At 68.3% G+C, this 113,367-nt stretch carries 107 protein-coding genes and 5 tRNA genes (1 of these 112 cut by a window edge); 72 read left to right on the top strand and 40 right to left on the bottom strand.

The window, feature by feature from the left end:
- The first annotated feature begins 110 nt into the window (after nt 1-110).
- The 3 genes from FOH10_RS28465 to FOH10_RS28455 all read left to right on the top strand — a co-directional run bounded on the left by FOH10_RS28465 (nt 111) and on the right by FOH10_RS28455 (nt 4,610).
- The gene (locus FOH10_RS28465) at nt 111-1,757 is read left to right on the top strand and encodes an acyl-CoA synthetase (RefSeq protein WP_143982990.1); all 1,647 of its coding nucleotides are present in this window, start codon (nt 111-113) and stop codon (nt 1,755-1,757) included.
- A gap of 163 nt (nt 1,758-1,920) precedes the next feature.
- Nucleotides 1,921-2,937: a sigma-70 family RNA polymerase sigma factor gene (locus FOH10_RS28460; protein ID WP_143982989.1), complete on the top strand. Its 1,017-nt coding sequence runs from the start codon at nt 1,921-1,923 to the stop codon at nt 2,935-2,937.
- Nucleotides 2,938-3,188: 251 nt separating this feature from the next.
- A complete protein-coding gene (locus FOH10_RS28455; RefSeq protein WP_143982988.1) occupies nt 3,189-4,610 on the top strand; it encodes an MFS transporter in 1,422 nt (473 codons plus the stop codon).
- Nucleotides 4,611-4,731: 121 nt separating this feature from the next.
- Here FOH10_RS28455 and FOH10_RS28450 read toward each other — a convergent pair whose 3' ends face one another.
- The 3 genes from FOH10_RS28450 to FOH10_RS28440 form a co-directional block, all read right to left on the bottom strand.
- Nucleotides 4,732-5,145, bottom strand: coding sequence for a VOC family protein (locus tag FOH10_RS28450; protein WP_143982987.1), 414 nt, complete (start codon nt 5,143-5,145; stop codon nt 4,732-4,734).
- 167 nt (nt 5,146-5,312) lie between these two features.
- On the bottom strand, nt 5,313-6,434 hold the full coding sequence (locus tag FOH10_RS28445) for an acyl-CoA dehydrogenase family protein (RefSeq protein ID WP_143982986.1): 1,122 nt from the start codon (nt 6,432-6,434) through the stop codon (nt 5,313-5,315).
- A gap of 23 nt (nt 6,435-6,457) precedes the next feature.
- Nucleotides 6,458-7,651: an acyl-CoA dehydrogenase family protein gene (locus FOH10_RS28440; RefSeq protein ID WP_029925416.1), complete on the bottom strand. Its 1,194-nt coding sequence runs from the start codon at nt 7,649-7,651 to the stop codon at nt 6,458-6,460.
- A gap of 203 nt (nt 7,652-7,854) precedes the next feature.
- Here FOH10_RS28440 and FOH10_RS28435 point away from each other — a divergent pair, with 203 nt between their 5' ends.
- The 13 genes from FOH10_RS28435 to FOH10_RS28375 all read left to right on the top strand — a co-directional run bounded on the left by FOH10_RS28435 (nt 7,855) and on the right by FOH10_RS28375 (nt 20,521).
- Nucleotides 7,855-8,043 (top strand): ferredoxin, encoded by a 189-nt coding sequence (locus FOH10_RS28435; protein ID WP_029925417.1) that lies wholly within the window; start codon nt 7,855-7,857, stop codon nt 8,041-8,043.
- 45 nt (nt 8,044-8,088) lie between these two features.
- Nucleotides 8,089-8,991: a 3-oxoacyl-ACP reductase gene (locus tag FOH10_RS28430; RefSeq protein WP_029925418.1), complete on the top strand. Its 903-nt coding sequence runs from the start codon at nt 8,089-8,091 to the stop codon at nt 8,989-8,991.
- A gap of 292 nt (nt 8,992-9,283) precedes the next feature.
- Complete coding sequence (locus FOH10_RS28425; protein ID WP_029925419.1) at nt 9,284-10,048, top strand: MlaE family ABC transporter permease; 765 nt, start codon at nt 9,284-9,286, stop codon at nt 10,046-10,048.
- A gap of 4 nt (nt 10,049-10,052) precedes the next feature.
- Complete coding sequence (locus tag FOH10_RS28420) at nt 10,053-10,904, top strand: MlaE family ABC transporter permease (protein ID WP_029925420.1); 852 nt, start codon at nt 10,053-10,055, stop codon at nt 10,902-10,904.
- Nucleotides 10,905-10,960: 56 nt separating this feature from the next.
- Entirely contained in the window at nt 10,961-12,112 is a 1,152-nt protein-coding gene (locus FOH10_RS28415; protein ID WP_039809214.1) for an MCE family protein, read from the top strand.
- Nucleotides 12,113-12,120: 8 nt separating this feature from the next.
- On the top strand, nt 12,121-13,143 hold the full coding sequence (locus FOH10_RS28410) for a virulence factor Mce family protein (RefSeq protein WP_143984365.1): 1,023 nt from the start codon (nt 12,121-12,123) through the stop codon (nt 13,141-13,143).
- Nucleotides 13,140-14,213 (top strand): MCE family protein, encoded by a 1,074-nt coding sequence (locus FOH10_RS28405; protein ID WP_143982985.1) that lies wholly within the window; start codon nt 13,140-13,142, stop codon nt 14,211-14,213. Before FOH10_RS28410 ends, FOH10_RS28405 begins: the two co-directional genes overlap by 4 nt.
- Nucleotides 14,210-15,448, top strand: coding sequence for an MCE family protein (locus FOH10_RS28400; RefSeq protein ID WP_143982984.1), 1,239 nt, complete (start codon nt 14,210-14,212; stop codon nt 15,446-15,448). Before FOH10_RS28405 ends, FOH10_RS28400 begins: the two co-directional genes overlap by 4 nt.
- Complete coding sequence (locus FOH10_RS28395; RefSeq protein ID WP_143982983.1) at nt 15,448-16,671, top strand: MCE family protein; 1,224 nt, start codon at nt 15,448-15,450, stop codon at nt 16,669-16,671. The genes FOH10_RS28400 and FOH10_RS28395 overlap by 1 nt, the downstream gene beginning before the upstream one ends.
- Nucleotides 16,668-18,113 carry an MCE family protein gene (locus FOH10_RS28390; protein ID WP_143982982.1) on the top strand — a complete coding sequence of 482 codons (1,446 nt, stop codon included), beginning with the start codon at nt 16,668-16,670 and terminating at the stop codon, nt 18,111-18,113. Before FOH10_RS28395 ends, FOH10_RS28390 begins: the two co-directional genes overlap by 4 nt.
- Complete coding sequence (locus FOH10_RS28385; RefSeq protein ID WP_143982981.1) at nt 18,110-19,006, top strand: hypothetical protein; 897 nt, start codon at nt 18,110-18,112, stop codon at nt 19,004-19,006. The genes FOH10_RS28390 and FOH10_RS28385 overlap by 4 nt, the downstream gene beginning before the upstream one ends.
- Nucleotides 19,003-19,494 (top strand): hypothetical protein, encoded by a 492-nt coding sequence (locus FOH10_RS28380; RefSeq protein WP_039809224.1) that lies wholly within the window; start codon nt 19,003-19,005, stop codon nt 19,492-19,494. The genes FOH10_RS28385 and FOH10_RS28380 overlap by 4 nt, the downstream gene beginning before the upstream one ends.
- Nucleotides 19,495-19,537: 43 nt before the next feature.
- Nucleotides 19,538-20,521, top strand: coding sequence for an oxidoreductase (locus tag FOH10_RS28375; protein WP_143982980.1), 984 nt, complete (start codon nt 19,538-19,540; stop codon nt 20,519-20,521).
- Here FOH10_RS28375 and FOH10_RS28370 read toward each other — a convergent pair.
- From FOH10_RS28370 to FOH10_RS35055, 3 genes are read right to left on the bottom strand one after another with little or no spacing between them, the layout of a single operon-like run.
- Nucleotides 20,506-21,471 (bottom strand): glycoside hydrolase family 113 protein, encoded by a 966-nt coding sequence (locus tag FOH10_RS28370; protein ID WP_143982979.1) that lies wholly within the window; start codon nt 21,469-21,471, stop codon nt 20,506-20,508. The genes FOH10_RS28375 and FOH10_RS28370 overlap by 16 nt on opposite strands.
- 59 nt (nt 21,472-21,530) lie before the next feature.
- Nucleotides 21,531-22,094, bottom strand: a complete 564-nt coding sequence (gene cyaB / locus FOH10_RS28365) for a class IV adenylate cyclase (RefSeq protein WP_143982978.1) — start codon at nt 22,092-22,094, stop codon at nt 21,531-21,533.
- A gap of 12 nt (nt 22,095-22,106) precedes the next feature.
- The gene (locus tag FOH10_RS35055; RefSeq protein ID WP_186000618.1) at nt 22,107-22,256 is read right to left on the bottom strand and encodes a hypothetical protein; all 150 of its coding nucleotides are present in this window, start codon (nt 22,254-22,256) and stop codon (nt 22,107-22,109) included.
- A 386-nt stretch (nt 22,257-22,642) separates the two neighbouring features.
- Between FOH10_RS35055 and FOH10_RS28360 the strand changes: the two genes are divergently transcribed.
- Complete coding sequence (locus FOH10_RS28360) at nt 22,643-23,224, top strand: NADPH-dependent FMN reductase (protein ID WP_221937887.1); 582 nt, start codon at nt 22,643-22,645, stop codon at nt 23,222-23,224.
- A 28-nt stretch (nt 23,225-23,252) separates the two neighbouring features.
- Here FOH10_RS28360 and FOH10_RS28355 read toward each other — a convergent pair whose 3' ends face one another.
- Together FOH10_RS28355 and FOH10_RS35050 are read right to left on the bottom strand one after the other, a co-directional pair.
- Nucleotides 23,253-24,827, bottom strand: coding sequence for an alpha,alpha-trehalose-phosphate synthase (UDP-forming) (locus FOH10_RS28355; RefSeq protein ID WP_228813233.1), 1,575 nt, complete (start codon nt 24,825-24,827; stop codon nt 23,253-23,255).
- Nucleotides 24,828-24,892: 65 nt separating this feature from the next.
- Complete coding sequence (locus tag FOH10_RS35050; protein WP_169334996.1) at nt 24,893-25,063, bottom strand: hypothetical protein; 171 nt, start codon at nt 25,061-25,063, stop codon at nt 24,893-24,895.
- Between the two features lie 199 nt (nt 25,064-25,262).
- On the opposite strand from FOH10_RS35050, the gene FOH10_RS28350 reads away from it, so the two are divergent.
- The 5 genes from FOH10_RS28350 to FOH10_RS28330 all read left to right on the top strand — a co-directional run bounded on the left by FOH10_RS28350 (nt 25,263) and on the right by FOH10_RS28330 (nt 29,101).
- Nucleotides 25,263-26,096, top strand: a complete 834-nt coding sequence (locus FOH10_RS28350; RefSeq protein ID WP_143984363.1) for an alpha/beta fold hydrolase — start codon at nt 25,263-25,265, stop codon at nt 26,094-26,096.
- 140 nt (nt 26,097-26,236) lie between these two features.
- Nucleotides 26,237-26,479 carry an MbtH family protein gene (locus FOH10_RS28345; protein ID WP_019931522.1) on the top strand — a complete coding sequence of 81 codons (243 nt, stop codon included), beginning with the start codon at nt 26,237-26,239 and terminating at the stop codon, nt 26,477-26,479.
- Nucleotides 26,480-26,692: 213 nt separating this feature from the next.
- Nucleotides 26,693-26,767: transfer RNA gene (locus tag FOH10_RS28340), tRNA-Thr, on the top strand.
- 139 nt (nt 26,768-26,906) lie between these two features.
- Complete coding sequence (locus FOH10_RS28335; RefSeq protein WP_029926415.1) at nt 26,907-27,641, top strand: response regulator transcription factor; 735 nt, start codon at nt 26,907-26,909, stop codon at nt 27,639-27,641.
- The gene (locus FOH10_RS28330; protein WP_143982977.1) at nt 27,638-29,101 is read left to right on the top strand and encodes a sensor histidine kinase; all 1,464 of its coding nucleotides are present in this window, start codon (nt 27,638-27,640) and stop codon (nt 29,099-29,101) included. The genes FOH10_RS28335 and FOH10_RS28330 overlap by 4 nt, the downstream gene beginning before the upstream one ends.
- On the opposite strand, the gene FOH10_RS28325 is transcribed toward FOH10_RS28330, so the two are convergent.
- Nucleotides 29,077-29,502, bottom strand: coding sequence for an HIT family protein (locus tag FOH10_RS28325; RefSeq protein ID WP_029926417.1), 426 nt, complete (start codon nt 29,500-29,502; stop codon nt 29,077-29,079). The genes FOH10_RS28330 and FOH10_RS28325 overlap by 25 nt on opposite strands.
- Nucleotides 29,503-29,594: 92 nt before the next feature.
- Between FOH10_RS28325 and FOH10_RS28320 the strand changes: the two genes are divergently transcribed.
- On the top strand, nt 29,595-30,041 hold the full coding sequence (locus FOH10_RS28320) for an SRPBCC family protein (protein ID WP_143982976.1): 447 nt from the start codon (nt 29,595-29,597) through the stop codon (nt 30,039-30,041).
- Nucleotides 30,042-30,045: 4 nt separating this feature from the next.
- Here the strand turns inward: FOH10_RS28320 and FOH10_RS28315 are convergent, their stop codons facing one another.
- Nucleotides 30,046-30,423, bottom strand: coding sequence for a PH domain-containing protein (locus FOH10_RS28315; RefSeq protein ID WP_143982975.1), 378 nt, complete (start codon nt 30,421-30,423; stop codon nt 30,046-30,048).
- 103 nt (nt 30,424-30,526) lie between these two features.
- On the opposite strand from FOH10_RS28315, the gene purD reads away from it, so the two are divergent.
- The gene (gene purD, locus FOH10_RS28310) at nt 30,527-31,810 is read left to right on the top strand and encodes a phosphoribosylamine--glycine ligase (RefSeq protein WP_143982974.1); all 1,284 of its coding nucleotides are present in this window, start codon (nt 30,527-30,529) and stop codon (nt 31,808-31,810) included.
- 22 nt (nt 31,811-31,832) lie between these two features.
- Here purD and FOH10_RS36345 read toward each other — a convergent pair whose 3' ends face one another.
- Nucleotides 31,833-33,248 (bottom strand): M23 family metallopeptidase, encoded by a 1,416-nt coding sequence (locus tag FOH10_RS36345; RefSeq protein WP_425326107.1) that lies wholly within the window; start codon nt 33,246-33,248, stop codon nt 31,833-31,835.
- Nucleotides 33,249-33,301: 53 nt separating this feature from the next.
- Here FOH10_RS36345 and FOH10_RS28300 point away from each other — a divergent pair, with 53 nt between their 5' ends.
- The 5 genes from FOH10_RS28300 (at nt 33,302) to FOH10_RS28280 (ending at nt 38,407) form a co-directional block, all read left to right on the top strand.
- On the top strand, nt 33,302-34,459 hold the full coding sequence (locus tag FOH10_RS28300; protein ID WP_186000617.1) for a pyridoxal phosphate-dependent aminotransferase: 1,158 nt from the start codon (nt 33,302-33,304) through the stop codon (nt 34,457-34,459).
- 243 nt (nt 34,460-34,702) lie between these two features.
- Nucleotides 34,703-35,314, top strand: coding sequence for a TetR/AcrR family transcriptional regulator (locus FOH10_RS28295; RefSeq protein ID WP_039809319.1), 612 nt, complete (start codon nt 34,703-34,705; stop codon nt 35,312-35,314).
- A gap of 104 nt (nt 35,315-35,418) precedes the next feature.
- On the top strand, nt 35,419-36,840 hold the full coding sequence (purB, locus tag FOH10_RS28290) for an adenylosuccinate lyase (protein ID WP_143982973.1): 1,422 nt from the start codon (nt 35,419-35,421) through the stop codon (nt 36,838-36,840).
- 44 nt (nt 36,841-36,884) lie between these two features.
- A complete protein-coding gene (locus FOH10_RS28285; RefSeq protein ID WP_143982972.1) occupies nt 36,885-37,310 on the top strand; it encodes an HIT family protein in 426 nt (141 codons plus the stop codon).
- 137 nt (nt 37,311-37,447) lie between these two features.
- Nucleotides 37,448-38,407, top strand: a complete 960-nt coding sequence (locus FOH10_RS28280; protein WP_143982971.1) for an alpha/beta hydrolase — start codon at nt 37,448-37,450, stop codon at nt 38,405-38,407.
- A 13-nt stretch (nt 38,408-38,420) separates the two neighbouring features.
- Here the strand turns inward: FOH10_RS28280 and FOH10_RS28275 are convergent, their stop codons facing one another.
- Nucleotides 38,421-38,636: a DUF397 domain-containing protein gene (locus FOH10_RS28275; protein WP_029926432.1), complete on the bottom strand. Its 216-nt coding sequence runs from the start codon at nt 38,634-38,636 to the stop codon at nt 38,421-38,423.
- A 419-nt stretch (nt 38,637-39,055) separates the two neighbouring features.
- Here FOH10_RS28275 and FOH10_RS28270 point away from each other — a divergent pair, with 419 nt between their 5' ends.
- Entirely contained in the window at nt 39,056-41,215 is a 2,160-nt protein-coding gene (locus tag FOH10_RS28270) for a S9 family peptidase (protein ID WP_143982970.1), read from the top strand.
- A 61-nt stretch (nt 41,216-41,276) separates the two neighbouring features.
- Here the strand turns inward: FOH10_RS28270 and FOH10_RS28265 are convergent, their stop codons facing one another.
- Nucleotides 41,277-42,503 carry a pyridoxal-dependent decarboxylase gene (locus tag FOH10_RS28265; protein WP_143982969.1) on the bottom strand — a complete coding sequence of 409 codons (1,227 nt, stop codon included), beginning with the start codon at nt 42,501-42,503 and terminating at the stop codon, nt 41,277-41,279.
- Between the two features lie 165 nt (nt 42,504-42,668).
- On the opposite strand from FOH10_RS28265, the gene gadC reads away from it, so the two are divergent.
- The 3 genes from gadC to FOH10_RS28250 are packed head-to-tail and all read left to right on the top strand — an operon-like array spanning nt 42,669 to nt 45,957.
- Nucleotides 42,669-44,087, top strand: a complete 1,419-nt coding sequence (gene gadC / locus FOH10_RS28260; RefSeq protein ID WP_244961409.1) for a glutamate/gamma-aminobutyrate antiporter GadC — start codon at nt 42,669-42,671, stop codon at nt 44,085-44,087.
- Entirely contained in the window at nt 44,084-44,554 is a 471-nt protein-coding gene (locus tag FOH10_RS28255; RefSeq protein WP_143982967.1) for a hypothetical protein, read from the top strand. Before gadC ends, FOH10_RS28255 begins: the two co-directional genes overlap by 4 nt.
- A 14-nt stretch (nt 44,555-44,568) precedes the next feature.
- Nucleotides 44,569-45,957, top strand: a complete 1,389-nt coding sequence (locus tag FOH10_RS28250) for a dipeptidase (protein ID WP_143982966.1) — start codon at nt 44,569-44,571, stop codon at nt 45,955-45,957.
- On the opposite strand, the gene FOH10_RS28245 is transcribed toward FOH10_RS28250, so the two are convergent.
- Nucleotides 45,954-46,598, bottom strand: a complete 645-nt coding sequence (locus FOH10_RS28245; protein ID WP_039809257.1) for an MBL fold metallo-hydrolase — start codon at nt 46,596-46,598, stop codon at nt 45,954-45,956. The two genes, FOH10_RS28250 and FOH10_RS28245, sit on opposite strands and share 4 nt — an antisense overlap.
- Nucleotides 46,599-46,836: 238 nt before the next feature.
- On the opposite strand from FOH10_RS28245, the gene purS reads away from it, so the two are divergent.
- Both purS and purQ read left to right on the top strand, forming a co-directional pair.
- Nucleotides 46,837-47,070, top strand: coding sequence for a phosphoribosylformylglycinamidine synthase subunit PurS (gene purS / locus FOH10_RS28240; protein WP_029926445.1), 234 nt, complete (start codon nt 46,837-46,839; stop codon nt 47,068-47,070).
- Nucleotides 47,067-47,744, top strand: coding sequence for a phosphoribosylformylglycinamidine synthase subunit PurQ (gene purQ, locus FOH10_RS28235; protein ID WP_143982965.1), 678 nt, complete (start codon nt 47,067-47,069; stop codon nt 47,742-47,744). The genes purS and purQ overlap by 4 nt, the downstream gene beginning before the upstream one ends.
- On the opposite strand, the gene FOH10_RS28230 is transcribed toward purQ, so the two are convergent.
- Complete coding sequence (locus FOH10_RS28230) at nt 47,745-48,824, bottom strand: substrate-binding domain-containing protein (RefSeq protein ID WP_143982964.1); 1,080 nt, start codon at nt 48,822-48,824, stop codon at nt 47,745-47,747.
- A gap of 45 nt (nt 48,825-48,869) precedes the next feature.
- Here FOH10_RS28230 and FOH10_RS28225 point away from each other — a divergent pair, with 45 nt between their 5' ends.
- From FOH10_RS28225 to FOH10_RS28210, 4 genes are all read left to right on the top strand, one after another.
- Nucleotides 48,870-49,307 (top strand): MarR family winged helix-turn-helix transcriptional regulator, encoded by a 438-nt coding sequence (locus FOH10_RS28225; protein ID WP_143982963.1) that lies wholly within the window; start codon nt 48,870-48,872, stop codon nt 49,305-49,307.
- Nucleotides 49,308-49,461: 154 nt separating this feature from the next.
- The gene (locus FOH10_RS28220; protein ID WP_143982962.1) at nt 49,462-50,781 is read left to right on the top strand and encodes a M18 family aminopeptidase; all 1,320 of its coding nucleotides are present in this window, start codon (nt 49,462-49,464) and stop codon (nt 50,779-50,781) included.
- A 64-nt stretch (nt 50,782-50,845) separates the two neighbouring features.
- Nucleotides 50,846-51,100 (top strand): FitA-like ribbon-helix-helix domain-containing protein, encoded by a 255-nt coding sequence (locus FOH10_RS28215; protein WP_143982961.1) that lies wholly within the window; start codon nt 50,846-50,848, stop codon nt 51,098-51,100.
- On the top strand, nt 51,097-51,513 hold the full coding sequence (locus FOH10_RS28210; RefSeq protein ID WP_143982960.1) for a type II toxin-antitoxin system VapC family toxin: 417 nt from the start codon (nt 51,097-51,099) through the stop codon (nt 51,511-51,513). The genes FOH10_RS28215 and FOH10_RS28210 overlap by 4 nt, the downstream gene beginning before the upstream one ends.
- 4 nt (nt 51,514-51,517) lie before the next feature.
- Here the strand turns inward: FOH10_RS28210 and FOH10_RS28205 are convergent, their stop codons facing one another.
- On the bottom strand, nt 51,518-52,732 hold the full coding sequence (locus tag FOH10_RS28205) for a helix-turn-helix domain-containing protein (protein WP_244961408.1): 1,215 nt from the start codon (nt 52,730-52,732) through the stop codon (nt 51,518-51,520).
- A 186-nt stretch (nt 52,733-52,918) separates the two neighbouring features.
- Here FOH10_RS28205 and FOH10_RS35045 point away from each other — a divergent pair, with 186 nt between their 5' ends.
- Genes FOH10_RS35045 through FOH10_RS28195 form a run of 3 tightly spaced genes read left to right on the top strand, consistent with a single transcriptional unit; the run spans nt 52,919 to nt 53,495 of the window.
- Nucleotides 52,919-53,083: a hypothetical protein gene (locus tag FOH10_RS35045; RefSeq protein WP_186000616.1), complete on the top strand. Its 165-nt coding sequence runs from the start codon at nt 52,919-52,921 to the stop codon at nt 53,081-53,083.
- Between the two features lie 2 nt (nt 53,084-53,085).
- Nucleotides 53,086-53,298: a hypothetical protein gene (locus FOH10_RS28200; protein WP_029926459.1), complete on the top strand. Its 213-nt coding sequence runs from the start codon at nt 53,086-53,088 to the stop codon at nt 53,296-53,298.
- Nucleotides 53,295-53,495 (top strand): hypothetical protein, encoded by a 201-nt coding sequence (locus tag FOH10_RS28195; RefSeq protein WP_143982959.1) that lies wholly within the window; start codon nt 53,295-53,297, stop codon nt 53,493-53,495. The genes FOH10_RS28200 and FOH10_RS28195 overlap by 4 nt, the downstream gene beginning before the upstream one ends.
- Before the next feature lie 49 nt (nt 53,496-53,544).
- On the opposite strand, the gene FOH10_RS28190 is transcribed toward FOH10_RS28195, so the two are convergent.
- On the bottom strand, nt 53,545-54,201 hold the full coding sequence (locus FOH10_RS28190; RefSeq protein ID WP_143982958.1) for a DUF8020 domain-containing protein: 657 nt from the start codon (nt 54,199-54,201) through the stop codon (nt 53,545-53,547).
- A gap of 435 nt (nt 54,202-54,636) precedes the next feature.
- Here FOH10_RS28190 and FOH10_RS28185 point away from each other — a divergent pair, with 435 nt between their 5' ends.
- From FOH10_RS28185 to FOH10_RS28175, 3 genes are all read left to right on the top strand, one after another.
- Nucleotides 54,637-55,212: an MspA family porin gene (locus tag FOH10_RS28185; RefSeq protein WP_186000615.1), complete on the top strand. Its 576-nt coding sequence runs from the start codon at nt 54,637-54,639 to the stop codon at nt 55,210-55,212.
- A gap of 657 nt (nt 55,213-55,869) precedes the next feature.
- Nucleotides 55,870-56,391: a hypothetical protein gene (locus FOH10_RS28180; RefSeq protein ID WP_143982956.1), complete on the top strand. Its 522-nt coding sequence runs from the start codon at nt 55,870-55,872 to the stop codon at nt 56,389-56,391.
- Nucleotides 56,392-57,025: 634 nt separating this feature from the next.
- Nucleotides 57,026-58,492, top strand: a complete 1,467-nt coding sequence (locus tag FOH10_RS28175; RefSeq protein WP_143982955.1) for an HNH endonuclease signature motif containing protein — start codon at nt 57,026-57,028, stop codon at nt 58,490-58,492.
- 427 nt (nt 58,493-58,919) lie between these two features.
- On the opposite strand, the gene FOH10_RS28165 is transcribed toward FOH10_RS28175, so the two are convergent.
- On the bottom strand, nt 58,920-60,191 hold the full coding sequence (locus FOH10_RS28165; RefSeq protein WP_244961407.1) for a glycosyltransferase 87 family protein: 1,272 nt from the start codon (nt 60,189-60,191) through the stop codon (nt 58,920-58,922).
- A gap of 352 nt (nt 60,192-60,543) precedes the next feature.
- On the opposite strand from FOH10_RS28165, the gene purL reads away from it, so the two are divergent.
- Nucleotides 60,544-62,841 carry a phosphoribosylformylglycinamidine synthase subunit PurL gene (gene purL / locus FOH10_RS28160; protein ID WP_143982954.1) on the top strand — a complete coding sequence of 766 codons (2,298 nt, stop codon included), beginning with the start codon at nt 60,544-60,546 and terminating at the stop codon, nt 62,839-62,841.
- 45 nt (nt 62,842-62,886) lie between these two features.
- Here purL and FOH10_RS28155 read toward each other — a convergent pair whose 3' ends face one another.
- Nucleotides 62,887-63,177, bottom strand: a complete 291-nt coding sequence (locus tag FOH10_RS28155; RefSeq protein ID WP_029930858.1) for a YiaA/YiaB family inner membrane protein — start codon at nt 63,175-63,177, stop codon at nt 62,887-62,889.
- A gap of 146 nt (nt 63,178-63,323) precedes the next feature.
- Between FOH10_RS28155 and FOH10_RS28150 the strand changes: the two genes are divergently transcribed.
- Nucleotides 63,324-65,099 (top strand): alpha/beta hydrolase, encoded by a 1,776-nt coding sequence (locus FOH10_RS28150; RefSeq protein ID WP_244961406.1) that lies wholly within the window; start codon nt 63,324-63,326, stop codon nt 65,097-65,099.
- Between the two features lie 286 nt (nt 65,100-65,385).
- Here FOH10_RS28150 and FOH10_RS28145 read toward each other — a convergent pair whose 3' ends face one another.
- Nucleotides 65,386-65,571, bottom strand: coding sequence for a hypothetical protein (locus tag FOH10_RS28145; RefSeq protein ID WP_143982953.1), 186 nt, complete (start codon nt 65,569-65,571; stop codon nt 65,386-65,388).
- Here FOH10_RS28145 and FOH10_RS28140 point away from each other — a divergent pair.
- A complete protein-coding gene (locus FOH10_RS28140; protein ID WP_143982952.1) occupies nt 65,570-66,187 on the top strand; it encodes a CPBP family intramembrane glutamic endopeptidase in 618 nt (205 codons plus the stop codon). The two genes, FOH10_RS28145 and FOH10_RS28140, sit on opposite strands and share 2 nt — an antisense overlap.
- A 129-nt stretch (nt 66,188-66,316) precedes the next feature.
- Nucleotides 66,317-66,706: a sterol carrier family protein gene (locus tag FOH10_RS28135; protein ID WP_143982951.1), complete on the top strand. Its 390-nt coding sequence runs from the start codon at nt 66,317-66,319 to the stop codon at nt 66,704-66,706.
- Nucleotides 66,707-66,914: 208 nt separating this feature from the next.
- Here FOH10_RS28135 and FOH10_RS28130 read toward each other — a convergent pair whose 3' ends face one another.
- Entirely contained in the window at nt 66,915-68,258 is a 1,344-nt protein-coding gene (locus tag FOH10_RS28130) for a YhgE/Pip domain-containing protein (protein WP_425326106.1), read from the bottom strand.
- 113 nt (nt 68,259-68,371) lie between these two features.
- Between FOH10_RS28130 and purF the strand changes: the two genes are divergently transcribed.
- Both purF and purM read left to right on the top strand, forming a co-directional pair.
- The gene (purF, locus tag FOH10_RS28125) at nt 68,372-69,922 is read left to right on the top strand and encodes an amidophosphoribosyltransferase (protein WP_029930863.1); all 1,551 of its coding nucleotides are present in this window, start codon (nt 68,372-68,374) and stop codon (nt 69,920-69,922) included.
- A 111-nt stretch (nt 69,923-70,033) separates the two neighbouring features.
- Entirely contained in the window at nt 70,034-71,113 is a 1,080-nt protein-coding gene (gene purM, locus FOH10_RS28120) for a phosphoribosylformylglycinamidine cyclo-ligase (RefSeq protein ID WP_029930864.1), read from the top strand.
- 71 nt (nt 71,114-71,184) lie between these two features.
- Here the strand turns inward: purM and FOH10_RS28115 are convergent, their stop codons facing one another.
- A complete protein-coding gene (locus FOH10_RS28115; RefSeq protein ID WP_143982950.1) occupies nt 71,185-72,300 on the bottom strand; it encodes a hypothetical protein in 1,116 nt (371 codons plus the stop codon).
- A 98-nt stretch (nt 72,301-72,398) separates the two neighbouring features.
- Between FOH10_RS28115 and FOH10_RS28110 the strand changes: the two genes are divergently transcribed.
- Nucleotides 72,399-73,004, top strand: coding sequence for a TetR/AcrR family transcriptional regulator (locus FOH10_RS28110; protein ID WP_143982949.1), 606 nt, complete (start codon nt 72,399-72,401; stop codon nt 73,002-73,004).
- 176 nt (nt 73,005-73,180) lie between these two features.
- On the opposite strand, the gene FOH10_RS28105 is transcribed toward FOH10_RS28110, so the two are convergent.
- The 4 genes from FOH10_RS28105 to ygfZ form a co-directional block, all read right to left on the bottom strand.
- Entirely contained in the window at nt 73,181-73,393 is a 213-nt protein-coding gene (locus tag FOH10_RS28105; protein ID WP_081592194.1) for a DUF3073 domain-containing protein, read from the bottom strand.
- A 172-nt stretch (nt 73,394-73,565) separates the two neighbouring features.
- A complete protein-coding gene (locus tag FOH10_RS28100; protein WP_143982948.1) occupies nt 73,566-74,528 on the bottom strand; it encodes an asparaginase in 963 nt (320 codons plus the stop codon).
- A gap of 166 nt (nt 74,529-74,694) precedes the next feature.
- Nucleotides 74,695-75,432 (bottom strand): MOSC domain-containing protein, encoded by a 738-nt coding sequence (locus tag FOH10_RS28095; RefSeq protein ID WP_143982947.1) that lies wholly within the window; start codon nt 75,430-75,432, stop codon nt 74,695-74,697.
- Complete coding sequence (gene ygfZ / locus FOH10_RS28090; protein ID WP_143982946.1) at nt 75,429-76,544, bottom strand: CAF17-like 4Fe-4S cluster assembly/insertion protein YgfZ; 1,116 nt, start codon at nt 76,542-76,544, stop codon at nt 75,429-75,431. The genes FOH10_RS28095 and ygfZ overlap by 4 nt, the downstream gene beginning before the upstream one ends.
- A gap of 89 nt (nt 76,545-76,633) precedes the next feature.
- Between ygfZ and FOH10_RS28085 the strand changes: the two genes are divergently transcribed.
- The 6 genes from FOH10_RS28085 (at nt 76,634) to FOH10_RS28060 (ending at nt 85,161) form a co-directional block, all read left to right on the top strand.
- The gene (locus FOH10_RS28085) at nt 76,634-77,551 is read left to right on the top strand and encodes an aminodeoxychorismate lyase (RefSeq protein ID WP_143982945.1); all 918 of its coding nucleotides are present in this window, start codon (nt 76,634-76,636) and stop codon (nt 77,549-77,551) included.
- Between the two features lie 188 nt (nt 77,552-77,739).
- Nucleotides 77,740-79,203: a cytochrome ubiquinol oxidase subunit I gene (locus tag FOH10_RS28080; RefSeq protein ID WP_143982944.1), complete on the top strand. Its 1,464-nt coding sequence runs from the start codon at nt 77,740-77,742 to the stop codon at nt 79,201-79,203.
- A gap of 10 nt (nt 79,204-79,213) precedes the next feature.
- Nucleotides 79,214-80,263: a cytochrome d ubiquinol oxidase subunit II gene (gene cydB, locus FOH10_RS28075; protein WP_039809291.1), complete on the top strand. Its 1,050-nt coding sequence runs from the start codon at nt 79,214-79,216 to the stop codon at nt 80,261-80,263.
- A gap of 3 nt (nt 80,264-80,266) precedes the next feature.
- Complete coding sequence (locus FOH10_RS28070; protein ID WP_143982943.1) at nt 80,267-82,543, top strand: ABC transporter ATP-binding protein/permease; 2,277 nt, start codon at nt 80,267-80,269, stop codon at nt 82,541-82,543.
- Between the two features lie 5 nt (nt 82,544-82,548).
- Complete coding sequence (locus tag FOH10_RS28065) at nt 82,549-84,249, top strand: ATP-binding cassette domain-containing protein (RefSeq protein WP_143984356.1); 1,701 nt, start codon at nt 82,549-82,551, stop codon at nt 84,247-84,249.
- Nucleotides 84,250-84,558: 309 nt separating this feature from the next.
- Entirely contained in the window at nt 84,559-85,161 is a 603-nt protein-coding gene (locus tag FOH10_RS28060; RefSeq protein WP_143982942.1) for a Uma2 family endonuclease, read from the top strand.
- A 9-nt stretch (nt 85,162-85,170) separates the two neighbouring features.
- Here the strand turns inward: FOH10_RS28060 and FOH10_RS28055 are convergent, their stop codons facing one another.
- The 6 genes from FOH10_RS28055 to FOH10_RS28030 form a co-directional block, all read right to left on the bottom strand.
- Nucleotides 85,171-85,863: a heme-binding beta-barrel domain-containing protein gene (locus tag FOH10_RS28055; protein ID WP_143982941.1), complete on the bottom strand. Its 693-nt coding sequence runs from the start codon at nt 85,861-85,863 to the stop codon at nt 85,171-85,173.
- A gap of 201 nt (nt 85,864-86,064) precedes the next feature.
- A complete protein-coding gene (locus FOH10_RS28050; protein ID WP_143982940.1) occupies nt 86,065-86,370 on the bottom strand; it encodes a DUF1416 domain-containing protein in 306 nt (101 codons plus the stop codon).
- A gap of 5 nt (nt 86,371-86,375) precedes the next feature.
- Nucleotides 86,376-87,209, bottom strand: coding sequence for a sulfurtransferase (locus FOH10_RS28045; RefSeq protein WP_029930877.1), 834 nt, complete (start codon nt 87,207-87,209; stop codon nt 86,376-86,378).
- A gap of 27 nt (nt 87,210-87,236) precedes the next feature.
- The gene (locus FOH10_RS28040; RefSeq protein ID WP_228813246.1) at nt 87,237-87,749 is read right to left on the bottom strand and encodes a DUF4395 domain-containing protein; all 513 of its coding nucleotides are present in this window, start codon (nt 87,747-87,749) and stop codon (nt 87,237-87,239) included.
- Between the two features lie 260 nt (nt 87,750-88,009).
- Entirely contained in the window at nt 88,010-88,465 is a 456-nt protein-coding gene (locus FOH10_RS28035) for a thioredoxin family protein (protein ID WP_143982938.1), read from the bottom strand.
- Nucleotides 88,462-89,289 carry an LmeA family phospholipid-binding protein gene (locus FOH10_RS28030; protein ID WP_039809301.1) on the bottom strand — a complete coding sequence of 276 codons (828 nt, stop codon included), beginning with the start codon at nt 89,287-89,289 and terminating at the stop codon, nt 88,462-88,464. The genes FOH10_RS28035 and FOH10_RS28030 overlap by 4 nt, the downstream gene beginning before the upstream one ends.
- Before the next feature lie 469 nt (nt 89,290-89,758).
- Between FOH10_RS28030 and FOH10_RS28025 the strand changes: the two genes are divergently transcribed.
- The 7 genes from FOH10_RS28025 (at nt 89,759) to FOH10_RS27995 (ending at nt 98,135) form a co-directional block, all read left to right on the top strand.
- A complete protein-coding gene (locus FOH10_RS28025; protein ID WP_029930881.1) occupies nt 89,759-90,514 on the top strand; it encodes a winged helix-turn-helix transcriptional regulator in 756 nt (251 codons plus the stop codon).
- A gap of 646 nt (nt 90,515-91,160) precedes the next feature.
- Nucleotides 91,161-92,057 (top strand): mycothiol synthase, encoded by an 897-nt coding sequence (gene mshD / locus FOH10_RS28020; protein ID WP_143984355.1) that lies wholly within the window; start codon nt 91,161-91,163, stop codon nt 92,055-92,057.
- A 382-nt stretch (nt 92,058-92,439) separates the two neighbouring features.
- On the top strand, nt 92,440-93,552 hold the full coding sequence (gene pstS, locus FOH10_RS28015) for a phosphate ABC transporter substrate-binding protein PstS (protein ID WP_143982937.1): 1,113 nt from the start codon (nt 92,440-92,442) through the stop codon (nt 93,550-93,552).
- A gap of 103 nt (nt 93,553-93,655) precedes the next feature.
- Nucleotides 93,656-94,627: a phosphate ABC transporter permease subunit PstC gene (gene pstC, locus FOH10_RS28010; protein WP_143982936.1), complete on the top strand. Its 972-nt coding sequence runs from the start codon at nt 93,656-93,658 to the stop codon at nt 94,625-94,627.
- A complete protein-coding gene (gene pstA / locus FOH10_RS28005) occupies nt 94,624-95,526 on the top strand; it encodes a phosphate ABC transporter permease PstA (RefSeq protein WP_143982935.1) in 903 nt (300 codons plus the stop codon). Before pstC ends, pstA begins: the two co-directional genes overlap by 4 nt.
- A 21-nt stretch (nt 95,527-95,547) precedes the next feature.
- Nucleotides 95,548-96,324: a phosphate ABC transporter ATP-binding protein PstB gene (gene pstB / locus FOH10_RS28000; protein ID WP_029930886.1), complete on the top strand. Its 777-nt coding sequence runs from the start codon at nt 95,548-95,550 to the stop codon at nt 96,322-96,324.
- A 176-nt stretch (nt 96,325-96,500) separates the two neighbouring features.
- Complete coding sequence (locus tag FOH10_RS27995; RefSeq protein WP_143982934.1) at nt 96,501-98,135, top strand: MFS transporter; 1,635 nt, start codon at nt 96,501-96,503, stop codon at nt 98,133-98,135.
- 102 nt (nt 98,136-98,237) lie between these two features.
- Here the strand turns inward: FOH10_RS27995 and phoU are convergent, their stop codons facing one another.
- The 6 genes from phoU to FOH10_RS27965 form a co-directional block, all read right to left on the bottom strand.
- Nucleotides 98,238-98,909 (bottom strand): phosphate signaling complex protein PhoU, encoded by a 672-nt coding sequence (gene phoU, locus FOH10_RS27990; protein ID WP_029930888.1) that lies wholly within the window; start codon nt 98,907-98,909, stop codon nt 98,238-98,240.
- A 101-nt stretch (nt 98,910-99,010) separates the two neighbouring features.
- Entirely contained in the window at nt 99,011-101,512 is a 2,502-nt protein-coding gene (locus FOH10_RS27985) for an LCP family protein (protein WP_308212894.1), read from the bottom strand.
- 109 nt (nt 101,513-101,621) lie between these two features.
- Nucleotides 101,622-102,692, bottom strand: coding sequence for a tRNA dihydrouridine synthase DusB (gene dusB / locus FOH10_RS27980; RefSeq protein ID WP_244962128.1), 1,071 nt, complete (start codon nt 102,690-102,692; stop codon nt 101,622-101,624).
- A 301-nt stretch (nt 102,693-102,993) separates the two neighbouring features.
- Nucleotides 102,994-103,965: an acyl-ACP desaturase gene (locus FOH10_RS27975; protein WP_039809347.1), complete on the bottom strand. Its 972-nt coding sequence runs from the start codon at nt 103,963-103,965 to the stop codon at nt 102,994-102,996.
- Nucleotides 103,966-104,168: 203 nt separating this feature from the next.
- Entirely contained in the window at nt 104,169-104,768 is a 600-nt protein-coding gene (locus FOH10_RS27970; RefSeq protein ID WP_029930892.1) for a DUF937 domain-containing protein, read from the bottom strand.
- A gap of 135 nt (nt 104,769-104,903) precedes the next feature.
- Nucleotides 104,904-104,976 (bottom strand) — tRNA-Lys (locus tag FOH10_RS27965).
- Between the two features lie 1,141 nt (nt 104,977-106,117).
- Between FOH10_RS27965 and FOH10_RS27960 the strand changes: the two genes are divergently transcribed.
- From FOH10_RS27960 to FOH10_RS27940, 6 genes are all read left to right on the top strand, one after another.
- The gene (locus tag FOH10_RS27960; protein WP_039809349.1) at nt 106,118-106,783 is read left to right on the top strand and encodes a TetR/AcrR family transcriptional regulator; all 666 of its coding nucleotides are present in this window, start codon (nt 106,118-106,120) and stop codon (nt 106,781-106,783) included.
- A gap of 92 nt (nt 106,784-106,875) precedes the next feature.
- Nucleotides 106,876-106,951 (top strand) — tRNA-Glu (locus FOH10_RS27955).
- 31 nt (nt 106,952-106,982) lie between these two features.
- Nucleotides 106,983-107,056, top strand: a tRNA-Asp gene (locus tag FOH10_RS27950).
- A 36-nt stretch (nt 107,057-107,092) separates the two neighbouring features.
- Nucleotides 107,093-107,166, top strand: a tRNA-Phe gene (locus FOH10_RS27945).
- A gap of 179 nt (nt 107,167-107,345) precedes the next feature.
- Entirely contained in the window at nt 107,346-107,522 is a 177-nt protein-coding gene (locus FOH10_RS35040; protein ID WP_162836493.1) for a hypothetical protein, read from the top strand.
- Between the two features lie 151 nt (nt 107,523-107,673).
- Complete coding sequence (locus FOH10_RS27940) at nt 107,674-108,375, top strand: polyprenol monophosphomannose synthase (protein WP_143984352.1); 702 nt, start codon at nt 107,674-107,676, stop codon at nt 108,373-108,375.
- 10 nt (nt 108,376-108,385) lie between these two features.
- Here FOH10_RS27940 and FOH10_RS27935 read toward each other — a convergent pair whose 3' ends face one another.
- Entirely contained in the window at nt 108,386-109,954 is a 1,569-nt protein-coding gene (locus FOH10_RS27935; RefSeq protein WP_143982933.1) for an HAD-IB family hydrolase, read from the bottom strand.
- Nucleotides 109,951-112,548: a glycerol-3-phosphate 1-O-acyltransferase gene (locus tag FOH10_RS27930; RefSeq protein WP_143982932.1), complete on the bottom strand. Its 2,598-nt coding sequence runs from the start codon at nt 112,546-112,548 to the stop codon at nt 109,951-109,953. The genes FOH10_RS27935 and FOH10_RS27930 overlap by 4 nt, the downstream gene beginning before the upstream one ends.
- A 199-nt stretch (nt 112,549-112,747) precedes the next feature.
- On the opposite strand from FOH10_RS27930, the gene FOH10_RS27925 reads away from it, so the two are divergent.
- On the top strand, nt 112,748-113,367 hold the 5' end (the start) of the coding sequence (locus FOH10_RS27925) for a salicylate synthase (protein WP_039809351.1). 736 nt of this gene lie beyond the right edge of the window; only the first 620 of its 1,356 coding nucleotides appear in the window; its start codon is at nt 112,748-112,750; the stop codon falls past the right edge of the window.

Raw genomic sequence — 113,367 nt, 5'->3', positions numbered from 1 at the left:
ACTCTGTGGCGGCAGCCACAATGCGCCCTATGGCGGCAGTCACAATTTCCCGTGGTATGGATTGAAAATCGCGTCTTGTCACACACAGGAACACGTTCTATTTTCATCATGTGAGCCACAACATAGCGGACCTTGTCGAACACGCCATCGACCTCATGCCGGATAACGTCGCCCTGGTCGACGACACTCGCTCGGTTACCTATGCCGAGCTCGAGGGGCGAGCCAATCAACTCGCGCACTACCTGCGGGAACAGGGGGTGCAACCGGGTGACAAGGTGGGTATCTACTCGCGCAACACCATCGAGGCCATCGAGGCCATGGTGGCGGTGTTCAAGGCCCGCGCCGTCATGGTCAACGTGAACTTCCGATATGTCGAGAACGAGTTGCAGTACATCTTCGACAACTCGGATATGGTCGCGCTGGTGGTCGAGCGTCGCTACAGCGACAAGGTCGCCAATGTCTGGCCGAACACCCCGCAGCTGAAATCGGTCCTCGTGGTGGAGGACGGCACCGACCTGCCGCTACCCGAGGGCGCGGTGGAATACGAAGCGGCGCTTGCCGGTTGCTCACCCGAGCGCGATTTCGAGGACCGTTCGCCCGACGACATCTACATGCTCTACACCGGCGGCACCACGGGTATGCCCAAGGGCGTCATGTGGCGGCAGGAGGATGTCTGGCGGGTGCTCGGCGGCGGAATCAACTTCCTCACCGGTGAATACGTCACCGACGAGTGGGAGCTCGCCAAGCTGGGCGCCGCCAACCCGCAGATGGTGCGGTACCCGGTCGCCCCGATGATCCACGGCGGCTCGCAGTGGGCCACCTTCCAGAGCCTGTTCGGCGGCGGCAAGACGCTCATGCTCGCGGAGTTCAGCGGCCACGGGCTGTGGCGCGCCGTCGAGCAGCACAAGATCAACCTGATTTTCATCACCGGTGACGCCATGGCCCGGCCCATGGTGGACGCGCTGCTCGAGGGCAATCCGGAAACCGGTGAGCCCTATGACGCGTCGAGCCTCTACGTCATCGCCAGCAGCGCGGCGCTGTTCTCGCCGACGCTCAAGGACAAGATGCTCGAGCTGCTGCCGAACCGGATGATCAGCGACTCCATCGGCTCCTCGGAGACCGGTTTCGGCGGTCTGTCCGTGGTCACCAAGGGGCAGAACCACACCGGCGGCCCGCGCGTGAAGATCGACGCCTCCACCCAGGTGCTCGACGAGGACGGCAATCCCTGCGAGCCCGGTTCCGGCAAGATCGGCTTCCTGGCCCGCAGCGGACACATCCCGCTCGGCTACTACAAGGACGAGGCCAAGACCAAGGCCACCTTCAAGGAGTTCAACGGCAAGCGGTACTCGATTCCGGGCGATTTCGCCCGCGTCGAGGAAGACGGCACCGTCACCATGCTTGGCCGCGGTTCGGTGAGCATCAACTCCGGCGGCGAGAAGATCTACCCGGAGGAGGTCGAGGGGGCGCTCAAGTGCCACCCCGAGATCTTCGACGCGCTGGTGGTCGGCGTGCCGGACGAGCGCTGGGGGCAGAAGGTGGTCGCGGTCGTGCAGTGTCGCGGCGCGAACCGGCCCACGCTCGAGGAGTTGCGTCCGGTGCTGACGCAGGAGATCTCGTCCTACAAGATGCCGCGTGCGCTGTGGTTCGTGGACCAGATCAAGCGGAATCCGGCGGGTAAGCCCGACTACAAGTGGGCCAAGGCGCAGACCGAGGAGCGTCCCGCCGACGAGGACGCGCCCGCGCCCGCCAGCAAGTAGTGCCCGGTTCCGGAGCCGGTCGCGATCATCCCCTCGACCGGCTCCGATCCGTTCACCAGGGAAAACGCCGGATCATCCGAGGATTCGTCCATAGCCGAAAAGTATGGAAGGAACTCCTTTCCGATCCTCCCAACATGTCGGTGGGGTGTGCCAGAGTGGCCCTATGAGCAAGCAGTCCGGCAGGTCCACCACCTCCCTCGATGAGGTGTTGCAGTCGTTCGAGGGGCACCGCCGTGAGCTGTGTGCCTACGCCTATCGCATGCTGGGGTCCTCCTTCGAGGCCGAGGACGCGGTCCAGGAGGCGTTCACGCGCGCCTGGAAGTCCTACGAGTCCTTCGAGGGGCGCTCCAGTCTGCGCTCCTGGCTCTACAAGATCACCACCAATGTCTGTCTGGACATGCTGGACGGGCCGCAGCGCCGCGCCCGGCCCATGGATCTGAACGGGCCGTCCACGCCCGACTCGCCGCTGCCCATGCCGGAGCCGGACTACGTGTGGGTGGAGCCCATTCCGAACGCGCTGGCCTTCGGCGCGGATCCGGCCGACCACGCCTCGGTGAAGGACACACTGCGGCTGGCCTTCGTGGCCGCGGTGCAGCATCTGCCCGCCACTCAGCGTGCCATCCTGATCATGCGCGAGGTGCTGCGATTCTCCGCGAACGAGACCGCCGACATGCTCATGATGTCGCCGGCCTCGGTGAACAGCGCCCTGCAGCGGGCCCGCGCCACCATGTCCAAGGTGCAGCCCGACGAGGGCAAGACCTTCGACGAAACCGACGAGCAGCAGCGCAAACTCGTCGACGAATTCGTCAAGGCGTTCGAGGCCTACAACATGGACGCGCTCACCGCCCTGCTGAAAGAGGATGTGGCGCTGTCCATGCCGCCCATCTCGCTGTGGGTGTCGGGTCCGGACAATGTGGCCGCCTTCATGCTCGGCCACGGCCACGCCTGCCGCGATTCGCGTATGGTGCCGCTGGCGGGTGCGAACGGTTTGCCCGCCTTCGGCCACTACAAGCCGAGCGACGAACCGGGCCTGTGGGTGCCGTGGTCCATCACCGTGCTCGAACTGGATGGAGATCGCATTTCCGGTCTCAACTTCTTCCTCGACACCGATAAACTGTTCCCGCTCTTCGGTTTGCCGCAGGAGTGGCGCGAAGGGTCGGAGGTTTCGACCACCGCGTAGACCCTGTCGGCGCGCATGGTGGATGACGTCGGGGTGGTCCGACGTCGGCGCGACGACACGCGTGAACGGCCCGCCGGGTGTATACCCGTCGGGCCGTTCGCGTTTCAACACCTAGCATACCCCCGGTGGGTATGAAGTAGATCACCACTTCGAGGACTGTCGGATGTATACCCCCTAGGGGTATATCTATCCGGGTCGGAACTTATCGGGACCCGAGCACGGGTCCCGCGAGTAGTCAGGGAGTGGTTCCCATGTCGGATCGGATATCGGCCCCGCCCGCGTCGCGGCGCTGGGTTGCCTTGGGGCTCATCGCCCTCGCGCAGTTCATGGTCATCATGGACACCTCGATCATCGGTGTCGCGTTGCCGAAGATGCAGGAGGAGTTGGGATTCTCCCAGGAGAACCTGTCCTGGGTCTTCAACGCCTACGTGGTGGTGTTCGGCGGGCTGCTGCTGCTCGGCGGCAAGCTCTCCGACATCCTCGGGGCGAGAAGGGTTTTCCAGGCCGGATGGGCGGTGCTCGGCGTCGGCTCGCTGGCGGCGGGGCTGGCGTCGAACGCCGCGGTCGAACTCATCGGGCGCGGCGTGCAGGGCGCGGGCGCGGCGCTCATCGCGCCGTCGGCACTGACCCTGCTCATGATGCTGTTCGGGAACAACCCGAAAGAGCTGACCAGGGCGTTCGCCGTCTACGGCGCGGCGGCTCCGGCCGGTGGCACGGCGGGAGTCTTCCTCGGTGGGCTCATCACCGAATACGCCTCGTGGCCTTGGGTCTTCTACATCAATATCCCGCTCGCGGTGGTGGCGCTGCTCGCCGCGCCCGCGCTGGTGCCGGACGGTGCGCTGGCACCGCACGGATCGGTCGACATCCTGGGCGCGCTGACCGCGACCCTGGGACTGGCGGCCGCGGTGTTCGCGGTGGTGCGAGCCGACTGGGCGGCCGTGTCGACCTGGGCGATCCTCGTTGGGGCCACCGCACTGCTGATCGCTTTCGTCGCCATTCAGGCGCGGCGCGCGGAACCGCTGATGCCGCTGGCCATCTTCCGGGCTCCGGATCTCGGTGCGGCCAATCTGGCGCAGGTGCTGCTGGGCGCGGCATGGGTACCGATGTGGTTCTTCCTCAATCTGTACCTACAGCAGGTGCTCGGCTACTCGGCCTTCCCGTCGGGCGCGGCCCTGCTGCCCATGACGGCACTCATCATGATCGGCATGATCGCGCTGTCTCCGAAGCTGTTCGCCCGCTTCGGTGCTCGCACCATGACCGCCACCGGGCTGGTGGTGCTGGCGGTCGGGCTGATCTGGTTGTCCTTCGTCCGGCCCGACGGCAACTTCTGGGTGGATGTGCTGCCCGGCTCGCTGATCGCCGCGCTCGGCATGTCACTGGCCTTCATCCCCTCCCTGCAGACCGCGATCTCGGCCGCGGCCCCCGAGGAAGGCGGTCTGGCCTCCGGCATCGTCAATACCGGCTACCAGATCGGATCCGCTCTGGGCCTGGCCGTGGCCACCGCGATCGCCGCCGCGGCGGGGGCCGAGGCACTGGGCGACCCGGCCGCGCTGGCCGACGGCTTCTCGGCCGCGTTCGTGACCGCGGCCGTGATCGCCGCGGCCGCCGCCGGAGCGGCGCTGGTCACCTTCCGGTCCCCGGCCCGCCGCGCAGGGGTGAGCACCGGCGTCTGACCCGGATGTCGACCGAAGCCCCATCGACCGACGGCCCGCCGAGTGCTCGGCGGGCCGTCGTGGTGCCCGTGCAATGCGAAGGGCCCGCCGGGTTTTCGGCGGGCCCTTCGGCGTCGGGGGATCAGCCCGGGTAGTTCATGTGGAACGGCTCCCACTGGTGGCCGTCCGGGTCGATGAAGGTGCGGCCGTACATGCCCGCTTCGGCCTCCTGCGCGCGGCGGCTGTCGTCGGACTCCTCGGTGCCGCCGGCCTTCAGGGCGGCTTCGACCAGGCTGTCCACCTCGGCGGCGCTGGCCAGCGACAGGGCGTAGGCCGCGCCCACCGTCGCGCTGGTGTCGGCGATGGCGCGCTTGCTGAAGTTGGTGAAGAACTCCTTGGTCAGCAGCATCAGGCAGATGTTGTCGTCCACCACGATGCAGGCGGCGTTGTTGTCGGTGAAATCCGGATTCACCTTCCAGCCGAGCGCCTCGTAGAACCCCTTGGACCGGTCCAGATCGGAAACGGGGAGATTGATGAAGATCATCTTGCTGGCCATGATGTCGTCCTCTCGGCGCGTACTCGTTGCGTGTCACCGGTAAGGACGAAGCGGACATCGAAAACTCATCGGTGCCGCCGCGGTAGGGCCGGATACCGCCCTGGAGCAGGCCGGACGCAGCGCGGGGCGGCGGCACGGAATCCGTACCGCCGCCCCGCGTGCAGACCTCAGCCGGCGGCCAGGATGCCGCCCAGGGCGCGCAGGTGGTCGCTCGCGCCGCCGAGGGCGAACTCGTTGTGCTTGGCGGCGGTGAAGTACTGGTTCACGATGTGATCGCGGTCGATGCCGACGCCGCCGTGCACGTGCACGACGGTGTGGCCGATGCGGTGGCCCGCGTCGGCCGCCCAGTACTTGGCGGTGTGGATCTCGGCGGCGGCGTCCAGGCCCTCGGCCAGTCGCCAGGCCGCCTGCTGCACGGCCAGGCGCACGCCCTGCACGTCGATGTAGGCGTCGGCGAGCCGCTGCGCCACGGCCTGGAAGCTGCCGATCTTGCGGTTGAACTGTTCGCGCTCGCGGGCGTATTCGGCCACCAGTTCCAGGCCGCGCTCCACCGTCCCGAGCTGCTGGGCGGCCAGGCCCAGCCAGGCGCGTTCCAGCAGCCAGGTCAGGATCTCCGGCCCCTGCTCCAGCGTGCCCACCAATTCCGCCGGGGCACCGGCCAATTCGACCTCGGCCTCGGGGGAGCGGTCGGTGACCAGCTGGTCGGCCAGGTGCACGGTGGACTCGGCGGGATCGACCAGGAAGACGGCGGCCTGTCCGTTCACGGTGGCGGGCACCAGAATTCGTGCCGCCTGCCGCGCGAAGGGCACCGTGATCTTGACGCCGGACAGCCGCCAGGAGCCGTTCTCGTCGGCGGTGGTGACGGGCGTGGCGGGCTCCCAGTTGCGCTCCTCGCTCAGCGCCACGGTCAGGATGGTCTCGCCGCGTCCGGCGGCCGCGGCCAGCTCGCGCTGCGCCGGGGAGCCGAAGGCGGCCAGGGCGCCCGCACCCAGCATCACCGACCACAGGTACGGCACTGCCGCGACCGACTTGCCGAGCTCACGCAGCACGGCCGTCTGCTCCAGCACGCCGAAATCGCTGCCGCCCACCGCTTCCGGCAGGGCCGCGGCCAGCACGCCGGTCTCGGACAGCGACTTCCACAGTGCCGCGTCGAAGCGCACGGTGTCGTTGCCCTCGGCATCGGTGGTGCGGTCGAGTTCGCGCAGCCGGTCGGCGGTGACGAGTTTGCCGGTCACCTCGGCGGTGAGCCGGGCCAGATCCTGCTGCGCTTCGGTCAGGGTGAAATCCATGGAGGGTACCTAGCTTTCCAAAATCAACGCGCGGACGGCGGCTGCCGCAGGGCGGTCATGGCGATGATGTCGCGCTGCACCTCGTTGGTGCCGCCGCCGAAGGTGAGGATCAGGCAGGCGCGGTGCATGCGCTCCAATCGCCCGCGCAGCTGCGCGCCCGGCGAGTCCTGCCGCAGGTACGCCTGCGGTCCGAGCACCTCCATGAGCAGCCGGTACGCCTCGGTGGCCAGTTCGGTGCCGTACACCTTGCAGGTGGAGGCGTCCCACGGGCGCGGCGCGGCATCCCCACCCGCGTCGGCCCGGGAGGCGATCTCCCAGTTGAGCAGCTTCAGGTACTCGACCTTGGCGTGCACGCGCGCCAGGTTGATCCGCACCCATTCCTGGTCGATGACGCGGGATCCGGTGGAGGTCTTGGCCTCCCGCGCCCACTCCACGGTCTGCCGCACGGCCAGCGCCAGCGGCGCGGACGAGGTCAGCGCCACCCGCTCGTGATTGAGCTGGTTGGTGACCAGCGCCCAGCCGCCGTTCTCCGGGCCGACCATATCGCTGTGCTTGACCCGAACGTCCTGGTAGTAGGTGGCGCTGGTGTCCGGACCGGCCATGGTGTGCACCGGGGTCCAGGAGAAGCCCTCGGCCGTGGTCGGCACGATGAACATGGAAATGCCCTTGTGCTTCTTGGCATTCGGGTCGGTGCGCGCGGCCAGCCAGATGTAGTCGGCGTAGGCGATGAGGCTGGTCCACATCTTCTGCCCGTTGATGATCCACTCGTCGCCGTCGCGCACGGCGGTGGTGCGCAGCGAGGCCAGGTCGGTGCCCGCGCCGGGTTCGGAGTAGCCGATGGAGAAGTGCAGTTCGCCCGCGGCGATCTTGGGCAGGAAGAACTTCTTCTGCTCCTCGGTGCCGTAGTGCATGATGGTCGGCGCGACCGAGTTGATGGTCAGGAACGGCACCGGCGCGCCCGCGATGGCGGCCTCGTCGGTGAAGATCAGCTGATCCATGGTGGAGCGGTCCTGCCCGCCGTACTCCTTGGGCCAGCCCAGCGCCAGCCAGCCGTCGCGTCCCATCTCGGCGACGACCTCGCGGTACACGTTGCCGTGGCCGTACTCGCCGGTCTGGGCCGACAGCGCCTCGCGTCGTTCCGGGGTGATCAGTCGAGCGAAGTACTCGCGCAGTTCGGCGCGCAGCTGTTCCTGCTCGGGCGTATACGCAATGCGCATAGTGCGGTGTCCTTTCTGCCGCGCCTGGCGATGCGGCGGGTTCGCGGCCTGGAAGGCTCGCGCCGCGAACCGAGGTGGTGAGGCGATAATTGCACACAAAGTGGAACTTGTTCCAGTATGGGAGCCTGTTCCGGCATTTCCGGGTACCTGGGCCGGGGCTGTCTTGTTAGGCTCGGCCCGTAGCTGTGGCAAAGGAGTTGGCTATGAAGGTCACCGTCGATCTCGACCAGTGCGAGGCGAACGGCATCTGTGTCGGAATCGCCCCCGACGTGTTCGATCTCGATGACGAGGACATCCTGCACATCACCGCCGCCGAGGTGCCCGCCGATCAGGAGGACGATGTCCGCACGGCCGTGGCGCAGTGCCCGAAGGCGGCCCTGAAACTTGTCTGAAACCATCCTTGCTAGCAAGGTGTAACACGTTCTAAAGTCGGCCCGGTGAGCGTTTCTGATGTGAGTCTTGCGGGCCGGGTTGCGATCGTGACCGGCGGCGGCGCCGGATTGGGCCGGGCGGAAGCCCTGGCGCTGGCCGGCGCCGGGGCGTCGGTCGTGGTGAACGATCTCGCCGAGAACGACGCGGTCAACGCTACCCTCGCCGATATCCGGGCACTGGGCGCGAAGGCCGAATTCGTCGCGGGCAGCATCGCCGAGCGTGCCACCGCCGACGCCCTCATCCGCACCGCCGACGAAGCCTTCGGCGGGGTGGACATCGTGGTCAACAATGCGGGCATCACCCGGGACCGCATGCTGTTCAACATGTCCGACGAGGATTTCGACGCCGTCGTCGCGGTGCACCTGCGCGGACACTTCCTGCTGACCCGCAATGCGGGCGCCTACTGGCGCGCCAAGTCCAAGGCGGCGGGCGCGCCCGTGTACGGGCGCATCGTCAATACCTCGTCCGAAGCCGGACTGCTCGGTCCGGAGGGGCAGGCGAACTACGGTGCGGCCAAGGCCGGTATCACCGCGCTGACCCTCTCGGCCGCCCGCGCGCTGTCGCGGTTCGGCGTGACGGCCAATGCCATCGCCCCGCGGGCGCGCACCGCCATGACGGAGAACGTCTTCTCGGCCGCGCCGCAGGACGGGCCCGATCCGCTGTCCCCGGATCATGTCGCCCGCCTGGTGGCCTACCTCGCCTCCCCGGCGGCCGAGCGGATCTCCGGCCAGCTGTTCGTGGTGTACGGCCCGATGGTCGCCCTGATGGCCGCACCGGTCGTCGAGCGGCGTTTCGATGCCGAGGGGGAGTGGACCGCGGCGGGACTCGCCGCGACACTCGGCGGGTATTTTGCCGAACGCCCTTCCGGCGCTACCTTTTCGGCATCGTCGCTGATGGATCTCGACTGAGTTTCCCATAGCGGGGGTTACGTCCGGCCCCCCGGTTGATCACGCGATCAACTATTGGTAGGAATGGGGTTCAACGGTGTGGGACGCCTCACAAGGGCTGTCTCAGACGCGAGAGTGATCCCATAGTGAACAAGTTCTCGAGCGCCTGGCTCTCAGGGAGAAAAAGAGCAGTTCAAAACCTGCGAAAGCCTTACGCAGCGGCAGTGAACGTGTTCTAATCATTCAGCGGGGCGTAGATCACATTCAGATCTCGTGCGCTATAAGCAAGGCAGGGGCAGGAGGAAACGCGGGAATGAACGACGTTCTTGCCGTGCCGTTGCGGGCGGTCGGAGGGTTCTTCGAACTCGCCGGAAGTGTCGCTCGCGCCGCGGTACGGCCCCCATTTCAGCGCCGCGAATTCATCGAACAAGCGTGGTTCGTGGCTCGGGTATCGATCATCCCGACCCTGCTGGTGGCGATTCCGTTCACGGTGCTGGTCAGCTTCACGCTCAACATCCTGCTTCGGGAGATCGGCGCGGCCGACCTCTCCGGCGCGGGTGCGGCCTTCGGGTCCATCACCCAGGTCGGCCCGATGGTCACCGTGCTCATCGTGGCCGGCGCGGGCGCCACCGCCATCTGCGCGGATCTCGGCGCCCGCACCATCCGCGAGGAGATCGACGCCATGCGGGTGCTCGGCATCGATCCCATCCAACGCCTGGTGGTACCGCGCGTGCTCGCCTCCATGTTCGTGGCGGCACTGCTCAACGGCCTCGTCAGCACCATCGGCATCCTCGGCGGCTTCCTGTTCTCGGTCTTCCTGCAGGACGTCAACCCGGGCGCGTTCGTCAACGGCATCACGCTGCTGACGCACTTCCCGGAACTCGTCATCTCCGAGGTGAAGGCCACCCTGTTCGGACTCGCGGCCGGACTCGTCGCCTGCTACCTGGGGCTGAACGTGAAGGGCGGCCCCAAGAGCGTGGGCGACGCGGTCAACCAGACCGTCGTCTTCTCCTTCATGGTGTTGTTCGTGGTTAACGTGGTGGTCACCGCGGTCGGCATCAAGTTCACGGCGCGGTGATCTGATGGCGTTCGTGATCGAGTCCAGATTCCCGCGAATCACCAAGCGGGTCAGGCGTGTTGGCGAGGGTATCGACTCCGTCGGCAAGCACGCCGTGTTCTACGCGCAGTCGATGGCCTCGGTGCCGCGGGCGCTGGTGCACTACCGCACCGAGACCATTCGGCTCATCGCCGAGATCTCCATGGGCACCGGCGCGCTCGCGGTTATCGGCGGCACCGTCGTGATCGTCGGCTTCCTCACCCTCGCCGCGGGCGGCACCATCGCCGTGCAGGGCTACAGCTCCCTGGGCAATATCGGCGTCGAGGCGCTGACCGGCTTCTTCGCCGCGTTCATCAATGTGCGCATCGCCGCGCCGGTGATCTCGGGCATCGGATTGGCGGCCACCCTGGGCGCGGGCACCACGGCGCAACTGGGCGCCATGCGCGTCTCCGAGGAGATCGACGCGCTGGAGGTCATGGCGATCCGCCCGGTGCCCTTCCTCGTCGGCACCCGGATGCTCGCGGGCATCATCGCCATCATCCCGCTGTACTCGCTCGCCGTGATCGCCTCCTTCATCGCGAGTCGCTTCGCGACCGTGGTGATCTACGGGCAGTCGGCGGGCGTCTACGACCACTACTTCGAAACCTTCCTGATTCCCAGCGACATTCTGTGGTCGTTCGCGCAGGCGATCTTCATGGCCTTGGCGGTCATGGCGATTCACACCTACTACGGCTTCCATGCCGCGGGTGGACCGGTCGGCGTGGGAGTCGCGGTCGGCAACGCCGTACGGGCCTCGCTGGTCGCGGTCGTCACCGTGACGCTGCTGATCTCGCTGGCCATCTACGGCACCTCCGGCAACTTCCATCTCTCCGGGTAGGGCGGCGAATGGGTACGCAAACACGTAAACCACAATCACGGTTCGAAGAGCCGTGGGTGATCCGGCTGTGCGGGCTCGGCATGGTGCTGGGCGTGGTGGCCGTGGTCACCCTCTGCCTGGTCATGTTCGCGGGCGGCTTCGAGAACACCGTCAAGGTCTCCGTCGAATCGCCGCGCAGCGGCCTGGTGCTCGACCCGGACGCCAAGGTCAAGATCCGCGGCGTGGAAATCGGCAAGGTCTCCGGTGTGCACAACACCGCCGACGGTGCGCGCATCGATCTCGAACTCGATCCGGAACAGCTGCGGATGGTGCCCGCCAATGCCGTCGTGGATATTCGGTCCACCACGGTATTCGGCGCGAAATATATCAATTTCGTTGCGCCGCAGAATGCTTCGAAAGAATCGCTGCAACCCGGCGCCGTGGTGCGGGCGAGTTCGGTTACCGTCGAATTCAATACGCTGTTCCAGCATCTCAATGACGTGCTCGCGAAAATCGAGCCGGAGAAGCTGAATGCCACGTTGCAGGCGGTGGGTTCGGCATTGCAGGGCCGCGGCGAGAAGATCAACCAGCTGCTCGTCGACAGCGAGGCGTTCCTGCGCGACATCAACCCCTCGCTGCCCACCCTGCAGGAGGATCTGCGCAAGACCACCCAGGTCACCGGTCTCTACGCCGACACCGTGCCGGATCTGCTGCGCACCACCGACAATCTGGTGGTCACCGGCGGGACGCTGGCCGAGCGGGCCGGGGATCTGGACCTGGTGCTGACCAACATCATCGGATTGGCCGACACCGCCACCCCGATCCTGAACGAGACGGAATCACCGCTGGTGGAAGCACTTCGGCTGCTGCACCCGGCCACCGACACCCTGTACGAGTACCGCACCGCGGTGTCCTGCGTGGTCAACGGCCTCGGCCCGCTGATGCCGCTCTACGGTGAGATCTTCGGCGGCCGGTATCCGGCGGTCTCCATGAACGCCAGCCTCATGCCCGCCGGCGAGCCCTACAAGTACCCGGAGGATCTGCCCAAGGTGAACGCCACCGGCGGACCGCACTGTGAGGACGTCACCGGCTGGGAGACCGGTGACAAGGCCAACTACCTGGTCACCGACACCTCGCAGGGGCATGTCTGGCAGCCGCCGACCCAACCGAGCCTCAACGAGGGCACCGTCTTCGAATTGCTGTTCGCCGGATTGCCGGGGGTGAGGTAGCGGTGCGCTTGAAACCACACGCGGTCACGGTCAAGCTCGGCCTGTTCACCCTCGTCATGGTGCTGATCCTGGGCATGCTCGGGATCGTCTTCAGCGAGGTGCGGTTCTCCCGCGAGTACGGCTACAAGGCGGTGTTCACCAGCTCGTCGGGCATCCTGCCGGGGGCGAAGGTGCGCATCGCCGGTGTGCCGGTCGGCTCGGTGACCTCGGTGCGGGTCGGCGAGGACAATCTCGCCCACCTCGAGTTCGACGTGGACCGCAAGTACCGGCTCTACCAGAGCACCACGGCCGCCATCCGCTACGAGAACCTGGTCGGCGACCGGTATCTGGAGCTGCTGGAGGGCCCCGGCACGGCGGAGGTGATGCGGGAGGGCGCGACCATGGGCACCGACCGCACCAAGCCCGCACTGGATCTGGACATGCTGCTGGGCGGGATGAAGCCGCTGCTGCGCGGCCTGGATCCGGCGCAGGTCAACGACCTCACCGAGGCGCTGCTGCAGATCTTCCAGGGGCAGGGCGGCACACTGGTGTCGCTGCTGAACAGCTCCGGCTCCTTCGCCAAGACGTTGTCCGAGCGAGATGCCCTGATCGGCAGTGTGATCGAGAATCTGAAGACGGTGCTGGCCACCATCGACGATCGTGATCAGGAATTCGCGACCACGCTGGACGAATTGCAGCGGTTGGTCAGCGGGCTGGCCGCGGACAAGGATCCCATCGGGGACGCCATTCCCCGGATCTCCGGGGCGACAGGCGATCTCACCGGTCTGCTCACCCAGGCCCGGCCGGATCTGAAGGAGACCATCAACCAGCTGGGTCGTACCGCCACGAGCATCGACGATCAATCCGGCGATATCGAGTGGATCATCCAGAACCTGCCGGACGCCTACAAGAAGCTGGTTCGCATCGGCTCCTACGGATCGTTCCTGAACATCTACGTCTGCGGCACCGACTTCCTGGTCGACGGCCCCGACGGCAAGCCGCTGTTCCTCAAACTGCCCGGCGCGCAGACCACCGGGAGGTGTGCGAAGTGAACGGACAGCGCTCATCGGTGATCAATGTGGGCATCGTCGGCATCGTGCTGGCGGTCACCATCTCACTGGCCTCGCTCCAGTTCGACCGATTGCCGTTCCTGGCCTCCGGTGTTCAGTACACCGCCCATTTCGGCGACGCGGGCGGTCTGGTGCCCGGTGACCAGGTTCAGGTGGCGGGCGTGCGGTCCGGCCGGGTGGAGGACGTGCGGCTGGACGGCGCGAAGGTGCTCGTGCGGTTCAGCATCGACGGCGGCATCACGCTGGGCGACCGGACCAGCGCCGCCATCAAGACCAATACGGTGCTCGGCCGCAAATCCCTCGAGGTCACCCCGGCGGGGGACGGCCGCCTGCGCCGGGACGAGCCGATTCCGTTGGAGCGCACCACCTCTCCGTACTCGCTCAACGACGCGCTCGGCGACCTCGCCACCACCGTGCACGGCCTGGACATGGAGCAGGTGAACACCACGCTCGACGCGCTGTCGGCCACCTTCGCCGATACGCCCGCGCCGCTGCGGTCGGCCCTGGACGGCATCACCGCCCTGTCGCGCAGCATCAACACCCGCGACCAGGCGCTGACCGAGCTGCTGAGCAAGGCCCAGGGCGTCACCCAGGTGCTGTCCGATCGAGCCGCCAAGATCAGCGCGCTGCTCGTCGACGGCAATCAGCTGCTCGGCGAGCTGGACGCGCGGCGCACCGCGCTCGGCCAGATGATCCAGTACGTCAACGGATTGGCGCAGCAGCTCAGCGGGTTCGTCAACGACAACGAGGCCCAGCTGCAACCCACGCTGGACCGGCTGAACTCGGTATTGGGGATGCTCCAGCGCAATGAGCAGAACCTCTCCGACGCCCTCGACGCCCTCGGCCCCTACGCGGGCGCGCTGGGCGAGCAGGTGGGCGGCGGCCCGTACTTCCAGGCGTACATCTCCAACGCGACCAGCAAGGGGTTGCAGCCGCTGGTCGACGCCCTGGTGTGGCCCGAACATCTGCCCGAGGACCTGCGCTCCTACCTCGACAACAGTCCGCAGCAGCCTCCCGGCCTGTATCCCGCACTGACGGAGCCCGGAAAATGAACGCACTGAAGAACCTCGGACAGCTGCCCCGGTGGACGTGGGCCGTCGCCCTGGTCGCGCTGATCGCGGTGGTCGGTGTGCTCGCGTACCCGGCGGTGAGCCGGATCGGCAAGACCCAGATCACCGCGTACTTCCCGTCCACCAGCGGCCTGTACGCCGGCGACCAGGTGCGGGTGCTCGGCGTGCGGGTCGGCACCATCGACTCCGTGGATCCGGGCGCCGACCGGGTCACGGTGCGGATGACCATCGACCGCGGCGTGGACCTGCCCGCCGACGCCAAGGCCGTCATCGTGTCGCCCTCGCTGGTGTCGGCGCGGTTCATTCAACTGGCCCCCGCCTACACCGGCGGCGACAAACTGGCCGACGGCGACACCATCCCGATCGAGCGCACCGCCATTCCGGTGGAGTGGGACGACATCAAGACCGAACTGTCCAAGCTGGCGACGACCCTCGGCCCGGTGGGCGATGACGAACAGGGTTCCTTCGGTCGATTCGTCGACACCGCCGCCGACAATCTCGACGGCAACGGTGAGGCGTTCCGCGACACCCTGCGGGAGTTGTCCAGCGCGCTGACTACGCTGTCCGACGGCCGCACCGACCTGTTCGCCACCATTCGCAACCTGCAGCAGTTCGTGGACGTGCTCTCCAAGAGCAACGACCAGATCGTGCAGTTCGGTGGGCGGCTCGCCTCGGTGTCCTCGGTGCTGGCCGGCGTGTCCACCGATCTCGGTGCGGGACTGGAGAATCTGGATATCGCGGTCGCGGATGTGCAGCGCTTCATCGACGCCCGCGGCGGTGCGCTGACCGAGAGCGTGCAGCGGCTCAGCGAGGTCACCCAGCTGCTGGTGGACAAGCGGCCCGAGGTGGAGCGGGTGCTGCACTCCGGCCCCACCGCCCTGGTGAACTTCTATCAGATCTACAAGCCGGCCCAGGGGTCGCTGACCGGCTATCCGGTGCTCACCAACTTCGCCGACCCGATCAGCTTCCTCTGCGGATCGGTCGAGGCGCTGGAAACCAACGACTCCGACAAGAGCGCCGACCTGTGCGCCACCATGCTCGGCCCGGTGCTGAACAGCATGGCCATGAACTATCCGCCGCTCATGCTCAGCACGCCGACCAATGCGACCGCCTATCCGGAGCAGCTGGTGTACAGCACACCGGAGGTCGCGGCCGCGGCCGGCGGCGTCACGGTGCCGGGCAGCATCGCCGAACTGGCCGTTCCGGGAGGCAACTGATGACCAGCATCTTCGGCCGCACCCGGGTGGCGGGCATGGCGATCGGCATCGCAATCGCCTTGGGCGCCACCGGATGCCAGTGGGACGGACTGAACTCGCTGCCGATGCCGGGCGCGGAGGGCACCGGCGCGGGGGCGTGGGAAATCAAGATCCAGATGCCGAATGTCACGACGCTGACCCGCAATTCGCCGGTCCGCGTCCACGACGTCGCGGTCGGCTCGGTGACCGGTATCGAGGTGGAGGGCTGGCACGCGCTGGTCACCGTGAGCCTGGAACCGGATGTGCGGCTGCCCGCCAACGCCACCGCCAAGATCGGCCAGACCAGCCTGCTCGGCAGCAACCACCTCGAACTGGCCGCGCCCACTGATGTTCCGGCACAGGGCGAATTGCGGCCCGGCGATGTCATCCCGCTGGAGCGGGCGGGTGCGTACCCGACCACCGAGCAGACGCTGTCCTCCCTCTCGGTGGTGCTCAACGGCGGCGGCATCAGCCAGTTGGAGACCATCACCAAGGAACTGAACACCGCGCTGAGCACCGACACCGAGGCCATCCGCGAACTGCTGCCGCAGCTGAACACCCTCGTCACCACGCTCGACGCGCAGACCAACGACATCATCGCCGCCATGGGCGGACTCGATCGGTTCTCCGGAATCCTGGCGCAGCAACAGGATCAGGTGGTCGCGGCCATCGAGAACATCCATCCGGCGCTGACCGTGCTCGCCGACCGCAGGGCGAACATCACCCGTGCGCTGACCGCGCTGGGCGGGCTCAGCGACGTGGTGTCGCGCATCGTGGACAACGGCGGCGATCACCTCACCGCCGAACTGGCCAACCTCTGGCCGCTGCTGCAGGAGATCGCCAATACCGGAACGAATCTCAGTGCGGCGCTGGACATGCTGCTCACCTTCCCGTTCTCGCTGAAGAACCTGGACGGCGCGGTGCGCGGCGACTACCTCAACGTGAAGATCACCTACGATCTCACCGCCGCGCGCCTGAGCAAGAACTTCCTCACCGGAACGCCGCTCGGTCCGCGCTTCGGCGGCGTCGAGGGCGCCCTCGGCCAGCTGGGCGGCACCCCCGGTGAGCCGGTCGATCCGCGGACCGCGCCACTGAACCCCCGGCCGGAGTCGCAGGCACCCGAGCCGAGCATTCCCGGGCTGCCGCCGATTCCGGGGCTGCCCGCGATTCCGGGACTCACCGTGCCGCAGGGGAGTGGACAGTGAAACTCACGCGCTTCGTCAAGATCCAGCTGGTCATCTTCTCGGTGCTGACGGTTATCGGCATCACCGTGATGAGCGGTACGTACGTGCAGCTGCCCGCCATGTTCGGGATCGGCCGCTACGACGTCACGGTGCGACTGGCCGCCACCGGTGGACTGTACGAGAACGCCAATGTCACCTATCGCGGTACCACCGTCGGCAAGGTGACGGCGGTGCGGCTGACGCCGGAGGGCGTCGACGCCGAACTCTCCATCGACAGCGACTACAAGATCCCCTCCGACGTGGACGCCTGGGTGCGCAGTGTGTCGGCGGTCGGCGAACAGTATGTGGACCTGCTCCCGGTCGACAACGGCACGGGCGGCAACCTCTCCGACGGTTCGGTCATCCCGGTGGAGCGGACCAAACTGCCGCAGGATGTCGGCAGCCTGCTCGAACAGACCGACCGGCTGCTGAACAGTGTCGCGGACACCAAGCTGCGGCAGGTCATCGACGACGCCTTCCTGGCATTCGACGGTGCCGGTCCGGATCTGCAGCGCTTCCTCGACTCCGCGTCCCTGCTCGTCCAGGAGGCGCGGAACAACTCCGAGGCCACCAAGGCCCTGATCGATCAGATCGGGCCGCTGCTGGACACCCAGATCGAATCCGATGCGGCGATCCGGTCGTGGACCGCGGATCTGGCCACGCTGACCGATCAACTGCGCGAACATGATCCGGCGCTGCGCAATGTGCTCAGCAAGACCCCGGGCGCCGCCGGCAGCGCCACCCGGCTGTTCCAGGACTTGAATCCGACGCTGCCGCTGCTCGCGCGCAATCTGGCCAGCGTCGGCCAGGTCAGCTACGTCTACGATCCGGGCATCGAACAGCTGCTGGTCGTCTTCCCGCCGCTGGTCGGAGCGCTGCTGACGATCGCGCTCAACGGCCCGCTCGAGTACGGGGCCATGGTCGACTTCATGGTCAGCGTCAACGATCCGCAGGGCTGTACCACCGGCTTCCTGCCCGCCGATCAGCGGCGTTCGGCCGCACTGCGGGACGTGCCGGACACCCCGGGCGGCCTGTACTGCAAGGTCTCGCAGGACGCGCCGTTCGCGGTGCGCGGCATCCGCAATACGCCCTGTATGGAGGTGCCGGGCAAGCGCGCGCCCACGCCGGAACTCTGCCGGGATCCGCAGGGGTTCGTGCCGCTGGGCGACAATCCGCCGTTCGGACCGCCGAATCCGGTGGCGCCGTCCGGCGATACCGGCGGTGAGCAGCCACCGGGCGGTGCGCCCGGCGCTCCGGCCGGTGCGACCCAACCGGCGTCGGTCGAGACGCGGTCCTACGATCCGCGTACCGGGACCGTGCTCGGACCCGACGGCCGCATGTACCGTCAGGCCAATATCGGTCCCGACGGCTCCGGGGTGATCCCGACGAGTCTGACAGCGATGGTGCAGGAGCAGATGCGATGAGTGATACCGGTGGGGTGACGAACCGAAACCGGCGGCGCGCGGTGCGCTCGGAGGGGCCGCCGCCGGAAGCGGGGGCCGACACCGCACGGGTGCACCCGGCCACCGCTTCGACAGCGGCCGAGGAGGTGGCGGCCACGCCACCCACCGTCGAACTCGACAAGCCGGAACAGGCCCCGGCCGCCGAGCCGGCGGCGCACCACGAGCGGACCGAGTCGGCCGCAGCGCCGGTGACGCTCGGCAAAACGGCGGCCGCCGAGCCGGTGCGGCTCGACAAGGCCGCGGAAAGTGATGAGGCCGAGACGATTCCGCAGCCGCCCGCCGCCGGGGGCGCGGTCCTCCCGGTGCCGCCCGCGCCGCCGTCCGCCGCGGCCGTCGCGTCCGAGGGGCCCGCAGCTCCTTCGGCCGCGGGCGGCGGTTGGCAGCGGATCGTGGCGGTGGCCGCGGTGCTGCTGGCGGTGGCGCTCATGGGCGGCACCGGCTACCTCGTGCACCTGCGCGGTGAGATCGCCGCGGAGAACACCCTGCGCGCCGACTACGTGCAGACGGCCAAGCAGGCCATGCTCAACATCACCAATATCAGCGCCGAGACCGCGTCCGACGACATCAAGCGGGTGCTCGAGGTGACCTCGGGTGAGCTGGCCGCCGAATACGAGCAGCGCAAGGACGATTACGCCGGAATCGTGCAGAAGGCGGAGGTGCGCGCCAAGGGCGAGGTCATCGACGCCGCCATCGAAAGCTCCGACGACCACTCCGCGATCGTGCTGGTGGCCGTCAAGCAGACCCTCACCAACGCCGGTGCGGAAGGTCCGCAGCAGCGGCAGTTCCGATTCCGGGTGACCATCACCCACACCGAGCGAGGTTTGGCCGCGACGCAGATGGAGATGGTGATATGACCGCGCGATCACGTGACCGCTACCTGCTGATCGGCGCTTGCCTGCTGCTCGTCGCCGCCGTGGCGGTCGGCTCGTGGGTTGGTTACGGCTATCGGCAGGATCAGCGGGCCGAACAGGCCCGGGAGGATTCGCTGGTCGTTGCCCGCCGCGCCGTGGAGGGCATGTTCGGCTACAACTTCAACACCATCGACACCCAGATGGCCAAGGTCAGCGAGGATATGACCGAGGACTTCAAGGCCGACTGGAAGAACGTGACCGAAACCGTCCTCGCGCCCGGAGCGAAGGAGAAGGAACTCGTGGTGCAGGCCACCGTGACCGGCAGCGGCGTGATCAGTGCCGAGGCCGATCACACCGAGGTCATGATCTTCCTGAACCAGCGCAGCACCGGCAAGGACCCCGCCAAGGGCACCTACGACGCCAGCCGCCTGAAGGTGCAACTGGACCGCGAGGGGGGTCGCTGGCTGGTGGCCGACGTCGACCCGATCTAGAGTGCTGAGGTCAACGAAAGACCTTAGGACCCAGGAAGATCGCGTGGGCAAGACACAACAGCCGCAGTGGACCGCGGCCGATATACCGGATCTGCACGGCCGCGTCGCCGTGGTCACCGGAGCCAGTGCCGGTCTCGGCGTGGCCACGGCCTTCCTGCTCGCCGACAGCGGGGCGCACGTGGTACTGGCCTGCCGCAACCTCGAAAAAGCGGAATTGGTGGCCGATTCCATTCGCGTCGGCGCTCCCGACGCCGAATTGTCGCTGGTCGAACTGGATCTCGCCGTACAGGCATCGGTACACGCGGCGGCGCAGCAGCTCCGCGACCGGTTCGCACACATCGATCTGCTGATCAACAACGCGGGCACCGCGGTCATGCGCCCGGAGCGCACCGAGGACGACTTCGAAACCACCATCGCCACCAACCATCTCGGCCACTTCGCGCTCGCCGGCCTGCTGCTCGACCGCCTGCTGGCCGCACCCGCCGCCCGGGTCGTCTCGGTCACCAGCGGCGCGTTCGGAAAGACCATGGACACCGTGGACGTCGACGACCTGTTCTTCGAGCGCCGCGACTACCGGGGCCTGCACGCCTACGCCCAGTCCAAACTGGCGGTGCAGCTCTTCATCGCCGAGCTGCAGCGCCGCCTCAACGGCACCGACGCCAGGCTGGCCGCGACCATGGCCAATCCCGGTGTCGCGCAATCCGATTTCGAACAGAACCTGGGCCCGTTCGTCCGCTTCCTGTCCCGCCCGGCCTTCAAGTGGTTCTTCGACTCGCTGAAGCAGACCCCCGAAATGGGCGCGCTGCCCACCGTGCGCGCGGCCGTCGACCCGAGCGTGCGCGGCGGTGAGTTCTTCGGCCCCACGGGGCGTTTCAAAGGCTATCCGGTCCGCAAGGCACCGACCCCCGGAGCCGACGACCCGGAACTCGCGGCGCGGCTGTGGGAGAAGTCCGAGCAACTCACCGGCGTCAGCTTCCGCTTCACCGAGCCGGTCGGCGGTCTGGAGGCAGGTCACTCCCTCCGGTAGCGGCACGCCACCTCATGGAACGCCTGCTTGGGTGTCCAGCCGCCGGCCGAGCCGTCGGCGAATTTCACGACGCCGAATCCCGCTCGGTCGAGATCGAAGCGGGGATCGGTGCTGTGTGAGAAGTCGGGCATGGCGAACGTGAACACGAAACAGCCGTGCACACCGCTGGTTTCGTACAGGCCGATCAGATCGCCCAGATAGCCCGCCTGTATACGTTCGTCGCGCGGATGCTCGCCGCGGATATACGGTCGATCGCTGAACCAGCGGACGATCCGGAACGATCCCGCGCCCCGGCGATCCGCACCTTCGAAAGCGCCGCAACCGAACTCGGTGATGACAACCGGCTTCTCGTTGTCGGCCACCAGTTCTCGGACACGCCGCGCGTAGCGGTCGGGATCGTGCCCGGATCGGTAGAGATTGACGCCGACCACATCGAATCGCGACCAGTCCAGGTCCTCCCACCCCGCCGCCGCGTACCCGACCGGCCCCTCGAACCGCTCCCGAGCCGTCCGCACGGCCCGTTCCAACAGTGCGTCCAGCCGCCTTGTCGCCCGCCGCCGAAACACCCCGTACGCGCGCACGATCAGCATGAGCCGCGCGTACGACCACCATCCGGGCACCATCCCCGGCACGGTATGGGTGAATTCACTGCCCACCAGCAGCGTCACCCGCCCCGGATACCGCCCCCGTAGTTCTTCGGCTCCCGTCGCGAGCTCACCCAGCCGTCCGCACACCTCCCGCCACGGCCGGTCGCTCACCTGCGGGCGTATCCACACCTCGAGTCCGATCTCGAGTGCGTCCTCCGCCGCCCCGAGCATCCGCACCCTATCGGCACCGATCAGCATCACCGCCGTGCAGTGCAATTCCGCGTGGATCACCTCCAAATCCGCTCGTGCGGCCTCCGCCGGAACGCCGTCGACCAGGTACGAGATGCCACGAATGGTCAGCACGCGACCCATTGTCGCGGAAGTGGACCGCGTCTGGCAGACATAGTGGTCGCGCCGGACGACTACCGCTGCCGTCGGCTGTCCGCGACGGCGCGCGTGTACAGCTCGGTGGTCAGTTGGTCCTCGCCCACACCGAGGTTCGCGAGTACATCACGCAGATCCGCCAGCGCCTGCGGCAGCTCGTCCTGACCGGACACCTGTGTTTCCAACTCCAGGAAGACGCCGGCTATCTCGGGGACCGTCACCACGGTCGCGACCATCGTCCGTCCCGCCATTGTGAAGGTGTAGTTTTCGCAGTCTTTCGTGAAGGCGATGGTGGGGCGGTACCCGAGGCGGACGATGATCGACTCGGCCGCGTCGCGGTCCTCGATCACGGTCTCGTGCTCGGGTTTCGAGCCGGTTTCCGGGTCGACCGTCGCGTCTTTGAACGTCAGCAAGTGCTTCGAGCCGCGAGCTCCGACGATCGTTCGGAGTCGTAGTTCTCTGTCGGACTTGGACAACGACTCATCGGGTTGGTCGAAGTAGACATCGTGATAGCGGACCACGTCGGGTGCCGCGAGGCGCGCGAGCCGCCGACGAACGGAACCGACGTCGGACAGGCGCGCCTTGTATTCGGCTTCGATCACAGCGGTTCCTGACTACGGGGCGAGGCGTGTCGCATCGGCGAAGGACTGTTCCACAACCCGCACGAAGGCATGATGCAGGATGCCGCGTCGGTTGGGGTCGATTCGGTGCGTGGATGACGAATGTCCCTCGCCGTAGGCGGTGAACGCCGAAACGAACAGCACCTCATCGAGTTTGAGGATCCGCCACACCGGAATCCGGTCATAGGTGTACAGCTCGACCGGGTGGTTCGATCGGCGAGCTCCCTCACGCGGGCGATGCACAGGCTGATGCCCACCGAGAAGCACCCGGGTGACTCGCCGATTTCCTCGGCGCGGAATCGCGCAGCTTCACAATCAGGGTCCAGGAGTAGGACGCGAGGTCTCACATCCGACGACAAAGCCGTGCTCGCGGACGTGGCGAAGGCTACTGGGGTACAGGGGTCCTGAGACCCGCACCCCGGGCGGAGGTCGGATCGAACCGGGTGCGGCGCCGGTTTGGCGTATCGGGTCCGGAACGCGGCGTGCCGGACCCTCCGGAAACCGTCACCGCCGGTCATAGGCTCCAACGCGTGACGTACAGCATCCTCGCCATCTCCGGCAGCCTGAGCGTGGGCTCGCACAATACGGCGCTGCTGCGCACGGCGCAGCGGCTCGGCACCGACCTGGATATCGAGATCTACGAGGGCCTGCGCGACATCCCGCCCTACGATCTGGATTTCGACGACCCGTACCGGCGTCCGGCGGTGGTGACCGACCTGCGCCGCCGGATCACCGAGGCGGACGGACTCCTCATCGCCACACCGGAGTTCAATCATTCGATGCCCGGGGTGCTCAAGAACGCCATCGACTGGGTCAGCACCGACTGGGCCGAGGTCGAGGGCCGCCCGCTGCTGCGCAAACCGATCGCCATCATGGGCGCGTCACCGAGCCGCTTCGGTTCCGTGCGCGCCCAGCTCGCCCTGCGCCAGGTGCTGCTTCAGACGCGCAGCGATGTCGTGGTCAAACCGCAGGTGATCATCGACAATGCCCACGAGCGCTTCGACGACGACGGCAATCCGACCGATCGGACCACGGTGGATCTGCTCGCGAACCTGCTGACGGCGCTGGCCGACAAGATCGACCGCGCCCACCGCCCGCAGCCGGTGGGCTGAGCCTCATCGGGAACCGAGCCGCCGCCGCTCAGCGGCGCGGTGCCGGATCCACGTCGTCGTCGGACAGCAGGGCGCTGCCCGCCACGCGGTCCTGGGCCAGGGCGTCGAGAAAGGCGCGGGCCCAGCGGTCGACATCGTGGGTGAGGACCTGGCGTCGCATGGAGCGCATCCGGCGGCGACGGGCGTCGCGATCGTCGTTCACCGCGGCGAGGATGGCCTCCTTGACGCTTTCCAGATCGTGCGGGTTGCACAGATACGCCTGGCGCAATTCGGCTGCCGCACCGGTGAACTCGCTCAGCACCAGCGCGCCGTTCAGGCCGCCCTGGCAGGCCACGTACTCCTTGGCCACCAGGTTCATGCCGTCGCGCAGCGGTGTCACCACCATGACGTCGGCGGCCACGAAGAACGAGATCAGCTCCTCGCGCGGAATCGGGCGGTGCAGATAGTGCACCACCGGGTGACCCACCCGGGCGAACTCGCCGTTGATGCGACCCACCTGGCGTTCGATATCGCCGCGCATCTGGATGTAGGACTCCACCCGCTCCCGGCTCGGGGTGGCCAGCTGCACCATGACCAGCTCGGCGGGGTCGATCTTCCCCTCGTGCAGCAGCTCCTCCAGCGCGGCGAGACGGATATCGATGCCCTTGGTGTAGTCCAGGCGGTCCACGCCGAGCAGGACGGTCTTCGGATCGCCCAGTTCCGCACGGATCTTCGCGGCCCGTTCGCGTACCGAGCGGCGACGTGAGTGCTCGTCCAGCTCGGCCGAGGCGATGGAGATGGGGAAGGCGCCGACCCGCACGGTGCGGAAACCCACCTGCACCACACCCATTTTCGAGCGCACGCCGACGGTGCCGCGGGACGTCGGCTGGCCCGCGAGACGGCGCGCCAGATACAGGAAGTTCTGCGCGCCACCGGGCAGATGGAAGCCGATGAGGTCCGCGCCGAGCAGCCCCTCCACGATCTCGGTGCGCCACGGCATCTGCATGAACAGTTCCACCGGCGGGAACGGAATGTGCAGGAAGAAGCCGATGGTCAGATCCGGACGCAGCATGCGCAGCATCTTCGGCACCAGTTGCAGCTGGTAGTCCTGCACCCACACCGTCGCGCCCTCCGCCGCCACCTTCGCGGTGTGCTCGGCGAAGCGGCGGTTCACCTGGACGTAGGCCTGCCACCACTGGCGGTCGTACACCGGCCGCACGATCACGTCGTGGTACAGCGGCCACAGCGTGGCATTGGAGAAGCCCTCGTAGTAGTCGGCCACCTCCTCGGCCGACAGCGGCACCGGGAACAGGTCCAACCCGTCCTCGGTGATCGGGTCCACCTCCACGTCCGGAACACCGGCCCAGCCGACCCAGGCGCCCTTGTTGTTGCGCAGCACCGGCTCCAGCGCCGTCACCAGACCGCCCGGACTGCGCTTCCAGCGGGTGCTGCCGTCCGGGAGGCGTTCCAGGTCGACCGGCAGCCGATTCGCGACGACCACGAATCCGGAACCGGCGCCCTCATCGGGAATGAGTGCCCCCGGGCCGCGGTAGGCCGCGGGGACACCGTCGAACTCGTCGGGCTCGGTGTCCGGATCGTGCTGGGAGTCGTCGGTCTGGTTCATCGGTCCACTCGATTCCTTTGCCCGTCGCAGGGAGCCCGTTGTAGTTGTCGGTGGTCGAACCCGCCTCAGTCGGCCCGGTTGCTCGGGCCGATGCCGAGCATCGACAGCAGCATGCGGCATTCGTCGGCGTCCGCGGCGTAGGCGGCCACGACGCGCTGGGCCTGGCGGGCGGTTTCGTCGGCGAGCGGTTCGAGATCGTCGTCCGCGATGTCGTTGGCGCTGCTCTTCGCGGCCATCATCGTGTCCTCTCGGATGTCTGTGCACAGGTTATGAGGTGTCCATGGTATCCGCACCTCGGAGGTGAACCGTCCGCTCGGTGCAGATGGGGCTCCGAAGGCCGGTGGTGAGAAACGTAGCGCGCCCCGCGGGCTATACGGTGGAGGTGCAGACGACAGGCGAATGCACGAGATCAATGTGATGAAGGGGTCGATGTCCATGCCGTTGGCCACGGTGAACGGAATTTCGCTGAACTACCAGGTCAAGGGCGACCGCGCCAAGGGCACCGACGTCAAGGGCGGGGGCCCGCTGGTCGTCATGATCATGGGCACCGGCAGCCCGGGGCGGGTGTGGGAGCTGCACCAGACGCCCGCGCTGGTGGCCGCCGGGTACCGGGTGTGCACCTTCGACAATCGCGGTATCGCCCCGTCGTTCGAGGCCGCCGACGGTATGACCGTCGACGATCTGGTGCGCGACACCGCGGCGCTCATCGAATTCCTGGACGAGGGTCCGGCGCTGGTGGCGGGCACCTCCATGGGTGCGCGGGTCGCCCAGGAGCTCGCGCTCGCCCGGCCCGAGCTGGTGCGTAAAGCGGTGTTCATGGCCGGGCACGGTCGGCTCGACCAGTTCCAGAAGACGCTGTCGCTGGGTGAGCACGAACTCGACGCCAGCGGGGTCACGCTGCCCGCCAAGTACGACGCCGCCCTCACCGCCGTCATGAACCTCTCCCCGGCCACCATGGCGGACCCGAACGCCGCCCGTGACTGGCTGGACCTGTTCGAGTTCACCGGCGGCCCGGTGTCGCCCGGCGTGCGCGCGCAGCGCCGGATGGACCACGACTTCGACCGCCTGGCCGCCTACCGGGCCATTACGGTGCCGTGCCTGTCCATCGGTTTCGCCGATGACCGAATGATCCCCCCGTATCTGTCCCGCGAGGTCGCCGAGGCCATTCCGGGCGCGCGCTACCAGGAAGTTCCCGATGCCGGGCACTTCGGCTACCTGGAGCGTCCGGAGGCCGTGAACAAGATCCTGCTCGATTTCTTCGCGGCATGAAGGTAACCGCCAACGCGTAACGCTCGCCTTGCTAGGGTCGAATCAACGTCGGGGGTTCGTTCGACGCTCGTGGCTGACAACCGAGCGGAGCGCGTTCCACCAGCGTTCCCGTACACAGCGCCAGTATCCAGTGAGGTGAAATGAGCACCAATCCCTTCGACGACGAAGACGGCCGGTTCTTCGTCCTGGTCAACGACGAGGAACAGCACTCCCTGTGGCCGGCTTTCGCCGAGGTCCCGGCCGGGTGGCGAGTCGTGTTCGGCGAGGACAGCCGCGCCGCCTGCGTCGAGTATGTCGAGAAGAACTGGACGGATATGCGTCCGAAGAGCCTGCGCGACGCCATGGCGGCCGATGACGCGGCCCGTCAGGCCGCTCAGTCCTGACAGTCGGCGAACAGCCACGGCGGCGCTCGCACCGAGCGCCGCACCATGAGGGATACAGGGTTACCCGCGCAGAAACGGTTGAACCGGATGCGGCCGCATGACACTTCGGGTGGCATGCGGCCGGTTCGGTAGTCGTTCTCGCCCTTGGGCTATCCCAGCTGGAACCGGTTTCCGCGCAGCCGGTCCATCCAGTTATGATGTCCCCGCTTTCCCGCCTCCTTAGCTCAGTGGTAGAGCACCGCTCTTGTAAAGCGAAGGTCGTCGGTTCAATCCCGACAGGGGGCTCCAAACAGCCAGTGGGCGCCGCCGACTGGATCGGCTCGGCCCCGGTGGCCGACCACCTATCGGAACGAGGCGCCGAACCGTTCCCAGGAAACTCCCAGCCGACGTCCAGGGAGTTCCGGGGTGGGCGGCGGACGATGATCACATGACAGGTGTGCCCGCGCAGCGTGAACCCGAGGCTCGGATACTCGTCGTCGACGATGAGCCGATGATCGTCGAACTGTTGACGGTGAGTCTGCGGTTTCAGGGGTTCGAGGTGGCGAGTGCGGGCAGTGGCAGCGCGGGGCTGGATCGGGCCCGGACGTTTCGGCCGGATGCGCTGATCGTGGATGTGATGATGCCGGGGATGGACGGGTTCGGGCTGCTGCGGCGGCTGCGGGCCGACGGGATCGACGCGCCGGTGCTGTTCCTGACCGCGCGCGACGATATCGAGGACAAGCTCACCGGGCTGACGCTCGGCGCCGACGACTATGTCACCAAGCCGTTCAGCCTCGAAGAGGTGGTGGCACGGCTGCGGGTGATCCTGCGCCGCGCGGGGCGCACCGCGCCGGAGCGGACGTCCGCGCGGATTCGGTTCGCCGATATCGAACTCGACGACGACACCCACGAGGTGTGGAAGGCGGGGGAGCCGGTCGCCCTGTCGCCCACCGAATTCACGCTGCTGCGCTACTTCATGGTCAATGCGGGGACCGTGCTCAGCAAGCCGCGCATTCTGGATCACGTGTGGCGCTACGACTTCGGCGGTGAGGTCGGGGTGGTGGAGACGTACGTGTCCTACCTGCGCAAGAAGGTGGACAACGGGCCGGAGCGGCTCATTCACACGCTGCGCGGCGTCGGCTACGTGATGCGGGAATCGCGCAGCCGGTCGGGTGCGCGATGAACGCTGTGCGGCAGCGGGTTTCGCACCGGCTCGCCGCGGTGCCGCTGCGCACCACGCTCACCCTGGCGCTGGTGCTGGTGGCGGCACTCGGATTGCTGATCTCGGGGGTGGCGGTCACCTCGGCCATGCGCGGGGTGCTCGTCGAACGGCTCGACCGGCAGTTGGACGAGGCGGTGCACACCTGGGCGCGGCCCGGTGCGCCGCGACCGGATACCCCGCCGCCGGTGCGACCGGACCGGAATTCGCCGCCGCAGCTGTTCTATGTGCGGGTCTACGATCCGCACGGAAATCTGCTGCTGCACGGCGATTCCGGATCCTACGAGCCCGATGTGCCCGCGGATATGGGCCGCGGACCGATCACCGTCGGCTCGGTGGGCGACGCCGCGGTGACATGGCGGGTGCTGCGGTGGTCGGGGCCGTCGGGCACCAGCACCGTCGCGCTGCCGCTGGAACAGACCGAGTCCTTCATCGATCGGCTCATCGTGCTCCAGGCCGTGATCGGTGTGCTGGTGCTGGCGGTGCTGGCGGTGGTCGCGCGACTGGTCATCCGGCGCAGTCTCCGCCCGCTGCGTGGGGTGGAGGAGACCGCCGCCGCCATCGCCGACGGCGACCTGCACCGCCGAGTTCCGGTGCGCGGCACCGACACCGAGGTCGATCACCTCTCGCGATCACTGAACGGCATGCTCACCCAGATCCAGCAGGCGTTCGCGGCCACCGAGGCGTCGGAGGAGGCGGCGCGGCGCTCGGAGGCCAAGATGCGCCGGTTCGTGGCCGACGCCAGTCATGAGCTGCGCACGCCGCTCACCACCATCCAGGGCTTCTCGGAGCTGTATCGGCAAGGGGCCGTGACGGATCCGGCGGTGTTCATGGACCGCATCGAACACGAGTCCAAGCGGATGGGGCTGCTGGTGGAGGACCTGCTCATGCTGGCGCGCCTGGACGCGCAGCGCCCGGTGGAGCGGCGGCCGGTGGATCTGCTGGCCCTGGCCAGCGATGCCGTGCACGCCGCGCGGACGGTGGACGCCGCGCGGCGGCCGGACGGTCCGGCGCGGCCGATCGAACTCGAGGTCGCCGACGGCACCGGCACCGTGGAGGTTTCCGGGGACGAGACGCGGCTACGGCAGGTGTTCACGAACCTGGTGCACAACGCACTGGTGCACACCCCGCCGGAGGCGGCGGTGACCGTGCGCCTCACCCCCGCCGCGGACGCGGTGCTGCTGGAGGTGGCCGACACCGGTCCCGGGCTGGAACCGGAGCAGGCCGAGCGGGTGTTCGAGCGGTTCTATCGCGCCGACGCCTCCCGCAGCAGGGAGAGCGGCGGTAGCGGGCTGGGGCTGTCCATCGTGCAGGCGCTGGTGGCCGCGCACGGCGGCACCGTCGCGGTGGCGAGCACGCCCGGGGTCGGGACCACGTTCACGGTGCGGCTGCCGCGCACCTACTCCGGGACGTTGGCCCCGTAACCCAGGTCGCGCAGCGCCTGCTTGATCTTGGCCTGGGCCTCGTCGAGGGATTCCTTGCTCGGGTCGGTGTCGGCTCCGGAGATGTCGAAGTCACCGAGCTCGAAGGCGGGGAAGACGTGCATGTGCAGGTGCGGCACCTCCAGACCGGCGATGAGCAGGCCCGCGCGGGGCGCGTCCCAGGCCGCCCGCACCGCCTTGCCGATCCGCTGCGCCACCGCGCTCATGCGCGCGAAGGTCTCCGGGTCCAGGTCCTGCCACTGGTCGATCTCCTTGCGCGGCACCACCAGCGTGTGCCCCTGGGTGACCGGGGCGATGGTCAGGAATGCGACGAATTCGTCGTCCTCCCACACGAACCGGCCGGGAAGCTGGCCGGAGATGATTGCGGAGAAAACAGAAGCCATAGCGGCAGCGTACGCGCGGCGGCCGTGGGTCGTCGGTGCGCGCGCCTACACTCGCCTCGAGCATCCCGCCACCGCGCCGAGGAGACCAGGTTATGCCGACCATCAGCGTTACCCGGGAAATCGCCGCGCCGCCCGAACGAGTCTGGGCCGTGGTCACCGACATCGACCGCGCCGCCGAGGTGATGAAGGGCATCGACACGGTCGAGCGGGTCGGCGGCGGCACCGGATTCGAGGTCGGCACCACGTGGCGGGAGACGCGAACCATGCTCGGCAGGCAGAGCACCGAGACCATGACGGTGACGGCCATCGAGCCCGGCCGCTCCTACACCGTCGAGGCCGATTCCCACGGCACCCACTTCACCTCGGTCATCACCGTGACGGCGCAGGGCGACGGCACGCTGCTGGCCATGACCTTCGGCGGGGAGGCCCAGGGTCTCGCGGCCAAACTCGCCGGAGCACTCGGCAAGCTGTTCGAGGGCGCGACACGCAAGCTGGTGCGGCGCGACCTCGACGACATCGCCGCCGCCGCCGAAGCCTGACCGGTCAGACCGCCACGAAGTGCGAGAGGATGCTCTGCACCTCGTAGATGTCCACCTGGCGGTTGAAGCGCTTCTGCACCGGCTCCGGGGAGCCGCCGATCCAGATGCACAGTTCGGCGTCCATGTCGAAGGTGCCCGCGGTCTCCACCGAGAAATGCGTGATGGCCCGGTACGGGATGCTGTGATAACTCACCTTGCGGCCCGTCATGCCCTGTTTGTCGACGATGATCAATCGCCGATTCGTGAACAGGATGGCGTCGCGCACCAGCAGGTACGCGGCGTACACCTGTTCCCCCTGACCGAACAGCTTCGCGTACTCCTGCTGTGCGGAGTTCGGATCGATGCGTCCGGCATTGCCCATCAGTCCGTCGATCAAGCCCATCGGCCTGCACATCCTTCGCGCGATCGCGGTGGCGGCTGTCACCCCCATCATCCCTGCCGGAGGGCTGATCCGCACCGAACCGACGTCACCTAAGCTGTTGCCCGTGCGCGTACTCGTCATCGGCTCCGGAGCCCGTGAACATGCCCTCGTCCTGGCCTTGCGGCGGGACCCGGCGGTGACCGCGGTGTACGCGGCGCCCGGCAACGCGGGCATCGCCCAGCACGCCGAGATCCGGTCGGTCGACCCCTGCTCCGGCGACGAGGTGGTGGCGCTGGCGCGCGACGTCGAAGCCGACCTGGTGGTGATCGGACCGGAGGTGCCGCTGGTGCTCGGCGTCGCCGACGCGGTGCGTGCGGCCGGGATCGCCTGCTTCGGACCGTCCGCCGAGGCCGCGCGGATCGAAGGATCCAAGGCGTTCGCCAAGGACGTCATGAACGCCGCCGGGGTGCGGACCGCGCACAGCGAGGTCGTGGACAGCCCGGGTGAACTCGACGCGGCGCTGGACCGCTTCGGGCCGACCTGGGTGGTCAAGGACGACGGGCTGGCCGCCGGCAAGGGCGTGGTGGTCACCGCGGATCGGATGGCCGCGCGCGACCACGCCGCCGAATGCCTGGAGATGGGGCATCCGGTGCTGCTGGAGTCGTTCCTGGACGGGCCCGAGGTGTCGCTGTTCTGCCTGGTCGACGGGGAGACGGTGGTGCCGCTGCTGCCCGCGCAGGACCACAAGCGGGTGGGTGACGGGGACACCGGGCCCAACACCGGCGGAATGGGCGCGTACACGCCGCTGCCGTGGCTGCCGGAGCAGACCGTCACCGCCATCGTCGACGAGGTGGTGAAACCCGTTGCGGCCGAGATGGTTCGCCGGGGGACGCCGTTCTCCGGGCTGCTGTACGCCGGGCTCGCCATCGGCCAGGCCGGTCCGGCGGTGGTCGAATTCAACTGCCGCTTCGGCGATCCCGAGACCCAGGCGGTGCTGGCCATGCTCGACAGCCCGCTCGGCGAACTGCTGAACGCCACCGCCACTGGCACCCTGGACCGGGTCGCCGCACCGAGCTGGAAGGACGGTGCCGCGGTCACCGTCGTACTGGCTGCCGAGAACTACCCGGGGCGGCCGCGCACCGGCGATGTCATCAGCGGAGCCGAATCCGCCGGTACCGGAACCGAATCCGAGGTGCTGCACGCGGGCACCGCGCAGCGCGCCGACGGGGCGCTGGTCTCGGCGGGCGGCCGGGTGCTGTCGATCGTCGGCCACGGTGCCGATCTCGAGGCGGCGCGCGAGAACGCCTACGCCCGCCTGGCCGGAATCAAGCTGCCGGGCAGCCACTTCCGCACCGATATCGCACTGGCGGCCACCGAGAACCGAATCACGGTGCCCACCACCGTCTGAGGACGCCCGGAAACCGTCCGGCTCAGTTCAGGGACAGTCCGTGCAGGGCGAGCCAGCGCTGCGGGTCCACGTGCCGGCCGTTCTGGATGACCTCGAAGTGCAGGTGCGGGCCGGTGGAGTCGCCGCGGTTGCCGATGCGGGCGATCTGCATTCCGGCCGGGACGCGCTCGCCCACCGAGACGATGAAGTCGTACATGTGCCCGTAGACGGTGATGGTGCCGTCGTCGTGGCGGATGCGCACCCACAGGCCGAATCCGGCGGCGGGGCCCGCGTCGACGACCGTGCCCGCGGCCACGGCGTAGATGGGGGAGCCCAGCGGCGCGGCGATGTCGATTCCGTTGTGGAAGGTGCCCCAGCGCTGGCCGAACGCCGAGGTGAACAGACCCTTGGCCGGGAGCGCGAAGCCACCGATGCTGGGCAGCACGAACCCGGGCGGCAGCGCGCCGCCCGGATCGGCGCCGGAATTCAGCCACGGCTGCGTCTCACCGGCCACCGCCGCGGCCGCCTCGGCCTTGGCCCGCTCCAGCGTGGCCCGCGCGGCCGCCGCCACCACGGCCGCCTCGCGCAGTTTCTCCCCGTGGTCGATGGCGTCCAGGTAGCGCTTGGTCGACGCCGGCGGCGCCGCCACCTGCAGCGGATAGGCCGCGGGCACCCGCAGCGCCACCCCGGGCTCGGCCGGTGCGTCCACCGGAATGATCGCCAGCGGACTGTCGGCCCCCGCGAACACCAGCATCGCCGCCATCCCCGCCAGCAGATACCGATGCGCCCCCGCCCACGCCCGCACCACCGGCGCCTGCCGCCGCACCCGGGGCCCCAACTCCCGCACGTCCTCCCGGTTCTTCGGTACCTCCCGCCACACCCGCGCGCTCGCCCCTCGCACCCGCGCACCGACGGGTTCGACCACCCGTCCGATCTCGTCCCGCGCCGCCGCCATCCGTGCGCCGCCCGCCGCTACCCGGTCCGCCGCCCGCCGCCGCACCGCCGCACCGCGGCCACCCGCACGATCCCCCGACGCCCGCCGCCCCACCTCCGCCCGCAGCCCCGGCACGAACCGGCCGCCCCCGAGCTCCCGGATCCGCCCGCCCGTCGCGAGTTCGCCGTCAACCGTCGCGTCGCCGTCAACCGTCGCGTCGCCGTCAACCGTCGCGTCGCCGTCAACCGTCGCGTGATTGTCGGCCGTCGCGCGGTTGTCAACCGTCGTGTGGTTGTCGGCCGCTGCGTCGTTGTCGGCCGCGGCGCTGTCGTCGACGGCTGCGCTGCCCGCGTCCTCGGATTCAGGCCGGTCGGCGTGGTTCGTCGCCGCGGTGCGTTCGGTGCCGACCACGGAGTCGCCCCGCCCGGGGTGCGGTTCGCCGGGTTCGGTGGTGTCGGCTGCGACGGGCGTTATGACCTCCTGGTCGATGTGGTATCCCCCCGACACGGTGTTCTGCTCAGTCATTCCGGCGGGGATTGCGGGACCGACGGGGGAGCGGGTGCTCTACCGTCTGTCGAGTGCGTATCGAATCTCGCCGGTCGACCATTCCACCTTTCTACGTGATGGACGTCTGGAAAGCAGCAGCGGAGCGGGCCCGGACACACGGGGATGTGCTGGTGCTGGCGGCGGGGCAGCCGTCCACTCCGGCGCCGCGACCGGTGCTGCGGGCCACCAGGGCGGCCATGGAACGTGAGTTGCTCGGCTACACCGAGACATTCGGAATCCTGCCGCTGCGCGAGGCCATCGCGGGCCATCACCGGGACATCTACGGGGTGGCGGCGACGGCCGACGACGTGGTGGTGACGACCGGATCGTCGGGCGCGTTCACGCTCATCTTCCTGGCCGCCTTCGACGCCGGGGACACCGTGGTGGTGGCGCGGCCGGGCTATCCGGCCTACCGCAACACCCTCACGGCGCTGGGCTGCGACGTGGTGGAGTTGGACTGCGGCCCGGAAACCCGATTCCAGCCCACCGTCGCCATGCTGGAGGCGCTGCCGCAGCCCCCGGCGGGCCTGATCGTGGCCAGTCCGGCCAATCCCACCGGCACCATGATCGATCCGGCGGAGCTGGCCGCCCTGGCCCGCTGGTGCGACGAGCACGGCACCCTGCTCATCTCCGACGAGATCTACCACGGCATCGTCTACGCCGACACCGAGCCGACCGCCTCGGCCTGGGAGACCTCCCGGAATTCGGTGGTCATCGGCTCGGTGTCGAAGTACTTCTCCATGACCGGCTGGCGGCTGGGCTGGATGCTCGCGCCCGCGCACCTGCGCCCGGCGCTGCAGCGGCTGGCCTCGAATATGACCGTCTGCCCGCCCGCCATCTCCCAGTACGCGGCGATGCACGCCTTCGGCGCGGAGGCCAAGGCCGAACTCGACGGGCATGTCCGCCGCTATGCGGAGAATCGTCGGCTACTGCTGGAGGGGCTGCCGAAACTCGGCATCACCGACCTGGCTCCGGCCGACGGCGCGTTCTACGCCTACGCCGATATCGCGCACCTCACCGACGACTCCATGGCGTGGTGCACCGAGGTGCTGAACCGCACCGGTGTGGCCCTCGCCCCGGGAATCGATTTCGACACCCGTCACGGTCGGCACACGGTGCGATTCTCCTTCGCCGGAGCCACGGCCGATATCGAAGAGGCGTTGGCGCGATTGGAAACCCATCTGAGCTGACGCGCGGCCGGGCGGAGTGATGCCGTGAGTTTGCCGGAGCGATCCCGACCGGTCCGGCGAGCGGAGCCGAGCGGCGATGTCCCGCAAAGACTTTCCGGACTCGCCCCCCATCCTTCGCCGATGCGGTACAACCGTTGTAATGCGAATTCCGCACGGCTCGTCGGCAGCCCATCCGAACTGGAAAACACACAGATCGCACCCATTTGGCACAGATGAACCGATGATGACTGGCACGATGACGTGGTGATCACCGCGACGACTCCGAAAGGCGAACGGCGTCGCCAAGCGCTGGTTGCAGCTGCCGCCGAGTTGCTACTCGAGGGTGGGTTCGAAGCGGTACGACACCGCTCGGTTGCGACGCGCGCGGATCTGCCGCTCGCCTCGACGACGTATTACTTCGAATCCCTCGAGGATCTGATCGCGCGCGCGGTCGAGTTCTCCGGCAATGCCGAACTCGAGAACATGCGCCGTCGCGTCGGTGAGGTGACCCACCGCCGCCGCGGCGCGGAGGCCACCGTCGAGCTGATCCTCGACCTGCTGGTGTGCCCGGACGGGCAGGACCAGGACACGGAATCGCGCGGCCAGCTGATCGCCCGCTACGAGCGATCGGTCGCCTCCGCCCGCCACCCGGAGCTACGCGAGGTACAGCTCCGACTACGCGCGCAGCTCGACGAGCTGCTCGCCGACGTACTGCGGCGGTCCGATCGGGTGGTGCGGGCCGAACAGATACGACGGCTGGTGTCGGTGGTCGACGGCGCGGTGGTGACCGCGCTCGGCGAACTCGACCCGCAACCCCGGCGGGCGGCCCGGGGAGCGCTGCTGGAACTCATCGACATCGTCGCGCCGCCGGTGTGACGCGAGCCCGGAATCGGCGCGCGCATCCCTAGGATCGTGGGGCCGGAGTGCGCGGGTGAGCCGGGGTACGGAGGCCATCGCCGAGCTAACTAGACTCACTCGACGTGAGTCTTGTCCCGAACGTCCTCGCCACCCGTTACGCCAGCCCCGAGTTGGTGCACCTGTGGTCGCCCGAGAACAAGATCGTGCTCGAGCGGCGGCTCTGGCTGGAGGTGCTGCGCGCCCAGGCCGAACTGGGCGTGGACGTTCCGGCCGGAGTGGTCGAGGACTACGAGCGGGTCGTCGACCAGGTCGACCTGTCGTCCATCGCCGAGCGGGAGCGCGTCACCCGCCACGACGTGAAGGCCCGCATCGAGGAGTTCAACGCCCTCGCCGGGCATGAGCACGTGCACAAGGGCATGACCTCGCGCGACCTCACCGAGAATGTCGAGCAGTTGCAGATCCGGCTGTCGCTCGAGCACGTGTACGCGCACGGCGTGGCCGTCGCGGCGCGGCTGGCCGAGCGGGCCGCGCAGTACCAGCCGCTGGTGATGGCGGGCCGCTCGCACAATGTGGCGGCCCAGGCCACCACCCTCGGCAAGCGCTTCGCCTCCGCCGCCGACGAACTGCTCATCGCGCTCACCCGTCTGCGCGAGCTGATCGCCCGCTACCCGCTGCGCGGTATCAAGGGCCCGATGGGCACCGCCCAGGACATGCTGGACCTGCTCGGCGGCGATGCCGCGAAACTGGCGCAGCTGGAGCAGAAGGTGGCGCGGCACCTCGGTTTCGCCACCGTGTTCACCAGTGTCGGTCAGATCTATCCGCGCTCGCTCGACCACGATGTGCTCTCGGCGCTGGTGCAGGTGGGCGCGGGCCCGTCGTCCTTCGCGCACACCATTCGCCTGATGGCCGGGCACGAGCTGGTCACCGAGGGCTTCCAGCCCGGTCAGGTCGGCTCGTCGGCCATGCCGCACAAGATGAACACCCGCTCCTGCGAGCGCGTCAACGGCCTGCAGGTGGTGCTGCGCGGCTACGGCTCCATGGCGGCCGAGATGGCGGGCGCGCAGTGGAACGAGGGCGATGTGTTCTGCTCGGTCATCCGCCGGGTCGCGCTGCCGGACGCCTTCTTCGCCATCGACGGCATGATGGAGACCTTCCTGACGGTGCTGACCGAATTCGGCGCGTACCCGGCGGTCGTCGAACGTGAACTCGAGCGCTACCTGCCGTTCCTGGCCACCACCCGCATTCTGATGGCGGCGGTGCGGGCAGGGGTGGGCCGGGAAGCCGCGCACGAGGTCATCAAGGAGCACGCCGTCGCGGTGGCGCTGGCCATGCGCGAGCAGGGCCGCGAACCCGACCTGCTGGATCGCCTGGCCGCGGACGACCGGATGCCCCTGGACCGCGCCGCCCTGGACGCGGCGCTGGCGGACCGCACCGCCTTCATCGGTGCGGCGGAGGCGCAGACGGCGGACGTCATCGCCCAGGTGCAGAAGCTGGTGGACGCCAACCCCGAGGCGGCGCGCTACACGCCGTCGCCGATTCTCTAAGCGAGAGAACGTATTCGGTAGGCAATGGTTCTAGGCTGCCGGGCATGAATCCGTACACGATCTTCTCCGATATCGTCGCCGGCCGCGCACCCTCGTCCAAGGTGTACGAGGACGAGGATGTGTTGGCGTTCATGGATATTCGGCCGTTCACCCCCGGGCATCTGCTGGTGATCCCGAAGGTTCCGGCCAAGAGTCTGGCGGAGTTGGATCCGGCGGTCGGCGGGAAGCTGTTTCAGGTCGGCCAGCGCCTCGCCGCGGCGCTGCGGGAGTCGGAGGTCGGCTGCGACGGGGTGAATTTCTTCCTCGCGGACGGCGTGACGGCGGGGCAGGAGGTGTTCCATGTGCATCTGCATGTGATTCCCCGCACGCCGGGCGACGGCTTCGGATTGCGGGGGCGGCCGACGACGCCGCAGCGTGCGGATCTGGACTACCTGGCGGGCTCGATCCGGGGCGCGCTGGATCGGCTGTAATTCATAGCGGCACGGCATTACCATATGCGTACCACATGGTTTGCCAAAGACACGCCGTATGACTGTTTCCACCCCTCCGTGCATCCGTGTGGGTAACGTGTAACCCCTCTTGTGGTGGGCTTGATGGAGGTGGGGATATGTATCGTAGAGCCGTTGCGGCAGCCGTTCTTTCGGTCGCTGTCGGTTTGCTCAGCCCGGTGCTGGCCGAACCGGCAACCGCGAGCGCGGCGCAGGTCGTCCGGATCGACGACCTCGCTCCCACCCGCTCGGCGATCTTCATCCACTCCGCCGCCATGAACCGCACGATTCAGGTGCAGGTGCTGCACCCGGCGGGCGGCGGCTCGCGGCCCTCCTACTACCTGCTCGACGGCCTGGATCCCGGTGCGGGGCAGAGCACCTGGACCAATGCCACCGACGCCGAACCGTTCTTCCGCGGCAAGAACGTCAATATCGTGCTGCCGATGGGCGGCCAGGCCAGCTACTACACCGACTGGATCGCCGACGACCCGAAGTTCGGCCGGTACCGCTGGGAAACCTTCCTCACCGAGGAGCTGCCGCCGATCATCGACAGCCATTTCGCGGGCAATGGCGTGAACGCCATCGGCGGCCTGTCCATGGGCGGCAACGCGGCCTTCATGCTGGCGACGCGGCGGCCGGACCTGTATCGCGCGGTGGCGGGCTACAGCGCCTGCCCGGACACCTCCATCGCCCAGGGCGCGATGCTGTTCTCCATCGCCAACCGCGGTGGCAATCCGTTCAATATGTGGGGTCCGGTCTCGAGTCCGGCGTGGGCCGAACACAATCCGGCACTGCTGGCGGACCGGTTGCAGGGCAAGACCATTTACCTGTCCACCGGCACCGGGCTGCCCGGCCCGCACGAACTCGAGATCAAACCCCAGCTGCCGGAGAACATCTTCTTCGGCGGTCCCATCGAATTCGGCGTGAACGCCTGTGTGACCGCCTTCGAGGGTCGCCTGCGGGAGCTGGGCATTCCGGCCCGCGTCGACTACAGCCCGGTCGGGACGCATTCCTGGTCGTACTGGAAGGACACGCTGCACTCCTCGTGGCCGACCATCGCCGGGGCGATCGGGGCCTGATCCGCCCGGAAATTCAGTTTCGGGGGCGGTTGAATTCACCGTCCTTGGCACCGGCCACGAAGGCCGCCCACTCGCCCGGGGTGAAGATCAGCACGGGGCCGTCCGGATCGGCGGAATTGCGCAATCCGATATTTCCGCTGGCCAGGAAGGCGACCTCGACACCGTCGCCGGTGTCGGTGCTGCGCCGCCATACGGCATCGGGCTCGATCTCGCGGTTCTTGGCTTCCACTCGAACTCCTGTGCGTGGTGGTACCGGACGGTGATTTGGGTCGCACTCATACTGCCAGGGTTTGCCGGTTGCCCGGATCGGATATTCCATCTTGTGTCAGCAGGAAGGAGGTATGGTGCGCACGCCATGGTCCCCTCAGCGAGCAGCCCCCATCTCCGATAGTTGTGAGGTAGTGCCCGGTCGCTTCACCATCGAATTGGCACAGAGCATTCTGCGAATCCACCGAAGTTGTCCGACCGATCAGTGCGCACGACGCAAGGCGGCAGTCTTCTACCTCTACGAGCAGAATCGCCATCTGGCCGGTAACGGCCGTCGTCGGCTGCGCTAGCCGTCGGCACTCCGGGTCCGAGCCGTCGTAGCCTGAGCGCGACGGCCGGGTGCGCGCCGGGCGGGCGGAGTTGCGCACTACGGTGGATCGCATGGCTCTGGACAGTGGTAGCGCAGCGACGACCTCCGAATCCGTGGTGACCGCGCCGATCGCGAAGCGGGTTCCGGCGGAGCGCGTCCATCACGGTGATGTGTTCACCGACGAGTACGAATGGTTGCGGGACAAGGAGAATCCCGAGGTCATCGCGTACCTGGAGGCGGAGAACGCCTATACCGACGCGCAGACGGCGCAGTTGGGGCCGCTGCGGGAGAAGATCTTCGACGAGATCAAGTCGCGTACCCAGGAGACCGATCTGTCGGTGCCGACGCGCATGGGCGACTGGTGGTACTACTCGCGCAGTTTCGAGGGCAAACAGTACGGCGTGCACTGCCGCTGCCCGATCGGCGACCGGGACGACTGGACCCCGCCGCAACTCGAGGTCGATACCGAGGTCCCCGGCGAGCAGGTGCTGCTGGACAGCAATGAACTGGCCGAGGGGCACGACTTCTTCGCCCTCGGCGCGTTCTCCATCAGCCACGCGGGCGATCTGCTGGCCTACTCCGTCGACACCGTCGGCGACGAGCGCTACGTGCTGCGCTTCAAGAATCTGGAGACCGGCGAGGCGCTGGCCGACGAGATCCCGGGCACCGCGCCCGGCGCGACCTGGTCGCTGGACGGCACCCACGTCTTCTACCAGACCGTCGACGAGTCCTGGCGGCCCGACACCGTGTGGCGGCACCGCCTGGGCACCGCCCAGGACGCCGATGTCAAGGTCTTCCACGAGCCCGACGAGCGCTACTGGGTCAGCATCGGCGCCACCCGCTCGGAGAAGTACCTCGTCATCTGGGTCGGCTCCAAGATCACCACCGAGGGCTGGATCCTGGAGTCCGACCAGCCCGAGGGCGAGTTCCGGGTGCTCATGCCGCGCCGCGAAGGCGTGGAGTACTCGGCCGAGCACGCCGTCATCGGCGGTGCGGACCGGCTGCTCATCCTGCACAACGATGTCGTCGACGGCGTGAAGGCGGAGAACTTCGTACTCGCCGAGGCCCCGGTCGACGATCCCGCGAATCAGCGCATCCTCATCGGTCACCGCGACGATGTGCGGCTCGAGGATGTCGACGCCTTCTCCGACAAACTGGTGCTGTCCTACCGCCGTGAGGCGCTGCCGCGCGTCGCGGTCTGGCCGCTGACCGCCGACGGCTACGGCGAACTCGCCGAGATCCAGTTCGGCCTGGAGCTGTTCGCCGCCGGGCTGGGCTCCAATCCGGAGTGGGAGCAGCCGACCCTGCGCATGGGGGTCACCTCCTTCATCACGCCGATGCGGATCTTCGACTACGTGCCGGCCACCGGCGAGATGCTGCTGCGCAAGGAACAGCCGGTCCTCGGCGACTTCCAGGCCGACGACTACGAGCAGCATCGGGTGTGGGCGGTGGCGTCGGACGGCACCCGCATTCCGGTGTCCATCGTCAAGCGCAAGGATCTCGGCGACGGCCCGAAGCCGCTGCTGCTCTACGGTTACGGCTCCTACGAGGCCAGTATCGATCCGGGCTTCTCGGTGGCGCGACTGTCGCTGCTGGATCGCGGCTTGGTGTTCGCGGTCGCGCATGTGCGCGGTGGCGGTGAGATGGGCCGGCTGTGGTACGAGCACGGCAAGACGCTCACCAAGAAGAACACCTTCACCGATTTCGTCTCCTGCGCACGGCATCTCGTGGACACCGGCGTCACCGCGCCCGACCGCATGATCGCCGACGGCGGCAGCGCGGGCGGCCTGCTGGTGGGCGCGGTGGCCAATCTCGCGCCGGAGCTGTTCGCGGGCATCCTGGCCAACGTGCCCTTCGTGGACCCGCTGACCTCCATCCTCGACCCGTCGCTCCCGCTCACCGTGATCGAATGGGACGAATGGGGAAATCCCCTGGCGGACAAGGAAGTCTACGAGTACATGAAGTCGTACTCGCCGTACGAGAACGTGGCGGCGGTGGACTATCCGGCCATCCTGGCCATCACCAGCCTCAACGACACCCGTGTGCTCTACGTGGAACCGGCCAAGTGGGTCGCGAAACTGCGTGCCACCAAGACCGGCGACAGCCAACTGCTGCTCAAGACCGAGATGACCGCCGGGCACGGCGGCGTCTCCGGCCGCTACGAGAAGTGGAAGGAAGTCGCGTTCGAGTTCGCCTGGGTGCTGGAGAAGGTCGGCCTGGCCGACCGCTGAGCCGTCGCACCGGGGCACGGCGGTCGCCCGGACCGCCGTGCCCCGGTGACAGCGCGTCCCGCTATCGCTTCGAGCCGGACCCGCGGGTATTCGACGTCGGCACCGCCGCCGTGGCCGAGTGGGTGAAGCCGCCCACGTCCGCCCGGGTGAGCGGGGTGGATCGGGGATTCGCGCGCAGTTGGGCGATACCGCGCCCCATATCGGCGAGCAGCAGGTCGATCATGTCGACGCTGAAGCCGTGGCGCAGCACCGCGCGCATGATGGTCTCGTGCTCGCGGTCGGCGGGCAGCGGGTAGGCGGCGATCAGCCAGCCGCGGGTGCGGAGGCGATCGGACAGGTCGTAGAGGTTGAAACCGGGATCGCCGTCCCGCAGCGTCCAGGACACGGCGGTGATGCCGCGCCGCGGATCGCCCTCGTGGATCAGCTCGAAGTGGCCGAGGTCCCGCACCCCCGCCGCCAGGTGCCGCGCGACCCGGTAGATCTGCTGCTGGACCCGCCGGTAGCCGGTCCGGCCGAGCCGGATGAAGTCGTAGTACTGGGTGATCACCTGACCGCCGGGGCGGGAGAAATTGAGATTGAAGGTGGCCATGCTGCCGCCCAGATAGTCGACGTCGAAGATGAGCTCCGCGGGCAGGTCGGCAGCCTCCCGCCAGATCGCCCAGCCCGCGCCGAGCGGGGCCAGCCCGGTCTTGTGGCCGGAGGCGTTGATCGATTTCACCCGGGGCAGCCGGAAGTCCCACTCCAGATCCGGAGCGCAGAACGGGGCGAGGAAGCCACCGCTGGCGGCATCGACGTGGATGGGGATGTCGAGGCCGGTGCGGGTCTGGATCTCGTCGAGCGCACGGCTGATCCCGGCGACGTCCTCGAACAGTCCGGTGAAGGTCTGCCCGAAGGTGGGCACCTTGGCGGCCAGGCCGCCCAGCATGGCGGCCTCGCTGGAGCCGGTGGTGGAGGTGCCCAGGGCGGTGGCCGGGTCGGGGGCGTGCCACAGGTCGGCCACCATCCGGACCGCGCGTCGCTCGAGTTCGGCGGTCTGCGGGTATTCGTCCTTGTCGACGATGTTCTTGTCGATGGAGTCGTTCATGAGCCGCCGGGCCTGATCGTCCACCCAGGTGGTGCAGAAGGTCGCCAGATTCATGCGGGAGACGCCGTCGAGCATGAGTTCGTCGTGCACGATCTCGTAGGCGACCTGGGGCAGCATCTCCGGCTCCGGAAAGCCCGCCTTGGGCGCGCCGTGGCGCAGGCCGGGCAGCGCGTACAGGTCATGGGATTCGGACTTCTCGGCCATGCTGCCTCCGGATTCGCGGCCGGTAGTTGCCGCTCTTCGAGTACTTGCTCGATCATCACCGAAACTCGTTGGACAGCTTACCGTTTCATATCCGGAATTCGGTTGCTGGACGATTACTATCCTGCATATGGACTATCACCACGGTCGCGAGCGCGTGGTTCGATGATGGCGACGACCAGGGTCGCGACGGCCACCAACTACCTCTCCTGGATCACGCTGGCCCTGATGACCACCAGCTCGGTGGCGAGCCTGCGGGCCGCGCCGACCATGGCGGTCTACGGACTGGCGTGCGTATTCCTCTACCTGCTGCCCGCCGTGCTGTTCCTGTTGCCCACCGCCTTCGTGGCGGCGGAGCTGGCGTCCGGCTGGGCGGGCGGGGTGTACCGGTGGGTGGGGGAGGGGATCTCGCAACCGGCGGGGTTCCTGGCGGTGTGGTGTCAGTTCGCCATGACCATCTTCTACTACCCGAGTCTGCTCGCGTACGTGGCGAGCACCTTCGCCTACATCATCGACCCGTCGCTGGCCGCCAACGGCGGGTACGTGGCCATCGTCATCATCACCATCTACTGGGCGGCGGTGTACATCTCCTCGCAGGGCACCAAAACCGTGGCGGGACTGTCGAGTGCGGGACTGGTCATCGGCACCCTGATACCCGGCGCGCTGCTGGTGGTGCTCGGCTTCGTCTTCCTGGCGCAGGGCAACGAACCGGCCGCACCCATGGACGCCGGACATCTGCTCCCGGCCTGGACCGGGCTGGCCAGCCTGGTGCTCATCGTCAACAACTTCCTGTCCTACGCGGGCATGGAGATGAACGCCGTGCACGTGTCCTCGCTGAAGAATCCCGGCAAGGAGTACCCGCGGGCCATGGCGCTGGCCGTACTGCTGGTGCTGGCCATCTTCATCGTTCCGGCCATCGTGATCAGCTGGGTGGTGCCGTCGAAGAATCTCAGCCTCACCGCGGGCGTCATGCAGGCGTTCGACGGATTCTTCAACCACTTCCACATCGGTTTCCTGACCCCGATCCTCGGCGTCATGCTGGTGGCGGCGGCGCTGGGCGGCATGCTCACCTGGCTGGCCGGGCCGTCCAAGGGACTGCTGCTGATCGGGCGCCGGGAAGGGTATCTGCCGCCGGTGCTCACCCGCGTGAACAAGCATGGGGTGCAACAGAACATGCTCGTCGCACAGGGCGTGGTGACCACGCTGCTGGCCTTGCTCTACGCCCTCATCCCCGATGTCTCCAGCGCCTACTGGATCCTGTCGGTGATCACCACGCAGGTGTACCTGATCATGTACGTGCTCATGTTCGTGGCCGCGGTGCGCCTGCGCCGCGACCAGCCCGATCACCCGCGCGGATACCGCGCCCCCATGCTGGTCGCGCTCTGCGGCGTCGGCATCGCCTCCTCGCTCGCGGCCTTCCTCATCGGATTCGTCCCGCCCTCGCAGTACGGCAGCGGCAGTCCGCTCGGCTACGTGCTGCTCGTCGGGTTCGGCGCGGGCATCGTCGGGCTGGTGGTCCCGTACCTGTTCCTGCGTCTGCGCAAGCCCGCCTGGAAGATCGACGAGCCACAGGAGACGTTGGCATGAGCGAAGTCGAAGGGCCGGAGACAGAACACCTTTCGGCGCGTGGGCGACGGCTCGTCTACCTCGCGGTAGCCGCCGTGCTGGTGGCCGTCGCGGTGGCCGGGACGATCGTGTTCGAGCAGATCCGCGACGACGACGCCGCCACCGCCAAGGCCGAGCGGTTGCACGCCCGGCTGCTCGCCGCGGGACTGGCCGCGCCCGATCCGCGGGTCATCGCCGACTCGCTCGGCGCCGACGGCGGGCTGGTGTGCCAGGACCCGTCGTCACCGCTGGTCAAGGCGCGCTACCAGGCCGCCATCAGCAATGGCGCGACCGGTCCGGGAGCGCGGCCGGTCATCGCCGACCGCGATCTGCTGGCGGCCACCGCCCTGGCCATCGAGACCTACTGCCCGGACCGGCTCGCCGCCTACCTGGAGGAGACGGGAACACTGAGAACCGGTGACACGCTGAAACCTCGAGGCAACCAGTAAGTCAGGAGCTCGCTATGACCGATACCGCCGGGGCGGAAGACGATCCGCGCACCGCCGCACTGCGCGCCGCCGTGCGCAAGCACATGCCACAGGCGAAAGCCGATCTCGCCGAGCTGGTTTCGTTCAAGTCGGTGGCCGACCCCCGCCAGTTCCCGGCCGAGGAATGCCGAAAGGCCGCGCAGTGGGTGGCCGACGCCTTCGCCGCCGAGGGGCTCACCGACGCCGAACTGCACACCACCCCTGACGGCACCGACACCGTGGTGGCCCGCCGCGCCGCACCCGCCGGGAAGCCGACCGTCATGCTGTACTGCCACTACGACGTGCAGCCGCCGCTGGACGACGCGGCCTGGCATACTCCGGTGTGGCAGCTCACCGAACGGGACGGTCGCTGGTACGGGCGCGGGGCGGCGGACTGCAAGGGCAATATCGTCATGCACCTCACCGCATTGCGGGCGCTGCGGGAAGTGCTGGGGGACAGTGGCTTCCCGGTGGGGTTGACCTTGGTGTCGGAGGGTTCGGAGGAGCAGGGCGCGGGCGGGCTGGAGCGATTCGTGCCGGAGCACGTGGACCTGCTGCGCAGTGACACCATCCTCATGTGCGACACCGGCAACTTCGCGGTCGGCGTGCCCACCTTCACCGAGACGCTGCGCGGCAACGTGAATGTCGTCGTCACCGTCGAAACCCTCGCCAGCCCCATGCATTCGGGCATGTTCGGCGGCGCCGCGCCGGACGCGCTGGCGGCGCTCATCCACCTGCTGGCGACCCTGCGGGACGAGCACGGCAACACCACCGTGGACGGGCTGGCCAACGACCAGGTGTGGGACGGGGTGCAGTATCCGCCGGAGCAGTTCCGGGCCGACGCCACCGTGCTGCCCGGGGTGGATCTGGTCGGCAGCGGGACGCCCGCCGATATGCTCTGGGCGCGCCCGGCGCTGACCGTGCTCGGCATCGACGCACCCAAGGTGGTCGGGTCGTCGGCCGCCATCCAGCCCACCGCCGCCGCCCGGCTCAACCTGCGGATTCCACCCGGGACCGATCCGGGGCAGGCGCTGCGGCTGCTCACCGCGCATCTGGAGCGGCACACCCCCTGGCATGCCAGGGTGACGGTCGAGACGGAAGGCGTCGGCGCGCCGTTCAAGTCGGCGGCCGGGGGACCGGCCCGCACCGCCATGGCGGCGGCGCTGGCCGCCGCCTACGGTCGTCCGGCCACCACGGAGGGGCAGGGCGGAGCCATTCCGCTGTGCAATGTCTTCGCCGACACCTATCCGGACGCCGAGATCATGCTGTTGGGGGTGGAGGAGCCCAAGTGCCTGATCCACGCGCCCAACGAGAGCGTGGATCCGACCGAGATCGAGCACATGGCGCTGGCGGAGGCGCTGTTCCTGGCCTCGTACGCGGATTAGAACTCGGTGTGGTCCTCCGGCTCGATGACCCGGAAATCCGTTCCGGCGGGCGTCATTTCATTGAGTCGGCCGAAGTAGATGCCCTGCGCCGCGTCCGCGATGATCCCGTAGTGGATGGGGAACGCGGTGCGGGGGTTCACGGCCCGCAGGTAGTCGACGGCCTCGCTGATCTTCATCCACGGCGCGACGGCGGGCAGGGCGAGGACGCCCACGGGAACCGGCGGCACCCACAGCGAGTCGCCGGGGTGGACGAGTTCGGCCGGATCGTCCGGGGTGCCGAGTTGGAAGACCGTATTGTCGATGACCGGAATCTCGGGGTGGATGACGGCGTGGCGGCCACCGCCGCCGGTTATTTGTACATTTCCAACTTTCAAGACATTTCCGGCATGCACGGCTTCCCACGGTTCCGCCCGCTGCTGCGCGGTCTGCGGATCGGAAAGCAATCGCGCCTTAGGATTGCCTTCGATAAGTTCGCTTATCCGATTCGGGTCGATATGGTCGGGATGCTGATGCGTCACGGCAATGGCGTCCAATCCGGTGATGCCCTCGAAACCGTGCGAGAAGTTGCCGGGATCGAACAGGATCTTCGTGCCGTGCAGTTCCACGAGAATGCAGGAGTGTCCGAAATGGGCTATGCGCATGCTGTATATATTGCCCCTCCGCTTCGCTCCGGGGCGGGTTCGCGGCGCTGGAGGTCTCGGTTCTTCCCTCCCTACGCTCCCCCGCTTCGCTCCTCCGCTCCGGTCGGTCCAGAACCGAGACGCGCCGCGAACCGGCAGGTTGTGGTGAGCGGCACGATCGAGCAGACCCGGCGAGGTGTTCTCGAGCGGTGGCAATTACGCTGATCAGGTAAACCCCCACCAGCTTTAGGAGCAACACGTGGCACGTGTCGTGGTCGAGGTGATGCCGAAGGCCGAAATCCTGGATCCGCAGGGTCAGGCCATTGTCGGCGCGCTCGGGCGCCTGGGACACCCGGGCATCTCGGATGTGCGCCAGGGCAAGCGATTCGAACTCGATGTCGACGACAACGTCAGCGACGACGAGCTCGAGCGGATCGCCGAATCGCTGCTCGCCAACACCGTCATCGAGGACTGGAAGGTCGTCCGGCTGTGAGCGCGCGCATCGGTGTCATCACCTTCCCGGGCACGCTCGACGATGTCGACGCCGCCCGTGCGGTGAAAATTGCCGGTGCCGAGGCCGTCAGCCTGTGGCACGCCGACGCCGACCTGAAGGGTGTCGACGCGGTCATCGTGCCCGGTGGTTTCTCCTACGGTGACTACCTGCGCTGCGGCGCCATCGCCCGCTTCGCACCCGTCATGGACGAAGTGGTGCGGGCCGCCGGCCAGGGCATGCCGGTGCTGGGCATCTGCAACGGCTTCCAGGTGCTGTGCGAGGCCGGGCTGCTGCCGGGCGCGCTCACCCGCAACGAGGGGCTGCACTTCATCTGCCGCGACCAGTGGTTGCAGGTGGAGACCGCCGATACGGCGTGGACCTCCCGCTACGAACCCGGTGCGCAGATCCTCATCCCGCTCAAGTCCGGTGAGGGCCGCTACCAGGCGTCCGAGACCGTCCTCGACGAGCTCGAGGGGGAGGGCCGCGTGGTCTTCCGCTACGCGGGCGACAACCCGAACGGTTCCCAGCGTGGCATCGCCGGTATCGCCTCGGCCAACGGCCGGGTCGTCGGGCTCATGCCGCACCCGGAGCACGCCACCGAGGCGCTCACCGGCCCCAGCGACGACGGGCTCGGCATGTTCCTGTCGGTGCTGGACACCCTGGTCTCGGCGTAGTCAGCAGATACGGTCCAGGATGTCGAAATCGACGCCGTCGACCGCCGCGATGTAGCCGGGCAGCACCACCTGCGGTCCGGCGAATCGCCTTTCCCCCGACGGGGTTTCGAGCACGCGGTCGTCCTGCACGGCCGCGTGCACGCGTTTCACGTCCAGTGATCCCGCCGCTTCCGCCATGGCCGCCAGGGTGTGAATCGCCTCGTACTCGGTATTACTGAAATTAGTGAGGGCGGGCGCGAATTCACCGTGCAGCCGTCTGTACCGGGCCAGCCGGTCCCGGTCCGCGCCCGCGTTCACGAAAAAGCTCGACGGCACATACAGATTCCGGTTGGCCGGCGCGCCCCCGGTGAGCAGTACGTTCTGATCCACCGCCGGGCTCACCCGCAGCTGCCGCTCGGCCCGCCCCACCCGGGTGAACTGGCGGTTGAACCGCGCCACATCGGCCCCGACCAGCAGCACGATCACCCCGTCCGCGCGATCCAGACGCGGATCGGCCAGGAACCCGGTGAAATCCTCGGTGCCCAGCGGCACGAACATCTCCAGCGGCAGCGGCGGCTCCCGCCCGGCCTCGGACAGCTCGGTGCGCACCACCTCGGCGGTCCGCCGCGGCCACACGTAGTCGTTGCCGATGATCGCCCAGCGGCGCGCTCCCAGTTCGCGGCGCAGCCAGCGCAGGGCGGGCAGGATCTGGCGGCTCGGATCCGATCCGACCAGGAACAATCCGGGCGGGGCCTGATCCAGGCCCTCGTTGTCGGTGGCGAACAGGTACGGCACCCGCCCCGCCGTCACCCGGGCCACCGCCCGCCGCACCGCCGAGGTGTGCCAGCCGGTGACGGCGTGCACCATGCCGGTGGCCAGCAGCGCCTGCACCTCCCGCGCCACTTCCTCGGGATCGCGGCCCCCGTCGATGTGCGTCGTGCGCAATTCCCGCCCGAGAATTCCAGTGCCACTGTTGATTTCTTCGGCGGCCAGAGAAATGGCGGCCTCACAGGACGGTGCGAAGATACCGCCGGGCCCCTGGAGCGGGACTATGTTGAGGATCTCGATACTGTGATCGGGATTCTCCGGCGGCGGTACCATCGGTTACTCTGCTTCTCGTTGAGCGGAAATTGATGGGCGGACAATATGGCGACAATTGTAAGCAGCATTAACACGCTGCATGGAGCCCTGCGGGCCGCGGAACGCAGTTGGCTGCGTCACCTCGAGGAGGCGCTCGCCGCCCGTCGGCTCACCCCGGATCAGTGGTCCATGCTGTCCAATCTATCCGCCGACACCGGTATCACCATGAGTGAGCTCGCCTCCCGCGCCCAGCTCGCCCCCTCCTCCGCCACCCGGCACGCAGACTGCCTGGCCGAACGTGGACTCATCTTCCGCATCGCCGCCGCCGACGACCGCCGCCGCATCCTCATCGGCCTCAGCCGCCGCGGCGTCGACCTGGTGGGGGAGGTGCGCGCCGAGGAACAGCGCGCCGAAGCCGAACTCCGCCGCCGCCTCGGCGGGACGAACTATCAGGAGCTGCTGCGCCTGCTGGAGCAGGTCACGGAGACCCCGCTACCCGACTGACCGCGCTCGCGGCTGACGTTCGTGTCCACGGCGGGTACCGGCCGGTCCGGGCGCATCCGATGGGCCTGGAGACCGGCCGCCATGTCCCGGCCGGTCGTATCGCCGCTCGGATGCCGGGCGGCGGATGCGAAGCGCCAGTGCTTAGGATCGGCTCATGCCCGTTTCCGTGACCGCTGCCACCGCCGCCGGACTGTGCGAATTCATCGACGCCTCGCCGTCCCCGTTCCACGTATGCCGCACGGTCGCGGCGGAACTCGACGATCACGGCTTCACGAGACTGTCGGAATCCGCGCCCTGGCCGTCCAGCAGCGCGGGGCGCTACTACGTGGTGCGCGGCGGTTCGCTGGTGGCGTGGGCCGATGGCGGGCCGGGGGCGCCGTCCGGATTCCGGGGCGGGCAGGCCGCGCCGTTCCGGGTGATCGGTGCGCATACCGACAGCCCCAACCTGCGGGTGAAGCAGCATCCGGACCTCGCGTCCGCCGGTTGGCAGCTGGTCGGGCTGGAGCCCTACGGCGGGGCGTGGCTCAACTCGTGGCTCGATCGCGACCTCGGCATCTCCGGCCGCCTGTCGGTGCGTGACGGAAACGTGGTGCGCGAGCGGCTGATTCGCATCGACGAACCGATCCTGCGGGTGCCGCAGCTGGCCATCCACCTGTCCGAGGACCGGGGCGGAGTGAAACTCGACCCGCAGCGGCACGTCAATGCCGTCTGGGGCGTCGGCGTCGAACCGCGCTCGTTCCTGGCCTTCGTCGCCGAACGCTCCGGCATCGACCCGGAGGCGGTGCTCGGCTGGGAACTCATGACCCACGACCTGGTGCCCGCCAAACTGATCGGCCGCGACCTGGACCTGGTCAGCGCGCCGCGCCTGGACAACCAGGGCACCTGCTACGCGGGCCTGCGCGCCTTCCTCGCCGCCATCGCCGAACCCGGCGCGGCGGTTCCGGTGCTGGCCATGTTCGACCACGAGGAGGTCGGCAGCCAATCCGATCGCGGCGCCCAATCCTCGCTGCTGCCCACGGTGCTCGAGCGCATCGTCCTGAGCCGCGGCGGCGGCCGGGCCGAATACCTCGCCGCCCTGGCCGGTTCCGTGTGCGCCTCCGGCGACATGGCCCACGCCACCCACCCCAACTACCCGGACCGCCACGAGCCCATGCACCGCATCGAGGTCAACGGCGGCCCCGTCCTCAAGGTCAACCAGAATCTCCGCTACGCCACCGACGCCACCGGCGCGGGCGCCTTCGCCCTGGCCTGCTCCCAGGCCGACGTCCCCCTGCAACGCTACGTCCACCGCGCCGACCTCCCCTGCGGTTCCACCATCGGCCCCTTCACCGCAGCCCGCACCGGCATGCCCACCGTCGACGTGGGCGCGGCCCAACTGGCCATGCACTCGGCCCGGGAGATGATGGGCGCGGCGGACGTCCCCGCCTACGCGGCGGCGCTCGCAGCCTTCCTCACCCCGGAGATCGGGCGCTGATTTCTGTGATGGCGAAAGCCGATGCTTGCTATCATTGATGGCAACATTGGAGGGGTGGTGTCATATGAAGAACGTGACGATCCGTAATCTCAGCGACGAGGTGCACCGCGCGATTCGCCAACGCGCGGCCACCCACGGTCGCAGCGTCGAGGCGGAGATGCGTGCCATTCTCGCCGAGGCCGTGCAGCCACCCGAGCGGATCAAGCTCGGTTCACTACTAGCGGGCGGCATCAGTGAAGAGAACAAACTGACCGACGAGGAACACGAAATCTACTTCGGCCGCGACCGAACCCCGGCCGAGCCCATGGAGTTCGAGTGATCATCCTGGACACCAACGTCATCAGCGAGACCTCGACCAAGGCCCCCAATCCGCGGGTACTGGCATGGCTCGACGCCCAGAACGCCGAAACCCTCTTCCTGGCGGCGGTGACCGTGGGTGAACTCCGGTACGGCATCGCCGTCATGCCCGCCGGCCGCCGCCGCGACGAGTACACCGATTGGCTCGAAAACCTCACCATCCCTTCGTTTTCCGGCCGCATACTGCCCTACGATCTCGCCGCTACCGCCCAATACGCGCATCTCATGTCCACCGCCCGCGCCGCCGGGCTGGCAATCTCGCCCCCTGACGGCATGATCGCGGCTACCGCGTCCGCCGCAGGCTTCGCCGTCGCCACCCGCGACACCGCACCGTTCGAAGCCGCCGGATTGCCGGTCATCAATCCCTGGCAATAGCTCGCTAGGCGCGGACGCCGACCTTCCGGCTGAGCTCGCGCACCTCGGTACGCATGCCCGTGGGCGGCTTCTTCGACAGCTCGCTCAGCATCTCTCGGGCATAGCCGTTGTAGCGGATCGTTTCGGGTGCGGTCTGCTCGCTCTTGATCAGCATGGTGAGGGCGGCCGTATCCTCGTCCCGCTGTAGGTACGCGCGCGCTACCTCGATGAGATGTCGGCTCCGGCGGGGGAGGGAGACGATCTGATCGGGTTCGAAGCTGCGCGCGGAGCGCAATGCCTCACCCGGCCGGTGCAGTTCCACGCCGAGAGTCGTTGCATGCGCGGTCATTACCGGCACGGAGAACGAAGTCTGGATGTGGCGGTACGACGCTCCGAGCTGTCGCGCTATCTCGTCGGCGCGTTCCCAACCGGCCCATGCTTCGCCGTACCGTCCCCGGCGGGCGAATACGTAGGCGATCTCGGCCTCCAGCGCTCCGGCGATTCCCCGCCAGTCATCCGGCGTCGCTTCGCGTTTCAGGTACGGGTCCAGCTGGTCGATTGCGCTGCGGGCCAGCGCGATCGCCTCTTCCCAGCGGCCGGAATCCCGCAGTGCCTGCACCATCGCCCACGCACTGCAAGCGATCACGTACGGGTCATCGGCCTCGTAACCCTCGCTCATCGCGCGGTCGGCCACCATCCACACCAGTTCCGGTGCCGGCTGATAGGCGACGTAGAAGTCGGCCAACTGGTAGACGCCCGCCAGCACCCGACGCGCCTCACGTCGGTCGTCGGCGGTGCGCGCCGCATGCTGAGCGTCGCGGATCAGACCCGGCAGCAGTGTGCCCAGCTGCGTGCGATGGTCGGGGCTGGAATGTCTTATCCGCCAGGCCGTCCGCAGCCGCTCGGCAAGATGCCGAGGACTGACGGCACGGTCCTCCGGGACCAGACGGTAGTCGGTGAGCGCGGTCTGCACCTCGGTGAGCGCGGCGTGACGTTCCCCGGCGAATACGGTCACCGGTACCGCGTGACCGTCGCCGGTCAGGGTGGCGAGATCGTCCAGCTCCAAGGCCTGGGCGATACGCAGCAGCATCGACAGGCGTGGAGCTTGCAGGCGACCGTTCTCCACGGCCTTCACCCACTCCACCGACCTTCCGAGCAGCCCGGCCAACACCGGCCGGGAAATCCCGGCCCGCTCACGGTGGGTCCTGATGCGCTGGCCAATGGTCATCGTGTCGTTCACGGGACGCCCTTCCGTGTGGTGACCATCTCAGCGTAATCGCGGGACGGGGGCTTGAGGGGTACGAACTGTACCTATCGGCCGCCAGCCGCCGCCATACGGTGCGTGCGTGGCCCCGACGCCGGGATGATCCGACGCCCCTCGGCGTCGGGTAGCCACTCCGACACTCGAGCATCGGAGGGACGCGGAATGGACATCCTCGCCACCATTCTCATCGTTGCGGGCGTGCTAGCGGCCTTCGCCTCGCACGAGCACCGGCCGGCGCGCCACCGCTACGGACAGTCTGTCGCCGAACTTCAGGCGCGGTTGGCGGCCGAGTCCGCGCGCACCTTTCTTCCGCTGCGGGGGTGGTGAGTGTGGATCTCGTCAGCATTCCCGTTGGGGCCGACGCGATTTCCATCGCGACCCTGGTCAGTTGCGTGAGTCCCGCATGGGCGCAGCGCGATCCGCACCGGGCGATGCAGGTGCACATCGAGTGCGAGGTCGGGGTGTGCGTCACGAAATCCGTTGCGCACCAGATGTTGCGGGAGCAGGGGAAGCTGGTGCCGGATTCCGGGCGGGTGCGGTGACTGGTGCGGAGTCGGCGTGGCGCGGACGGGCTCGGGTCGACGACGCGAGACGTGATCGGGTCGACGACCCGATCGGGTTCCTGCATCGCGATGACGGGGTGTGGCCGGTGGGCGCGGACGGCTGGCCGGTCACCGATATGGCGGTGGACGTCGACCAGTCCTGTTCCGACTCCACCGACCGTGGTCGATGGCGGTGAACGCCGCGTGGGCTGCGGCACCAACCGCAGCCCACGCGAAGAGTATCGATCAGAGCACCAGGGCACCCGCGACGGCACCGACAATGGTGCCGGCGATCGCGCCGATGAAGATCATCGGAACGCAGCCGACGATCAGACCGGCGAGGCCGATCATGCAACCGGCGACGGCACCGGCGAAGAAGCCGACGACCATACCCGCGACACTGCCGACCAGGCCGATTTCCTGCGCCTCGGTCACCGAGACGACCCGCTCCTCGGACGTCGGATGCATGGTGATGGTGCTGCCGTCGGCGCTGACCTCGGTGCTGAGACGCACGATGCGCTCGGTATTGGCGAACACGGTCGGGACGTTCTGGACCGCGCTGCCGTCATCGTTCGTGATGGTGATGGTATTGCCGTCGGGGCTCACCTCGAACCGACCGCCGACCAGATGCGCGGTAATGCCGGTGCCGTCCTCGGAAGCGCCGGCGGTGACGGTCATACCCTGGTCGGTCGCCGTCATGGTGGGCCCGCCGAATGTGGGGGCCGCGACAGCGGTTTCACCGTGCGATGTTGCTGCCGACACTCCGGTGGCAGCAATAGCAAGCAAAGACGTAGCAACGAGCTTACGAATCCACACGTTCAGACACACCTTTCGACAGGCGCTGACTGGGTCAGCGTGAAATGGTTGGGGAGGAAACACCTCCGGTAGAGCCGCATCGATCACTGATAGCCGTCTGCTACCAGCGTTGCGAGCGCGAGACAGACCATACAGCCAGGCGCGAGCTTTCAATGGATTGAACGCACCGGATTTGCGGCGTGCCGTGGACCATTTCTTCTATTCCGTAGCGGCGCAGCAACTTTCAAGTGGACAAAACGGACATAAGCCACCCGAATTCAGCTATTGGGCAAATGGTTAGTTACTTGCATTGTTTGGGTTTCGTGGAGGGCGAATCCAGATGGCAAGTCGCGGCCCGGATTCGGCGACGCCGTGACTCCTGTCACAAAAGTAGCCAAGAGATTGCTGAACACCTGGTTGTTCTGATTTGGTCAGACAGTCAAAAGCTTTACAGGCGCAAGAATCTGGGGTGGGTCCACTGTGATGATGAGGGTTACCGCGGTTCCTATTGGTTTGCTGACTGTTGTCTTGTCGGGTGTCGGGGTGGCGTCAGCGGAGCTGGTCCGCAGCCCCGATCACGTGGTCACCAAACCCACCGTGGACGGCTGGATCGCGGAAGCGTCGCTGGTGAACGTGGTGGTCAACACCGTGCCCAACCTGGCCCAATCCCCCTGGACCCGGGAGGCGTTCGTCGACGCCACCGCGATCGCCAACATCACCGGCCAGGGCTCGACCGGTGTGAAATCCGGAGTCCTGCGCTCGGGCTTGCAGCTGGGCTGCAACACCGACGTCTCCTCCGGGTTGCAGACCGGCTCCTCGGCCTCGATCGGCCCCAACGCCTCGGTCACGATCTCCGAACGCCCCTCGGTCAATGTCGGTGGCAGCGCGACGGTGTCCCCATCGATCCAGACCACCATCAAACCCGGCGCCATCACCACCATCCCACTCTCCGAACGCGTGCTCGAGGGCGCGGTCGGAGCCTCGGACCTGACCGGCATCCAGGTTCACGTCGACAACTGCCTCGGCCCGGTGAGTGTGCGCGTCTACACCCAGTTCTCGATGTCCACCCACGTCGCCGACACCACGGTCACCGTCTACTCCGACCCGACCACCATCTGAGCGGCGGGACCGGACATGCGACTACGACGCGGAGACATTCTCAGACCTCAACGGCGAGGGCACACGGTCGCCGCCATCACCGCCTCGGTGACGGTGGCGGCGGCGACCGTGATCGCGCTCAACCCCGCCACCGCCACCGGCGAAACCCCCGCCGAACGCTGCGCGCGAGAGACCGCGGCCTACAACGCCGCCTGGGAATCCACCTGGCGGGCAGGCAATCCCGGTAACCCCGGACCGCCGCCACCGCCACCGGTGCCCTACGTCTGCCATGATCCGGGCGAACCCACCACGACGACACCGACCACCCCGCCGGCCGCACCGGGGCTACAGCCCACGCAGCCACCCGGCGCTGGGGTGCAGGGCCGGGCTGGGAACGCTCCCGGGCAACTGCCCGATGGCGGCGGAGGCGATATCGTCCCGGGACCGAATACAACCGAGCGAGCTGAGTCGACACGCACCGAGTCGACCAGAACCGAGCAGCGTGCGGAAGCACCCGAGGCTCGCACCGACCTGCCGCTGCCTGCAGAACCTCAGCCAGTGCAGCGACCGAATGAACTGCCACTGACATACGTCCGTGATGAACTGCCACCCAACACTGAGCCGGCGCCCGGATCGGGTCCTAACGCCAACGCTTGCAGTTCGTGCAATAAGGATGAAATGGGAAATATCGTGCCGGGGGATGTGGGGCCTGAACCGAGTAGGATGGATGGTCTCTACATACACTGGGTAATTGACAGCGTCGAGTATGTCGGCCCTTCCGCCCCTCCGACTTCGAAGCCGCCGGTGGCAACTTGCGCCCCAGGAGATGTTGCCCAGCAACAAATCTTGTGGTCCGAGCAGGCGATAAACACCAGCGAAACTTCGATGGAGGCGGGGTTCGAGGGTAAAGGGGCTTCGGCGGCAGTGAAGACCTCGGAAACGAAGTCGCACATCCAGGGGCTAACATTGAATACCTGGGTCGATTGCTCGAAGGTGCCACCGGCGCCAGACGGGATGCGAACCAACTTCTACCAGTTGTACAACAAGGAGATCTGGACGGGGCACTGGTCTATCTACCAGTGCGGTTTGGTGGCGGGCTGTCGTGAGATCAACCGGGGCCCAGCCTCTGGCGTGTACTACGTCCCGATGGCCTCAACCTACATGAAGGTTGAACCCGATAACGTGGAGGGACAGCGGTGAGAAACTCCCAACGAGCTCGCGCAATCATTGGGGCAATCATCGCGGCTCTGGTCTTCGGTGCAGTCGTGTATGCGGTAGTGGACTGGCGGCGGGCAGAGACGGCGCCTGAAGTGACGCAACCAGAACCCAGCCGTGCACCGACGCGCGCCCTGCACGCCGTTGTCTTCACAGACCTGGTCGGCAGACCCGTTTCCGAGGCGACAAAAATGCTCGGTCTGAACGATAAGAAGACAACGACAGTCATCGGTGGGCCCGAACTTGTTGCCATACCCGAAGAGTCCAATGTGAAGGGGCTTGCTCCAGATCAGCTTCGAGTCACTGCGGCTTGTGTCAGAGAGGCGCGAGGCGAATCGCCTGCGGTACTTATTCTCGGAGTCACTCCAGCTGAGGATTTCACATCAGATACCGAAAATATGGGCAAAAATTCGCCGGTCTGGCGCGATCGACTCGTGGAATTGGGTAACTGTAGTCCCACTCGGTACGGGTTGGATGTCTTCGAGTAACGGCTTCGGGGCAGGGTGGCTTCGGTAGCTAGAAGGCCGAGTTGAACCGATCTGCGTCAGCTGATGTGAAGACGTACCGATCAGATCCCTATTTCATTCTGCCCCAAAGCTGTTCGCGGTAGAATAGCTGTATGAATCCGGAGGGGGAAATCCAGCAGCGTGATCCCACGCTCGCCATGTTGGCGACGGCGATCGACACTCTGTTGGCCGAGGACCTGACGGGGTTCACCGACGCCGAATTCACCGCCCGTATCCAGGGATTGGAAGCGTGTCGCCGTCGGCTCGAGACGGTGGGGCATCGGCACGTGATCGAGATCAACGACCGACAGTTGTGGACCACGACCGGATCGGTGGGGTTGTACCGGTACCTGGTGGAAACCCTGCGGCTGGCCAAGGTCGACGCCGTCGCGCGGGTGAAGGGTGCCGCGCAGTTGGGGGTGATGACCAGCGCCTACGGCGAGCCGTGCGAACCGCGCCTGCCACATACGGCGGCCGCCCTGGCTGCGGGGGTGATCTCGGGGGATCATGCGCGGGCGGTGATGCGGGTGATGGACCGCATCCCCGACGCGGTCGACACCGAACACCGCGCGGTCGCCGAGGAACACCTCGCCGACGCCGCGCGGGCCGGGACGCCGGAGATGGTGGGCAAGGTCGGTGACCGCATCCTGGGTTACCTCGACCCCGACGGGACACTCACCACCGCCAAGGACCGCGCCCGCCTGCGGGCAGCGACGTTCGGGGAACAACGCGTCGATGGGATGAGCCCGTTCCAGGGCTGTTTCGACCCGGAATTGCGTGCCATGGTCGAGACCGTGTTCGCGAAGTGGGCGCGGCCGGGCATGTGCATGCCCGACGACCCCGACAGCCCCCAACTCGGCGTGCATGATCCCGACGGGTTCGACCCGAACCGGTTGACGGCCGCGGTCGGGCGTGATGTGCGGACTCCCGCGCAGCGGCGCCACGACGCGTTGAAAGCGTTCCTGTCCGCCAGCGGCCCGGACAACCTCGGTGCGCATCGCGGCCTGCCGGTGTCGATCGTGCTCACGATGTCGATCACCGACCTGGCCCGGGGTGCGGGGGTGGCGCGGGCGGCGTCGGGGACGACGATCCCGGTGCGGGAGGCGTGGCGGATGGCGCAGGGCTCGATCCCGCTGTTGCTGCTCTTCGACGACACCCGAGGCAAACCCCTGTATTTGGGAGAAGGCGCAAGGATCGCGTCGCCATGGCAGCGGTTGGCCGCCATCGCCCGCGACCGGGGCTGCACCCACCCCGACTGCTCGGCGCCCGCGACGATGTGCGCGATGCACCACCTGATCCCGTGGGCCGCGCACGGACCGACCGATATCGACAACCTCACCCTGGTGTGCGATGCCCATCACGCGCAGATCACCGCCGACCCCGAGGATCCGAGCGGGTGGGCCACCCACCGCCTCCCGCCCGGTGGCGCGGATGCGGGGCGGACGGCGTTCTGTCCACCGGTCTCGGTGGATCCGTACCGCAGGCCGCGGGTGAATCGGTTCCATCACCCCGAACAGGTGCTGGCCGAGAGTGTGAAACGCCGCCGCACCCGGCTGCTCTCCCGCCGCGCTCGGGAGTAGATTTCGTCTTTCGATCCCGCATAACAAACGGAAATCGGTGGCGGCCCGCGCGGAAGATCGTGTGCCGCGCAGGAGAATCCGCCGCGAGTGTGGATAGACGATCGCGACGGCATGGGCCTGTGGCAAGGCGGAGGGCGCCCCCTGCCCGGGTGGTACGGCGCTCGGCGGACCTCCTCCGCCAGCCCACCGCTTGGCGGACCTCCTCCGCCAGACCACCGCCTGGCAGACCACCGCCTGGCAGACCACCGCCTGGCAGACCACCGCCTGGCAGACCACCGCCTGGCAGACCACCGCCTGGCAGACCACCGCCTGGCAGACCACTGCCCGGCAGCCCACCGTCCGGCAGACCGACCCGAACTGTTGCGTTCGTGACCTGTCGCAACTCCCGGCGAGGGCATGCGCGCCGCACGCGTCAGCCCTGATGACGTCAGCCCTGAGGAGCCGAGGTGTCTCCGCTGAGTCGCCGCACCCGCTCCGGGTGGTAGGTGATCACCGCGACCACGAAGATCGCGAAGGTGAGCAGCACGTAGCTGCTGCCGGTGATCTGCTCCCACCAGGACCAGGCGAGTTCGCGGTCGCTGTCGTGCGGCAGCACCCACTGGGGGCCGATGGCGAACAGGACCGTCGCCAGGGCGACGGTGCCGACGAACCAGGGGTTGCGTCGGCCGCGGAGGATGGCGTCGATGGCGATCACCAGGGTGGGGGCGATCCAGACCCAGTGGTGGGACCAGGAGACCGGGGAAACCAGCAGGACCGCACCGGCATTCACCATCAGGGCGGTGACCGGATGGCCCGCGTCGATGAGGCGCTTCATCCAGATGGCGGCCAGGGCCACCGCGACGACCGACAGGGTGAGCCAGATGGCGGTGGCGGTGGAGTCGGAGACGCCGAGGCGGAAGGCGAAACCCTTCAGGGATTGGTTGCCCGCGAAATGCGGGGGACCGATGCGGCCGGTGTCGGACAGGGTGTGGAACCAGTACTGCACCGACTCGTGCCAGAAGAAGACGAACATCAGACCGACGGCGGTGATGGTCGAAACCACCAGGGTGACGGGCGATTTCCAGTCGCCGCGCGGCAGGTAGCGCCGCCAGCCCGCCGCATCGGGCCAGCCGCCGCGCGGGGGAAAGTCCAGGCACAGCAGGAAGAACAGGAGATAGGCGGCGGGGGTGAGTTTCACCGACACCGCGATGCCGATCAGCATGCCGCGCGGCCAGAAAGGCTTGCGCACCAGGCAATCCAGGGCGATGGCGGCCATCAGCACCAGATTGATCTGGCCGAAACCGTAGGTCTGGCGGATCGGCTCCAGCCATTGCAGGACCGCCACCGCGCCGATGACGAGCGCCAGCCGCGTCGGCCGGTCCATGGTCGGGCGCACGCGCTCCAGCACGAGCCACAGGGTCACACCCAGCGCGGTGATGGAGGTCGCCAGCACCAGCACCTCCGCCACCGGCAGTGGCATCAGGGCCAGCGGTGCGAAGAACAGCGCGGCCAGCGGGGGATAGGTGAACGGCAGGCCGATCCCGAACACTTCCGGCATGGGGCCGTACAGCTCCCCGCCGTCCATCCACACCCGGGGGCCGTTGCGGTACACCTGGAGATCGATGTACCCGTGCCAGATCTTCCCGAAATGGCTGATGAGCGCCGACACCACGAACAACGCGAGCGCGATGAGCAGCAGCCGGACCTGACGGCGAGACAATCCCGTGGGTCCTCCATGCGTCGTCGCAGGCTTCTCGGTCGGATCCGCGACCCCGGATCGATCGTTCACCGGGACAGACTAGCTGGCACGTCCCGCTCGGCTGCTGCTCCGGGTCCGCGGGGGCTGTCGCGCGCGCCACAGTTCACGCCGAGGTCGCGGGCCGACGCCGGGCTCGAACGCGGAGATCACGCCGTCGGACGTGACTACGGTCGACGGCGCACCGCCGTGCGCCGAAGTCGCGGGGAGGCGGGGGAGCGTGGGGTTTGCCGGGCATTAGACTTCGAAGCGAATCCCGCCGTATCCAGCTTGCCGGTCGCTGTCTCGTTCCGGCCGAAAGGACTCTGGTATTCCCGTGACCAACCACGTCGATACCGTCAGCGCCGCCGCGGCCACCCCGGAACAGCCGCAGCCCTACAAGGAACTCGGCCTCAAGGACGACGAGTACGCCCGCATCAAGGAGATCCTCGGCCGCCGCCCGACGGATGCCGAGCTGGCCATGTACTCGGTGATGTGGTCCGAGCACTGCTCCTACAAGTCCTCCAAGGTGCACCTGCGCTACTTCGGCCAGACCACCACCGACGAGATGCGCGCCGCCATGCTGGCCGGAATCGGCGAGAACGCGGGCGTGGTGGACATCGGCGAGGGCTGGGCGGTCACCTTCAAGGTGGAATCGCACAACCACCCGTCCTATGTCGAGCCCTACCAGGGCGCGGCCACCGGCGTCGGCGGCATCGTCCGCGACATCATGGCCATGGGTGCGCGCCCGATCGCCGTCATGGACCAGCTGCGCTTCGGCGCGGCCGACCACCCGGACACCCGGCGCGTGGTGGACGGCGTGGTGCGCGGTGTCGGCGGCTACGGCAACTCCCTCGGCCTGCCGAATGTGGGCGGCGAGACCGTCTTCGACCCCTCCTACCAGGGCAACCCGCTGGTCAACGCGCTGTGCGCGGGCGTCATGCGGGTGGAGGATCTGCATCTGGCGTTCGCCTCCGGCCAGGGCAACAAGATCATCCTCTTCGGTGCGCGCACCGGCCTCGACGGCATCGGCGGCGTCTCCGTGCTCGCCTCCGACACCTTCTCCGGCGACGAGTCCGGCGCCGGGCGCAAGAAGCTGCCCAGCGTCCAGGTCGGCGACCCCTTCACCGAGAAGGTGCTCATCGAGTGCTGCCTCGAGCTGTACTCCGCCGACCTCGTCGTCGGCATCCAGGACCTCGGCGGAGCCGGGCTGTCCTGCGCCACCTCCGAACTCGCCGCCGCCGGTGACGGCGGTATGCACATCGAACTCGACAAGGTGCCGCTGCGCGCCGCCAATATGACGCCCGCCGAAATCCTGTCCTCGGAATCGCAGGAGCGCATGTGCGCGGTCGTCGCCCCGGAGAACGTGGACGCCTTCATGGCGGTCTGCAAGAAGTGGGACGTCATCGCCACCGTCATCGGTGAGGTCACCGACGGCGACCGGCTCGTCATCACCTACGACGGCGAGACCGTGGTGGACGTGCCGCCGCGCACCGTCGCCCACGAGGGCCCGGTGTACGAGCGCCCGGTGCAGCGCCCCGACTCGCAGGACGCGCTCATCGCCGACACCCCGGACAAGCTGAACCGGCCCAAGACCGGTGAGGAACTGCGCGCCACCCTGCTGAAGCTGCTGGCCAGCCCGCAGCTGTGCTCCCGCAAGTGGATCACCGAACAGTACGACCGGTACGTGCGCGGCAACACCGTGCTCGCCGAGCACGCCGACGCCGGTGTCATCCGCATCGACGAGGAAACCGGCCGCGGTATCGCCCTGGCCACCGACGCCTCGGGCCGCTACACCAAGCTCGACCCGTACACCGGCGCGCAGCTGGCGCTGGCCGAAGCCTTCCGCAATGTCGCCACCACCGGCGCCACCCCGAAGGCCGTCACCAACTGCCTCAACTTCGGCTCCCCGGAGGATCCGGGCGTCATGTGGCAGTTCCAGCAGGCCGTGCGCGGTCTCGCGGACGGCTGTGTGGCCCTGGGCATCCCGGTCACCGGCGGCAATGTGTCCTTCTACAACCAGACCGGGCAGACCGCCATCCTGCCGACGCCGGTGGTCGGCGTGCTCGGCGTCATCGACGACGTGCACCGCCGCATCCCCACCGGCCTGGGACTGGAACCCGGCGAGACCCTGATCCTGCTGGGCGAGACCCGCGACGAATTCGGCGGCTCCATCTGGGCGCAGGTCGAACACGACCACCTCGGCGGCGAACCCCCGAAGGTCGACTTCGCCCGCGAGCAACTGCTCGCCGAAATCCTCACCGCCGGATCCCGCGACGGCATGATCAGCGCCGCGCACGACCTGTCCGAGGGCGGTCTCGCCCAGACCGTGGTCGAAGCCGCGCTGGCGGGCGAAACCGGGTGCCGCATCCTGCTGCCCGAGGACGCCGACCCGTTCGTCGCCCTCTTCTCGGAGTCGGCCGGACGCGTCCTGGTCGCCGTGCCGCGCACCGAGGAGACCCGCTTCACCAAGATGTGCGACGCCCGCGGGCTGCCGTGGACGCGCATCGGCGTGGTCGATCAGGGCTCCGATTCGGTCGAGGTGCAGGGGCAGTTCACCGTCACGCTGGACGAACTGCGCACCACCTTCGAAGGCACCCTGCCGGCACTCTTCGGCGGAGCCGTCGAACACTGACAGCGAGACGCCCCGCCCGGACCCCTCGTTCCGGGCGGGGCGCTGTCATGCCACCTTGAACGGATCGTGTTCGGCCATCAGCTTTTCCAGCCGGGCCTCGTCGATGCGGCTGTGCACCCGCGACGCCTCGTGCTGATCTCGAACCACCTTCGCGAGAGTGAAGGAGCTGCTGACCAGAAACAACAGCGACATCACCAGGAACCCGCGCTGCCAGATGTCCAGCGGCAGATAGAGGATGCCGATAATGCTGGCGGAGAAGGAGATTCCGAACGCGATGGCGGCCTGGGCGAGAAATGCCGTGGTGCTCTTGCTCTGTGCGTTGGGAGTGTTGCTCATACCGGAGAAGTCTGTCGGCTACGACGCCCGCGGACCCGCGTAGTTCTACTCGAGCCACCCGGGTAGATACCCTACCCGCATCACCATTGAGCGACGTCACGCCACCGAATCCCCTGATTCGGACAGCCTACCGCCATACTTGACGGGTGCTCGACACGACCGACGCTCTGACGCGGCTGCGCACCGGTAGCGCCGTCGCGGTACGGCCCGTGTCGATATGGTTGCGCCGAGCCGCCCCCGTCTGGCGCAAGATCGAGGAGATCATCGACCTCAATCACGTCGGGCTGGTGGTCGCCACCGTCTTCTTCGCCTGGTCCGTCACTCCCTCGCTGCTGCCGCGCGACTGGCTGTTCCAGGGCCTCATCTCCGGGGTGAACGCGGCGCTCGGCTACGGCGTCGGCTGTGTGCTGGAGTGGGTGTTCCGGCGGTGGGTGCGTCCCAAGATCAATATCAGCACCCCGCCCATGTGGGTGCGCGACGCCGTGAAGACCGCCGTCGTGCTCACCTGCGCGCTGGTCGCCGCCTACATGCTGGTGCTGTCGGCGGACTGGCAGCGCGAGATCTTCTCGCTCATGGGCATGTACGGCACCACCACCGAGGCGTACCTGCGCACCGGCGGACTCAGCCTGCTGGTCGGTGTGCTGGTGGTGGCGGCGTATCGGACGCTGCGCGAGGTGGTGCGGTTCTTCGCCCGCCAGCTCAGCCGCTGGGTGCGGGTGCCGCCGCACCTCGCCCCCGCCGCCGGGACGCTGCTGCTCGTGGTGCTGGTCATCACGCTGTTCAACGGTGTCGCCACCCAGGCGTTCTTCGCCGTCGCCAACTCGGCGTTCAGCGTGCGCAACGACGAGATGTCGCCGTACGCCGTCCAACCGGTCGCGCCGGAACGTTCGGGCAGCCCGGCCTCGCTGTCGGAGTGGGAGACCCTCGGCTCGGAGGGCCGCTGGTTCGTCTCGCACGGGCCGGACCCGCTGCTCATCAGCTCGCTCACCGGCAAACCGGCCAAGGAGCCCATTCGCGTGTACGTGGGGCTGGAATCCGCCGGACAGGACATCACCCAGGAAGAGTTGGCGGTCGCCGAACTCGAACGCACCGGGGCCTTCGACCGGCAGGTGCTGGTGATCGTCACCACCACCGGCACCGGCTGGGTGAACAGCATGGCCGCCGCCGCCATCGAATACATGTACGGCGGGGACACCGCGATCGTGGCGTCGCAGTATTCGTACCTGCCCAGTGTGCTGTCGTTCCTCGCCGACCGGCAGAAGGTGGCGGCCGCGGGGAAGAAGATGTTCGACGCCGTCTACGCCGCCTGGTCGCGGCGGCCGGTGGAGGAGCGGCCGAAACTGCTGGTGTACGGGGAGAGTCTGGGTTCGCAGGGTTCCGAGGCCGCGTTCGACGGGCTGGCCGACCTGCGCTCCAAGGTCGACGGCGCGCTGTGGGTGGGGCCGCCCAACTCGAATCGGCTGTGGGAGCAGTTCGTTTCGCGCCGGGACCCGGGGACGCGGGAGGTCGCGCCCATCTACGCCGACGGACTGGTGGTGCGCTTCGCCGCCGACGCCGCCGACCTCGCCCGGCCGTCGACGGAATGGCGGCAACCCCGCATCGCCTACCTCATGCACGCCTCCGACCCGATCGTCTGGTGGTCGACCGATCTCATCCTCTCCCAACCGGACTGGCTGTCCGAGCCGCGCGGCTCCGACGTGTCCTCGCAGATGCGGTGGTGGCCCTTCGTCACCTTCTGGCAGGTCGCGGCCGACCTCACCAACGCCCAGGGCGTCAGCGACGGCCACGGCCACCGCTACGGATCCCTGGTCCTCGACGGCTGGGAAGCCATCGCCGCACCGCCGGATTGGAACCCGGAACTGCGCGAGAAGATCCGCACCCAGATCGAACTGGCCGAGGACTACGAGCGAGCGGTCAAGTAGGGGTGTCGAACCGGGCGAGAGCGGTGCCACGGTCCGGATATCCGGGCCGTACCACCGAACGTGAGTCGCGGCGGGCCGGTTCGCGCGGGGTCGCGCACTTGTCGGCTGTGCCGCGTGGCAGCGGGTGGGCGCGTGTGGAGTCGCCGATGCGGTGGGAGCGGCTGCGGGCGCTGCCGAGAACGGCTGTGGCCGTGGGGATGCCGCTGGTGTGGAGCAATCGAGTGCTGCCCGCGCTACGGCTCGGGATGCGTGGGCGCACCGTCGCGAACCTCGCCTTCGCCGGCGACTACGCCATGGCCGCGGTGGCGCGCTCGGCGGCGAGGTCCGGGATTGCGTACGTTGCGGGTGCATCCGCGAGGTCCAGTACCAGTGCGCGGTCGCGGGAGTTGTCCGCGCTCGGGCCGCGCGCGTGGGCGAGGTCGGCAGCGGGGCGGAAGCGGTGGCGGGCGTTGCCGAAAGCCGCTGCGGCCATGGGCTTGCCGCTGCTGTGGAGTAACCGGGTGCTGCCCGCGCTGGCGCTGGGTATGCGCGGGCGCACCACCGCCAACCTGGCCTTCGCGGGCGGGTACGCCGTGCTGTTCCGGGGGCGTCCGGGGTGGTTCTCGGCGAGCGGGTGGCGGGTCGGGCTGGCTGCCGCCGGGCTCACCCTGGCGGGTTACGGTGTGGCACTGGCCATTCCGGGGCTGCGCGAGCGAGTGGGGGAGATCGCGGAGCGGGTGCCGGAGACCTCGCACGCGGAATGGGTCGGCCTGCACATACCGGTGGGCACCGTCGTCAGCGAGGAGCTCATCTTCCGAGGCACCCTGACCCCGCTGCTGGACGACACCTTCGGTCCCGGCGGTACCTGGCTCGGCGCAACGGTTTTCGGGCTCTGGCACATCTACCCGGCGCGTGCGGCGGGCGATCCGATTCCGGTGGCGGTCGCCATCACCGCCGCCGCGGGCCTGCTGTTCGACCACCTCCGCCACCGCTCCGGCAGCGCCACCGCCCCGGCCCTGCTCCACCTCGCCCTCAATGCGGGCGGCGCGCTGGCCCCACTGCTTGCCCGGCGCATTTCGGAGCCCCCGGAGATCCTGGTCGGCGAGTGACATCCCGACGCCACTGCCCGATCGGCCGTGCCGCGAGCGCAGTGACGTCCCGCCGCCGCCCGTTGTCCGCCGACGGTGTGCGGCGGCGTGCCGAATCCCGGTGTCGGCCGGAGCGGCTAGCCTCGTCGGGTGGCACGACGAGCGGCGGTGAACCCGGAGGAACTGCGAGCGGCCCTGGCGGCGCTGGAGCCCTGGCTGCGCGACGAGACCGCGCCCGGTCCTACCCGAGCCGAACTCGGTGCGGCGGTCAAGGGCACCGCCCGCACCCTGGCGGCCGATGCCCCCGGAGCGTCGGTGGAGGTCCGCGTCCCGCCCTTCGTGGCCGTGCAGTGCATCGAAGGCCCGCGCCACACTCGCGGCACCCCACCGAACGTGGTCGAAACCGACCCTCGCACCTGGCTCCTCCTCGCCACCGGACTCCTGGATTTCGACCAGGCCCTGCACTCCGGAGCCCTGACCGCCTCGGGCACCCGAGCCCCCGAGATCGCCCGCTGGCTCCCCATCCTCCGCCCGCGCTGACCGCGCTTGCGCGCTTGGGCAGTCTGCGCCAGGGGCGCAGGGTGGGCAAGCGCAGCGCGCTCTCCCGGAGAGCGCCAGCGCCGAACCCCCTGCCCGCTGGCGATCCCCGCCGAGCAGCGCTGCCGCTGCTACGTCTGCGCTGCCGCTGCTACGTCTGCGCTGCCGCTGCTACGTCTGCGCTGCCGCCGCTAAGCCTGCGCCGCCGCCGCTAAGCCTGCGCCGCCGCCCGCGCGTCTTTCTCCACCGGCCTGCGCTCCAACCCCTTGTGGTCGTAGAACCGCGTGATCAGCAACCCGAACACCACGCCGATCGCCAGCCCCAGCGCCGCCATCCACACCCCGCGCGTCAACCCCGCCACTCCGCTGCCGTTGAAGTAGAGGATCGCGCGGGTGCCCAGGAACACCTGGTGCATGGGTTCGAAATTGGCCAGCCAGCCGAAGTACTTCGGCGTCGCCTCGATCGGCACGGTGCCGCCGGAGGACGGCAGGCCGAGAATGATGAAGATGATCAGGTTGACGATCAGACCGGCCGTGCCCACCGCCGCCAGCACCGAGGTGCAGGTGAATCCGACCGCGATGATCACGAACGCGCCGTAGATGAACAGCAGCAGCGGTTTGTCGATGGGCATGCCCAGCGCCGCGCCGATGCCGAGCAGCGCGGCCGACACCGCCACCGCCATCACCGACACCGCCGCCCATTTGAGCAGCAGCGTGCGCGTCCGCGAGATCGGGGCGCGCGGGAAATGCACGTACCAGGGCCCCCATTCGGTCGGCAGGAAGCCCAGCGCCGAATCGATCAGCTGGTGAATGATCATCGCGCCCACCATGCCGACCAACAGCAGCAGCAGGCTGTAGAAGAACGCCGTCAGACCCTCACCGGACCCGTTCGGCAGCGGCCGATACTGCTCGACCACGATATTCAGCGGCTCCGCCAGCGCCACCCGGGTGGCCGCGGTGAGCTCCGGCGCGGGCGGCCCGTCCGGTGGCGGCGCCAGCTGGGCGTTGACCTGTTCGGTCAGCTGCTTGCCGACCTGGATCTGTACCTGACTGAGAGCTTCCTCACCGAATTTCTGGGTGATGGCGGTCGCGAACGCGCCGGTGCGCGGATTGGTCTGCAGAGTGATGACCGGCTTCGAGATATCGCCCGGCACCACACTTCCCACGCCCAGAATGCCGAGCCGTTTGGAGAAGTCGCTGGGAATGATGATGGTGCCGTAGACCTGCGCCTGCTGCATCTGCAGCTGCGCCTCGCCGATGCCGAGCTCGCGCAGATCGATCTTGTCCGCGGGCACCGCCTCGCGCAGTCCGGCGGCGACCTGATCGCCGAAGTTCACCTGCTTTTCCTGGCCGGGCGCGCCGATGGTGTCGCCGACGTCCTGATTCACGAGTGCTATCGGGAAGTCGTGCAGATTCTCTTCCGGATCCACGACATAGTCGAGGTACATCACGCCCAGCAACGAGGCCAGCAGCGTGACGACGATGATCGGAAAACCCCATTTGATCGGGGTGAGATGCCGACGTGGCGTAGGTTCCGGGGTATCGCTGGTCGTCACCGGAGAAAGCTAACAGCAAACGCCGCGCCACCCGGGTTATCCCAACGGCGGGTTGCGTCGTGATTACCCGTAGACTGGTGCGTGCCCCCAGCCCGCCGAACAGGGAGCAAACGGTGAATCTGCACCCCTCCGCCGCCGCAGCCGACCAGGACGAGAACGAACCGCGCGAAGAATGCGGTGTTTTCGGTGTCTGGGCACCGGGCGAGGATGTCGCCAAGCTCACGTATTACGGGCTCTATGCCCTCCAACACCGTGGCCAGGAAGCGGCGGGCATCGCCGTCGCCGACGGCGCGCAGGTGCTGGTCTTCAAGGATCTCGGCCTGGTGAGCCAGGTCTTCGACGAGCAGACCCTGGCCGCCATGCCCGGCCACGTCGCCGTCGGCCACTGCCGCTACTCCACCACCGGCTCCACCACCTGGGAGAACGCCCAGCCGATCTTCCGCACCACCGCGGTCGGCACCGGAATCGCGCTGGGGCACAACGGAAATCTCGTCAACACCGCCGAATTGGGAGCGCGGGCACGGGAACTGGGCCTGATCAGCGGGCGACTGGCCGGATCCCTGGGCGCCACCTCCGACTCCGACGTGATGACCGCGCTGCTCGCGCACGCCGCCGCCGACAAGAGCATCGAGCAGGCGGCCATGGAGATGCTGCCCACCCTGCGCGGCGCCTTCTGTCTCACCTTCATGGACGAACACACGCTGTACGCGGCGCGCGACCCGTGGGGTGTGCGGCCGCTGTGCCTGGGCCGACTGGATCGCGGCTGGGTGGTAGCCAGCGAGACCGCCGCCCTCGACATCGTCGGCGCGTCCTTCGTGCGTGAGATCGAGCCGGGCGAACTGCTGGCGATCGACGCCGACGGGGTGCGGTCCATGCGCTTCGCCAATCCCGAACCCAAGGGCTGCGTCTTCGAATACGTGTATCTGGCCCGCCCGGACTCCACCATCGCCGGACGCTCCGTGCACGCCACCCGCGTCGAGATCGGCCGCCGGCTGGCCGCCGAACATCCCGTCGACGCCGACCTGGTCATCCCGGTGCCGGAATCCGGCACCCCGGCCGCCGTCGGTTACGCGCAGGGCTCCGGACTGCCCTACGGCCAGGGGCTGATGAAGAACGCCTATGTGGGGCGCACGTTCATACAGCCCAGCCAGACCATCCGCCAGCTCGGCATCCGCCTCAAGCTCAATCCGCTGCGCGAGGTCATTCGCGGCAAACGCCTCATCGTGGTGGACGACTCCATCGTGCGCGGCAACACCCAGCGGGCCCTGATCCGCATGTTGCGCGAGGCGGGCGCGCTGGAGATCCACGTCCGCATCGCCTCGCCGCCGGTGAAGTGGCCCTGCTTCTACGGCATCGACTTCGCCTCGCGGGCGGAGCTGATCGCCAACGGTGCGGGCGAGGGCTCTTTCGAGGACATGGTCGAGGGCGTGCGTCGCTCCATCGGCGCCGACACCCTCGGCTACATCTCCACCGAGGGCATGATCGCCGCCACCGAACAGCCCCGCAGCCGCCTGTGCTGCGCCTGCTTCGACGGCAAGTACCCCATCACCCTCCCCACCGAGGCCGCCATCGGCAAGAACGTGCTGGAGGGCATGCTCACCGGTGCGACGGAAACCGAACTGCTGGCCGACAACGCCAATGCCAGCGCATTGAGCCGTCCTTGACCGGAGCTCGGGCCGACGGCTCTCAGCCGTGCGCTGAAGTCGCGGGGAGCCGGTAATGCTAGCGTGAGCAGGCATCTATCCACCGATTCGGCTTGGAGCTCTCCGAAGACAATGACTGAACAGACCCCCAGCGGTGCCGGTGCGTCGTACGCGGCGGCCGGAGTGGACATCGAAGCCGGCGATCGGGCAGTTGAGCTCTTCGCACCGCTGGCCAAGAAGGCAAGCCGACCCGAGGTGCAGGGTGGACTCGGCGGCTTCGCCGGGCTGTTCGCGCTGAAGGGTGGATACCGCGAGCCGCTGCTGGCCGCCTCCACCGACGGCGTCGGCACCAAGATCGCGGTCGCGCAGGCGCTCGACAAGCACGACACCGTCGGACTCGACCTGGTCGCCATGGTCGTCGACGATCTCGTGGTGTGCGGCGCGGAACCGCTGTTCCTGCAGGACTACATCGCGGTCGGCCGCGTGGTGCCCGAGCGGGTCGCCGAACTGGTCTCCGGTATCGCCGAGGGCTGTGTCCAGGCCGGTTGCGCGCTGCTGGGCGGTGAGACCGCCGAACATCCGGGCCTGATGGGTCCGGACGACTACGACCTGTCCGCCACCGGCGTCGGCGTGGTGGAGGCCGACGCGGTGCTGGGCCCGGATCGGGTGCGTCCCGGCGATGTGGTGATCGCCATGGGCGCCTCGGGCCTGCACTCCAATGGCTACAGCCTCGCCCGCAAGGTGCTGCTCGACATCGACCGCATGTCCCTCACCGGGCACGTGGAGGAGTTCGGCCGCACCCTCGGTGAGGAACTGCTCGAGCCGACCCGCATCTACGCCAAGGACTGCCTGGCGCTGATCGCCGAAACCGATGTGCGCACCTTCGCCCACGTCACCGGCGGCGGCCTGGCGAACAACCTGGCGCGCGTGCTGCCCGCGGGCATGGTCGCCGAACTCGATCGCGGCACCTGGAACCCGGCCCCGGTCTTCAAGATGATCGCCCAGCGCGGCCGCGTCGAGCGTGTCGAAATGGAGAAGACGTTCAATATGGGCGTCGGTATGGTCGCCGTGGTCGCGCCCGAGGACGCCGACCGTGCGCTGGCCGTCCTCACCGCCCGCCACATCGAATGCTGGACCCTCGGCACGGTCAAGAAGGCCAAGGACGCCGACGCCGCCCGCGCGGTGCTGGTGGGAGACCACCCGCGCTTCTGAGTTCTGACACACCGAACTGCCCCGACCACCACCGTGGCCGGGGCAGTTCGGCATTCGAACGGTGTGAACGCTCAGCGCGACGATGGTGCTGCGGTCGTGCCGCGTACGGTGGCAGGCGGTCCCGGTCGGATACCGGTGCGCACCCGTCCGCGCCGGAGCGCGAAGACCAGGCCGAGGCCGACATGGACGGTGATGGTGAGCAGCAGTAGCCCGGCCAGGAGATCAGCCGCCGCGGCGGTCGCCGCGAACAGCGCGAGCAGCTGGGCGGCCAGCAGCAGCGGGAGATTGGCGTAGCCGAACGCGGTGTGGAAGCGGCGCAGGCGGTTGCCCTTCGGCGGTAGACCGTACGTGGTGATGCCGAGCTGCGCGTGCATGACGAGCAGGATCTGGTAGACCGCCTGGGCGACGGTCCCGCTATCGAATCCGCCGATGGTCGGTAGCGCGGGGACCGCGACCGTGAGCAATAGCAGTGGGAAGGCGATCCAGCCCAGGCGGCGGGTGACGCGGGCGCGCTGGGCGGCCGGGACCGCGGCCGTGTTCGGTGCGTGCCGTAGCCGGTGCGCGGTGGCGGCGAGTCCGGCGCACAGGATCAGTTCGCCGAGATTGCCCAGCAGCGGTGCGGCCCCCGCGAGCGACGCCGCGACCGTCATGACCGCCGCCGTCGCCAGCAGCGGGCGATAGCCTCGGCGCAGCCAGATCGCGACCCCCGTGACCAGGACGAAGGTTCCGGCGATGAGGACCGGCAGCGCTTCCGTGCCGGATGCGGCGGCGTTGCCGTACCGCAGGGTGCCCGCCCACCACTCCGGTCGCAAAGATAGCCGGACGACGTCGTTGCCGACCGCCGTGCCGATAGCGAGCGCGGTGAGTGCCGCCGTCGTCAGCCGTGCCGGTCGTGAACCAGCCCAGCTCACTCCCGCCCGGATCGCGACGGCGTGCGCCCACGGGATCAGCAGGGGTGTCAGCACCGCGTGGATCGCGAACCGCGGCACGCTCAGCGCTTCGAGAACACCACCCGCACCGAGGAATCGGCCCGCGCCGATGACGGCGTTGTCGTAGAGCAGTGTCAGGCACAGCAGCAGCGGGATGATCAGCAATCTGTTGCCACTGTCGTGCAGGCGGTGCGCGCACACGCAGGCCAGTACGAGGTGACCCGCGGCGATGAGTTCGAACAGGAGTGAGACGGTCATGCAGCTCCGCTTTCCGCGACGGCGGTGAGTACCCGGATGGGCGATTCCGGCTGCCGACGATAATATGACGACACGGTGTCACAAAATTAGGAGGCGAGATGCCGAAGATCAACGGTGCGTCGGTGGTCGAACATCGTGCGGATGTGGGCCGGCGGCTGCTCGGGGCGTTCGCGGAACTGCTCGCCGAACGCGGCTACGAGCAGGTCACGCTACGCGACGTCGCCGAGCGTGCGGGCGTGTCGCGCAGCTCGATCTACAACTATCACCGGGACCGGTACTCGCTGCTGCTCGCCTGGTCCGAGCACCAGGTGGAGCAGTACATGTGCTTGCTCGATCGTGAACTCGCCGGCGCCGCCGAGCCATTGGAGCAGCTGCGCATCGTCATCGTCACCGTGCTGTCGGAATTCGCGGTGGCCTCGTCGAGCGCCCACAGCCTGGCCGCGGCGCTGCCGCCCGAACAGCGGGACGCGCTAATGGGCCACGTCGCTCCCATCCGGGATCGGCTGCGCGAGATCCTCCGGCACGGCATCGCCCACGGCGAATTCCGCGACGACCAGGATCCCGACGTGGTCGCCGACATGATTCTGGCCTGCCTGGAGACGCAGCGGCTCCACCTGGCGCATGGCGCGGAACTGGCGAGCGCCGCACGGCAGGTGCTGCTGTTCGTCGCGGACGGAATCGTGCGCGACGAACAGCGACCCTGAGCGCGAATCCCGTTAGGGCGTAGCGGGAAACGCACCAGCGCCCCTTCGCGACTGCGCGGGGACGCCGATGTGTCATATGTAGTTCGAGCCCTCGACACCGTGAATCACGGCAAAATCGACGCGCTAAGGGGGAGGCCAGTCACGGCCTCCCCCTTAGCACGTCGATTCGATCCGAGTCAGCGGCGCCAGTCGTCGTAGGTGTCTTCTTCTTCCCAACGCGACGATTCATCCGCGTCGTGCTCGTCGGAAAGCACACCACTCCGCTGCGAGCTGGGGGAAGAACTTCCCGACAGCTCGCGCTGAAGGCTCGCGAAGTCGGTTGGTGCCGAGCTGTACTTCAGCTCGCGCGCAACCTTGGTCTGCTTTGCCTTAGCCCGGCCACGGCCCATGGCTGACCCCCTCGCGTCACTGCGGGGCGGCCTGGGGTGGTTGGCGGCCCCGTTCGAATTAATATCTTCCTGACAGACACTTTAGCGTGTGTCAGGCGGTCGCGCTTCCATGAGTGCCGGAAGATCCTCGCGAGTGCCGTTCCGACCGGGGCGACGCCGTTTCCGGCAGAGCTCAGAGCAGCCCGGGAATTGCCCGGATCACGCCGACCCGAGCGCCGCCGCCCAGCACGGCGGGAGCCGCCAGCTCGGCGTGGTCGTCGGTCCAGTCGACGCCCATACGCTGCAGAATGGCCAGCGTCAGCGGTACCCGCGCGCGGTCGTGCCCGTCATCGATCTTGTAGGCGAAGGCCGAACCGTCCGGCAGCGCACCCGCGTGCACCCCGTCCGCGCCGATCTTGCACACCAGTCCGGGCGTCGCTGTCATCACGCGCAGATCCGGCCCGTCCGTGCCGGAAATCACTCGCGGATGGGTGCGGATCGCCTCCGCCACCCGGCGCTCCGGGGAGCCGGCGGGGGCGGTGGCCATGGTGGCGTAGGCGCGGGCGAGGTTCACCAGCGACACCGGCACGATCGGCAGGCCGCAGCCGTCCAGGCCGAGATCGGTTTCCGGCTCGCCGGTGATATCGGCGATGGTGTCGGTGACCGCGCGCTGCAGCGGATGCCCGGCATCGAGGTAGCCGCGGGTCGGCCAGTCGTTGATCCGGCAGGTGGCGAGCATGGCGGCGTGTTTGCCCGAGCAGTTCATGTAGATCCGGCGCGCCGCCTTGGCGCGGTCGTGCCCGGCGAGCGCGGTGGCGCGGGCCTGCTCCTCGAAGGGCAGATCCGGCGGGCACTCCAACTCGTCCTCGGTGAAGCCGAAGCGGTCCAGCAGCCGCTGCACCAGCTCCACGTGATCGGGTTCGCCGAAGTGCGACGCGGTGGCGATGGCCAACTCGGCGTCGTCCACGGGATCAAAGCCATGGCGCAGCAGGGTGATCGCCTGCATGGGCTTGTTGGTGGAGCGCGGGAAGATGGGGCCGTGCACCTCACCGAGTTCCACGGTGGGCTCACCGTCGGGGCCGAGGATCACCAGCGAACCGCGGTGCACGCACTCGCGGAAACCCGACCGCACCACCTCGACCAGTTCCACACTCATGCTGTGCCCTTTCGCGCATGGGCGGGGTGCTCCATGGTTACGCTCCGCTGTCGCCTCCGCGCCTGACCGCTCATGCTGTGTGCTGTGCCCTTTCGCGCACGTGCGGAATGCGGCGTGGTCCGCCCGTCGCTGACCGCCGCCCGCGACCGGCCATCCGCCTGACCGCTCATGCCGGCAACTCCGCGCTCGTCGCGGCAGCGCGGTCGTTGCGGCGGCGGTGGCGCTCGATCTGCATGCGCACATCGTCGGAGATGGTCGGCTCCTCGGTGAGCAGCCGGTCCAGCAGCGCCTGATCGCGGCCGCCGAACAGGTCGCGCACGGTGATGCCGTGGGCGGGAATGTGGATCCGCCGCACCTCGTCGCCCGCGGCGATCGCGCCCTCGGTGAGCACCCGCAGGTACGCGCCCGTATCCGATTGCAGGGTGAAGCGTTTCACCCACTGCTGCTCGCCGGTCCAGTGCTGGAAGGTGGCGCACGGGACGCGCGGCGCGCTCACCTCGAACAGGGCGTCGCCGATGGCCCAGCGCTCACCCAGTACCGCATCGCTCACCGGCAGGCCGCCGATGCGCAGATTCTCGCCGAACCAGCCGTAGGGCAGCTCGCGATCGAGCTCGCGGCCCCAGCGTTCGGCGTCCTCCTGGGCGTAGGCGTACACGGCCTGGTGTTCGCCGCCGTGATGTTCGGTATTGCACACGTGATCGCCGTCGAGGCTGAGCCTGTTCACCCGCACCCGCCGCGTGACCGGGCGTTTGTCGATGGCCGAGCGACCGACCCGGCCCGGCACCTCGATATCGGCGTGCACCACGCACACGGCCAGCACGGTGCCGACCGTGCTGGACGCCGCCGGGGCCGCGGTGTGTTCGGGCAGCACGGATTCCGCCGCCGCGGTGAGTTCGTCGCTCATCGGCCGCGCAGCCTCTCCACGGCCAGGCGACCCGCCTGCGGCTCGTCGTGGGCACGCACGGAATCGGGGTCGATGGAGGCGGCGACCGGTCCGGCCGCCAGCTCGGTGTCGACCGGGACATTGCGTTTGATCAGGGCCAGCGCCACCGGGCCGAATTCGTAGTGGTCGACCACCGTGCCCACCACGCCGACCGCGCGGCCACCGGCGGTCACCGGATCACCGGTGGCCGGACGCGAATCCGCGGAGCCGTCCAGATGCAGCAGCACCAGCTGCCGCGGCGGCTTGCCGAGATTGTGCACACGGGCCACCGTCTCCTGGCCGCGGTAGCAGCCCTTGTTCAGGTGTACCGCGCCGAATTCGGCCGGGCCGCCGATCCAGTGCACCTCGTGCGGAATGGTGCGCTCATCGGTGTCGACGCCGATGCGCGGGCGCAGCGCCGTCACCCGCAGCGCCTCGTAGGCCCACATTCCGGCGGCCTCGGCTCCGGCGGCGCGCAGCAGCGCCCACCAGTCGCCCAGCTGCGCGCGGGGAACGATCAGATCGTAGGAATCGGCCGTGGGCCAGGGCATGCGGCGCAGGAACCCGCCACCGGGCAGCGCCACCGCCGCATTGACCTCGGGCAGGGCGGCGACACCCAGGGTGTCGGTCAGTTCGGACACGCGCGGCCCGAGCAGGCTCAGCATGGCGTAGTCGGGTGCGGCCTCGGGCTTGGCGTCGGCCCAGAACACCATCTTCGCGAGGAAGTCGAGCAGTGCCGGGCCGCGCTCGGCCTCGGTGTCGATCCACACCGTGCCGTCGAGTTCGGTCAGCACGAAGTGGTTGAGCACGCGGCCGTTGAGATCCAGGTCCAGATTCTCCGCCGACCGTCCGTCGCCCAGTTCCGCCACATGCTGGCTGGAGACGGTGTGCAGCCAGGTCAGCCGCTCTTTGCCGGTGATGGTGAACAGAAAGCGATGCGAACGGTCCACCACCGCCACCCGCTGCACCGCCGCGCGCTGCTCGCCGAAGGGATCGCCGTAATGCCACGCGACAGCCGAATCCGGAGACTCGGGCAGCCCCGCGACTGCCCCTGGATTGGAAAGGATCGGGCTGGGTGCAACCTCGGAGGACACATACCCACAATAGGTGTTGGCCGATCCGCCTCGCGCCGGCGGTGGAGAACCCGCGTAACCGGGCACGATCTGTCCTAGGCTCACTTGCCATGGTGGAACGAGTTTTGGTGTCCCTCGACGGCGCGATCCGGGATCCGGACGCGCCGTTGCTGTATGCGGACGACATCGGTGTGTTGCGCGGCGACGGCGTGTTCGAGACCGTGCTGGTGCGCGACGGCCAGCCGTGCGCGATCGAATCGCATCTGGCGCGACTACGCAGATCCGCGGAGGCCCTGGAGCTGCCGCCACCGGATCTCGACGCCTGGCGCGCCGCCGTGCAGAAGGCGGCCAAGGAATGGGGGGAGTCCCGCGAGGGGCTGCTGCGGATGGTGCTCACCCGCGGCCGCGACAGCGAGCAGGGCGTCGGCGGGCAGGCCGCCAACAAGGAGCTGACTCCGGCCGAACCCGCGACCACCGGCTACGTACTGGTGCTGCCGGTGCCCCAACGGGTGGAAACCGCGCGCACCGAGGGTGTTTCGGTCATCACACTGTCGCGTGGAATCTCGGTGGATCTGGCCCAGGCCGCGCCCTGGCAACTGTTGGGCGCCAAGACCCTGTCGTATGCGACGAATATGGCGGCGCTGCGTTTCGCGCACCGTATGGGCGCGGACGACGTGATCTTCACCAGCACCGAGCACAAGGTGCTGGAGGGCCCGCGCTCCACGGTGGTCATCGTGCGCGACAAGCAGCTCATCACCCCGCCGCCGAAGGTCGGCGTCCTGCCCGGCACCACGCAGCGGGCGCTGTTCGCCGAGGCCGAGAAGGCGGGCTGGGAATGCCTGTACAAACCACTGTTCGTCGCCGAACTGATTACCGCGGACAGTATCTGGATGCTCTCCAGCATCACCCTGGCCGCCCGGGTGAACTCGCTCGACGGACTGCGGATGTCGGCGCCGGACCACGCCCCCGAGATCATCGAACTGGTGAACCGCGGGGTGGCGCGGGCGGGCAGCATCGCCGACTGGTGAGGGTGTGCCGCGGGCCTTTCGGATGACCTTCGGAAGGGCTCGCGCGGGGACCTGGGGGCACACCTGCGGGGACTTCGGTCACCGCTTGGCAAATGACCAGCATGTTGTGGCGCGTCACATGGTCATCTGATACCCAGCAGGCGTAGTGTCCGGTACTACGTCATGTCGTAGATCGGCAGGGAGGTCGGATGGACGTCGTCGACGTCGCGCGCTGGCAGTTCGGTATCACCACCGTTTATCACTTCATCTTCGTGCCGCTGACCATCGGCCTGGCGCCGCTCGTCGCGGGCATGCAGACCGCCTGGGTGATCACCGGCAAGGAGCACTGGAAGCGCCTCACCAAATTCTTCGGCAAACTGTTCCTGATCAACTTCGCCCTCGGCGTCGCCACCGGCATCGTGCAGGAATTCCAGTTCGGCATGGGCTGGAGCGAATACTCCCGCTTCGTCGGTGACGTCTTCGGCGCACCGCTGGCCATGGAGGCCCTGGTCGCGTTCTTCATGGAATCGACCTTCCTCGGACTGTGGATCTTCGGCTGGGACCGACTACCCAAGAAGGTGCACCTGGCGTGCATCTGGCTGGTCGCCATCGGAGTGAACGCCTCGGCGTACTTCATCGTCGCGGCCAACTCGTTCATGCAGCACCCGGTCGGCGCGACCTTCAACCCCGAGACCGGACGCGCGGAATTGACCAGCATCTGGGAGGTCATCACCAATGTGACGACCCTCGCCGCCTTCCCACACGTCGTCGCGGGAGCCTTCCTCACCTCCGCCACCTTCGTCGCGGGCATCGCCGGCTGGTGGATGGTCCGCACCATGCGCAAGGGGGAGGCCGTCGCCGCCGAGGAGGCCCGCACCATGTGGCGGCCCGCCGCGCGCATGGGCCTGTGGATCATTCCCATCGCGGCCGTCGCGCTCGTCTACACCGGCGACGTGCAGGGCAAGCTCATGTTCGAGCAGCAGCCCATGAAGATGGCCTCCGCGGAATCGCTGTGCCACACCGAAACCGACCCGAACTTTTCCATCCTCACCGTCGGCACCCACAACAACTGCGACAGCGTGAGCCACCTCATCGAGGTGCCGTATGTGCTGCCGTGGCTGGCCAAGGGCGAGTTCAGCGGCGTCACCCTCGGCGGTGTGCAGGATCTCCAGGACGAGTACGTGCTGAAGTTCGGCCCCGGCGACTACCGGCCCAACCTGTTCGTGACCTACTGGTCCTTCCGCGCCATGATCACCTTCATGGCGGGCTCGATCCTGCTGGCGCTCATCGGGTTCTGGGTGACGCGGCGTGGGCGGGTGCCGGATCAGAAGTGGTTCTCCTGGTTGTCGCTGCTCGCCATCGCGACACCGTTCCTGGGCAATATCTCCGGCTGGGTGTTCACCGAGATGGGGCGGCAGCCCTGGGTGGTGGTGCCCAATCCGACCGGGGAACAGAGCATTCGAATGACGGTGCAGCAGGGCGTCTCCGGGGTGTCCGCGGGCACCATCCTCACCTCGCTCATCGTGTTCACACTGCTGTACGGCCTGCTCGCGGTCGCCTGGTTCTACCTGATGCGGCGCTACACCGTCGCCGGGCCGGAACCGGCCGCCACCGAGTCGGACGCCCCGAAGATGACCGGGGATTCCGTCGAGAAGCTTTCCTTCGCTTACTAGGAGACTCCGGATGACTCTGCAAGTGTTCTGGTTTCTGCTGGTCGCCGTGCTCTTCATCGGCTACTTCGTACTGGAGGGCTTCGACTACGGCGTCGGCATGCTCATGCCCATCATCGGGCGCAAATCCGAGGTGAAACGGCGCGTGGTGCTCAACACCATCGGGCCGGTGTGGGACGGCAACGAGGTGTGGCTGCTCACCGCGGGCGGCGCCATGTTCGCGGCCTTCCCCGAGTGGTACGCGAGCCTGTTCTCCGGGTTCTATCTCGCCCTGCTGCTCATCCTCGTCGGCCTGATCACCCGGGCCTGCGCCATCGAATGGCGCAGCAAGATCAATGACGACAAGTGGCGGCGCTGGTGCGATATCGGCATCGGGCTCGGCTCCTGGATTCCCGCGCTCGCCTGGGGCCTGGCGTTCGCCAATATCGTGCGCGGCGTCCAGCTCAACGAGAAGCGGCAGATCGAGGGCACACTGTTCGACCTGCTCAACCCGTACGCGCTGCTCGGCGGGCTCACCACGCTGCTGCTGTTCCTGCTGCACGGCGCGATCTTCATCTGCCTCAAGACCGGCGGCGAGGTGCGCGACGACGCCGAGGCGATCGTGCGCAAGATCTTCGTGCCCACCGCCGCGGTGGTGGCGGTATTCGGCATCTGGACCCAGCTGTCCTACGGGCAGAGCTGGACCTGGATTCCGTTGGTGCTGGCGGTGATCGGGATCGTGGTCGCCGGGCTGGCGCACAGCCGCAGCCGCGACGGCTGGGCCTTCACCGGCACCGCGCTCACCATCCTGTCGGCCACCGCCCTGCTGTTCGGATCGCTGTTCCCGGACGTGCTGCCCTCGACCATCGACCCGGCCTTCAGCCTCACCGTGGACGGTCGCGACGGCACCGTCAGCGCCTCGTCCACGCACTACACGCTGGTGGTCATGAGCTGGGTGGCGGTGGTCATGGTGCCGATGGTGCTCATCTACCAGGGCTGGACGTACTGGGTGTTCCGCAAGCGGCTCACCATGGAGCAGATCCCCGACCCCATCGGCCTGCTCCCGGAGAAGGCGAAGAACTGACCCATGGCTCGACCGGTCGACCCGCGCCTGTGGCGGCACGCCCGCTCGGCACGACGGTATCTCGTGCTGAGCGTGGCGCTGTCGCTGGCGACCACGGTGTGCATCGTGGTCGCGGCCCTGGCCCTGGCGCGGGTGCTGGCCGGTGTCATCACCGATCCGGGACGCCGTGATATCGACTCCTGGACAACCGAACTGGCGGTCTTCGCGATCGCGGTCGCGGTGCGGGTGGCGGCCACCTGGTGGCAGTCGCGGCTCGCGCACCGTGCCGGAGCGCAGGTGGTGGCGGAGTTGGAGACCGCGGTGGTGGTCGCCGGAGCCCAGCTGCCGCCGCGCGAACTGGAGCGCCGCCGAACCGAATTGGCGGTGGTGGCGGGAACGGGACTGAACGGCCTGCGCGCCTACCTCGCCGGGTATCTGCCCGCCCTGCTGCTGGCCGTGCTCGTGCCCCCGGTCCTGCTGACCGTCATCGCGCTGCACGACCTGGTCTCCGCCGGAATCATCGCCGTCACCCTGCCGCTCATCCCGATCTTCATGATCCTCATCGGACTGCTCACCCAGGGGAAGTCCAAGGAGACCCTCGCCGCGACCACGCGGCTGTCGGATCAGCTGCTCGACCTGTTCGCGGGCATGCCGACACTGCGGGCGCTGGGGCGGGAGACGGGGTCGCGGCCCGGAGCGGGCGGAGACGCCGCGATCGACACCGCCGTCGGCACCGGGGAATCGGCTACCGGGCGCGGGGACGCGGTGCACGGATCGGGTGTGTCGGCAGCGGATGAGTCGGCAACGGATGAGTCGGCGCGGACCACCATGGCGGGCCGGGTGCGCGATCTGGGCGAGGCCCTGCACAAGCGCACCATGTCGGCGCTGCGCATCGCCTTTCTGTCGTCCATGGTGCTGGAGATGCTCGCCACCCTGTGCGTGGCACTGGTGGCCGTATCCATCGGCATGCGACTGGTGTACGGGCACATGGGGCTCTACGGCGGGCTGGTGGCGCTCATCCTGGCCCCGGAGGTGTACCTGCCGCTGCGCATGGTGGGGGAGCGGTTCCACGCGGCGCAGGACGGAATGGCGGCCGCGGACAAGGCTTTCGCGGTACTCGAGCCGGACGGGCGGGAGCAGGACGCGGGCGTGTTCGCGGTGGATGCCGAACCGCTGGGCGGATCGACCCGTGTGGTGGTCGGCACGTCCGGCAGCTCGCCTGGCCCGTCCCGCGTGGAAACGCGAGAGCCCAACGGCCACATCGAGATCACCGCATTGAGCGTCGCGGCCCGCGACGGCGCGGCCCCCGACGGACTCTCCGCCACGCTGTCGCCCGGCGCGGTGACGGTGCTGACCGGACCCAATGGCTGCGGCAAATCCACGGTGCTCCAGGCGATTCTGGGCTTGGTCGCCCCCGACACCGGTGTGGTGCGCATCGACGGCACACCCGTCGCCGACCTGGACCCCGACAGCTGGTGGTCCCGGGTGGCGTGGCTGCCGCAGCGCCCCGTGCTCGTCCCCGGCACCCTGCGCGACAATCTCGAACTCCTCGGCGCTCCCGCCGACCCGGCACAACTGGCCGCCGCCTGCGCCGCGACCGGATTCGACACCGTCCTCGACGAACTCCCCGACCGCTGGGGCACCGTCGTCGGCACCGGCGGCATCGGCCTGTCCCTCGGCCAACGCCAACGCCTCGCCCTCACCAGAACCCTCGCCGCCCAACGCCAGGTTCTGCTGCTCGACGAGCCCACCGCCCACCTCGACGACGCCAGCGAGGCAACCGTCCTCACCGCCCTCGTGGACCGCGCCCGCGCCGGAGCCACCGTGGTGGTCGTCGCCCATCGCCCCACCGTTCTGGCCATCGCCGACCACGTCATCGAGGTGCACGCCACCCAGCCGGACGGCGAGTCCGATTCCCTCGTCGCACAGCCGGATGACGAGCGCGACGCGAACACCTCGGCGGATGTCCCCGAACCATCCGGACCTGCACAGGATTCCGCGCCCGGCAGGACATCGCGCCGCACCGACGGTGACCGCATCGGCAGCGGTGGACCCGACAACGGCGCCGCCGGCGGAACGCCGAATCCCGTGGCAGGCTCCACGGCATGCACGGACCACTGCCCGGATCCCACGCCGGAATCGGCGGACAACTCCGCGGCACGGCCGTTCGAAAGCGCAGGCCGGGTGACCGGGGTGCGCGGTGCGGTCGGCGGTGGTGCCGCGCACGGCGGGCCGTCCGGGGCGGCCGGGCTGCCTGAGACGACCGGAGCGTCCGGGACCGCCGGGGTGGTGGGGCGGTGAAGGCGATGCTGGCCGATTTCCGGCGGATTCGCGAGCTGCTGGAGCTGTCGCGGTGGCGGATGGCGGTGTCGATCGGATGGGGCACGCTGGCGTTGGGGAGCGGTCTGGCGCTGGCGGCCCTGGCGGCGTGGCTGATCGCCCGCGCCTGGGAGATGCCGCCGGTGCTGGATCTGACCATCGCGGTGGTGTCGGTGCGGGCGCTGGGCATCGCGCGCGGGCTGTGCCGGTATCTGGAGCGGCTGGCCACCCACGATGTGGCGCTGCGGGCCATGACGACCGCGCGCACCACCACCTACCGCAGGCTGGCCGCCGCCGACATCTGGCGGCCACGACGCGGCCAAGGCTCGGCATTCGGCGGCGAGGCGTCCGAACCGCCGGGCGCGGGCGATGCCGGACGAGTGGACGCACCGGCGCGGGCGATCGCTACGGCAGGTGTCGCGGATCCCACGCGGCTGCGGCGGGGGGAGCTGCTCGGGCGGGTGATGGGGGATATCGACGATCTCGGGGCCGTGGTGGTGCGGGCGTTCGTGCCGATGGCCGTGGCGGTGGTGCTGTCGCTGAGCGCGGTGGTGCTGTTGGCGTTCATCTCGATACCGGCGGCGCTGATTCTCGCGGTGGCGCTGGTGGTGGCGGGCGTTGTCGCGCCGTGGCTTTCGGCGCGGGCGGCGCGCGAGGCCGAGGAGGCGGTGCGCGGTGATCGCATCGAGTTCACGGCGGCCGCGCTGACCGTGCTCGACCATGCCCCGGAACTGCGGGTCGCGGGGCGGCTCGACCGTGCCGTGGCGAGCGCGCGGGCGGCGGGGGAGCGGGCGGTCGCCGCCGAGGACCGCGCGGCCTCGCACAGTGCGTGGGCGGCCGCGGCGACACCGCTGTCGATCGGCGTGAGCGTGCTGGGCGCGCTGCTCATCGGAATCGTGCTGTACGGCACCGGAACCGGCACGCCGACGGCCGGATTCCAGACGGTCGAGCCGGGCGGGATCTCGCCCATGGCGCTGACCGTGCTGGTGCTGGTGCCGCTGTCGGCCTTCGAAGCGGTCGGGGTGCTGCCCGCCGCCGCGCAGGCGCTCACCAACGGGCGGGCGGCGCTGCGCCGCATCGGCCGGTTCGAGCGCGGCGAATCCACGGCTGTGCGAACGGATTCGCCGGATCTGCCGGACGGGTATCGCATCGCGGTGGTCGGCCCGAGCGGTGCGGGCAAGACCACGCTGCTCATGGCGTGGGCGGGCCTGTTCGACACCCCGCGCCCCGGCGTCACCTTCTTCGCCGAGGACGCGCATCTGTTCGGCACCACCGTGCTGGAGAATCTGCGGGTGGCGCGCGGCGACATCACCGAGCCGGAGGCCGAAAGCGCCCTGCGCGCGGTCGGAGCCGGTGCGTGGCTCGACTCCCTGCCCGACGGCGTGCACACCGAACTGGTGGGCGGCGCGGCCGCGGTATCCGGCGGTCAACGCCGCCGCATCCTGCTCGCGCGCGCCCTGCTCGCCCCCGCCCGCGTCCTGCTGCTGGACGAGCCCACCGAACACCTGGAGGCCGCCGCGGGCGCTGATCTGCAACGCCGCCTGCTGGACCGCACCAGCGGCCTGGTCGCCCCCGACCGCGTCGTCGTGGTGGTCACCCATCAGCTCCCACCCGATCACCGTGCCGACACCGTGGTGCGGGTGGCCGCCGACGGCACCGTGGCAATAGACCGGTTTATTCCCTCCTGACCTGCGATTTCGCCGTCCGAGAAAATACATTGCCGCCACCGCGCACCCCCACTAGATTCATCGGTACACGGGAAAGGAGGTGGTTCGAGAAATGGTTATTTCTAGGACGCGTGAGGTGGCTGCCAGCTAGGCGCTACCGCTGCAATCGGATTCCGTTCGCGCGAGCGCCTCGCGAATCCCAGGCAGTCACCCGGCCCCCGAGTCCCGATCCGTCCGATCGGATCCGCGTGAACGTTGCATCCGCGGATATGGCTCGGGGGCCGTACCTTTTCCGGCGAGTCTGCTCTGATCAGGGACTACTCTGAGGACATGACCGTTGAACCGGTTCCCGAATCCGAACCAGTTCCTGACTGGCTCATTCCACCGAAAGAAGGGTTCACCGTCGACGATTTCCTACGGCTGCGTGACTTGCCGCGGCACACGGAACTCATCGACGGGAGCCTGATCTTTGTGAGTCCGCAGCAGAAGTGGCACAGGCGTGCCATCGATCTGTTCAGATCGGAACTGCAACGACAGGCCCCCGCGCATCTACACGCGGACCGCGAGATGTCGGTCAAGCTGGGGAAGCGGCAGATGCCTGAACCGGATGTCCTCGTGGTCACGCAGGAGGCGTATGACCGTGAAGCACCGGCCACATACTACTTCGCGGAGGATGTGGTTCTCGCCCTCGAGGTAGTGTCTCCGGATTCGGAGGACCGGGATCGAGAGACGAAGCCTTTCAAGTACGCCAAGGCGGGCATCCCGTACTACTGGCGGGTAGAGCGTCGTGATGGCGATGCCGTCGTCTATGCGTATGAGCTCGACCCCGTGACAAGCCGCTACTGCCCGACCGGGATTTTCCACGACTGCATACACATGTCGGTCCCGTTTCCCGTGGAAATCGAACTGACGGCCATCGACAGGCTCGATTAGTTCAGCACGTCAGCCGATGTAGCGCTGGAGGCGGGCCGAGAGGCGGGGTTCCAGCGCGCCGTCGGCGGAGATGCGTTCTTCGACATAGCCCAGGTCGCCGCCTTCGACGATGCCGTAGAGGCGCTTGGCCCCGCCGACCACGATGCCGGACTGGCTGCGGATCACCACGTCGGTGGCGAGTTCCCAGGACGACTGGGTGAGGGCCTGGCCGTAGAACAGTTCCACGATGCCGGACGAGTGGGTGAGCAGCAGCTCCAGCACCTCGTCGTCGCCGTCGATGCCGACCCGCCAGAAGCCGCTCTCGCGCAGATCGGGGCCGTTGTAGGAGCCGTCCTCGCCGATGACCCAGGAGCGGGCCTCCCAGGTGAGGTAGTCGCCGCCGTCGTGGGAGACCACGATCTGCTGGCCGAAGCGGTAGTCGCCGGTTTCGGGGTCGTTGCCCTCGCCCTCGCCGCGCCACACGCCGACCAGCGGCAGCAGCGCGAGCATGGAGGAACTCAGGTCGGGACCCTGACGCAGATTCGCGGTGTCCTCCGGCAGCGGGAGACCGGAGAGCGAGGGGATGTTCAGCCCGCCGGTGGACTTCGCCTTCTCGGCAGCCTCGGCCACGGCCTGATCACCACTGCGCCGGGCAGTGGCGGATTCCGGCACGGAACCGTTCGACGTGCCGTTGTCGGTGTTCTCGCTCGCCGACTCTGTCACGACTCGGTGAACAGCCGGTAGAGGACGTACAGACCGAACCACGCGATCAGCACGGAGACGAGAACCAGCAAAATCTCGAAGGCAAGCACCACGATTGCGGAGTCTAGTGGCACCGTATTTCGGATGCGAAAACGGCCCCGGGAAAACGATTCCCGGGGCCGTTTCCACGATCCCTCACCCCTGAGCAGGGTGATCGGTGAGTTACTTGGCGACGACGACATCCAGCTCGTGGATGCCCGCACCCTCCGGCTTCACCTCGGCCGAACCATTGCCGGACGACGACAGCGCCCGCACGGTCCACGCGCCGGGCGCGGCGAAGAAACGGAAGTCACCGGTGCCGGAGGCCACGACCTCGGCGGTGAAGTCACCGTTGCCGTCCAGCAGGCGCACGAACGCGCCGCCGACGGTCTGGCCGTCGGTGGTCAGGACGCGGCCGGTGATGACCGTCTCCTTCTCCACGTCGACGCCCGCGGGAATGGCCTGACCCTGGGTAGGTGCTGCACACATACTGATTACGCTCCCAACTCGATCGGTGCACCGACGAGGGAGCCGTACTCGGTCCAGCTCCCGTCGTAGTTCTTGACGTTCTTGTGGCCCAGCAGCTCCTGCAGCACGAACCAGGTGTGCGAGGACCGCTCACCGATGCGGCAGTAGGCGATGGTCTCCTTCTCGCCGTCCAGGCCCGCTTCCTTGTAGAGCTCGGCCAGCTCGGCGTCGCTCTTGAAGGTGCCGTCCTCGTTCGCGGCCTTGGACCACGGGACGTTGATGGCGGTCGGGACGTGGCCCGGACGCTGCGACTGCTCCTGCGGCAGGTGCGCGGGGGCCAGGATCTTGCCGGAGAACTCGTCGGGCGAACGCACGTCGACCAGGTTCTTGGTGCCGATGGCGTTGATGACCTCGTCGCGGAAGGCGCGGATGGACAGGTCCTGCTCACCGGCCTTGTACGAGGTGGCCGGGCGGTTCACGGCGTCGCGGGACAGCGGGCGGCCGTCGAGCTCCCACTTCTTGCGGCCACCGTCGAGCAGCTTCACGTCCTGGTGGCCGTAGAGCTTGAAGTACCAGTAGGCGTAGGCGGCGAACCAGTTGTTGTTGCCGCCGTAGAGCACCACGGTGTCCTCGTTGGCGATACCGCGCGCCGACAGCAGATCGGAGAACTGCTCCCGGTTCACGAAGTCGCGACGGACCTGATCCTGCAGGTCGGTCTTCCAGTCCAGCTTGACGGCGCCCTCGATGTGGCCCGTGTCGTAGGCGGAGGCGTCTTCGTCGACCTCGACGAGGACGACGCCCGGGGCGTTGAGGTTCTCTTCGACCCAGTCAGCGGAGACCAGGACATCGGAGCGAGCCATGTTGTTCCTTTCAGATGTTTGCCGGGGTCAGGCGGTGGGATGGGGGTTGGTCGCCGCGGCCTTGGGGACCAGCCGGGAGACGAGGGGGTAGAGCTTGCAGCCCAGGCAGACGCCGAACGCCGCGTTGAGAAACGCTGCGAACAGCGCGAAACCGGTGAAAACCGCACCGGCGACGGGGATCGAGGCGGCGAACCCGATGACGCCGAGGACGGCGAAGATCAGGCCCACCAGTTGGGCGAACCGCAGTGGCGCAACGGGTTCCACGGCGGGGGCCGGGCCGATGCGGGGCAGCACCAGGTTCTTGTAGAGCAGGCCGTAGGGGCTGCCGCTCGGGCCGCGCAGGGCGCCGAGCGCGAAGACCACGGCCTGGGCGGCCAGCAGGATGCCGGCCGCGAGCGGGGAGAAGGCGGAGAGGATCAGGGTCAGCACCAGCACGGCGGTGGTGATCCAGGCGGCGAAACGGGGGCCGCGGACATCGACCTGACCGGAAGGAATTCGAGTACCGACCGGTTGGAGGTTGGGGGTAGTTGTATGCGACATATCAGTGCTCCTGCGCGGAAAGAGGATTCGGTTGGCCAGAGCGCCGGAGGATGCGGACATCACTCGTACGGCGGGTCAATCCCGGTCGGCGACAGAAGGATTCGAAAGGCCGACCGGCTAGCGGCACAGGCAGCAACAACCACCGAGGCGACACAGATCTACCGTGCGGCGTCGGGTGAGCATCAGCTCGCGGTTGGATTGCACGATTCGGAGTTTACCCGGTTTTCGGGGGAAATTGGACCCGGGGTCCGTAATGCTGGTCACTCTTCGGCATTTGCCCTGGTTAGCGGGGCCAAGGTGGAGCGCAGATCGGCGGCTTTCGGCACCCCCGAGATCCGGAAGCGCTCATGACCGTCGGCGTCGAAGACGAATGTGGTCGGCAGCGACAGCACCGACAGCTCCTTGGCCAGCGCCGGATCGGCGTCGATATCGATCTCCAGATCCAGCGGCGGGGCCGGGGCGTCGGCGAACTCGGCGACGGTGCCCGCCACCACCCGCCGCACCGCCGCGCACGGGCCGCACCAGTCGGCCGAGAAGTGCAGCACCGCAGGCCGATTCGCGACCAGTCCGGCGGCAGCCAGCAGTTCGCGGCGCGGTGACGCGGCATCCGGCTGCGCCGCGGCGCTGGCCCGAACTCGACCCTCGTTGCGCCGCAGCAGAATTCCCACCGCGACAGCGGCGGCCACGGCGGCGGCGAGGACGGCGAGCTCGATCATTGCTGCCGCTGCAGATGGTCCAGGTCGATGGTGACGTCGCGGCCGCGGCCCTCGACCACGATCTGCCCGCCGACCGCCTCGACCTTGGTGGGGCGGATGCCGAACGGCAGATCACGGGTGTCGATGGTGCGGGTGAACCAGCCCAGAATCATCTCGGTCGGCACCGCGGGCAGCACCGCCACGGGCGTCGCGGTGGCCTCCTCACCGTGATAGATCTCGGTCGCCACGATCTGGATCTGGCCGTCGGCATCCAGCCGCAGATCGGCGAGCACACTCACCAGCTGACCCTTCTCGGTGCTGGACGAGCCGGGCGGGGTGTCGACGCGCGGCGGCACGGTGCCGGTCAGGATGATCGCCCCGGACGTGGTCATGCCGGTGCCGCCGGAACCGCCGGAACCGTCCGACTTGTCGGCGGGCGGGCCGAACACCTGCAGATCCGGAATGCGGAACAGCCGCCCCAGCTCGATGGGCTCGATATGCATGCTGGCCTGCACCTCGTCCACCGGAACCATGCGCACCCGGCCGTCGGCCAGATCGCTCAGCGGCAGCCGCACCCCGTACAGATTCGATTCGATCTGGATCTCGCCCGGAATATCCGGCCGCCGGGCCCGCGCCCGGATATAGATGTCGTCGTAGGTCCCGTCCACCGCCTGCGCCACGAACGGAAACCCGCGAAAGGTCACCTCCGGGTCCGCGCTCAGGTCCGAGCCTTCGCGCAGCAGCCGCGACACCCGGTACTCGGAGTAGGCAGCCGTGCCGAAATCGAGCACGACCGCCAGCCCCGCCAGGCAGAGCAGCCCGATGATCACCCTGCGGAAACTCATGACAGGCACCCTACTGGGTCTAATTTGCCCTCCGCTTCGCTCCGGGCGGGGTTCGCGGCGCTGAAGGTCCCGGTTCTTCCCTCCCTCCGCTCCCCCGCTTCGCTCCTCCGCTCCACTCGGTCCAGAACCGGGACGCGCCGCGAACCCAGGAGGGTGGCGCTTTGTGCTGCGGGAGTGGCTGGACGGGTGGTGAGCTCGCGGGTGACGGTCCTTCCCTCGCTTCGCTTCCCCGGTTCGCTCCTCCGCTCCGGTCAGCCCAGAACCGGGATGCGCCGCGAAGCGAACGCGGGTGCGGAGGGGGTCGGGTGCGTTGTGATCTTGGGGTAGCCGGAGTGACCTGGGCGGCTGCTATACGTGGTCACGCGGACATACGCGCTAAGGTATGACGCGACTTACCTGTGATGACGCGCATGGCGTCGTGGCGGACGATGAGGTTGCCGCGCACATGCCAGATGGGAGGAGAGCCCCCATGGAGCTGCTCCTGCTGACCTCCGATCCCAATCCGGAGTCGGTATTGCCGTCGCTGGCGTTGCTGCCCCACCACGTGCGACCCGCGCCGACCGAGGTCGCCTCGTTGCTGGAGGCGGGGTCGGCCGATGTCGCGCTCGTCGACGCCCGCACCGATCTGGCCGCCGCCCGCGGACTGTGCCGGCTGCTGGGCAGCACCGGCTCCTCGGTGCCGGTGGTGGCGGTGCTGACCGAGGGCGGACTGGTCGCGGTGAACGCCGACTGGGGGCTGGACGACATCCTGCTGCCCGGCACCGGCCCCGCCGAACTGGATGCGCGGCTGCGGCTGCTGGTGGCCCGCAACGGCGGCGCGGCCAGCCCGGAGAACACCGGCAAGATCACACTCGGTGAGTTGGTCATCGACGAGGGCACCTATACCGCGCGTCTGCGCGGCCGCCCGCTCGACCTGACCTACAAGGAATTCGAACTCCTCAAATACCTCGCCCAGCACGCGGGCCGCGTGTTCACCCGTGCCCAGCTGCTGCAGGAGGTGTGGGGCTACGACTTCTTCGGCGGCACCCGCACCGTGGACGTGCACGTGCGACGACTACGCGCCAAGCTCGGCAGCGAATACGAATCGCTCATCGGCACCGTGCGCAATGTCGGCTACAAGGCCGTGCGCCCCGCGCGCAGCGCGAACAAGAGCGATGCGGTGACCTTCCCGGATGCCGAGAGCAGCGACGACGAATACGCTCCGGTGAACGGCACCGTCCAGTAGCCACACGACCGCGAATACCCGCACTGACCCGGTGACGTGATGCCGATCGCGCTGCGGATCCCCACCGCGACCGGTCGCGGTGCCGAGCCCCGGTGACGCGGTGCCTACCGCGGTGTGGACGCCCGCCGCTGTGCCGTGATGCGGTGCTGACCGTAGGTGGGTGACCGCTGCGGGGACCTCGACGCCGAAACGGACCGCCGCCGCGTTCGCCGAGTACCTGCGGGCGCGACTTCGCCTATGTCGTGACGCGCGGTGGTGGACCGGTCATGAAGCGGTCCGGCGCGCGTGCGTCACCGGCTGGGCCGACGGGGATGCCGATGTCGACCGCCCCCGAGTTCGGCGAGTGGTGCGGGCGCGGCCTTCTCCGACGCCGTGACGCACCGTGCCGCACCGCCCACGACGGGGGTCCGGTGCGCGGCCGGGGATGATCGGGTGACCCCGCCGTGTTGGACTCCTCCGGCAGGGCCGATAGCGTGGCCGGTCGGGAGCGCGTCGACCGCTGACAGCGGGTGGGACGCGGTCGAATCGGCCTGCGCTGGGTCGGAACGGAACGCGCCGGCGGTCTCACTACCGGCGGCATGGACAGGGAGCCGAGTTCGGCGGCGTCCCGCGATGGGAGGATGCGGTGGAGGTCGAAGCGCGGCGCATGCGCGAACTGGGTTGGACCGACCGGTTGGCCGACGATACCCCCGGGCGGGTGCGTGAGATGCTGGACCGCGCCGCCACCGCCGATGGCGTGGCACCCGTCTCCGAGCAGGCTGTACTGTCCCTCACCCGGGACGCCGAGGCCTGGCATCTGGTCGCCCGCGCCGGTGACGCGGTGATCGGTTACGCGAATCTGGTTGCCGCGCACGGAGAGCATCCCGCCATGGCGGAGGTGGCCGTCGATCCGGACCAGCGCGGGCGGGGAGTCGGCGCGGAGCTGGTGACCGCCGCCCTCGATGCGGGCGGCGACGGCACGCGGGTGTGGGCGCACGGGAATCTGGCCGCGGCGCGATCGGTCGCGTCCCGGCTGGGCCTGACCGTGGCCCGGGAGCTCTGGCAAATGCGTCGCCCCCTTGCAAATTCGGAGCTACCGGAGCTGACGGTGCCGGAGGACGTGCTGTTGCGGACCTACGCCGGTCCGTCCGACGACGCCGAGCTCCTGCGCGTCAACAATGCCGCGTTCGCCTGGCATCCGGAACAGGGCGGCTGGACCGAACGCGAGATCGCCGCGCGCCGCGACGAACCCTGGTTCGACCCGAAGGGCCTGTTCATCGCCGCGGACCCCGCCGAACCGGACCGCATCCTCGGATTCCATTGGACCAAGGTGCATCTCGACGAGGACCCGCGGATCGGCGAGGTCTACGTGGTGGCCATCGACCCGTCCGCCCAGGGGCGCGGGCTCGGCCGCCTGCTGACCCTGGCCGGACTGCACCACCTGCGCGAGCGCGCCCTGCCCGAGGTGCTCCTCTACACCGAGGCCGACAACACCGCCGCCGTCCACACCTACACCCGCCTCGGCTTCACCCCCGCTCACGTCGACGCGGCCTACGCGCGCTGAACCCGCGCCTCACATGGGGGCCGGTGCGGCGGGGCAACATCCGCAGGACCGGGTCTCCCGCGGGCCGACGGGCGTCGGGTGACGTCGGTCCCAGTGTTTTCGGTCACGGTCCGGCAACCGTCCGACCGGGCGGCTACTGCGTGGCTATCCACCCAACCCGCTAATCTGCGGCTAATGTCACACCTATCGGCCGAGATCGCACGAGGTTGTTCACCTTGCGTTCACCCGCCCAGGTCCAACTGTCTACGTACCGCCCCTACGTTGCTATGTGGGCGGTACCAGGCTGCCCGGTGCGCGAGTTCGCAGCGAACAGCCACCAATATGCGCCCGTCCGGCCGTTGAGGGGTCGGGCGTGCAGAACGATGATTCCCGGAGGAATTAGGTGAATCTCAAGCGTAGTAGCGCCCTGATCGGTGTGCTGGCCGCGGGTGCCATGACGCTGTCCGCCTGTGGCAGCGACGACAACACCGACACCAGCCAGGTGTCCGCGAATTCCGATGTCGCCTGTGGTGGCAAGACCTCGCTGAAGGCCAGTGGCTCGTCGGCGCAGAAGAACGCCATGGAGCGCTTCATCGCCGCCTACGAGGCCAACTGCGACGGCTTCACCCTCGACTACACCTCCAGCGGCTCCGGCGCCGGTGTGAAGGAGTTCATCGGCGGCCAGACCGATTTCGGTGGCTCCGACTCCCCTCTGAGCACCAAGAAGGACGAGCCCGCGCAGGCCGCAGCCCGCTGCGACAGCCCGGCGTGGAACCTGCCGACCGTATTCGGTCCGATCGCCATCACCTACAACATCGACGGCGTGACCGATCTGGCGCTGGACGGCCCGACCCTGGCCAAGATCTTCAGCGGCGAGGTCAAGACCTGGGATGCCCCCGAGGTCAAGGCGCTCAACCCGAACGCGAGCCTGCCGGCCGAGCCGATCGCGGTGATCTTCCGCAGCGACGAGTCGGGCACCACCGACAACTTCCAGCGCTACCTCGACGCCGCCTCCGACGGCGCCTGGGGCGACAAGGGCGCGGGCAAGACCTTCAACGGCGGTGTCGGTGAGGGTGCGAAGGGCAACGAGGGCACCTCGGCCGCAGTCAAGGGCACCAAGAACGCCATCACCTACAACGAGTGGTCGTTCGCCAAGGCGCAGAACCTGTCCATCGCCGAGATCGTGACCTCCGCCTCCCCCGAGCCGGTCGTGCTGAGCGTCGAGTCCGCTGGTAAGGCCATCGACGGTGTGAAGATCTCCGGTGAGGGCAACGACCTGGTGCTGGACGTCTCCTCGTTCTACAAGCCGACCGAGGCGGGCGCGTACCCGATCGTCATGCCGACCTACGAGATCGTCTGCTCCAAGTACGCCGACGGCGAGACCGCCACCGCCGTGAAGGCCTTCCTGACCTCGGCGATCACCAACGGTCAGAACGGCCTGGACGAGAACGGGTACATCCCGATCCCCGACAAGTTCAAGACCAAGCTGACCACGGCGATCAACGCCATCTCCTGATTGCCGGCCGATGACCGTTCACGATGACGTCTCGGCTGCGGGCCTGTCGAAATCGGCGGGCCCGCAGCCGGGCTCAGCTCACCCGTCGGGGGATACTTCGCTCATGCCGACCGACCCCAGCACGAAACCGAAGGCCGCCGCATCCCGTGGATCGGCACTGAACGCCGAATGGCTGTTCCGTTCGGCCGCCACCACGGCGGGTGGCGTCATCGTGGCGGCGATCGCCCTGATCGCGCTCTTCCTGCTGGTGCGGGCGGTGCCGTCGATCCAGGCGAACGAGGTCGGCTTCTTCACCAGCACGGAGTTCAACACCTCCAATGCCGAGCACCTGCGCTTCGGCATCAAGGACCTGTTCATGGTCACGGTGCTGAGCTCGCTCATGGCGCTGGTGATCGCGGTGCCGATCGGCGTCGGCATCGCCCTGTTCCTCACCCAGTACGCGCCGAAGGTGCTGGCCAAGCCGTTCGCGATCCTGGTGGATCTGCTGGCGGCGGTGCCCTCCATCGTCTTCGGCCTGTGGGGCTTCCTGGTGCTGGCGCCGGAACTGGAGCCGGTGCAGCGCTTCCTGAACGAGAACCTCGGCTGGTTCTTCCTGTTCTCCGACGGCAATGTCAGCATCTCCGGCGGCGGCACCATCTTCACCGCGGGCGTGGTGCTCGCGGTCATGATCCTGCCGATCATCACCTCCGTCAGTCGCGAGGTGTTCGGCCTGACGCCGTACATGCACATCGAGGCCGCGCAGGCGCTGGGCGCCACCAAGTGGGAAGTCGTCCGGATGACCGTGCTGCCCTACGGCCGCAGCGGCGTGATCGCCGGTTCCATGCTCGGCCTGGGCCGCGCGCTCGGTGAGACCATCGCCGTGCTGGTGGTGCTGCGCACCGCGGCGGAGGCGGGCAACTGGTCGCTGTTCGACGGCGGCTACACCTTCGCGTCCAAGATCGCTTCGGCGGCGGCGGAATTCAGCCAGCCGCTGCCCACGGGCGCCTACATCGCGGCCGGCTTCGTACTGTTCGCGCTGACCTTCGTGGTCAACGCCCTGGCACGGCTCGCGGCCGGCGGGAAGGTGAACGGATGAGTACCGTACTGCTCGACAAGCCGGTCAAGGCCCCGACCTTCCGCGAGACCAGCCTGGGCCGCCGGGTGCGCAACAACATCGCCACCGGTGTGGTGTGGGCCTGCTTCGTGATCGCCCTCATCCCGCTGGGCTGGGTGCTGTTCATGGTGGTCAGCAAGGGTTTCGAGGCGATCGTCTCGCCGACCTGGTGGACGAATTCGCAGAAGGGCGTGCTGCCGGATCAGACCGCGGGCGGCGTGTACCACGCCATCTACGGCACCATCGTGCAGTCCGCGGTGGCCGCGGTCATCGCGGTGCCGCTGGGCATCATGGCCGCCATCTTCCTGGTCGAGTACGGCCGCGGCTGGCTGGCCAAGACCACCACCTTCATGGTCGACATCCTCGCCGGTGTGCCGTCCATCGTGGCCGCGCTGTTCATCTTCGCGCTGTGGATCGCCACGCTGGGCTTCCCGCAGAGCGCGCTGGCGGTATCGCTGGCGCTGGTGCTGCTCATGCTGCCGGTGGTGGTGCGCTCCACGGAGGAGATGCTCAAGCTCGTCCCCGACGAGCTGCGCGAGGCGTCCTACGCGCTGGGCGTGCCGAAGTGGAAGACCATCGTGCGGATCGTGGTGCCGACGGCGCTGCCCGGCATGATCAGCGGCATCCTGCTGTCGCTGGCCCGCGTCATGGGCGAGACGGCCCCGGTGCTGGTGCTGGTCGGCTACAGCAAGTCGATCAACTCGAACGTCTTCGACGGCAATATGGCGTCGCTGCCGCTGCTGATCTACCAGGAGTTGGCCAATCCCGAACCCGCGGGCCGACTGCGGGTGTGGGGTGCGGCGCTGACGCTGATCCTGATGATCGCCCTGCTGTACCTTGCCGCCGCGGCGGTCAACAAGTTCCTGACGCGGAACCGATAGAGCGGAACGGATAAAGACGAGATGGCCAAGCGGATCGACGTCAAAGATCTGAATATCTACTACAGCGCCTTCCATGCCGTGAAGGACGTTTCGCTCACCGTGCTGCCGCGCAGCGTGACCGCCTTCATCGGTCCGTCCGGCTGCGGCAAGTCCACCGTGCTGCGTTCGCTCAACCGCATGCACGAGGTGACCCCGGGTGCGCGCGTCGAGGGTGCGGTGCTGCTCGACGGCGAGGACATCTACGGGGCGGCCATCGACCCGGTGGGTGTGCGCCGCACCATCGGCATGGTGTTCCAGCGCCCGAACCCGTTCCCCACCATGTCGATTCGCGACAATGTGGTGGCCGGGCTCAAGTTGCAGGGTGTGCGCAACAAGAAGGAGCTCGACGAGGTCGCCGAGCGCTCGCTGCGCGGTGCGAACCTCTGGACCGAGGTCAAGGACCGCCTCGACAAGCCCGGTGGCGGTCTCTCCGGTGGTCAGCAGCAGCGGCTGTGCATCGCCCGCGCCATCGCGGTCTCGCCCGACGTGCTGCTCATGGACGAGCCGTGTTCGGCCCTGGACCCCATCTCCACGCTCGCGATCGAGGATCTCATCGCGGAGCTGAAGAAGGAGTTCACCATCGTCATCGTCACCCACAACATGCAGCAGGCCGCGCGGGTGAGTGACCAGACGGCGTTCTTCAACCTGGAGGCGCAGGGTAAGCCCGGCAAGCTGGTCGAGATCGACGAGACGGAGAAGATCTTCTCCAACCCGTCGCAGAAGGCCACCGAGGACTACATCTCCGGCCGCTTCGGCTAGGACGTTCGAATCTCACGACCCCGGGTCCGATCGGACCCGGGGTCTTTTCGTATGTCAAAGCTCGGTGGTGCCGAGTGTTAGCTGCGTCATATGGGCGGCCTCCTATTGTGTGCAACTGTCGGTAACAGTTAGTGTCCTAGGTAACTAAACCGATCGTTATACCTAGGAGGCGGAGGATGGCTATATCAGCGTCGATCCAGCAGTCCGAAGCACGGATCGTCTTGTCCGGGCGGGGCAGAGTGGCGGCCTTGATCGCCATCTGTCTCGCCGAACTGCTCGTGGTACTCGACAACACGCTCGTGAACGTGGCGCTGCCGTCGATGGCTGTGCAGTTGCAGGCCGATATGGCCGGGCTCCAGTGGATCGTGGACGCGTTCACCCTGGCGTTCTCCGGCCTTCTGCTCGCCATGGGGCATCTGGGCGACCGGTACGGGCGCAAACGGTTCCTGGTGTGGGGTCTGGCCGGTGTGGCCGTCATGTCGGCGGCGGGTGCGCTGGCCTCGGGGCTGGGCCAGGTGATCGCGGCGCGCGCGGGCATGGGCGTCTTCGCGGCCATGGTCTTCCCGGCGACCCTGGCGCTGCTCACCAATATCTTCACCACCGCGCGGGAACGCGCCGCCGCCATCGCCGTGTGGACCGCCATGGCGGGCATCGCGATCGCCATCGGCCCGACCGTCGGCGGCTGGCTGCTCGAGCACTTCAGCTGGCATTCGGTGTTCTGGATCAACGTGCCGGTGGCCGTGATCGCCATCGTCGCGGTCTGGTTCACCACGCCGGAATCCCGTGCGTCGCATGTGGATCGCCTGGATCGCATCGGCATCGTGCTGTCGCTGGCGGGTGTCACGCTGCTGGTCTGGTCGATCATCGAAGCGCCCAAGCACGGCTGGCTGTCGGTGGAAAGCCTGCTGGGATACGCGATCTCGGCGGCCGCGCTGGCCGCCTTCGTGGCCTGGGAATTGCGGGTGCGGACCCCGGTGCTGAACATGCGGCTGTTCCGGATCCGCCGCTTCGCGGTGCCCGCGCTGGCGATCACGGTGTCCTACTTCTGCGCCTTCGGCTTCCTGTTCCTCATCACCCAGTACTTCCAGGGCGTCAAGGAGCTGTCCCCGCTCGAATTCGGCATCCACTCATTGCCTTTCGCGCTGGCGGTGGGTATCGGAGCCCCGGCCGCGACCCTGATCGCCCAGCGGGTCGGTGCGACCGCGGTCATCGTGACCGGTGTGCTCGTGCTGGCGGTCGCCATGTACATCGCCGGGCAGACCACGGTCGAAACCCCGTACCTGGGGCCGGTTCTGGTCTCCATGGTGCTCATGGGCATCGGCTTCGCGGTGGTGCAGGGTCCCGCCACCGAGTCCATCATGGGTTCGGTCCCGCTGGAGGAGGCCGGTGCCGGTTCGGCGGTCAACGACACCACCCGTGAAGTCGGCGGCGCGCTCGGGGTGGCGCTGCTCGGCTCCATCATGAGCTCCATCTACGCCGACCGGGTGAGCGGACGCATTGCCGCGGTGCCGGAGGCCATCATGAACGCCCAGCAGAAGGAACTGGCCTCCAACACCCCGATCAGCGTGCTGGAGATCATGAAGGCGCCGCTCAACCCGCTGCTGGAGCAGCCGCGCGCGGATCTGGTGCACGCCATGAAGGTCGCGGCGCTGGAGGGCTCGCACGCGGCCTCCATGGTCGCGGTGGGCACGCTGGTGGTGTGCGCCGTCATCGTGGCCGTCGCGCTGCCCTGGAAGCCGGAACGCAACCGGTCGCTGCTGCTCGGCTGGCGCGATGCCGATACCACCGACGATGAGCCGAAGACGGACTGAAGTCCGCCGGGCCGAGGTGTTGCCGCACCGAAATCCTCAGCCCTGAAACGCATTCGGCCGCCCGGAGTACCGGGCGGCCGAATCGCGCGTCATATCGGACGGTCAGAGAGATTCCTTCTCCTGATCCGGATCGGGCGGCAGCACGCCGGTCACCAGGAACACCACGCGACGGCCGATCTCCACGGCGTGATCGGCGAAGCGCTCGTAGTAGCGGCCCAGCAGCGCCACGTCGACGGCGGCGGCCACACCGTGCTCCCAGTCGCGGTCCATGATGAGCGTGAACAGATGCTTGTGCAGATCGTCCATCGCCTCGTCGTCGTCATTGAGCTTGGCGGCGCGCTCGGGATCGCGGGTCTCCAGCACGTCCTTGGCCGCCGCGCCCATCTTGACCGCGATGCGTCCCATTTCCGCGAAGTAGGAGTTGACCGCCTCGGGCACCGTGTGGTTCGGGAACCGGCGCCGCGTCATCTTGGCGACGTGCAGGGCGAGCACGCCCATGCGGTTCACGTCGGAGACGATCTGGATGGCGCTCACCACCTGGCGCAGGTCGCCGGCCACCGGCGCCTGGAGGGCGAGCAGCGCGAACGCCTTCTCCTCGGCCAGCGTGATCATCTCGGCGATCCGGTCGTACTCGGTGATCACCTGCTCGGCCATTTCGAGGTCGGCGTCGAGCAGCGACTTGGTCGCCCGCTCCATCGCGTCGCCCGCGAGGCCGGCCATGCCGCCGAGCAGGTCGGCGAGCTCGGCCATTTGTTCGTTGTAGATGACACGCATGAGTCAAGACACTAGTAGCCATCGCTGACCAAGTCACCAACGGTCGGTGAATCATCGGTGCCGGGTCGGCATGTCGTCCGTCACCGCTGGCGGCGTGGCCGCTACTTGCAGGTGTCGTCGGCCGCGTTCACATGCTCCAGATCGGACGGCAGTGTGATCGGCGTCTCCTCGGCGGTGGAGACCGGCGCGTCGGGCAGCGTCTGGCCGAAGGTGGTCGGCGTCTTCACCGTGCCGGTGAAATCGGAGCCGAGCACCACCTCCACGATGCTGCCGAGCCCGGTGGTGGACTCCAGGGACGCACCCGGGATCGCGCTGGCCACGGTGGCGGCGGCGGCCTCCTGGTCGCTGCCGGAGTAGCGGACCTTGGTGGTGGCGGACGAGCCCTCGGCGTAGTTGCCGGTGCTGTAGATCTGGAAGCCCTGGTTGGCGAGTTTGGTGGCGGTGGTCGAGGCGATGCCCGAGATTCCGGAGCCGTTGGACACCTGGAGCGACACCATGCTCGGGTCGACCGCCGTCAGCTTCGGCTTGGTCGGCGGGGCCTGCGTGGTGCTGGTCTCCTCGGGTTCGGGCTTCTTCTCCCCGGGCAGCGGCTGGTCGTCGATGATGGCCTGGAAGATGGCCTTGATATCGGATTCGCGCGGAATCTCGTTGCCGTACGACGTGGTGCCCGCGGTGGGGATGGTGAGGAAGGTGATCGCGCCGGCGTCCACCTTCTGTAGTGACCGGCCCAGCGTGAGCAGGTCCTTGGTGTTCACGTTGTCCATGAACGAGTGCTGAGCGAAGCCGTTGATGAAGCCGTTGAGCTTGCCCAGGTCGAACAGCACCTTGCTGGACAGCGCCCCGCGCAGCAGCGAGGCCAGGAAGCGCTGCTGCCGGTTGATGCGGTCGTAGTCGCTGCGCTCCTCGCCGTAGACGTGCCGGGCGCGCACGTAGTCGAGTGCGGTCGCGCCGTTGACGATCTGCTTGCCCGGTTCGGTGAGGATGGTGCCGAGGGTGTCGTCGATCAGCGGTTTGGTGGTGCACACCTCGACGCCGCCGATGGTGTCGACCATGGCCTCGAAGCCCGCGAAGTCGATGCCGACGAAGTGGTTGATCTTGAGGCCGGTCATCTTCTGGATGACCTTGGTCAGGCATTTGGGCCCGCCCAGCGCGTAGGTGGCGTTGAGTTTGTCCCCGATGGCCGAGGGGAAGCTCTCCGAGCTGTACTTCGCCGCTTCGTTGTCCCAGCCCTCGCACACCGGCCGGGTGACATCCAGGTCGCGCGGGAAGGACACGGCCACAACACGATCCCGCTTGGCCGGAATATTGACCAGCATGACGGTGTCGGCGCGCGCGCCCTCGGCATCCTCGGTGGTGCCAGCGCCGAGATCGGAGTTCACGCCCGCGCGGGTATCGGTGCCGACGATGAGGAAGGTCTCGTCGCCGTACTGCGCATTGGCGTCGATGATGTCGGCGGAGTTCTCGTCCAGTGCCGAAACCTGGTTGAAGCCATTGTCCTTGGCCTTCAGATAGCTCCACCCGCCACCGGTGACGAGCAGTGCGATGACCGCGACGACGGCGGCGGTGCTGCGCCCGGCCAGCCGCAACCGCTTGCTGCGGCGCTGCCGATTCCCGGCCAGGCGGGACAGCGGCTTGGCGCCGACCGCCGTGGGCAGTGCGGTGGTGGGGTAGTCGGCGGGTGAGGCGACGCCCCGAATGGGTCGCGGCTCTTCCGGTTCCGGCGCCGGACCCGTCACGGGCGGCAGTTCCTCGGTGACCGGATCGGCGGCGGCGGCCCGAACCGGCCCCGCCGCAGCGGCATTCGCGGCCCCCTTGCCCTTACCCCACGGCGCGCGGCGCACCGGGGCGGAGTCCGCGGGGGCTTGCCGGGCCATGGCGCCGGATTCGCTCGGGGGCGGTCGGCGGATGGCGCCGGAGTCCGCGGGGGACTGCCGGGCCGCACCGGATTCGCCTGGGGGCGGGCGGCGTACGGCACCCGAGTCCGCGGGCCCCTGTCGGCCGATCGCACCGGATTCGCCCGGGGCCGGGCGGCGGATGACGCCGGAATCGCCCGGAGCGGGGCGTCGGGTGGGTGTGGAGTCCACCGGAGCGGGCCGTCGGGTGGGTGTGGAGTCCACCGGAGCCGGACGTCGGGTCGGAGCCGAATCCATCGGGGCGGGACGGCGTATCGCTCCCGATTCGCCCGGGGCGGGGCGTCGCACCGGGGCGGAGTCCGCGCCGCCGCCCAGGCCGTTCATTTCGGTCGGGACGGCGCGGCGCGCTCCGGTCTGATCGACCGCGCGCCGGGCGCCGTGGGCGTCGGCTCCGCGCGCTCCGTTGGCGCCGCGAGACGCGGCGGTGCCGTGAGATCCGTTGGTGGGCTCGGCGTCCCAGGCGTCGATCTCCGGTGTATCGGATTCGGCGCGGCGTCGGCGTCGGCCCTTGCGCTCGTTGTCGACCTTCTCCACGAGGTCCTGCACCGAGATGGGCGCGGATCCGTTGGTGGCGTCATCGGCGTGCCGATTCCGGCGGCCGCGCGGCTGCTCCGCCTCGTCCGCGGGGTAGCGCTCCCACGGGGCGCGACCTCCGGGCCGTGGCGTACGCCCGTACCGATCGTCACCCACCAACGAACCTCACTTTGCTCTTCGATGCAGAGGCCATGATAACGATTTCGCCACAACGGACCAGTCGAACCAGAGAACCGCGCGGTCTCAGCCGCCGCCGGAGCCCACGTCAGCCGCCGCTGTGCATGACATCCGCCGCGGTCGGGACCGCGCAGTCGTCGGGATCGTCGAGCCAGCCGTGCGGCAGCGCCACCTTGCCCGGTGAGCCCTGTCTGCCGCGCGGGCCCTCCGCGTCCTTGGGGAACGGCGCGGTGGGATCGAGCTGTCCGATGAGGTCGGAGAGTTCGGCGAGGCTGCCGACGGTGGCGAACCTGCGCCGCAGTTCGGAGCCGACCGGGAAGCCCATGAGGTACCAGGCCATGTGCTTGCGCAGATCTCGCATGCCCTTGTCCTCGCCGTCGTGGTCGGCGAGCAGGGACGCGTGCCGGTACAGGATCTCGCCGACCTTGCCGAGATTCGGCGGGGTCGGGACGGGTTCGCCGCGCAGCGCGGCCTCGAGTTCGGCGAACAGCCAGGGCCGTCCGAGGCAGCCGCGACCGACGACGACACCGTCGCAGCCCGTTCTCGCCATCATGGTCACCGCGTCGTCGGCGCTGAAGATGTCGCCGTTGCCGAGTACCGGAATGGTGGTGACGGCCTCCTTGAGCCGCGCGATGGCGGTCCAGTCGGCCTCCCCGGAGTACCGCTGCGCCGCGGTGCGCGCGTGCAACGCGACCGCCGCCGCGCCTTCGGCCTCGGCGATGCGTCCGGTGTCGAGATAGGTGATGTGGTCGTCGTCGATGCCGATGCGGAATTTCACCGTGATCGGCACTCCGGCCGGTGCGGCCGCCGCCACCATCTCCCGCACGATGGCCCGGAACAGCTCCCGCTTGTAGGGCAGCGCCGCGCCGCCGCCGAGGCGGGTCACCTTGGGCACCGGGCAACCGAGATTGAGGTCGATGTGGTCGGCCCAGCCCTCGCCGACGACGATGCGCACGGCCTCGCCGAGGGTTTTCGGGTCGACGCCGTACAGCTGCATGGACCGCGGGCTCTCGTCGGGCCCGAACGACATCATGTGCAGCGTCTTCTCATTGCGCTCCACCACCGCGCGGGCGGTGATCATCTCGCACACGTAGATGGAGGTGGCGCTGCCGAATTCCCGGCACAGGGTGCGGAAGGCGACGTTGGTGATTCCGGCCATCGGGGCGAGCACGACCGGCGGATCGACCGGGTAGGGGCCGATCCGCAGACTGCTCGCAGCGGTTTCCAGGGACGTCGTCACGAGATCGATTGTCGCATCAGTCGGGGAGTGGTCTCGGCCACACACCCGCCGACCGGCTCGGCCGTGATCGTTTCGCCGCCGCTCGGCGACCGGCGGCGGGGCGTTCGCTCGGCCGTCACCGTGGGGCCGAGGCGGGTGCCGGGCGGTCGTCCCCGCGGGCGCGACGGATGCGGCCCGGTCGCACGGCGTGTGCGACCGGGCCGACGAGTCGAGGCACGGATCAGCTGATCCCGGCTCCCGCGAGCGCCTTCTCGCGCTTGGCGGCCTCTCTGGCCAGCATGCGGTCGCGCTGCTCCTCGAACTTCTCCACGTCCTTGGACAGCTTCTCCAGGAACAGGCCCAGCCGTTCGCGGGTCTGCTCACCGCGGGCGGTGAAGTCGGTGCGCTCGAAGATCTTCCACTTCTTGAGCACCGGGTTGACCACCTCTTCGAGGTGCTGGCGCAGGTCGTAGATGCCGTGCTTGGCCATGAGCACGCCGTTGCGGCGGAAGTTGGGCATGCCCGCGCCCGGCATCTGGAAGTTCTCCAGGATCAGGGTGATGGCGTCGAGCGCCTGATCGGGCGACAGGTCCAGCGCCGCGCCGCACATGTTCCGGTAGAAGATCATGTGCAGGTTCTCGTCGGCCGCGATCCGCTGCAGCATGCGGTCGGCGATCGGGTCGTCGCACACCTTGCCGGTGTTGCGGTGGGAGACGCGGGTGGCCAGCTCCTGGAAGGTCACGTACGCGACCGAATGCAGGAATCCGGCGTCCTCCTCGGTGGGGGAGGCGAAGCCGTTGGTCATGTGGACCATGCGCGCTTCCTCGAGCGCCACCGGATCCACGCCGCGCGTGACGACCAGGTAGTCCCGCATGACGATGCCGTGCCGGTTCTCCTCGGCGGTCCAGCGACCGACCCAGGTGCCCCAGGCGCCGTCCTGGGAGAAGTTCTCGGCGATTTCGCGGTGATAGGAGGGCAGGTTGTCCTCGGTGAGGAGGTTGGTGATCATCGCCGCCTTGGCGACCTCGTTCAGCTTCGACTGTGACGGGTCCCAGTCCTCGCCGCCCATGGCGGCGAAGTTCCGGCCCTCGTCCCACGGCACGTAGTCGTGCGGATGCCAGTCCTTGGCCAGGGAGAGGTGGCGGTTGACGTTCTCCTCGGCAACCGGCTCCAACTCCATCAGCAACTCGAGTTGAGTCAGATCCCTTGCCATGTATACGCCCTTCGTGTCGTGCGAACTTCCAGTGGTTCCCTCGCAGGCCATGCCGCCGCGGTCCCATACCTTACGGCACCGTAGGTGTGATGCGAAACGCATACGACCAGCATTGCGGCGGCGGTGATCGATGTCATATGGATGACGGCCCACGACGTGTTCTCCATCGCCGTGGGCCGTATTTCGTTAGCTTCCGGCGATTTTCACTTCTTACCGCCGAGCAGGCCGCCCAAAACATTGCCGAGCACATTGCCCGCGTTCTTGCCGAGTGCGTCGCCCAGCGCGCCGCCGAGTCCACCCGCACCGCTGCCCGAGCCGCCGCCGGTGGCCCCGCCGAGCAGGCTGCCGAGGATGTCGCCGAGCCCGCCGCCGCCGGCCTGGGTGGCCGCACCGCCACCCGCACCGCCGAGCACCTTCTTCCCAAGGTACGCGAGGACGATGGGGGCGAGCATGGGCATCAGCTTGGCCATCAGATCCTGGCCGCCCGCGCCGCCGACATCGCCGAGCGCGCTCATGACGGTGTTCTTCTCGGTGCCGAAGGTCTGGTCGACGATCTTGTCGCCGCCCGCCACATCGACCTGGTCGATATCGACGCCGCCGTCGAGCAGGTTGCTCGGCTGGTTGGCGATCTCCCCTTCGATCGCCGACGCGGCCTCGGGGTTGCTGGCCTTTGCCTGCAAGCCGCCCAGTAGCACGGGGATGGCGGCCTGGATGGCGGTGTTCGCGGTTGCCTCGTCCACGCCGAGCTTCCCGGCGATCTGGGAGACGGGGACTTGGGAGAGCAGGTCATCGAAGGAAGTCATGAGTTCCGCCTGTTTTTGGGGTTCCCGGGAAAAGGCCTATCGGGCTCACCCTAGGGGAAAACAGGGGATGTTGCCATGAATTCGCGGGTGTGGCGGCGGACCGGAAGGTCGGTTCCACGTCCGCCGCCACGCGAGTGCCCCCACCAGGGCTCGAACCTGGGACCTGCGGATTAAAAGTCCGTAGCTCTACCAACTGAGCTATAGGGGCGCGGGAGGCCAGTTTAATGTGCCCGCCCCGGAAGTGTTAACCGAGTATCCGGTTGGTGGTTAGCGCTGGATGTTTGTGCAGGTCATGGCAGTTGAGCGGGTGGTGTTGCGGCGTGTGGGGAGTGGTGGTTCTCGTGGGGCGGGGCGGCGGTGTGGGGTATTGGGCGTCGCGCTCGGGTGGCCTCAGGGGCTGAGCGGTCTGTTTGCGCGGTTGGGGGTGTGGCTGGCGTGGGGCAGGTAGGGGGAGGGGGATTCCGGATGGGTGCTCCAGGGTGGATGGGGGAGTGATCGGGGATACCCTCGGCGGTGAACCGGTGTGGATGGGGATGTGCCGCCGTATCCGGATCGATCTCCGCTCCGGATGATCACCGGGGGTGGGCGGTATGGGGGTCGGGACGGGTTCGGCCGGGGCGGGCGGTGGTTGGGCAGGGGGCCGCCGGAAGGGCTGGCAATCGTATTGACACCCAGATTGTTTCAGGTGGCCGTCCTCCGAATATCATCCAATCGTGATGTGTGGCAATGTAATTGGTGGGGGGTGTGGTTACCGGGCGGGGGCGGCGCCGGGCGGGCGGTGTCGTGGTGGCGGCGGCGCGGCTCGCGCACGGGCGGTCGCGGCGGAGTCGGCGGGCGCGTCGAACCTCCGTGGGATAAGGGTGAATTCGTCCTTTCGGACCAATCGCCCAACCGGTTGCTGCGGAATTGCGGAACGAGATAGGGGACGTTCTGGCTAACTGACTTTCCGGTACACACCACGCGGAGTGCGCTTTCCGGGTACGGTGACCGACTGGTGAATTCCCGAAGAACCGGGATTGCCCCGGCGGCACGGGATTCGGCTTATCGTTGATGTGCCCGAACGTGTCGCGACCGGTCTGGCCGATCGCGGCTCCAGAAGAGAGGCAGCGGGAGGCGACCAGACGACGTGAACGCCCGGGTGCGCACCCCCTGCGGCGCACCCGGGCGGGAAAAACTATACCAGTTGGTGTGTTTCAAGTTTTTCGCGCTTTTTCGTACCACAAGTTTGGTAATTCGGGCGCAAGCCCGTTCTGAAGTATTTGAAAGACACGTAACTTTGCGCCGGATGGCTGTTCTCACCGTGGAGAATGGCGCAACGGCGGTTAGCTAGCTTCGGAGGCGTTTCGAGCATGGCACGGCAGCAAGAGCGGGCCCGCCGGACACGTGCGGCGATCATCAGGTCCGCCGCCGTTGAGTTCGGGAAGAGCGGCTATGCCGCTGCATCGCTCAACCGCATATTGGAAGGTTCTCGCGCCACCAAGGGCGCCATGTACTTCCACTTCGACTCCAAGGAGGATCTCGCTCGCGCGGTCTTGGAAGCGGCCGTGGACCGCTACCGCGCGTCCACCGAAAGATGGCTCACCCGAGGCGATCTCGGTCCGCTCGACATCCTGCACGGGATGGTCGACGAGATCGCGCTGCGCCTGGAGAACGACATCATCATCCAGGCGGAGTTCCGGCTCATCATCGAACCGGAGTTCTACCGCGACATCCAGGCCGGTGGCGGGCGCATTCTCGGCCGCGCCATCCGGCTGCTCGCGGTGCGGGCGATCGAGCACAAGCAGCTGCGGCCGGACGCCGATCCGGACCGCTTCACCCGCACCCTGGCCGCCGCCCTGGCCGGTCAGCGCTACATCGCGGATGTGCTCGGCGGCCCCGGGGATCTGCGTTCCCGGTTCCGTGAGGCGCTCGAGGTGATCATCGAGGCGACGGCCACCCCGGAGTGGTCCGAGGAGTTCCGCCGCGTGGGCTGGCGGGTGAACGCCCGGTTGGAGGATCTCAATTTGGCACTCTGACCAGCAGATTTGGGAATAAGCGGCGAGCTGTCATAAGCTATCTCCGCTCCCAACGGAAGCCGTTGAGCAAACGGTCCGGAGACATCCGGCGGGCCCCCTTCGTCTAGCGGCCTAGGACGCCGCCCTTTCAAGGCGGTAGCGCGGGTTCGAATCCCGTAGGGGGTACCAGTGGTGGAAACACCGCTGGAGGAGCAAGCAAGGCCCTGTGGCGCAGTTGGTTAGCGCGCCGCCCTGTCACGGCGGAGGTCGCGGGTTCGAGTCCCGTCAGGGTCGCAAGACTACAGCTTGGCATTCGGTACGGGTGCCTCCGGCCAGGTAGCTCAGTTGGTACGAGCGTCCGCCTGAAAAGCGGAAGGTCGCCGGTTCGATCCCGGCCTTGGCCACAGTTCGAATGGGTGTTGCACACAGTGTGTGCAACACCCATTGTTCGTTTCCGGGCGGGATATCCAGGCCGTAGCTGTCACGGCGAGTTTTTCACTTCGAAATTTCGAATTGACGCCCTACTGTCGCGCTGCCGTGTGTTTCACATCCGCCGTCGTGATCGCGGTGGGATGCTGGAGGTATGGCTGACAACTCTGATGATCAGTGGTACTACTGCCTGAAACATCACCGGGCGGAACAGGGCAAGCAGCACTGGGTGGGTGAACGGATGGGTCCCTACCCCGACAAAGCCACGGCGGAGCGGGCTTTGGAGATCGCCAGGGCGCGGAACAAAGCGGCCGACGAAGCCGAGGATTGAGCCCTTTTCCCACGGCTGCCGGTGCGCTCACTCGTCGCTCAGGTGAATCAAGTACCGTTTCGGGAGCAGAAACGACGAATGCCCGCCCGTGCCGCGCGCGCGTACGGGCCGGAATCGAGCGGGAGGGCGAGCCTTGAAGGTAACCGTGGTGGTGCCGACCTACAACGAGCGGGAGAACCTGCCGGTGGCGGTGGAGCGGCTGACCGCGCTACCCGTGCCCGACCTGCACGTGCTGGTCGTGGACGACAACTCACCCGACGGCACCGGCGAGGTCGCCGACAAGCTCGCCGCGGAACTGCCCAGTGTCGTGGGCGTGCTGCATCGCACGGAGAAGGACGGCCTGGGCCGCGCCTACATCGCGGGCATCACCCGGGCGCTCGACGAGGGTGCGGACGTGGTGATCCAGATGGACGCCGACCTCTCGCACCCGGCCGAGGTGATCCCGGCCATGCTGGAGAAGCTGGAGACCACCGACGCGGGCGTGGTACTCGGATCCCGTTACGTGCCCGGCGGTTCCACCGCCGAGGAGTGGAAGTGGTACCGCAAGGCGCTGTCGGCCTGGGCCAACTTCTACGTGAACCTGATCCTGCGCCTGGGCGTGAAGGACGCGACCGCGGGGTTCAAGGCGTGGAAGGCGGATACGCTGCGCGCCATCGACGTGTCGTCGATCAAGTCGAACGGCTACTCGTTCCAGGTGGAGATGAACTACCGGACGGTCAAGAAGGGCATCCGGATCGCCGAGGTGCCGATCCGTTTCGAGGAGCGCACCAAGGGCGCGTCCAAGATGAGCCTCAGGGTGCAGCTGGAATCCGCCGCCATGCCGTGGAAGCTGCTGTTCGGCCGCCAGCTCTGAAACAACGAGTTCAGTCGTCCGTCGGCCACTCCAGCAGGGTGTCCACGAACAGTTGACGCACCCGCTCGATATCGGCGTCCATGGCGGCCGGGTCCCACCCGCTCACGTCGATGGGCGGCAGCACCGCCACGTCCACCACACCCTTGCGGACCACCGCCGAATCGCGCCAGGCGATCTCGCCCGCGTTCCGGATGACCACGGGAATGATCGGCACCCCGGCCTGGATGGCGATGTGGAACGCGCCCTTCTTGAAGGCCCCCACCCGCGGTGTACGGGAGCGCGTGCCCTCGGGTGCGATGACGATGGACAGCCCGCCCCGCAGCGTCTGCACCACCGGAGCCAGCGCGGCCTTGGCCGCCGCCGTATCGGCGCGGTCGATGAAGGTCACCTCGACGAAGCGCATGAGCGGTCCGAAGATCGGGTTGCGCGTGATCTCCTTCTTGGCGATGCCGGTGATACCGCCGCCGAGCACCTCGGCCACCACCACCATGTCGAACTGGCTCTGATGATTGAAGATGAACACGGCGGGCCGCAGCGCGCGAGCGTACTCCCGCCCCGTCACGCGCACCCGCACTCCGGTGCCGCGCAGGGTGGACTCGGCGGCGTGGTTCAGCAGCGAATCCGCCATCTCCCGGCGCTGTTTGGTGTGCGCCTTGGCCGCCACCCCGAACAGCGCGCCCCCGAGCAGCGCCGCGAATCCGGCGACGGTCCGGGCGTAGTCGGTGGGACGGGGGGTGGTGCGCGGCCGGAAATGCAGGATGGGCCACTCCTTCTCGGTGGCCTCCAGCACCGTGCGCGGATCGGGGTTGACCGCCACCGGCCGCCCAGCCACCCCGAGCAGCGGCAGATCGGCGGCGCTGTCGGCGTACACCCAGCTGCGCGTCAGGTCGATGCCCTCGGCGAGGGCGAAGCGCCGCACCGCGTCGGCCTTGCCGTTGCGCCACAGCGGCTTGCCCTCCACGTGGCCGGTGAGGACGCCGTCCTGGGCGGCCATGGCGGTGCACAGCACGGTGGGGATGCCGAGTTCGTCGGCGGCGGGCCGCACCTGGAAGCGGGTGAGCGCACTCACCAGCACCAGGGTGTGCCCGGCGGTCTCGTGTTCGCGGATCAGCCGCCAGGCTTCCGGGTACAGGTGTCCGTAGACGGTGCGCTGGAACAGCGTCGCGCCCAGCTCCTCGAGCCGATGCTCCGGCAGTCCGGCCCAGGCGTGCATGGTGTGTTGTAGGAACCGCTCGTATTCGCCCTCGCTGCGGGCGCCGCGAATGCTGCCGAGCAGTCCGGCCGCGACGGGGTCGCGGTCGCGGCGCAGCAGCCGCCGGGTGAGCGAGGGTGGGTCGAATCCGTGCACGACCGTCCCGCCGAAGTCGAAGACGGCGGCGATCTCCGGACCCTGCGGGCCGGAGCGGATGGCCGCCACCGCCTCGTCGAGTGTGATGGCCCGCGCGGACTGTTCGGTTATGCCCGCACCGGGCCGTCGTCGCCGCAGATACGCGGGTCCGCCGGTGCGGGCGGGGTCGGTCTTCCGCGCGGCCCGAGAGCGCGTCGGTGCCGCACCGCCGGGAATCCTGCGGGCGCTCATAGCGTTTCCAGCCGATTCGACGGGTCCAGGGTGGCGGCGCGGGTGATGCGTCCGCCGATGGCGCGCAGCTCCCCGGCGAATCTGGTTCTGCGCGCGGCCAGTTCGGCCGGGTCGGCCGGGTCGGGGGTGAGCAGCCCGTGGTTGTCGGCGAGTTTGAGCGCGCTGCTGAACAGTTCGGAGGACACCGATTCCGGGCTCTGCAGACGCTGCTGCAACAGCATCTGCCGGCCCACGTTCAGGCATTCGTCGATGATGGCCTTGCGGTCGACGGCGGTGGCGGGGTCGTGGGCGGCCAGCCGCTCGGCGACCACGAGTTGCGCGTCGAAGAAGGACCGCAGCACCCGGTGCGCCATCATGAAGCCGGATCCGGCGAGCTGGGCCAGGATCTCGGTGCCGACGGTTCCGGCGGCGGTGCGGCGGTGCCACTGCGGGTCCACGTGCAGCATCTCCGCGGTGAGTTCGGAGGTGAACTCGGCCCGCTCGGGGAAGAAGAACTCGAACTTGAGCAGGTCGCGCAGCCGGTAGGCGGCCTCCCAGCCGACCCGCAGCTGATCGCCCTCGGGCGCTTCCACGGCGGTGAGGACGGCCAGCTCGAGGATGGCGCGGTTGACGAACCAGTGCACCGCGCTGTTGCGGTAGAACGCCGCTTCCAGATGCGCGCCCGCGCCGATGGAGTACACCGGCTCCAGTCCGCCCCGGTACACGGTCACCACCTTGGCGATGGCGAGCTGTTCGAGCACCACCGCGAGGCCGTGATCGTCGCGGAGGGTGTCGAGTTCGCCGCGCGGGAGGTCGCGGTATTCGATGTAGCCGAGTACGGGCGCGATGGCGGCGCGCAGTTCGTCCCGGGTGAGCGCGCGTTCGTGCACGCCGAGCAGGACGAGCGTGGTGAGCGCGTTGACGGTGATCGGGGTGACGGCATTGATGCCCACCGCGACATCGAAGGCGAGCCGCTGCACCGCCCGCCGCTCCTGTTCCTCCACCACGCTTTCCGATTCCGGGACCGCGCCGTTGCCGCCCGCTGCCGAAGCAGATATCGCAGGAGTGGGGTTGGACACCGCTTCCGGATTCGACGTAGCCGGAGTGGAGTTCGACGTCTCCGGCTCCGGGTCTGCCTTCGCCGCAGCCGGATTCGACGTTGTCGGAGCCGTGTCCGCCGCCTGTGGGCTCGGGATCGATGTCGTATTCGACGCCGCCGCTCTCGGATTCGATACCGCCGGTCCCGGGTCGGCGGGTTCGACGAGCGGATCACCGTGCGCGGTCAGCCGTTCGCGCGCCGAGAGCGGTTCCCCGAAGCGCACGTACACGCGCCCCGCCGAATGCTGCTGATTGCGAACGTACCGCGCCAGCCAGGCCAGCCCCTCGGGTTGCTTCTTGCCGCCGGTCTGTTCGTCGGCGATGGCCCCGATCTCGTTGAGCCGCTCGTAGGTGATGGACACCGGCACCAGCATCACATCGTCCACGCGGCCCGAGCGCAGCGCCGCCGCGAGGTAGTTGAGCAGTCCGTATCGCGGCGGCCGCAGCTTTCCGGTGCGGGTGCGCCCGCCCTCGAAGTACCACTCCAGGTTGAACCGCTTGGCGAGCAGGTAGGCGAAGTACTCCTCGACGACGGCCTTGTACACCTCGTCGTCGCCGAAGCTGCGGCGGATGAATACGGTGCCGGTGCGCCGCGCGATCGGACCCATGGGCCAGAAGCCGAGATTGGCCCCGCCGATGACGTGATTGGGCGGGAAGTCGTTGCGGGCCAGCACATCCCCGAGTACGAAGGCGTCCACGTAGGAGCGGTGCGAGGGCAGGAAGACCAGCGGGTAGCGCCGGTTGAGGCTGCGCAGCCGTTCGAAGCCGACGGGGTCGTCGTCGACCTTCCAGGTGGAGGCGTGCACGGGCCGCATGGCCTGGGTGAACAGATCGGAGACCAGGCGGCTCTGCGCGGCGACGAGTTCGCGCAGCGCCTTCTCCGCGCGGCGGTGCATCTCGCGCGGTGAGGTGCCGGTGTGCGCGGCGATATCGTCGAGGCGGCGCAGGAATTCGGGGGAGTCGAGGATCTCCTCGGCCACCAGGCGCGGCACCTTGTAGCGGTCGCCGATGACGGCGCGTTCCGCGCGCTCCAGGGCGACGATGCCCGCGCGCACGATGGCGCGGGCGAACGCCTCGGCCGCACCGGCGGCTCCGGGATTGTTGGCGCGCAGCTCACTCAAGCGCGCGGGCTGTCCGGTGAGCACGAGGTGCCGGTCGGGCGCCTTGCCGATGAGTCGCCGCTGCATGAGGCGGTTGGGTTTGCGCGGATTGCTGAGGGTGATCAGATCGGTGAAGGTGGTGCGCCGCACGCCGTCTCGTTCCGGCGGCAGCCACAGCACCCGTACCGGCACCACGAGCGGGTCGTCGTGGCGGTCGACCAGGCGGGTGGCGATGGCGGTGGGGTCGAGGTCGATCTGGGTGACGGGCGCCTCGGTGCCGAATTCCTGGTTGATGCCGCCCTCGGCGAGCCAACTGCCGACGAGTTCACGTTCGACCTGGGTGGTGGAGTCGACCAGCGCTACCACCGAGCGCGGGGCGGTGGTGGCCGTGGGTATCCGGCTGTCGTGGTCGATCATCTGTGATCCCTCCGCGCGTGCTGATGTTCTCCATTCAAGCGGATCCGGGTGTCCGTGGTCGGCCGGTCGCGGGAAACACTGCCGACAGCGTGGCGATTCGCGGGTGGGGTGCGGGAGTGGCTGGCGCAACACTTCCACGCGAAACAGGTAATGCTAACCTTACTTCCCTGGGTTAGGTCAGCATTACCTTGGAGGACAGGTGTCGGCGACGGACGAACGAGTACGACTGGACTTTGCGCACAGTCCGGCGCCAGCCGCCCCGGAGGGCGGCATCGACCCCATCGCGGCGGTCACCGGCCTGGCAGCCGCCGACCGATTCGGTGAATACGTCGTCTACGAGAAGCCCGGCGAATGGGTGTTCGCCGCCGACCCGCTCGGCGGCATCGAACTGGACGCCGACGAGTTGCGGGTCAGTTGGGCGGGTGACACCACCGCGACGCCGTGGACCGGCAGCCCGGCCCGGGTCGTCGACCGCGCGCTGGCGAGCCTGCCGCTGGCCGGGCGCAATGCCTACGGCTGGATCGGCTTCGAATTCTGCGCCTGGGCGCTGGGCTCGACCGAGTACGTCCACCCCCGCGCCACTCTCGCGCACCTGATGATCCCGCGTATCGAGGTGCGGCTCAACGCCGCCGGCATCCAGGTGTCGGGTGCGACCACCGACGAGGCCGCCGACATCCTGGCGCTCATCGGGGCCGCGCAGGGCACCGCGCTGCCGACCGGACATCCGGTCGACGTGACCGGCGATCCGACCGGGTACCGGGAGCGGGTGGCCAAGGCCGTCGCGGAGATCAACGCGGACCGCTACCAGAAGGTCATCCT

The organism is Nocardia otitidiscaviarum (assembly GCF_007362295.1).
In the GTDB taxonomy this organism is placed as follows: Bacteria; Actinomycetota; Actinomycetes; order Mycobacteriales; family Mycobacteriaceae; genus Nocardia; species Nocardia otitidiscaviarum.
The sequence above is the reverse complement of the archived record's forward strand: the minus strand, read 5'-3'. Positions and strand labels throughout refer to the sequence as shown.

Excerpts from the sequence above, each read along its gene's own strand:
- FOH10_RS28065 (WP_143984356.1), top strand. The coding sequence starts at position 82,549 with ATGCTGGCCGATTTCCGGCGGATTCGCGAGCTGCTGGAGCTGTCGCGG.
- FOH10_RS28395 (WP_143982983.1), top strand. The coding sequence starts at position 15,448 with ATGACCAGCATCTTCGGCCGCACCCGGGTGGCGGGCATGGCGATCGGC.
- FOH10_RS28070 (WP_143982943.1), top strand. The coding sequence starts at position 80,267 with ATGGCTCGACCGGTCGACCCGCGCCTGTGGCGGCACGCCCGCTCGGCA.
- FOH10_RS28155 (WP_029930858.1), bottom strand. The coding sequence starts at position 63,177 with ATGAGCAACACTCCCAACGCACAGAGCAAGAGCACCACGGCATTTCTC.
- FOH10_RS28355 (WP_228813233.1), bottom strand. The coding sequence starts at position 24,827 with ATGAACCAGACCGACGACTCCCAGCACGATCCGGACACCGAGCCCGAC.
- FOH10_RS35045 (WP_186000616.1), top strand. The coding sequence starts at position 52,919 with ATGGACATCCTCGCCACCATTCTCATCGTTGCGGGCGTGCTAGCGGCC.
- FOH10_RS28380 (WP_039809224.1), top strand. The coding sequence starts at position 19,003 with ATGACCGCGCGATCACGTGACCGCTACCTGCTGATCGGCGCTTGCCTG.
- FOH10_RS28080 (WP_143982944.1), top strand. The coding sequence starts at position 77,740 with ATGGACGTCGTCGACGTCGCGCGCTGGCAGTTCGGTATCACCACCGTT.
- FOH10_RS28115 (WP_143982950.1), bottom strand. The coding sequence starts at position 72,300 with ATGACCGTCTCACTCCTGTTCGAACTCATCGCCGCGGGTCACCTCGTA.
- FOH10_RS28265 (WP_143982969.1), bottom strand. The coding sequence starts at position 42,503 with ATGGCCGAGAAGTCCGAATCCCATGACCTGTACGCGCTGCCCGGCCTG.
- FOH10_RS27975 (WP_039809347.1), bottom strand. The coding sequence starts at position 103,965 with ATGGCAAGGGATCTGACTCAACTCGAGTTGCTGATGGAGTTGGAGCCG.
- FOH10_RS28385 (WP_143982981.1), top strand. The coding sequence starts at position 18,110 with ATGAGTGATACCGGTGGGGTGACGAACCGAAACCGGCGGCGCGCGGTG.
- FOH10_RS28225 (WP_143982963.1), top strand. The coding sequence starts at position 48,870 with ATGGCGACAATTGTAAGCAGCATTAACACGCTGCATGGAGCCCTGCGG.
- gadC (WP_244961409.1), top strand. The coding sequence starts at position 42,669 with ATGGCGACGACCAGGGTCGCGACGGCCACCAACTACCTCTCCTGGATC.
- phoU (WP_029930888.1), bottom strand. The coding sequence starts at position 98,909 with ATGCGTGTCATCTACAACGAACAAATGGCCGAGCTCGCCGACCTGCTC.
- FOH10_RS28255 (WP_143982967.1), top strand. The coding sequence starts at position 44,084 with ATGAGCGAAGTCGAAGGGCCGGAGACAGAACACCTTTCGGCGCGTGGG.
- FOH10_RS28270 (WP_143982970.1), top strand. The coding sequence starts at position 39,056 with ATGGCTCTGGACAGTGGTAGCGCAGCGACGACCTCCGAATCCGTGGTG.
- FOH10_RS28030 (WP_039809301.1), bottom strand. The coding sequence starts at position 89,289 with ATGAGTTTCCGCAGGGTGATCATCGGGCTGCTCTGCCTGGCGGGGCTG.
- FOH10_RS28100 (WP_143982948.1), bottom strand. The coding sequence starts at position 74,528 with ATGAGTGTGGAACTGGTCGAGGTGGTGCGGTCGGGTTTCCGCGAGTGC.
- FOH10_RS28330 (WP_143982977.1), top strand. The coding sequence starts at position 27,638 with ATGAACGCTGTGCGGCAGCGGGTTTCGCACCGGCTCGCCGCGGTGCCG.
- FOH10_RS35040 (WP_162836493.1), top strand. The coding sequence starts at position 107,346 with ATGGCTGACAACTCTGATGATCAGTGGTACTACTGCCTGAAACATCAC.
- FOH10_RS28455 (WP_143982988.1), top strand. The coding sequence starts at position 3,189 with ATGTCGGATCGGATATCGGCCCCGCCCGCGTCGCGGCGCTGGGTTGCC.
- FOH10_RS27935 (WP_143982933.1), bottom strand. The coding sequence starts at position 109,954 with ATGAGCGCCCGCAGGATTCCCGGCGGTGCGGCACCGACGCGCTCTCGG.
- FOH10_RS28320 (WP_143982976.1), top strand. The coding sequence starts at position 29,595 with ATGCCGACCATCAGCGTTACCCGGGAAATCGCCGCGCCGCCCGAACGA.
- FOH10_RS27930 (WP_143982932.1), bottom strand. The coding sequence starts at position 112,548 with ATGATCGACCACGACAGCCGGATACCCACGGCCACCACCGCCCCGCGC.
- FOH10_RS28145 (WP_143982953.1), bottom strand. The coding sequence starts at position 65,571 with ATGGCCGCAGCGGCTTTCGGCAACGCCCGCCACCGCTTCCGCCCCGCT.
- FOH10_RS28350 (WP_143984363.1), top strand. The coding sequence starts at position 25,263 with ATGCCGTTGGCCACGGTGAACGGAATTTCGCTGAACTACCAGGTCAAG.
- FOH10_RS28140 (WP_143982952.1), top strand. The coding sequence starts at position 65,570 with ATGGGCTTGCCGCTGCTGTGGAGTAACCGGGTGCTGCCCGCGCTGGCG.
- FOH10_RS28280 (WP_143982971.1), top strand. The coding sequence starts at position 37,448 with ATGTATCGTAGAGCCGTTGCGGCAGCCGTTCTTTCGGTCGCTGTCGGT.
- pstB (WP_029930886.1), top strand. The coding sequence starts at position 95,548 with ATGGCCAAGCGGATCGACGTCAAAGATCTGAATATCTACTACAGCGCC.
- FOH10_RS28245 (WP_039809257.1), bottom strand. The coding sequence starts at position 46,598 with ATGCGCATAGCCCATTTCGGACACTCCTGCATTCTCGTGGAACTGCAC.
- FOH10_RS28105 (WP_081592194.1), bottom strand. The coding sequence starts at position 73,393 with ATGGGCCGTGGCCGGGCTAAGGCAAAGCAGACCAAGGTTGCGCGCGAG.
- FOH10_RS27970 (WP_029930892.1), bottom strand. The coding sequence starts at position 104,768 with ATGACTTCCTTCGATGACCTGCTCTCCCAAGTCCCCGTCTCCCAGATC.
- FOH10_RS28400 (WP_143982984.1), top strand. The coding sequence starts at position 14,210 with ATGAACGCACTGAAGAACCTCGGACAGCTGCCCCGGTGGACGTGGGCC.
- FOH10_RS28345 (WP_019931522.1), top strand. The coding sequence starts at position 26,237 with ATGAGCACCAATCCCTTCGACGACGAAGACGGCCGGTTCTTCGTCCTG.
- purM (WP_029930864.1), top strand. The coding sequence starts at position 70,034 with ATGACTGAACAGACCCCCAGCGGTGCCGGTGCGTCGTACGCGGCGGCC.
- FOH10_RS28035 (WP_143982938.1), bottom strand. The coding sequence starts at position 88,465 with ATGATCGAGCTCGCCGTCCTCGCCGCCGCCGTGGCCGCCGCTGTCGCG.
- FOH10_RS27995 (WP_143982934.1), top strand. The coding sequence starts at position 96,501 with ATGGCTATATCAGCGTCGATCCAGCAGTCCGAAGCACGGATCGTCTTG.
- FOH10_RS28110 (WP_143982949.1), top strand. The coding sequence starts at position 72,399 with ATGCCGAAGATCAACGGTGCGTCGGTGGTCGAACATCGTGCGGATGTG.
- pstC (WP_143982936.1), top strand. The coding sequence starts at position 93,656 with ATGCCGACCGACCCCAGCACGAAACCGAAGGCCGCCGCATCCCGTGGA.
- FOH10_RS28215 (WP_143982961.1), top strand. The coding sequence starts at position 50,846 with ATGAAGAACGTGACGATCCGTAATCTCAGCGACGAGGTGCACCGCGCG.
- FOH10_RS28435 (WP_029925417.1), top strand. The coding sequence starts at position 7,855 with ATGAAGGTCACCGTCGATCTCGACCAGTGCGAGGCGAACGGCATCTGT.
- FOH10_RS28085 (WP_143982945.1), top strand. The coding sequence starts at position 76,634 with ATGGTGGAACGAGTTTTGGTGTCCCTCGACGGCGCGATCCGGGATCCG.
- FOH10_RS28220 (WP_143982962.1), top strand. The coding sequence starts at position 49,462 with ATGCCCGTTTCCGTGACCGCTGCCACCGCCGCCGGACTGTGCGAATTC.
- FOH10_RS28060 (WP_143982942.1), top strand. The coding sequence starts at position 84,559 with ATGACCGTTGAACCGGTTCCCGAATCCGAACCAGTTCCTGACTGGCTC.
- FOH10_RS28095 (WP_143982947.1), bottom strand. The coding sequence starts at position 75,432 with ATGAGCGACGAACTCACCGCGGCGGCGGAATCCGTGCTGCCCGAACAC.
- mshD (WP_143984355.1), top strand. The coding sequence starts at position 91,161 with ATGCGCGAACTGGGTTGGACCGACCGGTTGGCCGACGATACCCCCGGG.
- FOH10_RS28440 (WP_029925416.1), bottom strand. The coding sequence starts at position 7,651 with ATGCGCATTGCGTATACGCCCGAGCAGGAACAGCTGCGCGCCGAACTG.
- FOH10_RS35050 (WP_169334996.1), bottom strand. The coding sequence starts at position 25,063 with ATGGCCGCGAAGAGCAGCGCCAACGACATCGCGGACGACGATCTCGAA.
- FOH10_RS36345 (WP_425326107.1), bottom strand. The coding sequence starts at position 33,248 with ATGACTGAGCAGAACACCGTGTCGGGGGGATACCACATCGACCAGGAG.
- FOH10_RS28050 (WP_143982940.1), bottom strand. The coding sequence starts at position 86,370 with ATGTGTGCAGCACCTACCCAGGGTCAGGCCATTCCCGCGGGCGTCGAC.
- FOH10_RS28045 (WP_029930877.1), bottom strand. The coding sequence starts at position 87,209 with ATGGCTCGCTCCGATGTCCTGGTCTCCGCTGACTGGGTCGAAGAGAAC.
- FOH10_RS28450 (WP_143982987.1), bottom strand. The coding sequence starts at position 5,145 with ATGGCCAGCAAGATGATCTTCATCAATCTCCCCGTTTCCGATCTGGAC.
- dusB (WP_244962128.1), bottom strand. The coding sequence starts at position 102,692 with ATGGCCGGAATCACCAACGTCGCCTTCCGCACCCTGTGCCGGGAATTC.
- FOH10_RS28250 (WP_143982966.1), top strand. The coding sequence starts at position 44,569 with ATGACCGATACCGCCGGGGCGGAAGACGATCCGCGCACCGCCGCACTG.
- cydB (WP_039809291.1), top strand. The coding sequence starts at position 79,214 with ATGACTCTGCAAGTGTTCTGGTTTCTGCTGGTCGCCGTGCTCTTCATC.
- FOH10_RS28460 (WP_143982989.1), top strand. The coding sequence starts at position 1,921 with ATGAGCAAGCAGTCCGGCAGGTCCACCACCTCCCTCGATGAGGTGTTG.
- FOH10_RS28180 (WP_143982956.1), top strand. The coding sequence starts at position 55,870 with ATGGGAAATATCGTGCCGGGGGATGTGGGGCCTGAACCGAGTAGGATG.
- FOH10_RS27960 (WP_039809349.1), top strand. The coding sequence starts at position 106,118 with ATGGCACGGCAGCAAGAGCGGGCCCGCCGGACACGTGCGGCGATCATC.
- FOH10_RS28230 (WP_143982964.1), bottom strand. The coding sequence starts at position 48,824 with ATGGTACCGCCGCCGGAGAATCCCGATCACAGTATCGAGATCCTCAAC.
- pstA (WP_143982935.1), top strand. The coding sequence starts at position 94,624 with ATGAGTACCGTACTGCTCGACAAGCCGGTCAAGGCCCCGACCTTCCGC.
- FOH10_RS28315 (WP_143982975.1), bottom strand. The coding sequence starts at position 30,423 with ATGGGCTTGATCGACGGACTGATGGGCAATGCCGGACGCATCGATCCG.
- FOH10_RS28420 (WP_029925420.1), top strand. The coding sequence starts at position 10,053 with ATGGCGTTCGTGATCGAGTCCAGATTCCCGCGAATCACCAAGCGGGTC.
- FOH10_RS28325 (WP_029926417.1), bottom strand. The coding sequence starts at position 29,502 with ATGGCTTCTGTTTTCTCCGCAATCATCTCCGGCCAGCTTCCCGGCCGG.
- FOH10_RS28445 (WP_143982986.1), bottom strand. The coding sequence starts at position 6,434 with ATGGATTTCACCCTGACCGAAGCGCAGCAGGATCTGGCCCGGCTCACC.
- FOH10_RS28285 (WP_143982972.1), top strand. The coding sequence starts at position 36,885 with ATGAATCCGTACACGATCTTCTCCGATATCGTCGCCGGCCGCGCACCC.
- FOH10_RS28040 (WP_228813246.1), bottom strand. The coding sequence starts at position 87,749 with ATGTCGCATACAACTACCCCCAACCTCCAACCGGTCGGTACTCGAATT.
- FOH10_RS28425 (WP_029925419.1), top strand. The coding sequence starts at position 9,284 with ATGAACGACGTTCTTGCCGTGCCGTTGCGGGCGGTCGGAGGGTTCTTC.
- FOH10_RS28175 (WP_143982955.1), top strand. The coding sequence starts at position 57,026 with ATGAATCCGGAGGGGGAAATCCAGCAGCGTGATCCCACGCTCGCCATG.
- FOH10_RS28025 (WP_029930881.1), top strand. The coding sequence starts at position 89,759 with ATGGAGCTGCTCCTGCTGACCTCCGATCCCAATCCGGAGTCGGTATTG.
- FOH10_RS28335 (WP_029926415.1), top strand. The coding sequence starts at position 26,907 with ATGACAGGTGTGCCCGCGCAGCGTGAACCCGAGGCTCGGATACTCGTC.